This window comes from Methanotorris igneus Kol 5, from assembly GCF_000214415.1.
Lineage (GTDB): Archaea > AGJL01 > Methanococci > Methanococcales > Methanococcaceae > Methanotorris > Methanotorris igneus.
In genome coordinates this window covers 1-115,343 of record NC_015562.1, presented here as the reverse complement: position 1 = coordinate 115,343, position 115,343 = coordinate 1, and the positions used below count along the sequence as shown (strand labels likewise).

Here is a 115,343-nt window from a genome sequence, read left to right as displayed (position 1 = left end):
GGTGATGGCTATGAAAGAAATTATTAAGTGGGATAAATCTTTAGAAACAGGTATTAGGGCATTTGATGAAGAACATAAATTTTTAGTAAAAACATTAAATGAAATTTATAACCTATTGGAAAAAGGAAATAAAGATGAAGCAAAAAATATTCTAAAAAAGAGAGTTGTAGAATACGCTGCAAAACATTTCAAACACGAAGAGGAAATTATGGAAAAGTATGGATATCCAAATTTAGAAAGGCATAAAAAAACACATGAAATATTTGTTAAAACAGTTATAGAGAAATTACTTCCAGAGATTGAAAAAGGTTCAGAGGAGGATTTTAGAAGTGCCTTATCTTTCTTGGTGGGATGGTTAACTATGCACATTGGAAAGCCCGATAAGGATTATGGAGAGTGGTTTAAAGAGAAAGGTATTACTATTGATGAAGACCCTATCATCATAGATTAATTAACCAATATTATTCCAAATTTTGAATTATTTAGTATAATTTTTAATGAAATTCGAACCGTTAATAATATATATTCTAACCATAAATTAGTTAAAATGTAAACAATCAATAAAAAGATTTTAGGTGAGAATATGGAGTTGGAGTTAATAAATGAACACAAAATAGGAGTAACAAAAGGAACAGAGTTAGAAAAAGAAGTCCAAGCAAACTTTGAGGGGGAGTGTAAAGAAGTTGGGTTATACTTAGCAATGGCAAGACAGGCACAAAGAGAAGGATTGCCAGAGGTTGCTGAAGTTTTAATGAGAATTGCAATGGAAGAGGCTGAACACGCTGCACACTTTGCTGAGATGAATGGAATTATCTCAGAGAATTTAAAAGAGAACATTGAAATGATGTTAAAAGGAGAATGTATGGCAAACAAAGAGAAAAAAGCTGCTGCAACCAAAGCAAAAGAATTAGGTATTGATCCAGCTCATGACTTCTTTGATGAAAGTTCAAGAGATGAAGCAAGACATGCAAAAATGTTAAAAGGGATATTAGACAGATACTTCAAATAATTTCTCTTAAATAATTTTTTATTTCTAATTTATTTCTAAATTAATTTTTTATTAATTAATTTATTTTTATTTTAACTGCTCCAAAATAATCGCTGGACATACCTTTTTTATACCCTCTATCTTTCCAATCTTGTTAAATATTATATTTGTCAGCTCTTGCCCATCTTTTGCCCAAATCTCGGCCATTATCATGTGGTCTCCTGTTGAAGTATATACTTTCTTTACTTCCTCAAATTCGCACAATTTTTTTGCTACCATTAAAAAATTCTGGGGGTCAGTATCAAATCCGGTCAAAGCGACAACATTATATCCTATCTTTGATGGATCTATTACTGCAATGTAACCTTTTATTATTCCTTCTTTTTCCATTTTTCTTACCCTTTTTCTAATAGAACTTTCACTTGTATTCAACTCTTTCGCAATTTCTGTAAATGGCTTCCTTCCATCTTTCATAAGGATCTCTAATATCTTCATGTCCTTTGCATCCAACATGTCACCCCCAAATTCGCACAATTGTGTTTAAATTTAGTGCTATATTATCTGATATTCGCCCAGAAAGTAATATAAATCGTAATTTATTATATAGTTTTTTATTAAAATTTTTAAATAAAGCAATTAGAAAAAGTGATAACATGGCTGTTGAAATTATCGTAGATAGAGAAAAATGTATCGGATGTGGAAAATGCTATGATGTATGCCCAAAAGGCCCATTAATTTGGAAAAAAGATGAAGATGGGAAGTATTACGCTTATTCTGTTGAATATTGCCATAACTGTAAATTCTGTGCTGGAAGATGTCCTACAAATGCCATACAGGTTTTAGTAAAAAAGAATGAAAAATAACACAGCAGATCGTGTGGTTGGTGTCATTGATTTTAAATTATACTATTTGATAATGTCGAACCTTAACCAACTGTTTTGTAAGTCTCATATCAGTAAAAATAAAACGAAAATAGTAAATTTTATTTAAATCTCCTTCTTCCCCCAATATTTTCTATAATCTTTAAAAATTCTTTTTCTTTTTCCTCAACATTTTCAAACGCATAGATTCTGAAAGTTATGCTTTTAAACCCTTCTTCTATTTTTTCTCCCTCATAGACGTCTATAATTTCAATATCAAATTTGTTTTTTAGCAAATCTAAGATGATATTTTCATTAACCTCCTTCTTAAACAATATAGAAATATCCCTGTAGTATTTTGGCAGATTTTCATTTTTCCATTTTTTTAATTCCTCCTCTTCCATAACCATGACATTTGATGTGCTGAGCTTTATTTCTTTTCCATTTTTCTCAATTATTATGTAGTCTCCATCAACATCCTTTAAAATACCATAATGAACATTTCCTGAGTAAATATGCTTTAACCCTACTTCTTTTCCTTTCATTTTTGATAGTTTTTCCATTTCCTTTGTTAGTGCAAATACTGCCTTATCTGAATAACTTACCCCCCTTTTTGCCTCATTTCCAAAGTGCTTTGCCGCTTCTTTCATTAATTTTACAAATCCTTCTCTATCCTTCTTTTCTACAATACTTTTTATCAAATTACACTGACTTATGAATGTTTCATGAATATGCTTTATTTGTGGGTTATGCATTTGGATATCTGCATATAGGTATGGATTCTGCCCAATAATCCTCCCAATTATATATATCATCAATTCGTAAATTGGAGACGCGTATTTCCTTGATTCCTTTATATTAACCCCTAATTCCTTTAATGTTGCCCCCAATGAGATGTACGCAAAATGCGTTAATCCTTGCACAACTCCCATAATTCTATCATGTTCTTCTGGTTTTATTATAATTACCCTTGCTCCTTCCTTTTCAAGGAAATCTTTAACCTTTCTAAACCATTCACTTTTCATGTGTTTTTCAGAAGGAGTTAATATAACAACCTGCCTCATTAGGGATGGGGTGGAAGGACCAAACATTGGGTGTGTTGGAATAACAGTAACCCCTTCTTTTGCATACTCTTCCATTGTCTTTGAGGGGATTTCTTTTATTGATGTTATATCCATCAGCAAACAACCTTCTCTAACGTGCGGAGCAACTTCTTTTATAACTCTTTCAGTAACATTTATTGGAACCGCTATGATAACAATATCTCCTTCTTTTGCAGCCTCTATGTTATTGTTTGTAAATTTGACTCCTAACTCTTTCTCAACACTTTTTCCCTTTGCTATATCCCTCCCTGTAACGGTCACATCAAAGCCCTTATTTCTTAAATATTTGGCAAACCATTTTCCAAGACCATCAGTACCTCCAATTATTGAAATTTTGTAGTTTTTCATAATATGCCTCCAAACACTTTTTAATTAGCAAAGAAATATAAAAATATCAAATTTTGCCCAAATCCCAATAAAGTCCCCATAATAACTTGTAAGGGCGTGTGTTTCTCCAAATATATACGTGACCACATCGTAAATATGAGGAACCCAAGATAGATAAAAATTATTATATATGGCAAATCTCCACAAATTTGATTTGACTTGATTAGAGCTGTTATTATTGCTGAGAGTCCATAACAATGTATGCTTATCTTCCAGAATGAGGTTATTATTAATATAGATAAAATATTAGTTAAATAAAATTTTGATAGGAAACTTGGTTCAATAATAACTAATATAAGACCATATATTGCCATTATAATTAGTGGGATCATCCTTTCATTTCTATCTGGAATATCCCATTTTTGATTTCTAATTTTTGCCCACAAAATCCAAATTATAGCTGGAATCAATGCTAAAGTTACCAAATCCTTAATATCCGACATTATACACGGAAAGGCTGCTATGGCTAAAAAAGGAAATGCCTTTGAGACAATCTCTGCGAATTTAACGAATCTTGTATTTTTTTCCAAGGTCATCTACCCCTGCAAAATTAAATATTTAGTAAGGCCGTTCTGCAATTAAAAACAATAACCTACTTCAATTTAAACATAGAATTCGTTAAACAGGCCTTAAATTAAAATTTAAGATAATGATTTATGACGCCAACAACTATAGATTGCAGTATCCTATGAGAAAATCATTTTGGTTTTGCTAAACATTTTTTTAAGTTTCATTTAGAAAAGTCCAAATGCCCATAAGAACAGAGGGATTGCAACAATTGCCCAAACTAAAATATTCCAGTGTATAACCTTTGAACCATCAAATGGGGGAATAGGCAACATGTTAAATGCTGCAAGGAATAGATTGACATAATATCCTATATCAGAAATTATTGGGATGTTTAATATTAAAAATAAAAATGCTAACGCAATGTTTGTTAACGGCCCTGCTAATGCTATAATCCCATTTTCTTCGGTTGTGAGGTAATCTTTATATATATAAACTGCCCCAGGAGCAATAAACGTAAAACCAAGTATTATTTTTAATATAAGTCCTAATGCCAAACCTTCATACCATGCTCTAAATTCACTCCATGCCCCAAAATGCCTTGCAACTGTTCTATGTGCCAACTCGTGCAATATAAACCCAGTTCCAACAGTAAATAAATAAATAATAAGTAAGATAAAAAACCACAAATCAAATGAAAATCCTCTTGGCCATGCAAATATTATAGCAATTGCAAAAGTAGATACTACCAAATCAATTAATTCCTTTTTACTAAACCTGAATAAATTATCCATACTCATAAAACCCTCTCCTTAATTTAGTTTATAGTCATTTGTGGGATTTTTATCACTTGTTCAACCATAACAAAATTTTTGAAAGAATAATTAATCATGTAAAAAATTTCAAATAGGGTCGATTTGTGCTTTTAATTTTATGCCTTACAGCATATATATTTTTTCTATAAATCATTTGGGTGATAAGATGGAAGTTTTGTGCATAGATATTGGAAAAGGGACACAAGATATTCTATACATAGACACCAACAAAAATATTGAGAACTCCATAAAGCTAATTCTCCCATCTCCGACAGTAATTTTGGCAGAAAAGATAAAGAAAATGAATGAAGATTTAAAGATAGATGGAGTTATAATGGGAGGGGGCCCCGTAAATAAGGCAATAAGTGAGCATATAAAAAAAGGGTTTAAAGTTGAGATATCAGAAAATGCAGCAAGAACGATAAGGGATGATTTGGAAGAGGTAAAAAAGAAGGGAATAATAATTAAAGAAAGTATAGAGAACCCAAACGTCATTTTTAGAGATTTGGATTTTGACATGCTAAAAAATATATTCACATCAATAGGTAAGGAATTTAATCCTGACTTTGTGTGTGTGGCGTGCCAAGACCATGGTTTTGTTAAGGGGCAGAGTGACAGAATTACAAGGTTCAAATATTTTGAAAATAAGTTAAAAGAAACAAAAGACCCGTATAAATTTTACTTTGAAGAAAAAACAGATTATTTTTCAAGGTTTGATGCAATCTTAGAAACATTAAAAGAGAACAACTACAAAGGATTTGTAATGGATAGTAAGATCGCCTCTATATGTGGAATTTTAAACTATGCAAAGGAAAATGGCATTGATGAATTTATTGGTTTGGATATTGGTAATGGTCATACGTTAGGAGTTTCTATAAAAGATGGAAAAATTATGGGGTTATTTGAGCATCACACAAGACTTTTAACCCCTAAAAAATTAAAAAACATTGTCGATAAATTGGCAAATGGAACATTAACAAACGAAGAGATATTTAATGATAATGGCCATGGGGCCGTGGTTTTAGACAGCATAAATCCCGAAGAAATTTTAATTGCTGGACCAAATAGAGAGATGTTTAAAGATTATGGAAAATACGCCTATCCGGGTGGAGATGTGATGATTACTGGATGTGTTGGGTTATATGACGTGTTAAAATCTATAAAGGGGTTCTGAGCGAAACGAAGCATCCTAAAAGAAATCTAACATAGAAAAGAAATTGGTTTACTCGTGCCTTATTAAGAGGCACTGCCGAGTGAAGCGAGGCAGTGCATCCTTTTTGATGAAATCGAAGCGAAGCTTCGAGCTGCAAAACCGACAGGTTTTGCTTAACTTTTTTAAAGCTTCTTTTAAAGGTTTCATATAGAAGCTAAGAGGCATTGCTGAGCGAAGCGAAGCAATGCATCCCTTTGATGAAACTTTTTAAAAGTTTCGATGAGATGATTACTGGATGTGTTGGGTTATATGACGTGTTAAAATCTATAAAGGGGTTCTGAGCGAAATGAAGAATGTTTATCTTGACAATCTTTTACTCATAAATGTTCATAAATGTCCATGTATAATTAAACAGTTTCAAACAATAATACAGCATTATGACTTTATGAGGGATAATATGAGAATTGGTATCGTTGGTGGTGGTTTAGGCGGACTTTTAACTGCTGCCTTATTATCAAAGAACCACGATGTTGTTATTTTTGAGAAATTGCCCTTTGTTGGAGGTAGATTTACAAATATTGAATATAAAGGATTTCAACTAACTACTGGAGCTTTACACATGATTCCACATGGAAATGATGGATATTTGGCGAGATTGTTGAGAGAATGTGGATGTAATGTTAAAATAATAAATTCAAATCCAGATGGACTTTTTAGGGTGAATGGCAAAGATTATGCATACAAAGACCTTTTCAACCTTGTAGGTTTGAAAGATAAATTAAAAGCTCTAAAAATGGCAGCAAATTTAAAAATAGGTAATGTTGATAAAAGTATGTCTTTTGGAGAGTTTTTGGAAAGTGTAGATTTGGCGTTAAAGGTTGGAAATGCATTTACTGGATGGGCATTGAGTTTAACTGCCTACGAAACACCGATGGAAGAGATTATTGAGATAGCAAAAAACTACCATAAGTTTGGAGGACCTGGAATTCCAATTGGAGGTTGTAAGGGAGTTATTGATGAACTCGTTAGGGCTATAAAAAATAATAATGGTATTATAAAGGTTGAGTGTGAAGTGAAAAGCATTGAAATTGAAGATGATAAAGCCTACGTTATTGGAGAGGAACTCAACGAGGAGTTTGATGTTGTTGTTAGCAATCTATCTCCAAAACTAACAGAAAAAATCTCAAATGTAAAGATAATAAAAGGAAAAGAGCCAAGACCATCAAAAGGAATAAAGATATGCGTTGCTACAAAAGAGGGATTAATAAAGCATAATGGAGTTCTTTTCACTCCTGAGTGCGAGAGGATTAATGGCTTAAACCAAGTAACCAATGTGGATAAATCTCTCGCTCCTGAGGGTTACCATTTAGTTATGACACACCAAACACAACTAACAAACAACGTAAAAAAGGAGATTGATTTAGGCCTTGAGGATATTGAGAGGTTATTTAACGGCAAAGATTATGAGATATTGCATATCCAATCTTATAGGGATGAATGGCCAGTAAATCATGCATCAAATGGAACAGATTTGGATAATATTGTAAATGATAAGTTATATTTGGTAGGAGACGGAGCAAAAGGAAAAGGTGGAATTGAGGTTGAAGGCATTGCGATGGGTGTTATGAAGGTTGTTGAATACATTAATTCGTTGAACAAAACCAAAAAATAAGCAATCCAATAATATAAAATTAATTTTTAGATTTAATTAGTAATTAGTATTGAAAACATAATGTATAGTCAGTGACAAAACTTTCTAAATTGAATAAGGAATATTCGACTGCCTTCCTAATGGGCTGTTTCATAGATAGCAACAAGCGCAAAGTTTGTGTATTTTCGAGTAGCGTAATTTTTATATATCATGAAAAATATTAATTGTTTGTGGATATGCAGTCTCCGATATGTGGGGTCTTAAGCCCGAATGGAGACTGTTGAGAGCCTTGAAGATGTGGGGAGTTTCCGTTCCCCCCGAAAGCCACCCAATGAAGATGGGAGGGTGGAATGTTATCCGCTACGACAGTTTCGTATGTTTCAAAAGTAGCGGATAACCAGAACGGGCAGTTATTAACGTCTTCAATCCTTAAACGTATTTTTTCTTAAAACCTTTTACATTTGTCCAGAATCTATTCATAATCTGGTTTTTTATAATACTTCTTTAAATACCTCACCAATTCTCTCGTATAATACAATCCTTTTAAAACCACATAAACCAGCAACCTTAACTCCAAAACTAAATCATAATCCTTAAGTCCCCTACGTTTTGGTTGTTCGATTTTATCAGTAAGGTATTTATCTATCGAAGTTATAACTATCTTAACGGCGTCTATGGGTATTCACCATTCGATTTTTATCACTTTTTGTATTCTATTTTTGCCTCATTATATTTAAATTTTTTAATTGTGCACCACCCTCTAAACTTTAAATTTAAATTTAGCCATAAGCATTTTTCATAAAATTCTACTCTTAGAGTACTTTTAGAAAGAGATTTTCAAGTGAGATTATGGTAAACGTTGAAAGAATCAGCATATCATTTTCAAAATATCTTTTAAAAGAGATAGATAATGTTGTTAAAAAGAAAGGGTATTCAAGTAGAAGTGAATTAATAAGAGATGCAGTGAGAAAGCATGTTTTAGAAAGTAACTCATTAGATAAGGAAGGGAATATTAGTGGGATTATTATTGTTGTTTATACTCCAACAAAAGAGTCAATGGAAAAAATGAGTAGGCTATATTTTGAGTATAATGAGGTAGTTAAATCAATAAACCAATCATATATAACAACTTCATGTGGAAAAAATAAAAAGGTAGAAATTTTTGTTGTTGACGGTGATGCAAAGAAAATATCCGAATTTTATGATGAAATTTCAAAAATTGATGGGAAAATATACGATAAAGTTATTGTGTTTTAATTATAGTTAATTGCGAAATTTTCTACACCATGTTTATGAACTTTTTGGAAATTTTGAATAATTATTATCTATTAACTTTATAAATTTAAGATTATAAATTTTTAGAATTGAATGTTATTTTCCTAAGTAGAATATGCCTACTTTTATTTTTATGGAACAATTTTATTTAATTATTTAAATCTTCAAATTTTATTACTTTTTTTAATTATTTTTCATAATAGTTATATTAACTTTACTTAAGTAAAGAAATAATAATTATATATTTTTTTGAGTTAAAAAGGTCAAAAATCTTTTTATATTATTGAATACACTGTATAATTTGATGACTAAAAATAAAAAATAAAATACGGGGTGAAACGGTGACAAAAGTAGCAATTTTAAGATGTGACAGTGCAGCAAAGACATGTCCTGCAGTAGGTTGTGTTACAGCAGCATTAAACAAAAAAGACACATTTAAAGACTACGACAATGTTGAACTTGTAACCATAATAACATGCGGAGGATGCCCAGGAAGATTGGGATTAAACCAAATAAAACAATTAATAGAAAAACATGGGGTAGAAGTCGTTCATTTTGCAACATGTATGAGTGCACTTAAACCAAAATGTATATACGCTGAAGAATTGAAAGAAGAAGTTGAAAAGATGGGAGCAAAAGTTGTAATTGGTTCCCACTTCTAAATTGAGCTTTTAACTTTTAATAATTTTTTAATACTTAGATAAATTTGAATGTTTAAATGGTGATATTTATGAAAATAACAAGATATAGAGTCGAAGTTGACCAGGATAAATGTATTGGTTATGAAGAGTGTGGGCTATGTATTAAAGCATGTGAAGAAAATATTCTAATTCCAGACCCAAAAACTAAAAAGGTTAAGGTTAACAAAGAGAGAGAAATTTATTGCGATGGAATAGGCTCATGTTTGGACGTATGTCCAGTTGATGCAATAAAAATAATAAAAGAAGAAGTGGAAGTTGATGAGCATCATTCACATTCAGGACATAAATGCCCAGGTTCAATGGCAATGACGTTGAAAAGGGATAGGAAATCAGACGAAGACGATAATGTAGAGATGGGCTCAGAATTAACAAACTGGCCTATACAACTCCATTTATTAAATCCAATGGCTCCATATTTTAAAAATGCCGAACTCGTTATTTCAGCAGATTGTGTTCCATTTGCATATGCAAACTTCCATAAAAAATTCCTAAAAGGGAAAGTTCTTGCCATTGGATGTCCTAAGTTGGATGATACTTCCGAATATGCAGAGAAAATAAGGGCAATCGTCAAACTCAATAACATTAAAAAAGTTGATGTTGTTATAATGAGCGTTCCTTGCTGTCATGGATTGTATGCTTTGGTAAAAAAAGCACTTGATGGACTTGATTGTGAAATAAAAAGGCATATCATTTCAATCGATGGAAAAGCGTTATGATAATACTAAAACTAAAATTATTCATAACAATTATATCGAAGATATCTACTAATTTCAATACTAATTGCCCATATCACAAAATGTAAATGATCAAAAATCTTTTTATAATATGAAATAGAAAATAATTATTGTAAAGCACCAATCTAAGAAATCTTTTAGTAAAGATTGGGCGGTATACAAATAAAATATTTGTAGATTATAAAATATTGAGGTGAAAATATGGGTTACACACCAAGACCAACAAAAATGTTTTGTTTCCAATGCCAAGAGGCTGCAAGGAATGAAGGATGTACAATAGCGGGGGTTTGTGGGAAGAAGGATATTGTAGCAGACCTCCAAGATTTATTAGTTTATACTATAAAAGGTTTATGCTACGTATGTGAGAAAAGTAACTACTTAGATGATGAGGTTATGGAATACATACCAAAGGCATTATTCGTAACAATAACAAATGTCAATTTTGATGATAAAGATGTAATGGATTACATAAAGAAAGGAGTTGAATTGAGAGAAAAAATCATTGAAAAAACAAACTTAAACAAAGAAGAACTCCCTCACTGTGCTACCTGGAATTATGAAAATGATGATGACATCATAGAATTATCATTGGCAAAAGAAGTTAGTGTATTAGCAGAGGATAATGAGGATATAAGGTCTTTAAAAGAACTCATAACTTATGGAATTAAGGGAATTGGGGCATATTTAAGCCATGCAATGCATCTCGGCTATAACAATGAGGAAATCCACAAATTTATAGTTAAAGCAATGACAAAACTTGTTGATAGTAAAGATGCTGATGAGTTATTCAATTTAGCAATGGAAACAGGTAAGTATGCAGTAGATACATTGGCATTATTAGACAAAGCAAACACTGAAACCTACGGACACCCAGAAATAACAGAAGTTAACTTAGGAGTTAGAGACAGACCAGGAATATTAATTAGTGGTCACGACTTGAAAGACTTAGAGCAGTTATTAGAGCAAACTAAGGGAACTGGAGTAGATGTCTATACACACTGTGAGATGTTACCAGCACACTACTATCCATTCTTTAAGAAATACGATCACTTCGTAGGAAACTACGGAGGTTCATGGCCATTCCAAACAGAAGAATTCGAGAAGTTTAACGGCCCAATAATCATGACAACAAACTGTTTAGTTCCACCAAAAGACTCATACAAAGATAGAGTTTATGTCACTGGGGCTGTTGGATATCCAGGATTGAAGAGAATTCCTGTCAGAGAAGATGGAACAAAAGACTTCTCAGAAGTTATTGAACATGCTAAGAAATGTAAGCCACCAACACCACTCGAAAATGGTAAGATTGTTGGAGGATTTGCACACAACCAAGTTTTAGCATTGGCAGATAAGATAATTGAAGCAGTCAAGAGTGGAAAGATAAGAAAATTCGTTGTAATGGCTGGATGTGATGGAAGACACAAGACAAGAGAATACTACACCGAATTTGCTAAAAAATTACCAAAAGACACAGTTATATTAACATGTGGTTGTGCAAAATATAGATTCATTAAATTAGACTTAGGAGACATAGATGGAATCCCAAGAGTATTAGATGCTGGGCAGTGTAACGACAGCTATTCATTAGCAGTAGTTGCATTGAAGTTGAAAGAAGTTCTTGGGTTAGAGGACATAAATGAACTCCCAATTGCTTACAACATTGCATGGTATGAGCAAAAAGCAGTAGCTGTATTATTGGCATTGCTCTACTTAGGAGTTAAGAATATAGTATTAGGTCCTACGTTACCTGCTTTCTTATCACCAAATGTAGCAAAAGTATTAGTCGAGAAGTTTGGAATTTCAACAATCTCAACAGTTGATGAAGATATTAAGAGATTAGTTGGGTAAATCCCCAATATTTCCTTAAAAACTTTCTTTATACTTTATAACTAAATTTTCTAAAAATTTTAAGGGCGGTATATTATGATAGAAAAAGTTTATGAGTTTAAGAAGGATGCTACAACAAAGGTTGTTGAAAAAATTGTCAATACCGAGCATGTTCAAATCAACCATATCGTTCTTCCAAAGGGAGAGCAAATGCCTAAGCATTATTCAAACTCTTATGTGCATTTAATAATCGTTAAGGGGGAAATGACCCTAACTTTGGAAGACCAAGAACCACACAACTATAAAGAAGGGACTATTGTGTATGTTCCATTTAATGTAAAGATGCTCATCCAAAACTTAAACTCTGATGTGTTGGAGTTCTTTGTTATAAAAGCCCCTCACCCAAAGAAATTAAACGCTCCAGAGGAAGCAATAAAGTGTGAATAAACTTAAAAGAACGAAAATCGGACAAAAACATTAAATAACAAAAAAACAAAAATTAAAATGGGGTGATAGTGTGAAAGTAACAATAAACTACGACTTATGTAAGGGTCCAGAATGTGCAGAGTGTGTAAATGCTTGCCCAATGGAAGTTTTTGAGATTCAAGGAGATAAAGTTGTTGTTGCAAGAGAAGAGGACTGCTCCGGATGTGGAGTTTGTATGGATGTATGTCCAACAAATGCTGTTAAAGTTGAAGATTAAAGGTGGAAAAATGGAAACACTTGATGCAAGGGGACTGCAGTGTCCAATGCCAATTGTGGAGTTAGCTAAAAAAATGAAGGAATTAAAAGAGGGGGAGGTTTTAGAACTTATTGCTGATGATATGGGGGCAAAGGAAGACGTTCCTGCATGGTGTAAAAGGACTGGAAATGAATTAATTGAAATGTCCGAAGAGGGAGGGGTTTTGAGGTTTAAAATTAGGAAAAAATAACCTCTCCTTTTTTATTATATTTTCTATTCTATTTTTTTGGTGATATTATGACAGATAAAATGGCACTTGTTGTTTCGGAGGGGACATTTGATAAAGCAATGATGGCTTTTATCCTTGGAACTATTGGGGCCACAATGGGAATGGAAGTACATATCTTCTTTACATTTTTTGGATTGGAGATTTTGAAGAAGGATGCAAAGCCAAAACTTCCAGGGATTTATAGATTGTTTGGAAATTTTGGGGTAAAAATGATGGAGAAGAAAATGAAAAAAGTGAATATTGGAAGTTTTGAAGAGATGAGACAGCAAGCTATTGATTTAGGGGTTAATCTCTATGCATGTAGCACTTCCATGAGCGTTATGGGAATAAAAAAGGAAGATTTAATTGAGGGAGTTGAAGTTGTTGGTGCTACAAAATTTTTAGATATTGCAATGGATGCAAAGATTCAACTTTTTATAGGGTGATTAAATGGTTTTATTCATTCTTTTAAAATCTCCATTTGAATGTAACGCTATTGAACTTATGGAGAGATTGAGAGATGGGAATGATGGAGTTCTCCTTGCAGAGGATGCTATATATTATGCAACAGTATCAAAAGTTAGAGACGAATTATTGAAAAAAGGTTATAAAATATATGCAATGCAAGATGATGTTCTTGCGAGGGGATTTGATAGCATTGAGAATGTGGAATTAATTGATTACGAAACTGCTGTGGATTTAATTATGGAGAAGTATTCAAAAGTAATATCACTTTAAGGTGGAACCATGAAAACATTAACTATTATCCTAAAATCAGGTTCTATGATGAATATGGACCCTAACTTCGCTCTGAAATTGGCTGATGCTGCTTTAAAAAAAGGTTATAATGTAAATTTATTCTGCTATGGGGAGGGGGTTACGGTTATTAAAAAAGGCCAAAATCCAAAAAGATTCCCAAACATAGAAAAGATTTGCAGAAATCTTATGGAAAAAGGATTGAAAGTTGCTGCATGTAGCACTTGCGCAAATGCGAGGGGGATATATGAGGAAGATGCCATTGATGGGTGTAAAATAGGGAGTTTGACCAATGATTTGTCCCAATTTATAGTTGATAGTGATAAGGTTATTACATTAACAAGGTGAAAACAATGGTTAAATCACTAATTACTCTAATTTTAAAACCACCTTACGGGAGTGAAGACTCATTTGCAGGTTTGATGTTTGCACTCTCTCAAATCGCCAGTGGAATTATTGAGAAATCGGATGTTGTTTTAATGCACGATGGAGTTTATAACGCCAAATCCAACCAAAAACCAGAGACAATAGAAATGCCGTCAATTATTGACGTTATAAACAATTTGCAGACCTTTGTGTGCAAGATTTATTGCATTGAGGAAGATTTAAAAGAGAGGGAAATTGAAGATATCATAGATGGCGTTGAGATAATAAAATCTGACAAATTAAAAGACATATTAAATGAGTATGATGAAATAATCACATTTTAATATTTTTTCATATTAATTATATCATTATCACTTTTTTAAAGAAATACTTTTTATTCATTTTCCAAATCAAAAGATATCAAAAATCTTTTTATACAATCTTAAAGTAAAATATTGTTGGTTTAATTTTTTAGTTAAAGGTGGGAATATGGAACTAAAAGAACTAATGGAAAAAATAATCTCCAATAAAATAAAACTCTCTTTAATGTGTAGATTTAAATCAATAGAGCAATATAAAAATGAGTTATATAACGATATTGCAGTTAGCCAAATGGAGGATGTAGAGGCGCTTTATGAAAAATATCTTATGTATATTGGGGAGAAGCCAAACATAAAAGTTGAGTTGGAGGGGGACATAAAAGAGATTTTAAAAGAAACTATTGAATTAGAGAAAAAACTTATAAAAGAGAGTGGAATGACCTTTGGAATTAGACAGACAACAATACACTGCCTTACAAGTGATGAGAGATTCTACCATTACTTAAAACAATAAAGTCCAAAACTATTTTTTATTAATTTTTATTTAATTTTTTGTATTATTTTTGTATTTGGAGATTACTATAGGGAGGTGGAATTCTATGATGATAGATGCGCATACGCATTTGGATGTTAGGAGTTTTGAGGATTTGGAAAAAATGGCATTGAGTGGAATTGAAACAATCATAACTTGCTCTCATGATCCATACAAAATGAGTGTTCCAGAGGTTTATTTAGACCATTGGGATAGATTGATTAATTTAGAAGTAAAAAGAGGAAAAATGGCTGGAGTTGAAGTTAAGGTCGCATTGGGAGTTCATCCTATGGGATATCCAAAGAATTGGGAAATCTTAATAAAAAAACTTCCCGAATTTTTAGAGAATGAGAATGTCGTTGCTATTGGGGAGACAGGACTACATTATTTAACAGAGGATGAGAAAAACCTTTTAAGAGAGCAGTTGATTTTGGCTAAAGATTACAACATGCCGATAATAGTCCACACACCAGAGAAGAATAAGAAGGAGGCATTAATTGAAATCCTAAAAATTTTAGATGAAGTTAAAATAAAGGATGATTTGGTTATGATTGACCACATAAACAAAGAGACAGTAGATTTAATCGATAGGGATGTTTATGTTGGTTTAACTGTCCAACCATCAATGAAAATAAGCCATGAAGAAGCGGCAGAGATAATAAAGAACTATGACAAAAAATTCATTTTAAGCAGTGATTTGGGAAGTTTAAAGGCAGATATCTACGCATTACCAAGAACTAAGTTGTATATGAAAAAAATTGGTGTTGAGGAAGAAAAGATAATTAACTCAATCTACAAAAACGCAAAGGAATTTTACAGGTTATAAACAAAACTCTCATTCAATTCATAAATTTAAATTTTTTAAATATATTAGAATTATAGTTGTTTGCCAATTTTATACGGCAAAACTTTGTTTTGCCATTTATTTTTTAAAAGAACAATAAATCAACCATAAAATTCCAAATAAAGGTTAATTATCCCTTATAATTTAATGGAGATTTCGTTCATTAGTAAAGCAAACAGCTATAATTTCTTTGAACTTGCAGTTGCAGTTGAGATAACATTATCTGGGCTCAACAGTGGGCTGCACTTGCAACAGTTGTTGGAGTTCTTGTGAGGTTCCATTGATGTTGACACTTGTCTGGATTGCAAATAAGACAAAGTGGAATTAAAGGGGAAATATGAAGGTTTTGTTTGTTTGTGTACATAATAAAAGAAGAAGTATAATGGCAGAAGCATTTGGGAAGAAATATGGACTAAATGCATATAGTGCAGGATTGGAAAAAACCGATGGTGTTGATGAAAAGGTTGTTGAAGTTTTAAAAGAAAAAAATTTAAACGCAAAACAAAAACCTCAAACAATAGATGAGGTTGTTAGAGAGGTTGGAAATTTTGACGTTGTTGTTACAATGGGATGTTTGGATAAATGCCCATTTGTTCCAGCAAAAAAACATATAAGTTGGAATATTGAAGACCCTGCAGGGAAAGATATTGAAGTTTATAGAAAAATTAGGGATGAAATTGAAGAGAAGGTTAAAGAACTTACAAATTCCTTAAAAGACATTTAGTCCATTAAAATTTATTCAAATTTAAATTATTGCAGGTGATAGTATGAAAGCAGTATTTATCTATCATGAAGGAAATAATAGAATGGAAAAATTCTATAAAAATTTGTTAAACGAGCCAGATTTTTGTAAGATATGTGAGGATTGCTACAACTGCAGAGGAGATTGGAGTTTTAAGGATGATGTAAAAAATGTTGTTATAAAAGAGACTAAGGAGGAATTCATAGATGACCCTTACGAATACCTCCCAGAACTTCCAGAGGGAGATGTTTGCATTGCCCAACTACATGAGGATTTGTTGTATGAACTTCCATTGTTATTAAAAGAAAAAAATTATAAAGCTTTAATAGTTCCTTCTGAGACACCACATGATTTATCTCCCGCACTGAGGAGAGATTTAAAGAGAATGTGTAAGGATTATAATATAGAATTTGAAAATCCAAAACCATTCTGCTCATTGGAGAAAAAAGAGAGAAATGAAACCATAAACAAATTTATCGATTACTTCAGAATAGGAAAGCCGGAATTGGAGATAGAGGTTGAAAGACACACTATTAAAGATGTTAAGGTTAAAATCTCCGCTCCTTGTGGAGAGACCTACTATATCGCAAAGAGAATAAAAAACAAAGAAATTAAAGGTTTAAAAGAGGAGATTGCCAATGCTCACCACAACTACCCATGTTTAGGAAGTATGGAGTATGATAAGGAGTTGGGAGATACCATCCTACATGAGGCAGGATATATTGCAATTGAAAGCATAGAAAAGGCACTAAATAAATACAAATGTGAAAATAAATTCTGCTCTGGAAATTGTGGAAAGCTAATCTAACTCCAAATAAAAAATAAATTAAATAAAAATAAAATAAAAAAAGAAAAAGAATTAGAACTAAAGACAAAGTTAAAAATTATTCTTTTTTCAACTCTACAATTTTTAATGATTTTTTAAGAACTTCTACATTTATCTCTCCATAGGTGTAGACTTTTCCTGTTCTCATGTCGTTAATTGTTACTACAGCAGGAGCGAACATTCCCTTGTCTATTTTGTAGAAGTCGTAGTTTGCTGCCTTAAATACTTCCATGAATGGTTTTCCATAATCTGCTGATGTGCAGGATGGTAACGCTTTGCATAATGCCTCTATATCATCGTTTTCATCGCTCTCAATGTAGTAGAATGTTCTTCCTCCATATAAAACCATGTCGTTTGTTGCTCCCATCATTGCAAAGTCATCTCCAATGATTGGAGCAATTGGAGCAATTCCAGCAGCAAATTTAACTTTTTTAACATCGAAATCTAAAACCTCTAACATCTTGTAGGTTCCGTTTTCAACAACTCTACCGCTAATTTGTATTGAACCGACTAATGATGCTGTTGGAGCAACTAATAAATAGACATTTGATGGCTCCACATTACATTGATTTGCTACATATTCAGCAACTTCTTCATTTGGCAATGCACTTGCCTCTAAGCAAAGAACAGCAATATCTGCATCGTCTTCATATCCTATCTCTTCGTATGTTTCTTTTGGTTTTTTTGCCAAAGCTCTTGCAGGACCTGAACCCATTGCAAAGTATTTTCCAACTTTAATAGCCCATCCTGCTTTTTGAGCTCCTAATGTAGCAATTGCTGGGTGGGAGGTTTTTACTTTAACATGAGGTAAGTTTAAACCATTACATTCGCATGGGCTCAATGAGATACCTACGTGAGCCAATCCACCCAAACAAATTTTTGTAAATAACTTTCCTGCTTCCCAACTTCCAGGAACATTAACCCCGCAATCTAAAACAGTAGCTCCGTTTTCCAATTTCTTAACTGCAATATTTAATTCTTCTGCATTTTCCATCATCTTTTTGACAATTTCAAAAGCTTTTAAGTTTACACTTAACATTCTCCCACCTAAAAAATTTTTAATTCCCTTTTTGGATAACACTCTTTTATAGCATTTTTATAATTTTTATAATTTTTGATTTGAATTCGGGAATAACTATATATTAAATCATTAGGGCAATATAAAGAAACTTTTGAATGATTACGAATATGTCCAATAAATTTAGACATGTGAAAATATGGATGCGTTGGTGATGGCTGGAGGAAAAGGAAGTCGTATGGGATATGTGGAAAAGCCATTAATAGAGATAAATGGAAAATACATGATAGATTATGTTGTTGAGGCACTTCTACAGTCGAATGTTGAGAAGATATTTGTTGCAGTATCCAAAAACACACCAAAAACAGAACAATACATAAAAGAAAAATATGATGAAATTAAAGACATAATTTTAATAAAAACTTCTGGAAATGGGTATGTTGAGGATTTGAACCAGGCAATAAAATATTTTTCGTCACCTTTTTTAGTTATTTCATCCGATATTCCAACAATTAAACCGAAAACTATTAATAATATTATAAATTATTACCTACACATTAAAGGCATTAATAATAAAGTAGAGGCTTTATGTGTAATGGTAAAAAAAGACAACTATCCTGGGAATCCTACAATGGAGATAAAGGGGTATATTCCAGCGGGGATTAATATCATAAGTCCAAAATCTGGGGAGCAGATAGAAGAGGCTATGGTAGTTGATGAGGTATTAATAAACGTGAATACTTGGGAAGATAAAGTACTTGTTGAGAAGTTATTAAAAAAGTAGGTGGGAAATTATGAAGATGCCAATTAGGGCACTATTTGGAAGGTCCATCGTTGGAAATTTAGGAAGTATTATTGGAACTGTTGAAGATATAATTATAGATGAAGAAACTGGTAAGGTTATTTCATTGAGTGTTGAACCTTCACCGCAAAGTCCAATTCCTCCAAATGATGAGAACTACACATTAATCCCATTCAAAATTGTAAATGCCATAAAAGATGTTGTCGTAATAGATGAATCAAAGATAACCAAGAAAGTATAAAATTATTTTTGCATTTTTCGGTAATGTAAAGAAAGTTGTGAAAACCTTAAGTTTCACTTATAGTCGTGTGCGCTAAGAGTTTAGGCGAAAACTCCACAGGAGTTTTCGCTGCTCGAACCTTCGGTTCGATTAGGCGAAATCAAAGATTTAGTTGAATAACCTACGGTTATTCAACTTCCCTGCAACCATAGGTTGCAGTGGATGCTGCTCGAAGCTTCGCTTCGATGAACATAACTTCAATAAAATTTATGGGGTATTAAACACTTAATTTTAAAAATTTAAAAGGGAATAATGACCACTTAAAAATTAACGGCAAAACCAGAGGTTTTGCCGTATATATTTTTGTATTTTTTATGGTTAAATGTAAATTTAAATATTCAAATTAAACATTAAAGGTGAATAGCATGGAATTCACAAAAATGCATGCTTTGGGAAATGACTATATAGTTATAAATGAGTTTGATGGGGAAGTTGTAAAAGAGGAAGAAAAAAGCGAATTTTCTAAAAAAATTTGTAGAAGAGGATTTTCAGTTGGGGCTGATGGAGTCATCTTCATCCAAAAACCAACAAGTGATGAATTTGATGTAAGGTTTAGGATTTTCAACAGTGATGGTTCTGAGGCAGAGATGTGTGGGAATGGGATTAGGTGTTTTTCAAAATATGTATATGAGAGAATATTAAAAAAGAATCCTCTAAGGGTTGAGACTAAGGGTGGTTTAAGAATATCTGAGATGGAAATCGAAAATAATGAAGTTAAAAAAATAAAAGTCTATATGGGCGTTCCGAAATTCAAATTAAAAGATATCCCAATGAAAATTGAGGGTTATGATGAAAATGATGAATTTATAAATGGGGAGATTGAACTCAACAACCCATACCTAAAAAAGGTAAAATTGAGTGTTGTAAATGTTGGAAATCCACATGCGGTAATTTTTGTTGAAGATAATGGCATTGATTTAGATTTCGCAAGAAAGCATTTGGATGTTATTGGAAAAGAAATTGAATACCACAAAGTTTTCCCAGAGAGAATAAACGTGCATTTTGTTGAAGTTTTGAATGGTAATGAAATAAGGATATTAACATGGGAGAGAGGAGCGGGATATACAACAGCATGCGGAACTGGAACAACAGCATCAGTAATCATTGCCAATAAACTTGGAAAAACAAAAAACAAGGTTTTAGCTCACTTAGATGGTGGAGATTTAGAAATAGAGGTTAAAAACGATGGAGTCTATATGATTGGGGATGCAGTAATGGTTTATGATGGAAAGTTGTTGAATATTGGTTGGTGATTTTACAATCAAATAAGATAAAGTAAAAAAATAAAGAATAAAAGTATCTTGATTTATAGTCGTGTGCGAAATTAATATACGGTAAAACCCAAAGGGTTTTGCCAAAAGATATACGGCAAAATCCCTTGGATTTTGCCAAAAAACCTTTCTAACGCACACGACTATAATTTAGCGTTTCATCTTATATTTCAACCCAATATAACCACCAATGTCTAATAATACAATGTTTAATATTAATAATATAGATGTTGTATATATTAAATTCAAATCCATCGTAGCAAGTGCCATTCCCATCAATAATGCAGGAATTAATATTGAAACGTCAATTGTAACCCCTATTATCTCATACTCCTTTCCACTTGCAATACTCATTCCCCCAGAAATCCCTGCAATAATGGCAACTATTGAACTTAGCGCTATTGAAGTTTCTGAGAGATATTCCAAAACCAAATCCTTAGAAACAAAAAATAATCCCGTAACAAATGCACATACAGTAACAATTCCCGCACATAGAAGCTCCTTTTTCATCCCCTCAATAAAAAGTTCTCTATCGCCCAACACTGTTCCTATAGCACTACCCATAACTGTATCTACTAAAGGAGCAATAATCATTGCCCCAATTAATGTTGGGATGTTATGCTCAATAATTCCAATAGTTCCCATTATACTTGCTAAGACAACTTTAATTAAGACATTTTTTGTTATCTTTACCATAGATTTTGCTTTATAATACAGCTCCAATGCAGACAAACTTGTTGATGCTAAACCTTCCTCCCTACATGAAAAGGTAATGTTTGCTGGCATTATGGTAATGCTTCCATGCCCCTTTTCCCCCAAACCCAACTTCTTCAATTCTAAAACTATCTTCTCAGCATCTTTTGCTTCTGCATTGCATGTTATTATTATCCCATTTTCAATTGATGATTTCAAAGGTTCGATTATTGAAATTGAGTAAGCATTGTTCTTTTTTAGTATTTCTTCAACGATATTTAGGAATTTCTTAGGTATCATAATCTTCATATATCTCATGCGCCCACCATTCAAAAGAATATCTCCTATATTTGTATGAAATATATAAAAAAACTTATCCCAATTTATCCCAAATAAGAATTTGTGAGAAAATATCACATGCAAATATTATAAAATGCTCAATTAATATTACTAAATTGATATTCAAATATTCTAATCTAACTATATCCAATTATTTATATCTTCAATCTAACAAAGTTCATTCGGCGTTTTCATAACATTTATCTTTTTTAAATACTTTTTTAATTTCCACCTCAACGAGGTCATCGGTTTCAAGATTAAATTTTTTTCTGATAGAGGCTGGAATCGTTATTTTCCCTTTTTTATCTATTTTTTGCGTAAATGATACACTAATATTCATGATACCACCTAAATTTAAATTATACTTTTGTTTTAATAAAAAAATAATATTAATCATTAATTTTAATTTTGTTAAAAAAAAATTAAGTTTAAACAAAAGCAACCAAATTACAATGCGTTTTCTCCTCTTTCTCCTGTTCTTACTCTTACAACTTCTTCTACTGGAATAACGAATATCTTACCGTCCCCAAACTCCCCTGTTTTGGCGTTCTCACAAATTATGTCAATAATTTTTTCTACATTAGCATCATCAACAACAATCTCTATCTTTACCTTTGGCAATAAATCAACGACATATTCTCTTCCCCTGTATCTTTCAACAATCCCTCCTTGAACCCCTCTTCCTTTAACTTCACTAACCGTCAAACCTTTACATCCTGCCTTGAACAATGCACTTTTTACATCTTCTAATTTTGAAGGTCTTATTATTGCCTCTATTTTTTTCATTATTTCACCTGCCTAAAATTAATTTAGAGATTTAGGCTACTGATGTTTCTTCTTCTGGGTAAGCCGGCATTTTATGTTCTGCTAAGTCAAGACCTTTAAATTCTTCTTCTTCACTAACTCTTAATCCACCACATATAACTCCTGCTATTTTAGCAATGATGAAACCTAATGCAGTTCCATATATTATTGTTACAACTGATGCGATTATTTGCTCAACTAAGCTTACACCACCCGCTCCACCTAATGCTTCCATTCCCAATATTCCTGCTAATATTGCTCCAACAACTCCTGCTGTTCCGTGAACTGGAACAACACCACAAACATCATCCAGTCCAGCATTTTCAAGCAATCTGAATACTATTGGAACTTGAAGTCCAGCAATTAATCCAATTAACAAACCTCCTATTGGACTTACTACATCAGTTCCTGAACAAATTGCTACTAAACCAGCAACAATACCGTTTGCTGTGAAGAGGACATCTTTCTTAGATGCAATTAATGCCCCAATTCCTCCTCCAGCCATTGCTAAAGTTGTTGTTGCACAAACTAATCCACTAATGTCACCCAATGCTAATGAACTTCCTACGTTGAATCCATACCAACCAATTGCCAATGCTAATGCCCCAAAGACAGCCATTGGGATGTTGTGCCCTAAAATTGGAACTGGTTTTCCATCTTTGAATCTTCCAACTCTTGGACCTACTGCTGCAATAGCCCCTAATGCTAAGAATCCACCTAAACCGTGAACAATTAAACTTCCTGCATAGTCATGCCAATTTATAATTCCTGCTCCCCATGGACCTAAGTAAACGAAGAATGGATACAAGAACGCCGTAATGATTATTGAAATTAAAACGTAAGCACTGAATTTAATTCTCTCTGCAACCCCTCCAGAGACAATTGTTGCTGCTGTTGCACAGAAGACAAGACCAAAGAACCAGTTTGCTAAGTCAATACCATTGTTTGCCCAGTTTGTTCCAAATATTTGCTGCCACCAGCTTATGAAGTCAGCTGGATTTATTGAAGCACAAAGAACTCCTCCAATAAATAACCATGAAACACAACCAATGAACCAATCAACCATGTTTTTCATCATAACATTGTTAACATTTTTCTTCCTAACTTGCCCTCCTTCAAGCATTGCAAAGCCCCATTGCATCATGAAGACAAGGACTCCCATGACAACAAGGAAGAACACATCACTTGCATTAGCCATTGCTGTTAAAGCCTGCACAATTGAGTTTATATCTGCTGCATTTTGAAACAAGTCTGCAGTTGCCATAAACTACCACCCTTGTTGGTATTTTTCATACAAGGTATCCGGCTATCGGAAGATTGTTTCCGATTTCCTATAATTTGTTTTATTGTATATAAAGATTATGAATATGTGTAATTTAGTGCCATAATTATACACAATCATTAAAAAATTATAAAAAATTTTTAAGATTCAAAACATTTTGCCTTACTAATGAACGAAATCTCCATTAAATTATAAGGGATAATTAACCTTTATTTGGAATTTTGTGGTTGATTTGTTGTTCTTTTAAAAAATAAATGGCAAAACAAAGTTTTGCCGTATAAAATTGGCAAACAACTATAATTTCTATTTTTTATAAACCTCCACATCCATAACATATACAAGTCCGTTATCTCCAACAACATCAATAATTTTTGGTAGAACTTTTGATATATTCTCCTCCTTATCAACACATTCAATCACAACAGGCAAGTTCATAGATAGTCGCAAAATATCGACCCTTGAAATTCCCCTAACTCCATAACCACACATGCCTTTGAACACTGTTGCACCAGAGATGTTGTTTTCTTTTAAGATTCTGATGATGTATTTGTATAGAGGTTCATCTCCATGCCTATCATTTTCCCTCAAATAAATTCTCAACAATTTTGCTTTTATCATCTAATCACCCCTATGAGGCATTGCCGAACGAAGTAAAGCAATGCATCCCTTTGATGAACTTTTTAAAAGTTTCTTATAAAAAGCTAAGAGGCACTACCGAGCGTAGCGAGGTAGTGCATCCGATTTGGATGAAACCTTTTTTAAAGGTTTCAAGTCAGTGCATCCTGTTTTGATGAAACCAAACCGTAAGGTTTGGGCTATGAAAACTGAAAGGTTTTTCATTCAACTTTTTAAAAGTTTCAGATTAATCCTCAATAACTTTGCCTTTATCATCTAAATCACCCATTAAATACCATTAATGAGAATGTTCTTCCAACATACACCATAAATAAACATCCCAAAACATTTATTAGGATATTTGCTATTGCCTTGACTAATAACCCTTCCTCTATCAATGTAAATGTTTCATAGGAGAATGTTGAGAATGTTGTCAATGCCCCGCAAAACCCCGTAGCGATAAAGAACTTTGCATCGCTTGATATATAAAATAGGGACGAATACATAAAAAATCCAAGAATAAAACTTCCTATCAAATTTACAGTTAGTGTTCCCGTCGGTAATCCAAATTTAACTGGTACAATACCTCCTATAACATACCTCAATATTGCTCCAATAAACCCACCAATGCCAATTAGCAATAATTCCCTCATTCATCTCCCTCCAAAACACAAACACATAAATAGGAAAAATCCATTTTTAACAAATTTTTTAGAGAATCTCTAACTATTCTTTCATTCTCATAGGTTAAATTTTCACAAACAGTCATCTCTTTCTCTGGATTTACACCGTTATTTATTAGATATTCTATGTCTTCTTTTAAATTGTTTGGTAAAAAAATAACTTTTTGATTGTTTTTTATTAAATTTAGCAACTTCTTTCTATTCTCTTCTTTCCCGTGGAGTGTTATTATCTCATAATCCTCCCAAGATATTTTTAATTTTGCCGCTGCAATTTGGATGGATGAGATTCCAGATATTACTTCGATATCCTCCTTCCTAACTCCTAAACTCAATATCGTCTTTAACAACCCACTAAAACATGGGTCGCCAGTAGATAAAATGGCGATGTTGATGTTTTTGTTTTTTGTAGAGTTTATTATTTCCTTGAGTTCTTCCCTCAAATTTTTTGTTAGATAGCATTTTTTATCTTCTTCAATATCAAATAATTCCAAAGCCCTCTTACTTCCAACAACCATATCCGAATTTTTTACAATTTCAATAGCCATTAATGTTAAATACCTCTTATCTCCTGGGCCAATACCAACAATATATATCATAAAATCACCACTATTTTTATATTAATTAAAGTAAAAAAGGTTAGATAGATTTTTAAATTTATTTTTGAGTTTTTTAGATAAATAAACCTTTGGAGGATATTATGGATTTGGAAAAATACGATGTTGTTATTGTTGGAGGAGGCCCCATTGGATGCATAACAGGGGAAAGTATAAAAAACCACAACGTCCTTATCGTTGAGGAGCATCAGAGTATAGGGGTTCCTTTGCAGTGTGCGGGGTTGATAAGTAAAAAAGGGGTTGAGGAATTAGGAAATCCAAAAGGTTGTGTAAATAAAATTAGGGGGGCATATATACATGCAAAGAACACAACCGTAAATATTGGAAATGAAGAAATAAGAGCTTATGTTTTTGAAAGAAAAGTTATGGACAAAGATATTGCAATAAGGGCATCGAAACGTGTTGATTTTTTGTTAAAAACATATGGAAGAATAAAAATTGAGGAAAATAAGTATAAATTAATCCTAAACCATATGGGAGAAGAGTTTGAGATATCACCAAAAGTCATCATCGGAGCTGATGGGGCAAAATCCACCATAGGAAAATCAGTTGGGTTGGTTAATAATAAAAATAGGGAGATTTTATCAAGTTGTCAGTTTGAAATGGTTAATGTGAATGTTGATGATGATTTTGTCCATGTGTTTATTGACAAAGATTATAGTAAGGAGTTTTTTATTTGGATTATTCCAATGGGAAAAGATAGGGTTAGAGTGGGATTGTGTGATAAAGGCAATTGTTACAAAAAATTATTGGATTTCATAAATAACCATCCAACAGCAAAGGAAATACTCAAAAATGCAACTATTACAGAATTTTCAGTGGGTACTTTACCTATAGGTTATTCAAAGACAGTAAAAAATAATGTTCTTTTGGTTGGGGATGCCGCTGGGCAGGTTAAACCACTAACAGGGGGAGGCCTATATTACGGAGCAAAATGTGCAAAGATTTGTGGGAAGATTGTTGATGAGTATCTATCAAACGACTACGATTTAAATTATCTAAAAAATTATGAAAAACTTTGGAAAAAAGAAATTGGAAGAGAAATAGATAGAGGCTTAAAAATTAGGAAGATATTTTTAAAAATGAGCAACAACCAAATAGACAAACTCCTAAACTTTATAAAAAATAGTGGTTTGGTGGAGTATATTAACGAATATGGAGATATGGATAAGCCCTCTGATGTTGTAAGATATGTTTTTGAAAACTATTTCAAAGGTTTCTTAAAGTTCAGGTAATATACGACAAAACCCATTGGGTTTTGCCAAAAGACATACGGCAAAACTTTCAGTTTTGCCAAATATTTTTATTTTTTCATTCATTTTGTGTCAAGTTTTGTTCCTAAAAAGAAACATTTTCGATATATTTATATAATCCCACATTTTAGTTATTTAATATTTAGGGGGTGAGAGCATTAAAAAGATAGCATTTTTTGTAGTGGGGTTATTAGCAATAGCAACAATACTCTGCGGATGCGTAGACCAAAATAAAGAAGCAGGAGGAGCAGAGAAAGAAGTAAAAGTTGGTGTTATTTTAGACCAAACTGGAGATTTGGGACCAATTGGAGAAAAAATGTTAAAAGCTGCTGAACTTGCAAAAGATGAACTTGATGGAAAAGAAATTGATGGAAAAAAGATTAAGGTAATTTTAATAGAAAGAGATAGCCAAACCCAGCCAGATGCTGCTGTTAAGGCATTCAATGATTTGGTAAACCTTGAAGGAGTTAAAATTATTGTTGGTCCAATGACATCATCAGAAACATTGGCAATTGCAAACCTTGCAAACGCTAAGAAGGTTGTTGTAATCTCACCATCAGCAACTTTAGCAAAAATAAGCTCAAAAGAAGTAGATCCAAATAACTTCATATTTAGAACCGTTGGTAGCGATGCATTGCAGGGTAGAGCATTGGCAGATTTGGCAACCAATTTAGGATTCAAAAAGATTGTAATATTAGCAATTAACAACGACTATGGTTTAGGTATGGCAGAAGAAATAGAGAAAAACTTTAAAGGAGAAGCAAAAACAATACCATACAATCCTAATGCAGCAGATTACAAAGCAGAAATTCAACAAATAAAAGAATACAACCCAGATGCAGTAATCTTAGTAGGTTATGTTGAATCAGCAACAAAATTATTAAAAGATGCAAGAATTGCAGGAATAAAAGCACAGTGGTTATCATCAGAAGGTATTGCTGATAAGGCAATGTTTAAAGACCCAGAAGTTGCTGAATACATGGTTGGTATGATTGGAACAAGACCATACTCACCAAAAGACACAGAAACATACAAGAAATTCGCAGAGGCATACAAAGCTAAGTTTGGCTTTGAGCCAGGATTGTTCTGTGACACTACATACGATGCTACAAAATTGGCAATATTGGCTGTTGCGAAAGCAGAAAGTTATGATGGAGAGGCAATTAAAAAGGCATTGTATGAGGTAAGTAAAGACTACATTGGAGCAAGTGGTAAAAAGACATTTGATGAAAATGGAGATGTCCCACAAGATTATGAAATTTGGAAGGTTGTAAAAGTCGATGGAGAATATGATATTAAAGTTGTAGGTAAGTGGAGCGAAGGACAAATAACATGGAATGAATAATCTTTCTAATCTATTTTCTATTTTTTAATTTTTTTAAATTATATTTTTTGATAGTTAACTATTTTATGTATTAAACCATTAATTATTTATGTTAATTATGATTATGTTTATTTTAATTGATTTGATTTTTGTTTTATTTTTTGTAATTTTCATAACTCAATGTTTATGGTGATGACATGGCAGAGAACTTATTTGAAGAATTTAAAGAACATTCAGTAGCGGAATTTTTTAGGAAAAATAGGCACATGCTTGGATATAGTGGAAAATTAAGAAGTATGACCACAATTGTTCATGAATTGGTAACAAATAGCTTAGATGCATGTGAAGAGGCAGAAATTTTACCGGATGTTAAAGTAGAGATAGAGAAGTTAGGAACTGACCACTACAAAGTCATTGTTGAAGATAATGGACCTGGAATTCCACCCGAGTTTGTTCCAAAGGTCTTTGGTAAGATGCTTGCTGGTTCTAAGATGCATAGGCTTGTCCAATCAAGAGGGCAGCAAGGTATAGGGGCTGCAGGGGTTTTGTTGTTTGCTCAAATGACCACAGGAAAGCCATTAAAAATTACGACCTCAACTGGAGATGGAGTAATTCACGAAATGGAAATAAAGATGAGTGTTGAAAAAAATGAAGGGGAGGTTGTATCCCACAAAACAAGAAAAGGGAATTGGAGAGGAACAAGGGTTGAGGGTGAATTTAAGGAGGTTACTTACAATAGAGGAGAATATGGACCTTATGAATACTTGAGGAGAATTAGTTTAGCAACTCCGCATGCAAAGATAACTTTGAAGGACCCAGAGGATATTGTAGTATTTGATAGAGTATCCCATGAAATCCCAAAAAGACCAGAGGAGATGAAACCACACCCATATGGTTTAACACCTGATGAACTCCTCTACATATCAAGAAAGACATCATCAAAAAAAGTTTCAAGTATGCTTGTTCAAGAACTCTCAAGATTTTCATCTAAAAGGATTAAAGATTTGGAAAATTACATGTTAAGGGACAAATTATTGGAAAATTATAGAAATAGTGTATTTTGGAGCATTGTGGTAAATTGTTATTTAAATGTCAATATCGATGATTACATTAGCAAGTTCAAAGAATATATTGATGAAGAAGAGATAAAACAATTAAAAGATGTTATAAACTTCCTCCCAGAAAGTTTGGATGAACTTAAAAGGTTTATTTTAAAGTATATGATAATGGAATATTTATTTGACAAATTTGATGAAGAAAAGATAAAGGAGATAAAACACCACTTTAAGAAGAAACCAGAAAACTTCATAGATTATGCAGAGAAGAATTTCCTATCTGCATCCACTATGGAAGAATTTAGAAAGAGATTGAAGCACATAACAAAATCACCAGAAGAGTTCGTAAAGGCATTGAAAGAAAAAGGCATGGTCTCTGACGAAGAATTGGAGAGATTTAAAGGAGAAATTAAAAATATATTATCAAAGAATCCCAAGGAATTAACTTGGGAAGATGCAGAGATTATTGTAAGATGTCTCCAAGATATGGACTTTATAGCACCTTCAACAAGTGGTTTAAGACCTATAGGGGCAGAGAATATTGAAAAGTCTCTCAAATCTTTACTAAATCCTGACTTTGTTAAGGCAATAACAAGGAACCCAAAAACCTACAAGGGAGGAATTCCTTTCGCTGTTGAAGTAGCGATAGCGTATGGTGGGGATGCTGGAAGGCAATCTGATGAAGGTAAAAAAATGGAAATTATGAGATTTGCAAACCACGTTCCTCTATTATTTGATGCTGGTGGATGTGGATTAACTAAGGCAGTTAAAAGCATTAATTGGAAGAGGTATGGACTTAGAGGGGAAGATGTGCCAATAACAGTGTTTGTCAACTTAATCTCTACACACGTCCCATACACTTCTGCTGGAAAACAGGCAGTTGCCTGCAGTGAAAATGAAAATGAAGAGATATTCAACGAGATAAGGCAAGCATTGATGATTTGTGCGAGGGAACTTGAACACCACCTATCAAGAATAAGAAGAGAGCAAGAAGAAGAGAAAAAGAGAAAATATGTAATGAAATATGCAAAGATATTTGCAGAAGCATTAGCGAACATAGTAGGCAAACCAGTAGAGGACATAGAGGAAAAGGTCGTGCAGCTCTTGAAATAATAATTAACACACTTATTGCTAATTGCTAACTTACTTAACTTAATACTAAACTTATATTAAACTCATTTAACTTAATTTTATTTTGTTTTTTGTAGATTTTCAAAAATAAATAAAAAATGGGGGATTACTATAAAACCATCTAAGAAATTAGGACAGTGTTTTTTAATAGACAAGAATTTCGTTAAAAAGGCCGTGGATGCTGCAAATTTAACTAAAGATGATGTAGTTTTAGAAATTGGGTTGGGCAGAGGGATTTTAACAGAAGAACTTGCTAAAAATGCCAAAAAAGTATATGTTATTGAAATAGATGAAAAATTAAGACCATACGCGGAAAAAATAACGAGAGAGTATGACAATGTTGATGTCATTTGGGGAGATGCGTTAAAAGTTAATTTTGATGAATTAGGGTTTAATAAGGTTGTTGCTAATCTGCCTTACCAAATATCCTCTCCTATAACATTCAAATTATTAAAAACTGATTTTGATGTTGCTGTTTTGATGTATCAGTATGAGTTTGCTAAAAGAATGGTAGCAAAAGAAGGAACAAAGGATTACGGAAGATTAAGTGTTGCTGTTCAATACAAGGCAGATATTGAATTTATATGCAAAGTTCCACCTTCTGCTTTCTCTCCAAGGCCAAAGGTAAATTCTGCAATAGTGAAAATAGTTAAGAGAGAGCCATTATTTAAAGTTGAAGATGAGGAATTTTTTGAGAATGTTTTAAGGGCTTTGTTCCAGCATAAGAATAAAACAGTTAGGAGAGCGTTGATAAATTCATGCCATGAATTGGGCGTTGAGAGGGAAAAAATAAAAGAAATCTTAGAAAATATTGACTTTAATGTTGATGAAAGAGTTTTTAAATTGAGCCCAAAAGAGATTGGCAATCTAAGTAATCTATTGTACAATCATTTGCGTTATAAATGACCACAGTTCTCGATGAATTAAAATTTTTGGCAAAGTTTAAATTTAATTTTTAAATTAATTTTTAAATAAAAATTAACAAACAATAAAAAGTGGTGATATGATGAGGGTAGTTGAATATTTAAAAAAGCTTGCAGAGGAAAAAGGAATTTCTGGAAGAGAACATAGAGTCAGAGAGTTAATGAAAAAAGAGCTTGAGCCAATGGTTGATGAAATCTACGTGGACAAATTTGGGAATTTAATTGCGAGAAAGGGAGATAAAGGGCCAAAGATAATGCTTGCTGCACACATGGATGAGATTGGGTTAATGGTTAAATACATTGATGAAAAAGGATTCTTGAAGTTCACAAAAATTGGGGGCATAAATGACCAGATGATCCTAAACCAAAAGGTCATTGTTCATGGAAATAAGGGAGATATTATTGGGGTTTTAGGTTCAAAACCACCACACAAAATGAAAGAAAGCGAGAGAAACAAACTTATTAAATATGAGGATATGTTTATTGACATTGGGGCAGAGAGTAGGGAAGAGGCAATTGAAATGGGTGTTGAGATAGGAACATGGGTTACATTCAAGTCAGAATTCAATGAGTTAGGGAAAAACAGATTTACATGCAAAGCATTTGATGATAGGGTAGGATGTGCAGTTTTATTGGAAGTTATGAGGAGAATTAAAGATGAGGACTTGAACTGCCAAGTTTATGCAGTAGGAACAGTCCAGGAAGAAGTTGGTTTAAAAGGGGCAAGGACATCTGCCTTTGGAATAAATCCAGATGTTGCTTTGGCGTTGGATGTTACCATCTGTGGAGACCATCCGGGAATAAAGATGGAAGATGCACCAGTTGAATTAGGAAAAGGGCCTGTTGTGGGGATAGTTGATGCAGCAGGGAGAGGATTGATCACTCATCCAAAGGTATTGGACATGATAAGAGATATCTCCAAAAAATATGATATTCCAGTTCAATATGAAGTCGGTGAAGGTGGAACAACAGACGCTACAGCAATCCATTTAACAAGGGATGGTATCCCAACTGGAGTAATTTCTATCCCAGCAAGATACATCCACACACCAGTTGAAGTTATCGATAAGAGAGATGTGGAAAAAACTGTTGAATTAGTTGTTTCATGCATAAAAGATTTAGACAAATACTTCTAAATGGATTTTTATAGTTTTTATTAAGTTTTTAAAATTAAAGTTATAAGATTCTCATTGCCAAAATCATTAAAATAAAACTTAGTAAAAGTGTGTTAGTATTTGAAGTTTTTAATCCATTTATATTTTTCTTTTTGTATCTATTGATACAACTTGACTTTTAAAAAATTTTAATGATGCCTAATATTCCAAATATTTTTGTCCGAAACTATAATTTTTATATTTTTTAACCTTTCATTACACAATAAACCAAAATTGGGAATACAAGTGTGGCATCAGCCCAAATCTCCACGTAATCTGCCTTAGCTCCAATTTTTCCCCATGAAACTCCTTCTTCAGGTGGGGCCCCACTTAAAGAGCCATCCCATGGCACTGCTGTTGTTATGTATATGGCGTAATCTGTTCCCTCTCTAAATAAATTGGCATTTATAATGCTGTGTTTTGGTAAAGAACCGCCTAAAACAATGCATGCTGTTTCTTTTGCATTTATTGCAATGTCATTTAACTTAACAATATCATTTGCTACATCTATCTTTAATGTTTCATCCTTTTTGCTTTTTTTGTAGAAGTAGAGCATATCTCCTATTGAACCATCAGTTATTGCTGGGCAGAATATTGGGATGTTGTTTTTATATGCCCAATATAAGATGGATTTTTCTTTTTCTCTGCCTAATTTCTCATCCATAAACTTACCTAATTCATAACAAAATTCGCTTGCGGTTATAACTCTCTGCTCTTTCTTCTCCATTTCTAAAATTCTGTCGAAAAATTCTGTCATATATGTTTCAAATTCAATATATCTATCGTTTGGAACAAAAATATTTCCTATTCTATTAATTCCCTTCTCTCTCAAAAATTTACCATTCACATTCCAATCTCCTAATATAAATGGTTTTAAGCATTTTATAAAATCTTCCTCAATTCCTCCTGCTGTTGTAACAATCACATCTATCTTTTTATGCTTTGCTAAGTATGCAATAATCTCCCTAAGCCCTGATGAAACAATGTTTGATGTGTATCCAAAGAATACCGTTATGTCTCCGTTTTTTCTTTTTTCTTCAATTTTTTTCCAGATTTTAATGGCTTTTCCTAAGTGTGTTGCCTGGAATCCAATTTTTTCATAGTAATTTTTAACTGCATCCTCTAAACTTATCTCATCATCCAACCACGGCCCTTCAATAGGAATCTCTTTCAATCCTTCTGTATCACTCTTCTTTAATACAATATCCTTTGGATCCATAATAACACCTCAAAAATTTGTGAACATTTAAAAAATTTCAATGTTGTTGTAAATTGCTATAAGTTCTTAGAATATGGTGTGTAGAATTATTGTTAATTAAAAGTAAAATTTTATAATGCAATGTATTGGCATAAAAATTCTAAGCAGAGAAAAATTTAATCTTAAATTTAAAAGAATTTACTTGCCATTTTTAACACACAACTATAAATAACTTGCTGTTAATTCGAAAAAAATAGAATAAATTGACTAAACTTAAACCCCATTTTATAAAAAAGAAAGAAAAACAAAGAAAAATAAAAGAAGAGAAATTATTCATTTAACTCTTTCATTATCTCGTTGTAAATGCTGAAGTCAAACAAGATATTATCAATTTCACTCTTGTTACTTACACCTTTAAGTTTTCCATCCATTGCTCCTTGTTTGTTCATTACATCAACGAATAAGTATGTTCCTTCTTTCAATGGTTCTGGGTTTGTGTCAAATTTCATGTTTGGTATTGATTCTTCTTCAACTTTCTCATCAACTCCAAGCCATTCTGCACTATCTTTTATAACCAATTCTTTGTTTTCATTAATTTCTTTTGTTGCCAATACTATGAGTTTTAAGAACGCCTTTACAGCATCTCTCTTGTTATTTAAAGCATCTTCTGATGCAGCAATTACACAACATGGGTGGTCTTTCCACATTCCTTTTGGTGGTAAGTCTTTGCTATAAACTATAGGTTTTCCTATGCCTTCTGTTTTTAAAACTTCTGGCGTTGGTTCCCATGCAATTACCGCATCGAGTTCTTTTTGGGAAAGCATTTGTGGCATGGATTTTTGTCCTTTACAGTTTATTAATAAAACCATAGCTTCTTTGTTATTTGGATCTTCAGTGTATGTTATACCTTCTGCTTCAAGGGCTTTTTTTATCATAACGTACTGTATTGAAATAGGTAATGGGTAACCTATTTTAACTTGCTTTCCATTTGCGTGTTGTTCTTTTATCCAGTTTATGAACTCTTCCCAATTATTTGCTGGAATATCCTTCCTTATTACAACTGCTGAACCTTCTCCCTGCAAAGCACTAATAATCTTTGCCTTTGTTCCTTTATCTATTGCAAAAACCGCTGGTGGAACCCCATTTAATCCAATGTCAATTTGGTTTTGTGCCATTAAGGTCATTATCTTTGCTCCACCTTCAACAACTTGAACTAACTCAACATCAGCAACCTTTTTGCCATTTTCATATAGTTCATATTTTTTCTTTGGTTCGATTTCTTTCATGTATATACCATACTTATCCTTAAATAAATTTCCTTCCTTAGCAGCGACAAATAATGCTGCATGGTGGTCTGTTGGAAGGTAGGCAACTTTTAATGTTGGGGTTTCAGTTTTGGTCTCGTTTTGCATGCAACCACTAAATAAAACCCCTGCAATAAGGATAGAACTCAATAATATTACATATTTTTTAATAGTATCACCCCCTTTAACAACATGAGTTAAGTAAAAAACAACTATATAAAATTTTTGATTTTTTTGCATATTATTAGCATTTTAAGAAAAAAATATTGCTCAATATTTCTTATAAGAAATAAAGAAGTTGTATTAAAAGACACATAAGTTATTATGCATTAAACTTATGTTTATTTTTGGCAGTTATTTGATAAATTTAAAAATTATAAAACTAAAAATAAATAAGAATTACTACTTATACATTTTTTCAGCATATTCTTTTACCATTCTCTCCGCATCAAAATATTCAACAATATGGTTAACACAGTTTGCAACTTTTTCCCACCACGCGTCAGAATCATACATTTTAGCAGCTTTTTCCAATTCTTTATACATGCAATCAGCTTCATAAGCATCATCAGTATTTACTCCATCACCAATTGTAAAACTATCATCCGGATACATTTCAGCCCATTCTACATGCCAGCCATCTAATGTGCTCATGTGGATTGAACCATTCATCGATGCCGTCATTCCAGAAGTTCCTGAGGCCTCACAAGGTTTCCTTGGTGTATTCAACCAGATATCAGAACCCATTTTTAATAACTTGCTTAGCTTTAACTCATATCCAGTAAGTATGGCAGCATTTTTCATTTCTCTTGTTTTTGATACTATCCAGTTAAAGGTCATTTGCCCTTGTGAATCGTTTGGATGTGGTTTTCCAGCCCAAATTATCTGCATCTTGTTACTTTCTAATAGCTTCCTTAATCTTTTTTCATCATACAATGGCAAATATGGTCTCTTATACTCTACAAATCTCCTTGCCCACACAACAGTCATCACATTTGGATCAAAAATTTTTCCAGTTTGGTCTGCAACCTCCCCAAAAAGCATTTTTTTCAATTCCATTTTTCTCTCTCTCAATTTCTCATAGTCGTAATTTTCTGCAGCCTCTTTTATGATTTTATCTTGCCAATAATGCCTGTCTTGAGCGTTTGTTATACTGATTATTTCACATTTATCTTTTACCCAACTCCACATTTGGTCTGTAGTTTTTTTATGTTGTTTTGAAACTGCATTTGCTCTTTTGGACATTCTTAATGCTGCAACGGTTAAATTAAATGGATTTCCTCCCAATTTTTCTGCAGTTTTGATATCTACATTACTAAAGAATCCCATGTTTTTAAGTAAGTTTATATCTTGTGTTTCATTACCTTCGGGCATTGGTGTGTGAGTAGTAAAAACCAAATGTTCTCTAACATAATCCAAACCATAATCTTCAAGCATTTTAAATGCAAGTGGTAGACCATGTGGCTCATTTAGATGGAATAATTTGACATTTTCACATTCTTTGATAACCTTATATCCTCCAATTCCAAGGACTATTTCTTGGGCTATATGTGTTAAGTTATTGCTATCGTATAAGTGATAAGAAATTGTCCTTGAAAGGTAGTCATTTTCAGGTATGTCAGTTGTTAAAAAATATATTGGACAAGTGCCAAAAACGTCTTCTTCAAGTTTGTAGGCTTTAACCCAAACTGTAGCTCCATTTATGGTTACTGGAACTTTTAATTTAATATCTGTCAAGAAATCATAGTATTTTCTTACATATTCCACTTTCATTCTACCTTCTCTATCCCTAACTTGGTCATAATATCCATAACTCCAAAGTATGGAAACTCCAACTAAAGGTAAGCCTAATCTTTTAGCAGCCCTAAAATGAGAGCCTGCTAAAAATCCTAACCCCCCAGCGTATGTTTTTAATGGTTGATCGATGGCAAATTCCATACAAAAATAAGCCGTTGGTTTCATGCAATTCAACCCCTAAGCGATTTTCATTTTTAAGTTTTACTTTACTTTAGTTATTTTTGATAATTCATTAAATTATATTGTAATCATGCACTCTATTTATGGTCAATTATAACTTTATATACAAAAATATATATATTTGCTGTAATTAAAATATAACAATATATAAATTCCAAAAAATTGTAAATTCAAATAATTTAAATGTGGGGTAAATATGGGAAAAAACAGAATGGGCAAAAAAGATGTTATAGTGCCACTTGATGTTCCAGAATCTGCAAGAAAAAAATACATAGAAAATTATTTAGAGCTCACAAAAAATACTGGTAGAGTAATGTTGTTTGCTGGAGATCAAAAAATGGAACATTTAAATGATGACTTCTATGGGGAGGGGATAGCAAAAGATGATGCTGACCCAGAACACCTTTTTAGAATTGCCAGTAAGGCAAAAATTGGAGCATTTGCTACTCAGTTGGGATTAATAGCGAGATACGGTATGGATTATAGAAAGGTGCCATATATTGTTAAAATAAATTCAAAAACCCATTTGGTTAAAACATCCCAAAGAGATCCAATAAGTAGGGCTTTGATTGATGTAAAGGATGTCGTCGAGTTTCAAAACAATTCAGGGCTTAATATATTAGGAGTGGGTTATACAATCTATCCCGGTAGTGAATATGAGCACATCATGTTCGCTGAGGCTTCAAGAATCGTATATGAAGCTCACAAACACGGCTTAATAGCAATTATTTGGTCTTACCCAAGAGGCAAGGCAGTTAAAAATGAAAAAGATCCTCATTTAATAGCAGGGGCTGCAGGAGTTGCAGCATGTTTAGGAGCAGATTTTGTTAAAGTAAATTATCCAGAATGTAAAAATGCAGCAGAAGCGTTTAAAGAGGCGGTATTAGCAGCAGGAAGAACAAAAGTGCTATGTGCTGGAGGACCAAGTGTAGATGTTAAGGCATTTTTGCAGAGGTTATATGAGCAAATACACGTTAGTGGCGCTGCAGGAAATGCAACAGGAAGAAATATTCATCAAAAACCTCTTGATGAAGCAATAAGGATGTGCAATGCTATTTATGCAATTACCGTTGAAAATAAAACCGTTGAAGAGGCACTAAAAATTTACGAAGGATAAAAAATTAATGGCAAAACCCTTAGGTTTTGCCGTATTTTTTATTTGTTTTTCTTTCTTTTTTAGCCAGTTTTTAAATTTTAAATGACAGTAATAATCTAATAATCTAAAAATTAAGTGGTAAAAATTAGTTCTTTATTTTTCTATCACTCCTATGGATTTGAAAACTGGACAAATTATTTAAATTATTAGCATAACCATAAAAATCAAGTGTTGTTTGTTTATTTTCTTTTAATCTTTCTTTTTTAGGTGGTTTTAATTCCCTAAACTCAAGATTTTCTTCTTCCAAAAGTTTTTTAGCTCCAGACGTTAATGATGGAGCGACAAGGATTCCCCTAATATTGCCTTCACCATATTCATACTTCAAACACTCAACATACCTTTTTAATTGACTAACCGCCTGCAAATCAGCCCTCCTCCTCTTCAACTCAATAACAACCCATCTTCCACTCTTATCCTTACCCAAAATATCAATTATACCATGATTAATTTGTTTTTCTTTGAATAACGGCTTAAACCCATCTTCAATCAATGAAGGATTTTCAAAAATTAATTCAGCCATCTCCGCCTCACTTCCAGTTAATGAGAGCTCTTCGTAATCCTCACACTGGAAGCTACATGCATGATATACTTTGATGAGTTCAACTTGTAAAATTTCTCTTGGTTTTTTTCTAACACTCTTTAATACCAACTTACCATCATGCACTTCCCAACTAACCACACTCCCAGGAGGTTGCCAATTTACAGGTTCTCTCTTAGTATTTTTGTGAACCAAAAAAGAACCATCAGGTTTTATAATAATAATCCTATCTCCAGGTTCCAACTCACTCTTAGCTCTGCCATCATAACGAACTCTACAAAAAGCAAAAAATACAAGTATACTATCATTAACAATTCCAGAAGCAAGTAACTCGACGATATCTTCAGCTTTAGGATTAACTAAATAATTAACTTTCCCGATACTGCCTCCACAATCCATATCCAACACCACACACTTTCAATTACTCCCCTCTACAAGAAATACGCCCCAATTACACAAAATGAAAATGAAATATGATCAAATTTTAAAAATTTAATTAGTGAAAAAAAAGAATAAAATAAATTCTGTTGAGTAAGATCTTAATTATTCGTGAATACTTTCTAAAACAATATCTAAGAGTTCTTTGCTATTTACTGCAATTACATTTAATCTCTCTGTTGCACTCAAGCTAAATTTAAGCTCTTCCCCATTTTCATCCGTTATTATTGCCCCGGCCTCTTTTGCTATCACAACCCCAGCAACAATATCCGTTGGTCTTATATATCTCCTTATGTCAACGATTCCATCCAATGAACCTTTTGCCATATAGGCAAGTTCAATAGCAATAGCTCCCAAAATCCTAACTCTCTTAACATTTTTTATATGGTTTATTCTCTGATTTCCATAAAAGCTTAAAGATATTGATTCCAATTTGAGTGGTCTTACTTTTATTTTCTCTCCATTGAGATAAGCCCCTCTTTTTGGGATTCCCTCATAAACATTCTTGGTCACAAATTCATAAATCATTGTGTAGATTGGTTCATCTTTTTTAAACACTGCAAAACTAAACCCACAAATTGGAATGCCGTTGATAAAGTTGTAAGAACCATCAACTGGGTCAATAACAACCGTATATTCACTTTCCTTGTTGATATTCCCACTTTCTTCACTAACTATATTAACATCCAAAGGTAAAAGGTGTTTTAAAACAATATCTTCCGCCTTTTTATCAACGAGTTTTGTCTGATCCCCACTTGGACTAAAACCAATAAATTTTGATGCTTCTTCCTTTCCAAAAAGTGGCATTATTTCTTTTTCAATGTCTTTTGCAATTTTTAATGCAATTTCGTTCCACTTCATTTTAATCTCCCATAATAACTTTGATAAAAAATATAGTTGTTCGCGTTAATAATTGATCATTATGGTTAATAAAATTTAAAGTAGAGATAAATAAAGTTTTAGAAATTTAATTCTGATATATTGTTCTTTCAAAAAAATCCATTATGCCTAATAAATGCAAAAAAATTTGCGAACAACTATAGTTTAGGTATTGGTTGATAAAATATTTTTGCATTTAAAAGGAATCTAAAAAAATATGAGAAAATCAATTAAACTCCGTTATGATTTTGCTTAACCTTTTTTTGATGCACTTAGTTCTCTTCCATTTCATTTAATGAGTAAACTCCCAACAATCCATCTTTAACGGCCTCAATTGCCTTAATTGCTGCCCTTGCACCTTGGATGGTTGTTATGTATGGGATATTAAACTCTACTGCAGCCCTTCTTATATAGTAACCATCTGTTTTTGCAGCATCTCCAGAGGATGTGTTTATTATCAAATCAATCTTACCTTGCTGTATTAATGTTAAGATATTATCATTTGTGCTTTCGGAGATTTTCTTAACCTCTCTAACTGGAATGCCTTCTTTTCTTATAACCTCTGCAGTTCCCTTTGTTGCAAATATCTCAAATCCTAATTCATGGAATTTCTTTGCTATTTCCCCAATATGCCTTTTATCTCTATCCTTTACACTTATAAACACTGTTCCTGACATTGGCAACTCCATGTTTGCTGATAACTGGGATTTGTAGTATGCCCTACCGAAGTCAGCATCAATACCTATTGCCTCTCCAGTAGATTTCATCTCTGGCCCTAAAACTGGGTCAACTCCAGGCAATTTTTGGAATGGGAATACTGCCTCTTTAACTGAAACATATTTTGGTTTTGCTATTCCAACGTATCCTAAATCTTTAAGCTTTTGCCCCATAATTACCTTTGTAGCAATTTTTGCAAGTGGAATACCTATTGATTTACTTACATAAGGCACGGTTCTTGATGCTCTTGGATTTGCCTCTAAGATGTAAACCTTTCCATCTTTAACTGCATATTGGATATTTATTAAACCGACAATCTTCAAAGCCCTTGCCAATTTGGTTGTGTAATCGATTATTGTGTCGATTATCTCCTTAGGCAATGTCTGTGGCGGAATAACGCAAGCACTATCTCCACTGTGCACTCCTGCTTCCTCAATATGCTCCATTATTGCTCCAATAAATACATCTTCCCCATCACATACGGCATCAACATCAACCTCAATGGCATCTTCCAAAAACTTATCAATCAAAACTGGATGCTCTGGGGAAACTCTAACTGCCTCTCTCATGTAGTCCTTTAACTCCTCAGTGTTATAAACAATCTGCATTGCTCTTCCACCAAGGACATAGGAAGGCCTAACCAATACAGGATATCCAATCTTCTCTGCAATTTTTATTGCCTCCTCCTCTGTAAATGCAGTTCCTCCCTCTGCTTGTGGGATACCTAACTTTTTTAATAGTTTGGAGAACTGCTCCCTATCCTCTGCCAAATCTATGCTCTCAGGGGATGTTCCTAATATTTTGACCCCTGCTTTGTGAAGTTTCATTGCTAAATTTATAGCAGTTTGTCCACCAAATTGGACCATAACTCCCAATAATTCCCCGTTTTCCCTCTCTTTTTCAACAATATTCATTACATCTTCAAATGTTATTGGTTCAAAGTAAAGTTTATCTGATGTATCGTAGTCAGTTGAGACGGTTTCTGGGTTGTTGTTTATTATAATTGCCTCAATACCCATTTCTTTTAAGGCAAATATTGCGTGAACTGTTGAGTAATCAAACTCTACCCCCTGTCCTATTCTTATAGGCCCAGAACCAAGGATGATGACCTTTTTGTTTGGAGATGGATTACTTTCATCTTGCTCTTTGTAGGTTATTTTTTCATAGGCAGAGTAGTAGTATGGGGTTTTTGCCTCAAACTCAGCAGCACATGTATCTACCATTTTGTAAGTTGGAGTTATTCCATATTTTTTCCTCAACTCTCTAACCTCATTTTCGCTCATTCCTAACAAATTTGCCAATTGAACATCAGAGAATCCCATCATCTTTGCCTTTAACAATATTTTCTTTAATTTATCTTCCATATAATCACCATTTTAAGCGATTTCATTCTTCATAATTTTTAAAATTTTAATTTTTAATTTTCCTCTTTTGCCCTTTTTAATGTCAAAAGTCCATTAATCAGGACTACGATTCCTACCAAAGTAAGCAGTATCTTTCCTCTTAGCAAAGCCCACAAAGTCATTGCTACTATTAGAATGTTTATAAAAATTAATATTTTTATCTTCGTTTCTTTTTTCATAATCTCCCATTTAGGCATTTATAGTTGTGTGCGAATTTTTTTAAACTTATTATAAAAACTTATAAAATTTTAAGTGGTCATTTTTCCTCCTTTAAATTTTGAAATTGAGTATTTAATGCCTTATAAATTTTATTAAAGTTATGTTCAATTTCTAACGCACACAACTATAATCCCTTTAATTCCTTTCCAAGTTTTTCTAACTCCTTCTTCATATCAACAATGTTCTTGATTTTTCTAATGAAGAACTCGTCAATATTTGTTAACTCTGCTATTTTCTCAACACTCCAACCTCTATCCAATGCATAAGCAATAACAAATATTCTCTCATCTGTTGGGTTCTTCAATATGTCTTCAATCTCCTCATCGGTGTATTCCTTGTCTTTTCCATCCCCAATTAAACCAAACCTACCAATATCCAAGCTTCTAATTGCCTTTTGCAGTGCTTCCTCAAAACTTCTACCAATTGCCATGACTTCTCCAGTTGATTTCATACTTGTTCCTAATCTCTTATCTACTGTCCTGAACTTGTCAAATGGCCATCTTGGGATTTTTACAACAACATAATCTAATGTCGGCTCAAAGCTTGCGGGTGTTTCTTTTGTGACATCATTTCTAATCTCATCCAATGTCATACCTATTGCAATCTTTGCAGCGATTCTTGCTATTGGGTATCCAGTTGCTTTACTTGCTAATGCTGAGCTCCTTGAGACCCTTGGGTTTACCTCTATAACCCTATACTCAGTCATCTCCTTGTTTACTGCAAACTGAATGTTACATCCTCCCTCAATTCCCAAATGCCTAATGATTTTTAATGCAGCACTTCTCAATTTTTGGTGGAACTCATCACTCAATGTTTGTGCTGGAGCAACGACAATACTTTCTCCTGTGTGTATTCCCATTGGGTCAATGTTCTCCATGTTACAAACAATAATACATGTGTTTTTTCTGTCTCTCATGACCTCATACTCAAACTCTTTCCAACCCAAAACGCTTTCATCAATCAAAACTTGGTTGATTATGGAGTATTTTAAACCTTTTTTGACAATCTCTATGAGTTCCTCCTCATTGTGAGCAATTCCTCCACCAGTCCCTCCTAATGTAAACGCAGGCCTAACAATGACTGGATAACCAATTTCCTCAACGAACTCTAAGGCCTCTTCTACACTATTAACTGCCTTTGATTTTGTTGTTGGCTCACCAATTTCTTTCATTGCTTTATCAAACAACGCTCTGTCCTCACAAATTTCAATGACCCTTGCATTAGAACCTATCAACTCAACACCATATTTATCCAAAACTCCTCTTTTATACAACTCCATTGCAAGGTTAAGCCCTGTCTGACCTCCCATTGTTGGCAATATAGCGTCAGGCCTTTCCTTTTCAATAATCTTCTCAACAATCTTTGGGTGTAATGGTTCTAAATAAACCTTATCTGCAATATTTGTGTCTGTTTGGATTGTTGCAGGGTTGGAATTCACTAAAATAGTATATACTCCCTCTTCTCTTAACGCCTTACATGCCTGGGAACCAGAAAAATCGAACTCTGCTGCCTGTCCTATAACTATAGGCCCAGAACCTAAAATCATAACCTTGTTTATATCTTCCCTTTTCAAAATTCCACCTTTAGGGCATTTTTGATGAACTTATTCCAAAATTTTCATGAATAACCATAATAATTCTATTTTTTGTCCATACTCTAAGCTAAACACTTAATTGATGAAATTATCTGTAAAAAACGATAATTATAAATCATCCTTAAAACTGAAATCTTATCCCAAAATACGCAAATTTTATTTATATAATTTTGGGCAATATGACATCAACACATCTTCAACATAATATAGCACATATCATTTTTAAATTTAATGGATAGTTATAGGTTGAGAACATAGTCCTATAGTCGTGTGCGTTAGAAATTGGAAATATGCTATTGACAAATTCTTAAAGATTCATCCCTTATTTCAAATTTTAAGGAGGAATAAAAGTTATTTAAAAATTTATTAATACATAATTAATGGCAAAACCAAAGGTTTTGCCGTATAAATTCCGCACACGACTATAAATGAACCTTTAAAAGGTTTCATCAAATGGATGGGATGCCTTACTATCTGATGAGTATTCTCTACAATAAATTTAAAAATTTAAAATATTTAAATTAAGGATGGTGATAAGTTGAGAGACATAGTTTTAAAGTATGTACTTCAAAATGCAATAAAATACAATGGAAAAGCAAACCCAAAGGCAGTTTTAGGGAAGTTTTTGGCAGAGAATGCAGAGTATAGAAAAAATGCAAAAGAGGTATTGAGTATAATAGAAGAGGTAGCAAAAGAAGTTGAGAAGTTATCAGTCGAGGAGCAAATAGCAAAATTAAAAGAAATTGCACCAGAGATGCTCGAAGAAGATAAAGGCAGACAGAAAAAAGATAAAGATTTGGAGTTAAAAAACGTAAAAGGAAAAGTAATTATGAGATTTGCTCCAAACCCATCAGGACCTTTGCATCTTGGACATGCGAGGGCAGCAGTGTTAAATGATTACTTTGTTAAAAAATACGGAGGGAAGTTGATTTTAAGGCTGGAAGATACAGACCCAAAGAGGGTTTTGCCAGAGGCCTACGATATGATTAAAGAAGATTTGGAGTGGTTAGGGGTTAAGGTTGATGAGGTTGTTATCCAATCAGACAGAATGGATATTTACTATGAATATGGGAAAAAGTTAATTGAAATGGGTCATGCTTATGTTTGTGAATGCGACCCAGAAGAGTTTAGGGAGTTGAGGAATAAAGGAATCCCATGTAAGTGTAGGGAGAGAGATGTTGAGGAGAACCTTGAACTTTGGGAAAAGATGCTAAATGGAGAAGTTGAAAATGTTGCTGTTAGGTTAAAAACAGACATAAAACACAAAAATCCATCAATAAGGGATTTCCCAATATTTAGAATTGAAAAAACACCACACCCAAGAACAGGGGATAAATATTGCGTATACCCATTAATGAACTTCTCTGTTCCAATTGATGACCATCTACTTGGAATGACGCATGTTTTGAGAGGGAAAGACCACATTGTGAATACTGAAAAGCAGTCTTACATATACAACTACTTTGGATGGGAGATGCCAGAATACCTACATTATGGAATTTTAAAGATTGAGGGTACAGTTTTAAGCACTTCAAAGATGTATGAAGGGATTAAAGAGGGGATATATAAAGGATGGGATGATCCAAGATTGGGAACATTGAGGGCATTAAGAAGAAGGGGAATCCAGCCAGAGGCAATATATGAGATAATGAAAAAGATTGGCATAAAGCAGGCAGATGTTAGATTCTCATGGGAAAACTTATATGCAATAAACAAAGACCTTATTGACAAAAATGCAAGAAGGTTTTTCTTTGTTGAAAATCCAAAGAAGGTTATTGTTAAAGATGCGGAGAAAGAGGTTTTACATTTAAGAATGCATCCTGATAACAAGGAGTTAGGAACAAGGGAATTGATTTTTGATGGGGAAATATATGTTTCAGATGAATTGGAAGAAGGGAAGGTATATAGGTTGATGGAATTGTTCAATATCGTTATTGAGAAGGTTGAGGATAACATTATCTACGCAAAATACCATAGTAAGGACTTTAAAATTGCAAGGGAAAATAAGGCAAAAATCATCCATTGGGTTCCTGTAAAGGACTGTGTAAAAACCACCATAATAGACACTGATGCAAAAGAACATGTAGGAGTTGCTGAAAAGGACTTTAAAGTAGCCAATGTCGGTGAAATCGTGCAGTTTGAGAGAGTTGGGTTTGTTAGAGTCGATAATAAGAAAGATGATGAAGTTGTCTGTTATTTCGCACACAAATAAGGACTAAATTTATTAAATTCATTTTTCTTTTTAGAATTTTTCTTTTTTAAATTCCTATTTTTATGGGATAATTCCTCCTTATATAAAATTGAAGTTAATCAATTTACATTAACATAAAATTTAAATATAATTTAATCTAATTAACACTGTAGTGTGGAGGTGATATTTTGATTAAATCGAAATGGCTCTTGGTATTGCTAATTGGTGCAATAAGCGTTGCGTTATGTGGTTGTGTAAACACCAGCAAAGAACAACCTACACAATCAACCACACCACAAACAAGTCAGGCATCTAATGCTAAAGTAGAAGAGAAAGTTCTAAAAATATTCCATGCTGGAAGTTTATCCGTGCCATTTTCTGAATATGAGAAAATGTTTGAAAAGGAACATCCAAATATCGATGTACAGAGAGAACCAGCAGGAAGTGTAAAATGTGTTAGAAAAATTACGGATTTAGGTAAAAAGGCGGATATCTTAGCGTCAGCAGATTATTCACTAATTCCACAAATGATGATGCCAAAATATGCTGATTGGTATGTTATGTTTGCAAGAAATGAAATCGTCCTGGCATATACTGATAAAAGCAAATACAAAGATGAAATAAACTCAACAAATTGGTATGAAATATTGAATAAGCCTGATGTTAAATTTGGTTTTTCAAATCCTAATGATGACCCTTGCGGTTATAGAAGCCAGATGGTCATGCAGTTGGCAGAGATTTACTACAAAAACCCAAAAATTTACGATGATTTGGTTTTGAAGAACTCAAACATTAAGGTTGAGGAAGAAAACGGAACATACACAATATTAGTCCCACAAAATGTTGAAGTAAATACCAACAAAATAGTCCTCAGAAGCAAAGAAACAGATTTATTGGCACCTTTAGAAGCAGGCGCTTATGATTACCTCTTCATATACAAAAGTGTCGCAGAACAACATCACTTAAAATACATTGAACTTCCAAAAGAAATAAACCTTGGTTATTATGAATATGAAGATGCTTACAAAAAAGTTAAATTAAAACTACTTGGTAAAAATAAAACTCTCGTTGCAAAACCAATTGTGTATGGATTAACTATTCCAAAAAACGCCCCACATAAAAAAGAGGCAATTGAATTTGTTAAAATGGTTTTAGAGCATCCAGAAGTGTTTGAGAAAAATGGACAGCCAGCCATTAACCCAGCAGTTGGATTTGGAAACATTCCTGAAGAGATAAAGCCATTAGTAAAAGTAGAAGAGTAGAAAATTGGACTTAATTAAAATTACTTTTATTTTTATTATTTTTATTTTTTACATAGTTTTCAATTTTATCATGACTATAAACGATTTTTAAGGATTTGCTTTAAAATTTTGGAAGAAACAAAATAAAAATTTAAAAACTTATAAAACTTCACTTATTTTATCAATATCGACTAATTTTTGCTCTCCACTAATCATGTCTTTTAAAGTGACTTTTCCTTCACTCAACTCCCTACTACCAACAATTATAACCTTTTTGATACCTTTTGTGTTTGCGTAATCTAAGGCTTTATTTAACCTTCTCCCCATCAATTCAACTTCAACGATTTTGTTGTTTTTTCTTAATGTATCTGCTATATCCAAGCATGCCTTTATTAATTCCTTATCTTTTTTCACTGGGGTTATTAATATTGCCTCTTCTTCAACCTCAAAGTCATCAATGTTGAGCATAATTCTATCAAATCCATAGGCAAATCCTACCGCTGGTGTCGGCTCTCCTCCGAATGTTTCTATTAAGTTGTCGTACCTTCCTCCACCACAAACCTGCCTTGCCCCCTCTCTTTTTCCATAGATCTCAAATACCATTCCAGTGTAGTAATCGAGCCCTCTTGCAATTCCTAAATTTATAACATAATCATGCCTTACAAAATCCAATATCTCTTCAAGATTCTCTACAGCTTCAATTGCCTTTGGATAATCTTTTAAGTCCTCTTTAACTTTCTCCAATATTTCCCTTCCTCCCTTATATTCCAAAACTTTGAAAATAATATCCTTTTTCTCCTCGCCAATTTTTTCATTTAAAAACTTCTCAAGCCCTTCTATATCTTCCTTATCAATCAAATGCCTTATCTTATTTTGTGTTTCAACATCCAATCCCATTTCATCAAACACTCCTCTTAAAACTCCCAAATGCCCAATATGAACCTCAAAATCCATATTTATACTTTTTAAACCTTCAATTGCAAGATTTATAATCTCTGCATCTGCTAATGGACTTTTACTCCCAATTAACTCACATCCCATCTGCCAGAACTCTCTATATCTTCCTGCCTGGGGTCTCTCATACCTAAAACAGTTTGCGAAATAGTAGAGTTTTAATGGTTTTGGCAACATCTTTAACTCATTTATATAAAATCTCGCTACTGGGGAAGTGAGTTCTGGCCTTAACGCCATCTCTCTACCACCATGATCTTTAAATACAAAGAGTTGCTTCCTAATTTCTTCCCCTGTTTTCTTTGCAATTAAATCGAAATGCTCAAAAGTTGGGGTTAAGATTTCCTTGTAGTTGTAACTCTCTATAACTTTCCTCAATTTGTTCTCAATAATTCTTCTCTTCTTCATCTCCTCTGGAGTAAAGTCCCTTGTCCCTCTTGGCTTTTGAAACATTCTTCCACCTTAAAAAAGTTTTGTTTAAATTTATATAGTTGATACAGGGCATTAACAATAAAAATAAGCTAAGAGAGATTTCTAATTTTGTTTGTGTCTTACTTATTTGTTAAAAATTAACAAAAAATAATATTGAAGTAAAATTACTCTTTATTTAACATTTCATTTATTTCTTTTTCCATCATGTGGCCTTTTACTTCAACCTTTACACTTTTTACGCCTTCAATACCTTTAACTACTTCTTTTGCGTGCATTGCCATTCCTAAAACACTCATACATGCAGGGTTTGTAGGAGTTAATGTAAACTTAACGTTTCCTTCATCATCAACTTCAACATCACTTATTAACCCCATATCAACAATGCTAATTCCCATGTGTGGGTCAGTAACTTTTTTTAACGCATTCATTATATCTTCTTTTGAGACCATGTTTTCACCTTTTTTTATTTTTTGATGTGGTTTAATTAAAAACTTAAATGGATTTTAAAAAGAGTTTTATTTTATCTTTTCGTTATTTTATTTAAAAATTTTGTTATATAAGCCCGATAACATCAAAGTAATTCTTTTGCCTAACGAATATAATCGGAATGTTTAAATCAATAAGTTTGTTTTTTAGTTCTTTATCATTTGTGCACACAATCACGTTCTTATTTTCCTTTGCAAAGTTTATAATTATCTCATCTGTATATGTTCCTTTGTTGTAGTCAATTATCCCATATTTTTCAATCATCTTCAATGCCAAAGATACGGAGAGTTTTTCCTTACCTTTTAGTTCCCTTTGAAGTTTTTGCAACTCATCATAGATACACTTTAATATAACCACTCTATACTTTGCATTTAATGCCCTTTCCAATTCATAGTCAAAATTTATCTTATGCTTAAACGCATATATTAAAAAATTTGTGTCTGGAACCACTAAATACATAAATGACACCAGTTCTCATTGAATAAAATAACAAAAATTAATATTTTAATTTATTATGGGTGTTATAGTTCGATAAATTTGATAAAATTAATCCATATATTGTCCTCGTAAGAAAAATAAAAAAGGATTTACGGTTATTTTAAATTAGAGTTCAACACAGTTTTTGATTTAAGTAACATTTAAATACAACAAGGAACATTAACATCCACAAATATATTCTTTTTCAAAATCAAAGACAATTTCTTTTTCTTTTCCATCTGAAATAATTAATTTTCTGTCCTTTATGACTTCTCCACAAACCTCCGCAGTGATATTAGCATCTTCCAAGATTTCAACTATACTTTTAACATTTTCTTCCTTTGCGGTGAATACAAATGCAGTTCCTGGATAAACTTTAAGCCAGTGATTTAGTGGAATATCTTCTGGTTTAGGTATTTTTGTCACATCTACAACTCCACCTTTTTTAGAAACCTCCAAAAGCATTCCTAACGTTCCAATTGCTCCCGGATTGCTTATATCTTTGCAGGAGTTTGCGAGTTTTTCCTCTCCAATAATGGTTAATGCCCTTAACTGCTCTCTAACAATCTTTTTTGGTTTCATTGTTGTTGTATCCCAGTTGAGTTTAAATTTCTCATGCAATTTTCCATCCAAATCATAGGCAAAAATAATTTTATCTCCAACCTTTGCATTGTCACTCCTCAATATACAGTCCTTCTTAACGATACCCGTAATGGAGACATCTAAAACATTACACTGTGCATCAGGATGTGTATGTCCACCAACCATAGGAATGCCGAATTTTTTAACACCTTCTTTAACTCCACTCAACACTTCTCTTCCAATATCGCAATCCTTAATGCTTATGATGTTTGTCATTGCTACTGGTTTACCTCCCATAGCAGCGATGTCATTTGCATTAACCAATACCGAGCAATAGCCAGCCCACCAAGGGTCTGCCTCCAATAATTTACCCCAGATTCCATCTGCTGCTAATAAAATTGCATTTTCTCCATCAATTCCAACAACTGCCGCATCATCACCAAAATCAACAATGATATCAAAATCATACTCCTCCTCAAAAACAAAATTACTAACAACATTCTTAATTTCCTTTTTTCTTATAACACCTTCAAAATTTTTTATCTCTTCTGCCAATTTTTTCAAATTCATAAAATCCCCTTTTTCATTGATAATACAATTCTTATGATTTTTAATACTACCATTTTTAAAACTTTCGATTTTTTAAATTTGGATTTTTGCATTATAAATTTTATTGATTTATTGATATTGACATGATATTGAATAAATAATAGAGCAATAAGGTAGAAAGTTAAGAATTAAATTTGTCCTTTATACTTTTGGTAAGATTTCTCCAACATAGTAATAACAGGCAATTCTTCTCCTGCTAAGAACTCGAGGCACGCTCCTCCTCCAGTACTTATATGTCCTATTTTATCAGCAACACCAATTAACTCTGCAGCAGCAGATAAATGTCCTCCTCCAATAACGGAAAATGCGTTGGAGTTTGCGATGCTGTTTAATATTTCCGCTGTTCCTTTTAGGAAGTTTTTGTTTTCAAACACTCCTGCTGGCCCATTGGCAACTATTGTTTTTGCATCTTTAATAATCTCATTGTATAATTCAATCGTCTTTTCTCCAATATCGTGGATTGGATATTCTACTTCAATATCCATATCTAAATCAATTTCTTTCCTCTCTCCATCAATATTTAGAGCCGCATCTATTGGAGTTATAATTTTGTCCTCATACTTATCCAACAATTCCTTTGCAATACCTATTTGGTCTTTTAATCCCATATCCTCAATAATCTTCTCATTTACACCCAGTTTGTAGCCCTTTGCTATTAAGAAGATGTTTGCCACAATTCCTGTTGTTAATACCTTATCTGCTGATCCATTTTTTAAAACATTTTTCATTACTTTTATACTGTCATCTGCTTTGGCTCCACCCAAAACAAAGATACAAGGTCTTTCAGGATTTTTTAATACTTTTCCTAAAATACTCAATTCTTTTTCCATAATTCTTCCAGCAATCATTGGTAAATAATATGCAAATCCTACTAAAGATGGTTGTGCTCTATGTGCAGCTGCAAACGCATCGTTTACAAAATAATCACACAATGGATATAATTTCTTTACTAAATGTGTCTCTGCTTGCTTTTTTGGAGTTATGTCCTTCCATTTTTTCCAATCTTTCAAAACTTCCTCTGCAAGGAACCTTACATTCTCAAGTAGTATTATTTCCCCATCTTTCATATTCTTTATAGCGTTCCTTGCATAAGAACCAAATATGTCATCTATGTATCTAACTTCTCTATCCAAAACCTCAGAGAGTTTTTCTGCATGCATTTCTAAGGTTGTAAAGTCCTTTTTTCCTGGCCTACTTTGGTGAGCAAGAATAACTACCCTCGCATTTTTATTGCAGAGTTCTTCAATTGTTTCTTTACATGCCCTAATTCTTGTATCATCTAAAACAACGCCTGTGTTCAAATCTATTGGGCTGTTTATATCCACTCTCAACAAAACAGTTTTTCCATCAAGATCAAAATCGTCTAAAGTTAGGAACATCATTTCCCTCCTTGTTGTTATTTAGTCCATTACATAATTCTAATTGGCTGAAATATAATAATCGATAAAAATTAAATTGATAATTTATTATTGAAGTATTGTCATTATTTATTTTTTATTGTTATTTTTTCGACTAATGGGTGATAAAATGAAAGGTGAATTTTTTGCATTGTTAGCTGCGTTATGTTGGGGCCTATGTCCAATAATTGAGAAAAAAGCCTTAGAATTAACTGACTCATCAACAGCTATATTTATTAAATCATTAATGGACTTTATAATAATTTCTCTAATATTTGCTTCAACTGGAAAGATAATGACAATGAAGATTGACTATAGGGTTCTTATTTATTTAACTTTGGTATCGTTAATTGCTGGTATTACTGGACAGTATTTTTTCTATAAGGGTTTATCAATGTCCTCTCCATCAAAGGTTGTTGTTATATCAAGTATATACCCATTTGTGACAATAATGTTATCAACACTTATTTTGGGTAAGATGCCATCTGTTAAAGTTTGGATTGGGGCTATATTGATATTTATAGGCGTTTCCCTTGTAGTGGAATAACGGCACTACAGTCATTACGAATTTATACGGCAAAACTTTGTTTTGCCATTTATTTTTTAAAAGGATGATAAATCAATTATAAAATTCCAAATAAAGGTCAATCATACCTTATAATTTAATGAAGAAGTAAGGCAGACAACTATACATTTTATTGAAGTTTTTAGTCAGTTATAATGCAAGCTATTATGTTACTGCCCTTATGTTAAACTTTTCTATGATTTTTGTTCGCCTGATGATTTATTTAAACTTTTAACAATATCCAAAAGTTTAAAATAAGGGGATGGCAAAAGTTATTGTAAATGTTTATATTGTTAAGATGGTTACATGGGAGGGAAAATTATGCTTAGAAAAATAAAAAGAATATTTGTTGGAAATAAAGAACTCCCACAACAAATACCAATAAAAGAAGAAGAGTATGTAATTATTGGAGAAGACGCTCCTGCATATGAGATTGTCGGTTCAGAGCAGATACCTCTAACAGAAGAAAAAGAAAAAGAGGAAGATAGGGAAAAAATAGAAGAGAAAGTAATAGAAAAAGTAATAAAAATACCTCCAAAAATACTGACCATCAGAATTAAAACTCCTGAGGACTTTATAAATGTTAGAGAAATGATAGAGCATGATATTGTTATAGTTAACCTTGAAGAAATTCCAGTGGAAGGAGTTATTAAAGATTTCCTTGATTTTAAAAAGTATTTGGAGACATTGGGTTATAAGTTGGGTAGAGTAGGAGAGTATGTTATCCTTGCAGTTAAAGACAATGTTAATATTGATAGATACTCACCACAAACTATTGAAATAAATGAAAGAGATGAGGAATAAACAAATAGAAGGTGAGAAATATTAAAATTGCTATAACAGGGACCCCTGGAGTTGGAAAAACAACAATATCAAAAAAACTTGCGGAAAAATTGGGATTCAAGCATATTGACATAACCGAAGTTGTGAAAAAACATAAGCTATATTCTGAGAAGGATGAGGAAATGGATTCTTATGTAATTGACTTTGATAAACTTAGAGAGTTTCTCGATGGTTTAGATAATATAATACTTGATGGACATGTTAGTCATCTTTTAGATGCGGATTATATTGTAGTTTTGAGATGTAATCCGGAAACCGTTAAAAAGAGGTTGGAAGAGAGGGGATATAAGCAGAAGAAAGTTATGGAAAATGTTGAAGCAGAGATTTTGGATGTTTGTTTGGCTGAAAGTGAAGGAATGGTTTATGAAATAGATACGACTGGTAGAGACGTTGAAGATATTGTAGATGAAATTATTGATGCCATAAAAAATAAAAAGATAAGAAAAGGTATCGTAGATTGGACTGAAAAGTATTTTTATTTGTTGGAACAATTTAAATAGCATAATAACAAAACATAAATAACAACTATGAGGTTTTTAATAACATTTTGAAATTTTTAGTCTACTATAGTCGTTTGCGTTTATAAATAGTTATAAGAGTGTCATAAATCATTTATCTTAAATTTATTTGGGATTTGTTTAACATTAGTAACTTTAAATTTTAAGTAAGTTATAGTTGTTTGCCAATTTTATACGGCAAAACTTTGTTTTGCCATTTAATATTCCAAATAAAGGTTAATCATCCCCTATAATTTAATGGAGATTTCGTTCATTAGTAAGGCAAACAACTATAAATGACATTTATAGTCGTGTGCGTTAGAAGGGTTTTTTGGCAAAACTGAAAGTTTTGCCGTATGTCTTTTGGCAAAATCCAAGGGATTTTGCCGTATATTTGCAGAACGACTATGCTATAATCTGCGTAAATTTTTGAAGATGGCCTAAATTTGTTAGAATTAAAAATTTGTATAATTAAATCCATAAATTATATTTAAATAAAACTTTTTATAACCAAAACAAATAATCTCTAAAAAAACGTTAGTGGTAGTCATGGAAAAGATTATTGGGTATACAATAGGGGAGACAAGAACAGATGAACTAACATTTTTAGCGAAGCATCCACCAGAAGTCGGAGATTATGTAATGATTAGTTATGATGGAATAGATGTTTTAGGGATGGTAGAGAGCACAATCCAAGGAAATATGGTTTTAAGTGAAATTTTAAGCATAGAAGATTTAGAAAAGATTAGAGAATTTGATGATGAAAGCTCTTACTACATAATTGGGAAAATTAAGGTTTTGGGAGATATTAAAGAATTAAAAATACCAAAAATTCCACCAAAACCAGGAACACCAATATATAAAGCAGACAATGAAACACTAAAAAACATCTTCTCAAATAGCCATATAACCATTGGAAAATTAGCTACAAGAGATATTGAAGTTTCTTTAGATGTAAATAAACTCTGCTCAAGGCATTTGGCAATATTGGCAATGACTGGGATGGGGAAATCAAATACTGTTGCTGTTTTAATGGAGGAGTTAAATAAAATTGGAGCAACTATTTTGGTCTTTGACATGCATGGGGAGTATAGGAATATAGAATCATATAATTTCCCATTAAGAAAACATGTAATTGAGCCAAAAATTAACATCTTCCATATTTCTGATAGTGATTTGGCAGATTTGGCTGGTGTTGATGCACAGGCAACAAAGCAGAGGCCTTACATAAGAAAGGCAATAAAAAACATAAAAGAGCAATATCAAGAAAAGGATTTCAACTCTGCAGAGGACTACATAAATGCAATAATTGGAGAATTAGAAAAATTTATGGAAGATGATAACTATAAGAAAGACAAAGATAGCATCCAGACAGCAATTTTTAGATTGGAGGATTTGCTCCAATTTAAGAAAGATTTAATAAAAATCCACTACAATCCAATAAATGAAATAAAAGAGCATCACATAAACATCCTTCCACTTGAAAGTTTGGATGAGAACAGTGTTGATATTATTGTTTCCTACTTTACAAAAGAAATCCTAAACGACAGAAAAAGAGCCATCCTTGAAAATGGGAGGGATGGGGCAAAACCAATATTCTTAATTTTTGAAGAGGCCCACCTAATAGTCCCACAAAATAGAAAAACAAGGGCAAAGCATTATATATCAAGAATAGCAAGAGAAGGGAGAAAGTTTGGGGTAGGGCTTTGCTTAGTATCCCAAAGACCAAAGACATTGGATGCTGAAGCGTTATCTCAATGCAGTAACTTAATAATCTCAAAGTTAATTGAGCCAAATGACCAAAAGCATGTTCAACATGCCTCAGAAAATCTAAGTGAGGATTTAATTAAGCAACTAACAAGTTTGAACATTGGAGAGGCAATAATTATAGGCCCATGCATAAAAATACCTGCAATTGTGAAAATAAATAAGTTCAATGGACACTATGGAGGGGAGGATATCGACTTCATAAAATTCTGGAAAGAAAAGATGGAAAAAAGTATAAAAATAACCAAAGAAGAGAAAGAATTTTATTATGATACGTCTGGAGGTTTAGAATAACTCACCATTTGCATTATCTGAAGGAATTTCATTCACATAGACGATTCCATCATGCCCAGTTATGATATTCTTTCTTAGCAATTTTATCCTTCTCAAACTTCCCTTTGCTGCTCTATTGTCAACTCTAACTGCTGGAGGCATATTGCCTAAGATATTTCCTTTTAAAGGGACTGCATCTCCAGCAACAACATAGTCCTCATAAACCACAGATATGCTTCCCCATGTGTGGCCAGGGGTTTTTATTATAATTACTTCATCGTCATCAAATTTTTCAATCGGCTCAAAATCATGTACTTCATCAGTTGTTGAATATATTGCACATCCTCTACATTCTTTCACACATTCTTGTGGTGAAGCGTATATTACTGCGTTTTTGAATAAGTCGTTGTTTTCTATGTGGTCGTAGTGTCTGTGTGTATTTATAATAACATCAATGTCTTTAGGTTCCAAGTTTAGTTTTTTTAACTCTTCAATAATTAACTCCCTCTTATCCCTTGTTGATGTATCTACAATTATATTATGGTTTTTTGTTTGGATTAGTGTTACTGATGAAGATGCTTTCTTTATTACACCATTTTCCCTTACAAGCTCTCCTTCATACAAAAGTTTAATCATAACATCACCCCACACGGAAGCATATTACCTTATGCCGAAAGATTTATATATAATTTTCTATTTTATTAAATTTATTAAATTTAAGTTAACATAGTTTACAAAAAGTCGTAGAATCCATTGAGGTTCTATCGTAAATATAAATAGTAATATAAGAAAACTGCAACCTTTTGCCGAAATATTTATATAAAAAATTAATCATACAGAAACATAAAACATTAATTGGGGGTAATATGTACATCAGAGGAAAAGCACATGTTTTTGGGAATGATGTTGATACTGACGCAATCATTCCAGGACCATATCTAAAAACAATGGATGGTCATGAGTTAGCATCTCACTGTATGGCTGGGATTGATGAGGATTTTCCGAAGAAGGTTAAAGAGGGGGATGTTATTGTTGCTGGGGAGAATTTTGGTTGTGGTTCGAGTAGGGAGCAGGCGCCAATAGCAATAAAATATTGCGGAATAAAAGCAGTTATAGCAGAGAGTTTTGCAAGAATCTTTTACAGGAATGCAATAAACATTGGGTTAATTCCAATAGTTTGTAAGGGCATTACCAAACACGTTAAAGATGGGGACGTTATTGAAGTTGACTTGGAAAATGAGAAGATTATAATAAACGATAAAATCACCCTAAACTGCGAAACACCAAAAGGCATAGAAAGAGAAATCTTAGAAGCTGGGGGGCTAATTAACTACTACCACAGAAAGGTAAAGCAAAGATGTTATTTGGATGGCTAATTAATACATCAATTATAACTTTAATTATAACTTTAAATTTTGAGCATTATTGAAATACTTTGATTCTTAAATTAATATTAAATTCACATTATTACAACAATTTGGAATTATTGTTCGATTCCAAACACTGGATATGTTCCCAAATATTTCATATATGCCACATTTTTATTTAAACTTTTAAACAACCCCTCTTCATCCTCATAACTTTCAAAGTCAATATAAAAGACATACGTTCCTAACCTTTTTTTAGATGGTCTTGACTCTATTCGTGTTAAATTTATGTCTCTCTCTGCGAATTCCTTCAATATGTGATATAATGCCCCGGGTTTGTCTTCTTTCAACTCAATTATTATGGTTGTTTTGTATGCAATAGGTTCTGCATTAAAATTTGGCGTTTCTTTTCCTATTAAAATAAATCTCGTCTTATTGTTTTTATAGTCCTGAATGTCCTCATCTAAAATTTTTAGACCATATAATTTTGCCGCTTCCATTGAGGCAATAGCCCCCAACCTCTCATCTTTCTCTTTAGCAACAATTTCAGCAGCTTTTGCAGTACTTGAGACAGCTTTTGTTTTCCATCCATGCTCTTTTATGTATTTTCTGCATTGTGCCAACGCCTGTGGATGGGAAAGAATAATTTCAATCTTATCCTTATCATATCCAACCAAATTGTGGCTTATGTCGATATCAATTTCCCCAAATATCTTTACATCATATTCCAAAAGCAAGTCCTGTGTTAACGTTACAGAACCCTCTATGGAGTTTTCTGATGGAACTACACCGTAGGCGTTATTTTTATCCACATTCTCAAAGATCTCATAGATAGTGGAACATGGTTGTAAAGGTAAAGATATTAATTTCGAAAATATTTTCCCTGCTTTTTCTGTAAATGAACCTCTTGGCCCCAAATAATAAAGCATCATCTCACCTTCAAAACACAAATCAAAAATTGCCCCTTGTTTTTAAACATTTTTGTGTTTGCTAATTTGTTATCAACTTTTTTAAAAAATTTCAAAAACTTCCCCAATATCTTTGTAGGGAATATCTTAAAAATTGGATGTACAAAGTAGAAGGTTTTCCAGTATGCTATATAAAATCCCTCTATGCTTTCAAAGTCCTTAATATCTAAAGGTTGATGATATATCTTCCAATCTGTAAACAATTCCTCATTTATTATAGAATTTTTATTAACCACTACAATAATGCACGTTCCTTCCTTTTTTAAAACCCTCCTCATTTCACTTAAAGCCTTTTTATAATCAACATGCTCTAAAACATTTATGCACAAAATTAAGTCAAAGGAATTATCTTTAAAAGGCAGATTTAATATGTCTCCACAAATTTTATTGGTCTTTATGTTAAATTTTTTTAGTAGATTAAATGAGATGTCCAAATAAATTGTATTTAAATCCTTTGTTAAATTATAGAAAGAGCCAAATCCACAACCACAATCTAAAATTAGAGCCTCTTTTTTATTTTTTATTCTATTAAATTCATCTAAATTAGAGATTATATCAAAAATAAGTTCTTCTTCAAAATTCATGAGTAATTTGGCATATTTTGGGATACAGCCTATTTCCCAGTTTTCATAAAAATCCTTTACCTTCATAGTATCTCACAGTTTAATGTATAAATAATAGTATCCTCTGGAAATAGTTTTTTTATCTTTTCCTTTATTTTTTTAAGTTCATCTTCTGGAATCTCTTCTTCCAATTCTTTATCCAACATAAACCCACATCTATAATAGTATGTATCCCCAACAATTGCAGCAATCTCTGGAAACTCCAATGATAAAACTTTGACATCCTCACCTAAAATCTCAACAATCCCTTCCAAAATTTTTTTAAAATTTAATGGCTCTCTGCTATAAAAAACCCCATCTACACAAAGTTTCATGTATTTCACCTTAGATTATTACGGCACTATTTACAACTTCGAACCGAAGGTTCGAGCAGCGAAAATTCCGCAGGAGTTTTCGCCTAATAAAATTTCAATTTTAAGGTAGTTTATGGTTGTTTGCCTTACTTCTTCATTAAATTAACGGCAAAACCTTTAGGTTTTGCCGTATGTCTTCTGCACATGACTATAATTGTAGAGCGACTATAATTTTTATACAAGATAGCATGACTTTGCAATTATAGTCATTCTCCTAACGTTCCCGTTTGAAACTGTTTAGTTTTTTGTGAGTATTTGTGATGATATGTGTGTTTATGAGTTTTCGATATATTTATATAGGACTTTATAAAGATAAAAAGATAGATGGGTGGAGCTCGGGGTCATCTCGGAGCGAAGCGACGAGAACTTAAAAACCGTTAGGTTTTTATGTCCACGACAGGGGCAGAGACACCCTTGTGTGGCTGATGACGCCCAAGTCCAATATGGGTATTTACTCACCAATACCCATATTGGACAGACCCCAAAAATATCATTATGGCGAAACTTAAACTTGTGAAAAGGGTATTGGAATAGCACAGAAATTGGTAGAATAACTATTAATATATTTTTAACATTTACTTTTATTTTTACGATTTTTACAATATTTTGAATTTGTTTGGAGATGGCTCGTAAATTTCACCCTCATCAATTAATTCTTGAATGATTTCGTAAACCTCATCTTCGTCCATATTCAACATATCACAAATTTCATCAAGAGAGATGCCTTCATTTTCTCTAATTAATTCTAATATTTTATCTTTAATACCTTCATTTTTAATAACTTCTTCATTTTCAGTATCTCCATATATACTTTCTAAAATTTCCTCTTCAACATCTTTATCTTCAGAGGTTTCATCAACATTTTCAGTACCAAATAATTCATCTTCTAATTCATCTTCAATTTCCTCTTTTTCGTCTTTTTCTTTATATTTTAGATATTTTCTCGTTTTTTCTATCTCTAAATTCCTCAATTCTCTCCATTTTTCTTTATCATCATTCCTCTTTTTAACAATCTCCAACGCTATGTATTTTGTCCCCTCATGCTCCCTAACCCTACCAATCACATCTACGAGGTCTCCCTCTTTAATATCCAAATCTTTATCCCCAAAATATCTAACCAAAACCCCATCAACTTCAAAAGAGATGATTTTCATTATGTTTATGTTTTTTACTTCTCCCAAAATTCTAACTCTATGAATTTTGTGTCCCTCTAAAATTAGCGCATTATTTTTAATTTCATTTTTTAAAAATTCTTCTGGACGTATTTTGTAGGCAACGTATCTCATAATTTCACCATTAAAAATAAAAAATTAGTTGTTTGCCTCTTCTTTAGTTTCTTCTTCATTTTCTTCCATTTCTTCATCTTCATTTATTATAACTCCATTTTTAGTTCTTGGGGCAATATCTTTTATAATTTTCATTAAGTCCTCATTCTCCTCTGCTATTATCTTTACCTCAATTCCTCCATGGACATCCCTATCAAAATTCAAACTCCCCACATATGCCGCTTGCTTATTTATGAAAAATTTTGTATAATCCCCGACAATCCCCTTTTCCAATACCACCCTTGCAGCATCTAAAATTGCCTGACTTCTTAAGAGTTCTTTAAATCTATCAACATTCTTTGTTTCCCCTTCCCAATAATTATATTCCTCATTAAATTCTAATTCTGCCTTTGGGAATATTTTTAATATTGCCCTTTTTACCTTCCCTTTATCCTCTGTTGGTTTTACCTTTGCCTTTATTTTAACTATCATGTTATCCCTCGAAAACCTTTTCTATAATTTGTAATCCCCTCTCAATGCAACCTTTAAAAAGGTTGCATCCAAAAGGGATAGGATATGGTTGTGTGCGAATTTTTTAATGATATATTTAAACCAATAATTAATTTTAAATTAGTGTTTAACCATGAATTAAAATTTTATTATAATGTAATGACCGCTTTTAAACGCACACAACCATACTTCGCTTTGCTCAGCATCATCTCAGATTAGATTTATCCAAACACAGAATCCATAATTTGTAATGCCTTCTCTATATCCTCATATTTTGTTGCATAGGAAAACCTTACATAATTTTTCCCATTTTCTCCAAACGCTATTCCAGGAACGCATAAAATTCCATTTTCGATTAACTTCTTTGCTACTTCAACACCATCCCCATATTCTGAAACATCTGGAAATACATAAAATGCTCCTTCAGGTTTATAGACCTTAAAGAACTTCTTTAATCCATTAACTATTAAATCTCTCCTTCTTTTAAATTCCTTAACCATATCTTCAACACATTTCTGGTCTCCTTTCAATGCTGCCAATGCACCATATTGGGCAAAGGATGTAGCACAAGCAAAACCATATTGGTGAATTTTTATCATGTTCTCTATTAGATTGTATTTTTTATTTAAACTTTCACTAACAGCAAGATAGCCAATTCTCCAACCAGTCATAGCATAGGCCTTTGAGAACCCATTTATCAAAATGCAGTTATCGGTGAATTGCATAGGAGAATAATGCTTCTTATCATATATTATCTTTTCATATATTTCATCTGAAATGATTATAATGCCCTTATCTTCTGCTATTTCGCATATACCCTTAATAATGTCTTTATCTAAAACTTTTCCAGTTGGATTTGAAGGTGAGTTTAAAATTATACATTTTGTTTTGTTGCTGATTTTCTCATTTAATTCATCAACATCTATGTTAAAGTTTTCATCTAAATCTACTGATTTAATCTTCCCTTCACACAACTCAGTTAATGAAAAATAAGAGACAAATCCAGGATTTGGGATTAAGACCTCATCTCCCTTATTTACCAAAGCCATTATTGATAGCATTAATGCCTCAGAAGCCCCGCATGTTACAATAACATTGTTTGGATTAACATCTAAGTTATTATCTTTCTTTAGTTTTTCACATATCGCCTCTCTTAACTTGAGAATGCCGTTGTTTGGTGTGTAGTGAGTTCTTCCTTCATCAAGGGCTTTTTTTGCTGCCTCAACTATATGCTTTGGAGTATCAAAATCCGGCTCCCCAATCCCTAAATTTATGGAGGTTTCGTTTGCCATGTTAAAAATCTCTCTTATTGCCGAAGGTTTTATGTTTTTGCACCTATCAGATATCATGCCTATCACCTATAAATAATAAAATTACAAATAAACGATTATCTAACGATATTTAACGATTATTTATAGTATTCCTAAAAAGTATAGTCGTTTGCATTATATATTGTTAAAAACTTAAAACTTAATTAAAATTAAAGGAAAAATTGTGCTTATTTAAAAAATTTATCACAACCTAACTTCAAAATTTTATTATCGCTGAGTGAAGCAAGGTGAGTATAGTCGTTCTACAATTAAATGACAGTTAGCATAACTCTAATTTAAATTAAAATTTTGTTGAATTACCTAAAATTGAAATTTTGAGATTGGGCGATGCTGTATTTTGTAGAACGACTATAATGGAATCAAAATCAAAGGTTTTGAGCAATGAAAACCTACAGTTATATACAATCCAAATTTTTAATAAACAATATATTATACTTAATATTATAACTTAAAAATCATTAAAACTTTTTATGGAATTTCACAAAATTGGTTATCATTTTAATGCACAAAAACATATATATTTATTATAGTTGCCTTCAAACTTATAGTCGTGTGCGTTAGAGTTTGGGATATGCTGTCGATAAATTTTTAAGGATTATATAACCATCCTAAATTTTAATGAAGGATAATGATTATTTAAAATTCATTAATGCACAAATAAGTTAAAAAATTAATGGCAAAACCTAAAGGTTTTGCCGTAATATATTTCGCACACGACTATATTGTAGCGGAAGTTTGTTATACTGGTTAGCCAAATATTTAAATATAATAAATATAAGTAATAATAAGAATTATTAATAATTTATAATCAAAAAGTATTATGGTGGTTATATGGAAGAGAAAAAAGTAAGATTAACTGAGATGGTAAAACTTCATGGTTGAGCATGCAAACTTCCCAGCACCGATTTAGAAAACCTTGTAAAAGGAATAGTAAGCAATGAAGAGATAACAAAATCAAAAGATATCATTGTCGGCTTGGGTGATGACGCAGCAGTGGTTAAAAGGAACGGCTTAGTTATAGCAAAGACCGTTGATGTCTTTACACCAATCGTTGATGACCCCTATCTGCAGGGAAAAATAGCAGCGTGCAATTCAACAAGCGACATCTACGCAATGGGACTTTTAGATATTGTTGGTGTTTTGGTAATTTTAGGAATTCCAGAGAATTTACCAATAGATGCTGCAAAAGAAATGCTAAGAGGATTTCAGGACTTTTGCAGGGAAAATGACACTTCAATAATCGGTGGGCACACAATAATGAATCCATGGCCATTAATAGGAGGGGCAGTGACTGGTGTAGGGAGAGAAGAGGATGTTTTAACAAATGCAGGGGCAAAAGTGGGAGACACATTAATATTAACAAAACCATTAGGTACACAAACGGCAATGGCATTATCAAGGGTTCCAAAGGAATTCAAGGACATGCTCGGTGTAAGTGAGGAGGAAGAAGAATACATCATAAACAAGGCAATAGAACTAATGACAACATCAAACAGAACTGCTCTGGTATCTTTAAGAAATGCTGAGAAGAAGGTGGGGGAAAAGATTGCAAATGCTTTAACAGACATCACTGGCTTTGGTATTTTGGGGCATGCAAATGAAGTTGCAAGGAACAGCAGGGTTATAATTGAGATAAATAAACTTCCAACAATCAAAAAAACACCAGAGCTTAGCAGAATGTTTGGCCATCCATTATTGGAAGGTTGTGGAGCAGAAACGGCAGGAGGACTACTAATTTCAGTAAAAGAGGAATATAAGGAGGAACTCATTGATGAACTAACAAAAAATGGATGCTATGCGTTTGAGGTTGGTAAAGTTATAGCAAAGGACAGAGAAGGAAAAGCATGCTTAAAGAACCCCGAAATTGTTGAGATCTAAATCGGTGCTGGGAAGTTAAAGAATAAAAATAATTAAAGCAGAGAATGACACATGGGAGGATGCACCGAACCCATTTTGGGAGGTGCATCCATTTAAGGATAAAATAAACGATAAATTAATCACGAAAAATGTTAAATGAAGTGAAATATAGTCGTTCTACAATTAAATGACAGTTAACATAACTCTAATTTAAATTGGAGTTTTGTTAAACTTACTCAAAATTGAAATTTTATTAGGCGAAAACTCCTGCGGAGTTTTCGCTGCTCGAACCTTACGGTTCGATTAGGCGAAATCAAAGATTTAGTTGAATAACTACGTTATTCAACTTCCCTGCAACCATAGGTTGCAGTGGACACTGCTCGAACCTTCGGTTCGAAATTGTAAATAGTGCCGTATTTTGTAGAACGACTATATTCTACTCTGTTTGGATACAACTTTTTTAAAGGTTATGGATATCTAAAAATTGCCAATTAATGGTGAAAATATGCATCTTGTTGGTGTTTTGAGTATAGGGAAAGATATTATAAAAGCAAATAAAAAGTTGGCAGATAAGAATAGGAAAAAATTAAATGAACATGGTGTTGTAGCATTTGACTTTATGGGAGCAATTGGTAGTGGAAAAACAGCCCTTATAGAGTATTTAATTGATAAATTAAAAGATAAATACAAAATTGCTTGCATTGCTGGAGATGTTATAGCAAAATTTGATGCTGAAAGAATGGAGAGGCATGGAGTTAAAGTTATTCCTCTTAACACTGGAAAAGAATGCCACTTAGATGCTCATTTGGTAAGTCATGCCCTCCAAGATTTGAATTTGGATGAAATAGACGTTTTGTTTATTGAAAATGTTGGTAATTTAATCTGCCCAGCGGATTTTGATTTGGGAACACATAAGAGGATTATCGTTGTTAGTGTAACAGAGGGGGATGATACTGTCGAAAAACACCCACTTATTTTCAAAACCGCTGACTTAGCAATCATTAATAAGGTAGATTTGGCTGATGCTGTTGGGGCAGATGCAGAGAAAATGAAAGAAGACGCCAAAAAAATAAATGGGGACTTAGAGGTTATATTAACATCTTTAAAAACTGGAGAAGGTTTAGATAAGGTTGTTGATTTTATAGAAAGTGCAATAAAAGAGGTCAAAGAAAATAAATAACAAAAATAGACATAATGTTTATTATACTCGAGTGCGTTAGAATTTTAGGTGAAAACTCCTGCGGGGTTTTCACTGCTCGAAGCTTCGGTTCGATTAGGTGAGACCTTCGGTTTCACTGCTCGAAGCTTCGCTTCGATGGATATAACTACAATAAATTTTGTAAGATTATTAATTATTTCAAGTTTTAAGGAAGAATAACTATCATTCGAAATTTATTGATGTATAAACAAAATTTAAAAATCCACTGCAACCTTCGGTTGCAGGGAAGTTGAATAACCGTAGTTATTCAACTATTCCGTACACGATCATATGTCTTAGTATCTTTTTGCAGTGATATTGATGATGAATTTGGGTTTATCAAATCAGGAAGTAGAAAAAAGAATAGAGAAATATGGTTATAATGAACTTAAAGAAAAGAAAAAAGTTACATGGATTAAAATTTTATTAGGGCAATTTGCCAATATATTAGTTTGGATTCTCTTTGCGGCATCTGTTATATCCGCTTTTATTGGTGAGATGCTTAATTTTTGGGTTATTATTTTTATTCTATTTTTTATTATAATTTTAGGTTTTATTCAAGAGTATAAAGCAGAAAAAGCCATGGAATCATTGAAAAAAATCGTTCAGCCAACAGCCAAAGTTATAAGGGAAGGTAAGATAAGAAAAATACTTAGTAAGGAAATTGTCCCAGGAGATTTGCTAATTTTAGAAATAGGGGACAAAATCCCTGCAGACGCAAAAGTTATTGAGGCAATTAATTTAAAGGTTGATGAGGCGATTTTAACTGGTGAGAGTAAAGCCATAAAAAAGAAAAAGGGAGCTTTAATTTTTGCAGGAACACAAATTGTCCACGGGAAATGTAAAGCCCTTGTTGTAGCAACAGGTATGCAGACAAAATTAGGAAGAATTGCAGGAATGATTCAAGAAGTGGAAGAAAAAACTCCTTTACAAACAAAAATAACAAAGTTAGGGAAGATATTGGCATTAATTGCTTTAATTGCTTGCATAATTATATTTATTTTTGGGGTTTTTAAGGGAGTTCCAATAGCGGAGATATTGATGGTTGCCTTAGCATTGGCAGTTGCTGCCGTTCCTGAGGGATTGCCGTTGGCTTTAACTTTAACATTATCCCTTGGCATGCATCGCATGGCAAAACAAAACGCCATAATAAGAAAATTGCTTGCAGTTGAAACTCTTGGCTCAGTAACAGTAATCTGCGCGGACAAAACAGGAACAATAACAAAAAATGAGATGACAGTTGGGAGGATTTTTGTTGATGACAAAATTTTCGATGTAACTGGAGTAGGCTATGAGCCAAAGGGGAAGTTTTTTAATAATGGTAGGGAAATTGATGCACATAATGAAGAAAATTTAATTTTGTTATTAAAATCAATAGCTTTGTGCAACAATGCTATTCTTGAGGAAAAGGGGGGCGAATGGGACATTATTGGAGACCCGACAGAAGGGGCATTAATTGTTGTAGCAACAAAGGCAAATTTGTGGAAAGAGGATTTAGAGAAAGAATATCCAAGAGTGGGAGAGGTTATCTTTACATCTGAAAGAAAAATGATGACCACCATACATAAAAAAGGGGATGAGTTTTTAATTTTCTCAAAAGGGGCTCCAGAGGTTATTTTGAAAAAATGCAAATTCATAAAGAAAAAAGATAAGATAGAGGAACTTGATGGAGATGAAAAGGCAAGAATACTAAAAATAAATAAAGATTTTGCACGTTCTGCTTTTCGTGTCCTTGGTGTTGCATATAAAAAGGCATCTGAAATAACGCCCAAAAATATTGAAGAGGATTTGATTTTTTTAGGTTTAGTTGCTATGATAGACCCACCAAGGGAGGGAGTAAAGGAGGCAATAGAGGCATGTAAAAAAGGTGGGATAAAAGTTATTATGGTTACTGGGGATAATGAGGAGACAGCAAAGGCAATAGCAAAGAAAATTGGATTATTTGAGGAAAATAAAAAAATAAAAACGAAAATAAAGAATGAAAAACTTAAAAAATTTTTAGAGGATGGTGTTGTAACTGGAAGTGAATTAAACAAGTTGAATAACGATGAACTTGAGAGTATTGTTGAAGATATTATTGTGTATGCAAGAGTAGTTCCAGAGCAAAAGTTGAGGATTGTTAATGCATTAAAAAAGAAAGGGCATATAGTGGCAATGACTGGGGATGGGGTTAATGATGCCCCTGCATTAAAAAATGCGGATATTGGCATAGCGATGGGAGTTAAGGGGACTGATGTGGCGAGGGAAGCAAGTGATATGATTTTGCAGGATGATAACTTTACCACCATAGTTGAGGCAATTAAAAATGGTAGGGCAATATATGAAAATATAGAAAAATTCACCTGCTACTTAATCTCAAGGAACTTTACAGAGGTAATTCTCATAAGTTTGGGGATAATCTTGCTTGGATTTGAATTCTTGCCACTATTGCCATTGCAAATTTTGTTTATAAATACATTTGATGAGGAGATGCCTGCAATAGCATTAGGTTTGGACCCTGCAAGGAAAGAAATTATGAACAAACCTCCAAGAAAAGTAGGGCAGGGAATATTAACTAAAAGAAATTCTTTTTTAGTTCTTAGTTTGGCATTATTTATGGCAACAGTGGCTTTTTTGGTGTTTGTTATTTCAAACCCAACAATTAGCATAGAGAAAGCGAGGACTATGGTTTTTGCTACCATAGTGGGCATGGTAATATTTAATACATTCAACTTCAGATCGTTAGATGAATCAATATTCAAAATTGGTATTTTTGCAAATAAATTGCTAATATTGGCAGTGGTTGTTATTGCTCTAACAACTTTATGCGTTATATATTTCCCATTTTTGCAGAGGATTTTTGAATTTACACCTCTCAATTTAAAAGAATGGATTATTTGTTTGACAGGAGCGTTTTCAGCGTTTGTGTTTATGGAGGTAATAAAATTATTCATGAGAAATAAAAATTAATCCCTAAGTTCTTTAATAATCTCATCGCAACCTTTTAAAAAGGTTGCATCCAAACGAAATAGATACTCGATTCACTCGGTATCCTCTCAGAGAAATTATAGTCGTGTGCGGAATAGTTGAATAATCTACGATTATTCAACTTCCCTGCAACCGAAGGTTGCAGTGGATTTTTAAACTTATATATACATTAATGAATTTTCAAATGGTCTTTATTCTTTCTTAAAATTTGAAATAAGGCATAAATCTTTAAGAATTTATCAACAGCATATCCCAAACTCTAACGCACACGACTATAACCCCTCAATTCCTTAATAATCTCATCAACAACCTCGCTGGTCTTTAAGTTCCCTCCCAAATCAGGGGTTACTTTCCCTTTTTCTAAAACCCTCTTAACAGCGTTCCTTATTTTATTCCCTTTCTCTTTCATTCCAAAGTAATCAAGCATCATTGCAGCACTTAGGATAGTGGCGATTGGATTTGCTATTCCTTTCCCTGCAATATCTGGGGCAGAACCATGAACTGGCTCAAATAATCCATATTCATCCCCAATGTTTGCTGATGGAGCTAATCCTAAGCCTCCAATCAATGCAGATGCCTCATCAGATAAGATATCTCCAAACAAGTTGGTTGTCACAATAACGTCAAACATCTCTGGGCTCTTTACTAAATACATTGCAGTTGCATCAACTAAGTAATCATCGTAATCTATCTTATCTTTATATTTTTCTCCAATTTCATTAAAAATCCTTAAAAAAAGCCCATCAGTAATTCTTAAAACATTTGCCTTATGTATGCAGGAGACCTTTTTTCTATTGTTGTTTATTGCATATTCAAACGCAAATTTTATTATTCTCTCGCTTCCCTTTTTTGAAATAACCCTCTCTGCAATGGCAATTTCTTTCTCTTCATCATAATACTCTCTCCCAACATAAACATCCTCGGTATTTTCCCTTATAATAACCAAATCAATATTTTTAAAATCATTAATTGGCCTTACATTTGCGTATAGATTTAGCTCTTTTCTCAATGTTAATATTGGACTTCTATACTTTCCTTTATATTCGGTTGGTTTTGGTGAAGTTATGGCTCCAAACAATACTGCATCACATTCTTTCGCTTTTTCTATGGTTTCATCTGGAATGGCATCACCATATTTTTTTAAACACTCCAATCCTGCCTCAGCATAGATATATTCAAAATCTCCAACTTCATCCAAAACCTTAATCGCTGCTGGAACAACCTCTTTTCCTATTCCGTCTCCTTCTATTACACAAATCTTTTTCATGACCAACACCAAAAATTTTTATACTTCATCCCTGTTATTTAATAACACTCTCCACTATTTATATGTCGTTTACATTATAGATGACTACAACCATCAATGAAATTAAGATCTGAATTAGGCATTAGAAATTTTAACCATAACTTCGACATCTTTCAAAAAAATTCTATTTGTTGAAATACATGCAAAATTCCGCAAACAACTATTAATACCTAATTTACTAATTTAGAAAAATTGAATTATCCAAATCTTAAAATTAAATGAGGAGGATGGATATGAACCCATCAGAAGTTCCAGGTTATGTAAGAGATGTTTTAATGAAACACCACAACTGGATGAGGGAAAGCATAAAGTTGATTGCAAGTGAAAATATTGCAAGTAGGGCTGTTAGAGAGGCGTGTGCAAGTGACTTCGCTCATAGATATGCAGAAGGTTTGCCAGGAAAGAGGTTGTATCAAGGATGTAAATACATCGATATGGTTGAAGAATTGGCAATAGAGTTAGCAAAGGATGTGTTTAATGCTGAACACGCAAATGTCCAACCAACAAGTGGAGTTGTTGCAAACCTTGCTGTATTTTTCGCTGAGACAAAACCAGGAGATACATTAATGGCAATGGATGTTCCTAACGGTGGACATATAAGCCACTGGAAAGTTAGTGCTGCTGGTATTAGGGGATTAAAAATAGTTCCACATCCATTTGATGAGAAGGAGATGAACATTGATGTCGATAAGATGATAAAGGAAATTTATGAACATAAGCCAAGATTAATATTATTTGGAGGTAGTTTGTTCCTCTTCCCACATCCAGTTAAAGAGGCAGTTGATGCTGCAAAAGAGATTGGAGCTACTGTTGCTTATGATGGGGCTCACGTATTGGGATTGATTGCAGGGAAACAGTTCCAAGACCCATTAAGAGAAGGAGCAGATTACTTAATGGGAAGTACCCATAAGACATTCTTCGGTCCTCAAGGAGGAATTATATTAACTAAAAAAGAATATGCTGAAAAAATTGATGAGAAAGTATTTCCAGGAGTTGTTAGCAATCACCACCTCCACCACAAAGCAGGTTTAGCAATAGCATTGGCAGAGGCAAAAGAATTTGGAGAAGCATACGCAAAGCAGGTAATTAAAAACGCTAAGGCATTAGCACAGGCATTGTATGAGAGAGGATTTAATGTTTTGTGTGAGGATAAGGGATTCACTGAGAGCCACCAAGTTGTTTTAGATATAGCAGGTTCAAAGGATATTCCTTTCTCTGCAAGTGAATTGGCAAAAATGTATGAAGATGCAAACATCATATTGAACAAAAACCTCCTTCCATGGGATGATGTCAATAAATCAGATGATCCAAGTGGTATAAGGTTGGGAACACAAGAATGCACAAGATTGGGAATGAAAGAAAGTGAAATGGAAGAGATTGCTGAGTTCATGAAGAGAATTGCAATTGATAAAGAAAAACCTGAAAAAGTCAGAGAAGATGTTAAAGAATTTGCAAGAGAATACTCAACAGTTCATTATTCATTTGATGGCGGAGACGCATTTGAATACATAAAATTTTAGTGAATTTATTCAATTATTTTTAATTTTTATTTTATTTACTGTTCACTCGCTTTTTAAGTATTTTTATTTTTAATTTTAATTTATCATTATATTCCATTTTATTTTTGTAGGCGTGATACCATGGAAAATATCGAATTTGAGATAAAATATGCAATAGGACACATGATGGAAACCAACTATCCAAGAAGAGAATTTTGGAACATGGATGACAAAATCCCAAATTTAATAAGTGGAATTAGAGCGGGAGATGATGCCGTAGTTGTTGGAAAGAGCGTTATAAACATGGAGGGGCCCTATCCACTAAAATTGGGCTCTAAAACAGCTCTAATACACACTGCATGTGATGTTGTGGCAATGGGGGCAAAGCCAAAATTTGCATTAAACGCAATCCAAGCGGAGAATGAAGAAGAGATAAAAATAGCAGTTGATGGGCTAAAAAAGCAATCTATTGGGTTGGATATTCCAATAATTGGGGGGAACACTCAGACAGTTAAGGAGTTAAAATCATGCATCTGCGTTGCTGTTTTTGGGGAGTTGATAACTGATAAAGTTGTTAAGGATGGAAACGCAAAGGAAGATGATGTTTTAATAATGCTTGGACATCCTGTTGAAGGGGACATTGGAGAGAGGATTTATAAGGCGAAGAATAAATTTGATACGTATCTTGAGATTGTTAAAAATATTGATGTGCATGCGTGTAAAGATGCTTCAAGGGGAGGTTGGTTGTGTAATTTGTTGGAGATGCTCGTTAAAGCAAGAAAAGGGGTTGAAATTTTTTCCATTCCATACCCAAGAGCAACGAGATACTTGGGGACTTATATAATTTCTGTTAATAAAGAGGACGTTAAAGATGTCTTAGATATTGCACTACAAAATAGATGCCCTGCAGTGACATTTGGGAAAATAAAAAAAGAGCTGGGTTTAACAATTGGTAATAAAGAATATATTGATGAAGAAAAAATGAAAGAATTGATAAAAAACTTCCCATATAAATTTTAAATCATATTTGGATTAATTTTTTCTTGTTCCTTAGAAAATTCAGTGGATAACTGAATTAAAAGTTCACTTAAATCTTTGTTAAATTTTTCCTGCATTTCATTAAGATTTTCTAATGCTATTGATATTCCACTTAAACTTTTCGCTCATGTTCATTCAAGATTACCTATATAAATGCTGTTATCGTGGCTTTGCGGGCTGGTGCATATAAAAAATTATCAATGGTAAAACTTGTTTGCTATAAGTAATGATGTTTGAAGATGAGCGAAAATTTAAATATAAAAATCAAAATAGTAATTAAAAACAATTTGGTGAAATTATGAATGAGGAGGAAATAATAAACAAAATCTGTACATTTATAAAAGAGAAAGTTGAAGAGGCAAAAGTAAACGGCGTTGTTTTAGGTTTAAGTGGGGGTATCGACTCATCTTTGACTGCCTATTTGTGTGTTAGAGCATTAGGTAAAGATAAGGTTTTAGGTTTAATAATGCCAGAAAAAAACTCAAACCCAAAAGATAGGGAGCATGCTGAACTTGTAGCAAAAAAACTTGGCATAAAGTATATTATTTCAGATATAACCGATATATTGAAGGCATTTGGTGCTGGGGGTTATGTTCCTACGAGAGAATTTGATAAAAAAGCAGATGCAAACTTAAAAGCAAGAATAAGAATGTGTATCTTATATTACTTTGCGAATAAATACAACTTGCTTGTTGTTGGGACGGGAAATAAATCAGAGGCATATATGGGATATGCAACAAAGTATGGGGATTTGGGATGTGATATTTTACCAATAGGTAATTTATTCAAAACTGATGTGAGAAGATTGGCAAGATACTTGGGAATTCCAAAAGAAATCATTGAAAAGCCACCATCAGCGGGATTGTGGGAAGGACAGACAGATGAGGAAGAGCTTGGAATCACTTATGAGTTGTTGGATAAGATATTAATGGCATTGGAGGAAGGAAAAGATAAAGAAGAAATTTCAAAAGAGTTAAATGTCTCAATATCAAAAATTGAAGAAATTATGCATAGAATTGAAGCAAATAAACACAAACTTCTTCCTCCTCCAAAACCAGAAATCTAAATGAAACTTTTGAATTGAGATATATCTACAAAATGCATTTTTCAATTTTTTGTAAAGAATATCTAACTTTATTCTCATTCAAAATTCCTTCAACAATTTTCAAACATTCATTAAAAGTTATTCCTCTAATTTCTCTCTTCTCAAACTCCTTCATCAACAATTCACCAACATCATCATCCCTCATATTCTCAATTAAGAATATTGCCGAACCTTCTGCAATAACAGGACTTTTTAAAATCTCATCCCTATCTCCATCAGTAATTCCAATAATCCTAATCCCAAACCTCGCTAAAATATCCCCACAAATCATTGTAGTGTCATCCCCAATGGTTATAACAGCAGAGATTTCTTTATTTTTAATCTTTTCCAATACATCCTCTCCTGCATGATTTATAAAGACAACATCTCCCCTTTTATTCTCCAAAACTCTAACATTTGGATTTGTAGGATGTCTTCTCAACAACCCAGTTTTTATAATTGCTTTTTCCAAATCAACCCTACCTAATTTTTCAACACCATGCTCCTTCATCTCTCCATTTATAATATCGACAATCTTTCCATCCTCCGCTACAATAACAACTTCTTTACCTTTTGCTCTTCCAACAACAATCCCATTTACCATTATTGCCTCTCCCTTATCAACACCATGAACTTTCCTAAATAATCTCTTTCCCTCCTTCCAAACACTCAACCCGTCACTTATGCAATTCTCAACCTTTAAGTTTAATGTTTTTGATAAGAAATCAACTATTTTTTTTACTTCCTCGCTATTGTTATTATTCCAAACAATTATTGTCCCATCTTTCTCCCCTGGTCTCTCTATTTGGATTATTGGCTTGCTTATGTTTGCTCTTCCAACAACAATCCTTCCAAATGTATGCCCAGTTTCTTTTGACTTTCCATAATTCATCAAAACCAAAATATCATTATCTGCCAATTTTTTTAAGGATTGAGAAGGAACGAGTTTTTCTGAAATATCAATAATATCCTGCAAATTGTTATCTATAACTGCAACTCTTCCCATAGTTCCTCCAAGTTTTGCCTTGACATCTCCAAAATTTTTTAACAAATCAATGATTTTTTTTGCATATCCACTATCAACTATTTCTGGTCCATGAACAACAACGCCAATCCTCATAATATCCCTTTTTGTATATGGTTGTGTGCGAAATAGTTGAATAATATAGTTATTTATAGTCAGTGACAAAAGGTATTAAAATTAATAAGGTAAAAATGACTACCTTCCTAATGGAAGGTAGTCGAATATTCCTTATTTAATTCAGAAAGTTTTGTCACTGACTATAACTTCCCTGCAACCGAAGGTTGCAGCGTAATCCTTCTTTTTGTAATGTTTATAATTTTGAGTTATTTTGTGAGATTGGCTCATACTATATTTTTCCTTATATTCTTCATCTTTTTAAAAACATATTCATAAAATTAAATTTAAACAAAAACCTAAAAATTTATAAAATTCTATGCCTAAATAGATAGCACACAAAAAATGAACGGGTGATGTAATGAAAATATTGTTGATAGGAGGAGGAGCAAGAGAGAGCGCAATTGCACATGCTTTAAAAAAGAATGCGGATGTTAAGTTATACACATTAATGAACAACAAGAACCCAGGAATAGCAAGATTGTCTGAAAAGATATCATTAAACAAAGAAACTGATTTAGATGCTGTGAAGGCATTTGCAGAAGAAGTTAAGCCAGACATGGCAGTTATAGGGCCTGAAGCACCATTAGGTGCAGGAGTTGCTGACTTGTTGTGGGATATGGGCATTCCAACTGTAGGACCAAAAAAACTCCCTGCTCAAATTGAAACAAGCAAAGAATTCATGAGAAATTTATTCAAAAAATACAACATAAAAGGTTCATTGCAATACAAGGCATTTGAGGAGTATGGGGAAGAATTAGAAGCATTTATTGATGAGATGACAAACCAAGGCAAAGATGTTGTTGTTAAACCAGTTGGATTGACAGGAGGAAAAGGAGTTAAAGTTGTTGGAGAACAGTTGAAGGATAATGAAGAAGCAAAACAATACGCAAAAGAAGTATTCGAGAAGAATATTGGTGGAGGAAAAGTAATTATTGAGGAGAGATTGATTGGGGTTGAATTCACATTGCACGGGTTTGTTGATGGTGACACAATAAAATTCACACCAGCAGTCCAAGACCACCCACATGCCTATGAAAATGACGAAGGGCCAATAACTGGAGGAATGGGTTCATACTCATGTCCTGATTTGTCACTCCCGTTCTTAACAGAGAATGATTTAAAAGATGCAAAGGAAATTATGGAAGATACTGTAAAAGCCCTCAAAAAAGAGGTTGGAGATTATCAAGGATTCTTATACGGGCAGTTCATGCTCACAGCAGATGGGCCAAAGATTATTGAATACAACGCAAGATTTGGAGATCCTGAGGCAATGAACATATTAGCAATATTGAAGAATGATTTTGTTGAGGTTTGTGAGGCGATAGCAAATAAAAAATTGAAAGATATTGATGTTAAATTTGAAAATAAGGCAACTGTATGTAAGTATGTTGTTCCAAATGGTTATCCAACAAATCCAGTAAGAAATAAAGAGATATTTGTTGATGAAGAGAAGATTAAGGAGACAGGGGCAATATTGCACTACGCATCAGTAAATGAGGTTGATGGAAAATTGTATATGACAGGTTCAAGAAGCGTTGCAGTTGTTGGAGTTGCAGATACAATAGAAGAGGCAGAGAAAATTGCTGAAAGTGCTATCCAATACATAAAAGGAGACGTCTTCCACAGAAGTGACGTAGGTAAGTTAGATTTAATCAAAAAGAGAATTGAAAGAATGAAAGAATTAAGAGAAAATAAATAATCATTGGATAACAGATACCTTGATGCTTTCCAAATCTCCACCCATTTTGTAGGATAACTTAACCTTAACTTTTCCTTTTTTTATTGGTTTGTCTAAGGGGATTGCAAGCATTGGATTTAGCATTGGTGTGTTTCCGGCTATAAGTCCATCTGTTAGTTTTGTGTATGTCGCTAATCTTAAAGCAGGATTTTCACAATTTTCAAAAACTTCAAATTCTAATGTGTATGATACATCTTCTTTATTAATTTCATAGAAGTTTATTGTGCTGTATAAAATTTCATCTGAGATTGGTCTTGATTCCATTTCCTCATCATAATAGATATGCCCTAACCTGCTCTCAACAATCTGTGCGGTGTTATAAGCCTCTTCGGGAATAATTTTTCCATTTTCCTTTAGCAAACCTCTCTTTAATATGGAATTTATAACTTTAACTTGTGGCTCGGTTATTAAAGCAGTATCTAACATCTCAGCAACAACAACATCTGCCTTTTCTTTGAAGTTGTATTCTATTGCATCTGCCTCTATAACCTCAATGTTATCAAAATTATTATTCTTCACATTCTTTTTTGCATAGGTTGCTGTTATTGGGTCTAACTCAACTGCATAAACTTTTTTTGCCTTTCTTGCTGCAATCATTGCTAATATCCCACTACCCGTTCCCAAATCATAAACAACATCATCTTCTTTAACAATCCTCTCAATTGCCTCCTTAAAAATCCCTACTCTCTCGTCATCTAAAAGCATAGAATAGTGCCACTGCGGAACGAGAAGTTTAAGCTTCATAGCAATCCCTTTTAATCTTATTTGGCTAAAAATATAGTTGTTTGCCTTACTTCTTAACCTTTATTTGGAATTTTGTGGTTGATTTATTGTTCTTTTAAAAAATAAATGGCAAAACAAAGTTTTGCCGTATAAAATTGGCAAACAACTGTAATCAACAAATCAAGAAATAAAAACCAAAATAAAAAATAAAACCGTAAAAAAGAAGTTTTCACTCTTATTTTGTTATTTATTTTATTTGTTAAAACAATTTATTTAAATTAATACATATGCTCATGTTCATTCAAGATTACCTATATAAATAGTGTGCTGTTATCGTGGCTTTGTGGGCTGGTGCATATAAAAAATTGTCAATGGTAAAACTTGTTATCTATGGGTAATGATGTTTGAAGATGAGCGTTTATTATTTTTATCTCTTATTTTATTTTATTATATATTATTGAAGACATAAATACTATTGACAATATTATTGAAAATAATGGTATTGGAGCTTTTACAGAAGAATTCCCCTGCCCATTATCAACTACATACTCCATAGTGAGAGTTGATGTATTTATTTTTATCCAGTCACAATAAGGGGTAACAGTTACTCTCAATGATGATGGATGAGCATTTGAAATTTGTTGTAAGGTATTTGCATCAAGAGTTAGTGTTGTTGTTCCCCATTGATTAGTACCGGTTTTATTTAAATTACCTACAGTTATATCATTTATTGTTACAACATTTTTAAAATTCACATCATAAGCTTCTATTATAAGTGTTAAAGAAGTAATATTTGTGTAATTACTCGGTAACTCATGGGTCCATGATATTCGATCTGCTGTCCACCCCGAATTAACACTTACAGTATCTGAATAAGATTCCCCATATATACATACAATAGACCCAAAAAGGCAAAGGATCAAGAATATAGTTTTATTCATATCACCACCTATGACGACCTAAAATATATAATTCGCTCATGTTCATTCGGGATTGCCTATATAAATAGTGTGCTGTTATCGTGGCTTTGCGGGCTGGTGCATATAAAAATTATTAATGGTAAAACTTGTTTGCTATAAGTAATGATGTTTGAAGATGAGCGAATACATATAATCGCAAAAAATAAAAAAAGGTGAAGAATTTATTTTAAAGCTAATTTGATGTCTTCTACTTTTACTGTTTTTCTTTTTGCGTGCTTTGCTAATGCAACAGCCTCTTTAGCAATGTCCATTGCAATATCCTCTAAAGCCTCAGCAAGCTTAACTGCTGCAGCTCTACTAACCCTCTCAGCACCAGCCTTCTTCAAGATTCTTTCCATTGGTGCAACTGGAAGCTCTGCCATAGAATCACCTCACAACAAATTTTTACAATTTAAGATGGTATTCTTCCAATATTTAAACTTTTCGGTTTAATTCATGGTCTGTTTCAGAATATTGGTATAGGAATGGAAATATTAATTAAAATTAAGTTGTATCCTAATTTATTAATAAATTAGTATAAATTAGTATATTAAAAATAGGTTTATTATACGACAAAACCTTGTTTTGCCATTATATATTCTTAACTAATTCACAATATTCTTTTACAACCTTAACTGAATGTCTAAAGGCTTCCAATTCATCATTCTCCAATTTTATAGGAACTACTTCCTCTATTCCATTTCTTCCAACTTTAACTGGCACACCAATACAAACATCTCTAATGCCATCTATTTCCCCATCGAGATACGCAGATAGAGTTAATAGCCTCTTCTCATCATGAATTATACAATTTACAATGTTGATTACTGCAGAGGCGGGACCAAACTCAGAACCTCCATTCAACTTAATGATCTCACTACCTTTATTCTTCACATCATCAATAACTTCTTTGTATGGGAATTTCTCAAAGTTAGGCATCATTTGGATTGGAATTCCACCAATACCTGTTGCACTCAAGAGAGGAACCATTGTATCTCCATGCTCTCCAATAATCCTCGTTCTAACATCGTCAATATGCACTCCAAAGAACTTTGCAATAGCAACCTTAAATCTTAAAGAATCCAAGTGCGTTCCAAGCCCAAATACCATGTTTCTATCATAATTTGATTCAATAAATGCCTTATATGTCATAACATCAACTGGGTTTGTGATGATGAATAGTTTTGTATCACAAATCTTTGCAATCTCTCTTGCATATCTTCCAACAATTTCAGCATTGATTTTTGCTAAATCCAGTCTTGACATGTTTTCTTTTCTTGGGACACCTGCGGTTATGATAACAATGTCACTACCATCAACAACAGACAAATCTTTATCACTATGCACTTCAATATTTGCATCACTTCTTAACCCTGCCAATGCATCATATATATCCATTTGCAATCCTTTTAGTTTGTTTAGTGATTTTTCTCTTGAAATCATGATAAGGTCTTTGATATCAGGTTCTTTTGCAAGCAAAAAAGAAACGGATGAACCAATTCTTCCAGACGCCCCAATTACTGAAACTTTCATGTTATCCCCTCTCACCGTATTTCTAAAATAGTACAGTAAAAGTATGCAAAAATTGTTTAGTTGGGAATTGCTATGTTAACAATGATTCCAAAAAAGAGCAAATATACAGTTATTTGTTGAATTTATATCAGTTACTTAACCACCAACAATTTTTTTAAAGAGTAACAATTTAGCGTAAAATCTTAAAGTGATAATTCCAATCTCATTGAAGATTTTTAATTAACTACATATATGATGTTATTTCGTATTGTCCGTTTAATCCTTCATTTGTAGATTTGTATATGCAAGAAGTATCTACCTCTCATATTTTATTTTCAAAAATACTAAATATAATAGTCGTTAGTCCCTATATATTCTTTGCTATTTGTTTCTAAGGTTGCGTTTTATATTCAATTGAAAAATTCATTATAAAACACATCAAAATCTTGATTGTATTTTTTACCTATTTTTAGTGCAATTTCCGCCTTTGCTAATTCTCTCCCAAAATATGCAGCATGGTCTAACTTTTTTATTAAATTCAGCCTTATTGCAGTTTCATAAATCTCTTTTGGGGTCTTTCCTCTAATAATTAATTTAGGTTCTCTTTTTTTGAAGTAAATTGCAACAATTTCCTTTTTCTCCCTATCAAGTTCTATCTTAAAACTTCCCTCATCCAAAATTTGCTTTTCATCTTCCTTTGCATATATAACTGGAACATTTAAATCCTTAAAGGTTGTAGTTTCTTCGAACCTCTTGTCCTTATAATTTATTAAATTAAAACCTAAATCTTTTGGAAGAGAATTTCTTTTCTTAGCTAAAAACATCATTTTCGATGCAATTTTTAGTTCTTTTATTGAAAATTTGCACTTTGAACTTGCCTCGGGAGTGAAGAGAATATTTGCTCCTATCTCACTACCTATTGCTGCAAGTGTGGCATTAACTCCATGGCTATCTACATCAAACAACTCTGAAACATTTCCCACTCCAAAGAATAATGGGATTTTATGCTTTTTCTTAAATTCTCTACATGCAATAACGCTTTCTGTGAAGTTACAACCACTGTTATTTATTGGCTCCAAAATAGGGTCTGCAACAACTTTTATATCATGCTCCATAAGCTTCACAATATTTTTTTCTAAGGATTTAACTTTATCATCAATGGTTTCTGGAACGTAATTTATTCTGTAATTTGTTGGTAAAACCACTGCCGCTGTGTCACTATCTTTTAAATAAGGTAAGAGTTCATCAATATTTCCTCCATCAACACTTAAAACCATATCTACATCCAATTTTATTGCTTCAATTAATTCTTTTGTGTTTAATGTATCAACGCTTATTGGTTTGTCGGTTACATCCCTCGCTATTTTTACGATCCTCTTTAAATCATCTACATGATTCTCATTACTGATCATCCCTAAATCAATCATATCTGCTCCGCTTTCAACATAATAGATGATTTTTTTCTCTAATTCTTTATCACTCAACCATGGAGCGTGGACAATTTCCCCTAAAACTCGCATTGGGTAGTCATCACCAACCTTCAAATTACCAATTTTTATGTTTGGAGGTTTTAAAGGCATTTTTTCCACTTCTTCAATTTCCTTTTCAGCATTTTTCCTTATAAATTCCATTAATTGATTGTCAGCATATTCTATTGTTGATAATTTTATGTTATTTAAGTTTTCTATTAAAATTGGAATATCAGAGGCCTCTCTTGTAGATTTGAAACATTTTATTCCTGTTTCTTCCTCTACTTTTTTTAAATCATGTCTTATTAACCCAGTAACCAAAACAAAATCATACACGTCTTTTAATTTGATGTTTTTTTCCTTCTCTATCTTTTTTATTTCTTTTATAATTAAATTTGGTGTTAAAAATGCTGCAATTGAAATATCTGCTACATGGACATCTATGAAATCGTATTTTCTTACAAACTCCTTTACCTTTTTTTCCGCCATTTTTCCAGTTATTATTAAGATCTTCATAATTTCCCTATATATGGTTTTGAATAGTATCTAAATTTTAAGAGTGAGTATTATTTAAAAATTAATACACAATAACTTTAAAAATTACTTACTATCTATCTATAAATTTGTAGGATTGTTGTTTAAGTAGAAATTTTACGGCAAAATCCTTTGGATTTTGCCATTGTCCTATTATGCACACGACTATAATTGTTAATTTTTAGTTTGAATAAAGTATATATTTTTTAGGTGAAAAATATGAAAAATAATCATAATCCATTCGATAAATATGCAGAGGACTATGATAAATGGTATGATGAGAATGAAGAAATATATAAATTGGAACTTGAGGCCATTGAAAAATTTATTCCAAAACCTAAAGAAAAAAAGAAAGGTTTAGAAATTGGGGTGGGTACTGGAAGATTTGCAAAACCCTTGGGCATTAAGTATGGATTAGAACCATCAAAATCTATGGCTGAGATTGCAAAAAGAAGGGGAATTGAAGTATATGAAGGTATTGCTGAAAATATTCCTTTTGATGATGGATCCTTTGACTATGTATTAATGACTACAACATTATGCTTCTTAAATGATCCAATTAAGGGACTTAATGAGATAAAAAGAATTTTAAAACCTAATGGAGTAGTAATTATTGGAATGATTGATAAAAATAGCCCATTGGGGATATTTTACGAATCTAAAAAAGAAAAAAGTAAATTCTACAAAAATGCAAAATTCTATTCTTTAAATGAAGTTTTAAATTGGTTAAAAGAATTGGAATTTAAAAATATCATATACAATCCTGTAAAATTAGATAAAAATGATACTGGAAGTTTTGTTGTTATACGTGCTGAAAAATAAGAAATAAGTTTTAAAAATTGCATTACACCATAAAGTTTATAGTCGTGTGCGTTAGAAGGGTTTTTTGGCAAAACTGAAAGTTTTGCCGTATGTCTTTTGGCAAAATCCAAGGGATTTTGCCGTATATCTTTTGGCAAAACCTTTAGGTTTTGCCGTATAATTTGGAATATACTGTTGGTAAATTTCTTTCATTGATTAAAAATTAATGGCAAAACCCTGGTTTTGCCATACAACTATATTTTGATGTGAGACAATGGAGTGGGAAATAACCTTTGATGGTATAACATATGAATGTATAAATTGCGCTTACTGTTGCTCATGTAAAGATTGGAGGATATACTTGGATTATTTTGATGTTTTGAAGTTGAAGGATTATAATTACGCTATAGAAGATTGTGAGAGGGGGAAATTTAAGAAAAGGTTGAAGGTTGGGGGAGAAGGATGTGTTTTGTTGCACAACAATTTATGTAAGATTCATTTGGAGAAAGGTTACGAATATAAACCACTAATGTGCAAAATCTTTCCATTTAGTTTCATGGTAAAGTGGAATGGAGATTTGTTGCTAATAATAAAGCACTACTGCAAAGGAATAAAAAAAGGAAAATGTGATAAAAGAATGATAAAAAAGGCGATGGAGTATTGTGAAGAACTTTATTTGGATGAATTGGATGATATTATTTTTGAAGCAATGGAACATAGTTCAAAAACAAAGATTGATGATAATTGGAGGGTTAGTTGGGAAGAAAGGGAGGAATTCGGAAGAAATATATTCAAAAGCAAAAATTTGAATGAAGTTGCTGAAAAGTGTAAAGAACTCATAAATTATGATGTTTCAGAGAGAATAAATAAGATAAAAGATAATTTGAGTAAATTGGAAGAAGATATTAGAAAAGAAAATGAAGAAGAAATAATAAGATTTATGGGGGAGTTAAATAAGAGGGAACATTTTAGAAAGTTTCCATTTAAAAAGGAAATAGATAAACTTTTAGAAATTGGGGAAAGGATTAGTAGATACAAAAATGTATTTAAAGGAGAGGCTATTATTGATAAAGAATTGTTATTAAACCCAAATTCTCATTATACAATATAAAATGCCCAATTTATTTTTGAATTTTTTAAAATTTAATTTAATTTTTTTAATTTTCATTTATTTTCTTTTATTTTTGAAGGATGAACTAAGGTGAGTTTATGGATATTTATGAATTTAGGGAGTTTGTTAAGGAGAAATTTCCATATCCAAAAATAAGGCCACAACAAATAAGGATGATGGAGAAAATATTTGATTGTATAACAAAAAGAAAAAATTTGATTGTTGAAGCTCCAACAGGAGTGGGAAAGACACTATCCTATTTAATCCCTGCATTATATTTTGCAGAAAAGGGAAAAAGGGTTATGATTTTAACAGAGACCATTGACCAACAGGAGAGAATATTAGATGATTTAAATTCTTTAAAACACAATTTAAAAGTATCTTATATGATGGGAAAGGGGAATTTCTTTTGCAAATCAAAAAATGATAAAGCAAATAGGTTGTATTGTCAACTAAACAAAAGATGCAAATATAGACCAAACAAAAAGCCTATCTGTTATTGTGGAACAAAAAAGATTGCATTGGAGTTAGATGGAGTAAAATACTATTGTCCATTCTGCACTTGCGATTACCAAAGGGCAAAAATTGAGAGCATATTTGCGGATATAGTGGTTATGAATAATAGCATTTATTATTATGCAAAGGAAGATATTGACAAAAAGAGGGAAACAGACATCATAATTTGTGATGAAGCCCATAAATTGGAGGGAAGCATAAGAAACGCTGCCACTATAACCATAAATCCAGATGTGGCATTGAATCGGCTTAGGTTTATGGTTTATCACTATGCCCCCTATAGATTAATTAAGCATTTGGAGAGGGCAGATGATGAGAAGTTTTGGGAAATTGTTGAGGATTATGTTGAGAGGCATGCGGATATTAAAGAATGCAAAAATTCGCTCATATTTGATCACACATTGGGAAGAATTACATCGTGGAGATATAAAGAGGATGTTGCAATCTTAGGAACTTTGTTAGATGGTTATTATCAAATAAAAAACATAAAAGAGAAAATTGATACATTGGAAGAGAACGTCGAGTTGGATAAGAAGGATTTAAAGTTCAAAGTGGATAACAATGCATTAATTCCATTGGAATTGCAGTTTGTTAATGAAAAAAGAATAAGTGAGATGCATTTAATGGAATTTTTGGATAATTTGGAGAATTTAAAAAGTATAAACGAAAATTTTGTTGTTTACAAAAATAATGGATCTATTTTATGCGAGCCTATTGTTGTCTCATCCTATTTAAGGAGACTGTATGGAAATGCGGTGGTTATACACTGCTCTGCGACATTGGGAAATTTAAAGATTCATGCATTAAAAACAGGGGTTCGAGACGCTGAAACGCTAATATTAACTTCTCCATTCCCAAAAGATAGGAGGAAAATTATAGCCCTAAAAGATGGAGAAGATATGAAATGGGAGGAAAGTAGTAAAAAGAGAGAAAAGGCAAATGAAAATTTGCTAAAAATTATAGAAGCGTGCAACAGCAACACTCTCGTTTTATTTAAAAGCTTTGAAGATTTGAGTAGTGCTTATGAATATCTCCTAAACAATATAGACCAAATAAACATAAACAACAAAAACATCTACTGTTATGAGCCAAATATGGACGGAAAGGAGGCAAAGAAATTAAAAGAAAAGTTTGAGGAGAATGGGGGAATTCTGCTCGCAACTGGGAGGTTTGCTGAGGGTGTTGATATTCCAGGAGAAGCATTGACGAGTGTTATCATTGACTCTCTTCCATTTCCAGTACCAACTCCATTAATAAAAAAAGAGCAAAAAATGATAGAAGAGCAGTTTAGGAAAAGAGGGGTTAAAGATGCACGTTGGAAGGGTTTTTTAATGACTTCTTTCCACATAATGGCAAGAACAGTTATTCAAATGATAGGAAGGTTGATAAGGACAGAAACTGATTATGGCGTTGTTGTTATACAAGATAAGAGATTTGGGGATTGGGCTGGGAGAGTTATGAAAGAGAGGGGTTATTTAAAGGATAATTATGAATTAATGACTTTAAATGAGGCAGTTAAATTCATCCCAAAGTTTATGGAAAGATTTAGGAGTAATTAAAAACCGTTTCCCGTCAAACATATAAGCTATTATTATTCCAAAAGAAACTTTTAAAAGACCTTTAAAAAAGGTTTCATCCAAATGGGATGCACCGCCTCGCTGCGCTCAGCGGTACCTCTTAGTTTTTTAATATCATGTATTAGAAGGTGGTGCATAATTAAAAAATTTAAATATAATGAGGCAAAAATGGATATAAAAAGTGATAAAAATCGTATGGTGAATGCCCATAGATGTCGTTAAGATAGTTATAACTTTGATAGATAAATACCTCCATTTACAACCTAAAAACCTCTATGGTTACCCATTAATAAGGATTAAAGATGTTAGGACATAAATTTAGATGTATAAATTATACACCACACTCATTTTTATTATAATCAAATAGATTCATTTTTAAAATCTTAAATGTTAAATACCCAATTAAAATCCCGATGCCTGAAGAATGTAAGATAACCCTTAATATTTCAACATTACGGATTAAATGTATAAGGGTTAATATATCTATGCTAATTACAATACTGCATACTACTGTAGATAAAAGAAATGACAATTTTAACTCATTAATCTGGCTTTCTGTCAATTTTTCCATATTAATCCCCTAAAAATAATATATCAGAAAAAGTAATTTATACAATAACTGCTGCCGTTTGAAACTGTTATGTTTTATAAGGTGCATTTGTGATTACTGGTGACCAACTATGTGTTAGAAAATTATATATATTGACACTATAGCCATATAACTTAAATTTGAAATTTCTATAGGATGCCTTCCGAAACTGTTATATATTAGATGAAAATCAAAGGAAGATAATAGTAAAATCTTATTACATGTTTTTCCATCACTAAATATAATATTTACGTTTTGCCAACAATAATTTAATTTTAAATACCAACCCTAAAAAATTTCCAAATAAATACATTAACCCGTATCCACAACCAAGTACAATTATCTGAATTGTGTTAATTGAAAGGATAGATACATAGCTATGAAATACCCATAATGCCATAAATGAAATTATAATAGTTGGAACAATAGAAAAGATATAAAATTTTTGAAATTTACTAGTGTCTGACGGTATCGGCGAAGTTATATTTTCTTTTAGTATCTCCTTTTCTAAATTCATGATTTTTTCAGAATATGTATACCCAATAACTGTTCCTAATGCAAACATACTTAATAAGTATATACAAACCCTAAACAATAACTCAAAATCCCTGATTAAACCACATAATACCAAATAATACGACACTAAAAAAAATAATATTATAATTGCAGTTAAATTCATAGATATGTTCAATTCATGCAAATATACTTCACCATTTTTCTTACTGTCTGTCATAGTATGCCCCCAAAAAATAATTAAGGTTCGTCATGAATTTTTTAACTAATGGGTTTTTTAAATGATTTCTTCTTATGAGGATTTTCTGGTGTTGAAATATTAAATGTAGGTGGGAGAAGTTTTCAAAGCTAATTACCAGTCGGAATATATAGATGAGCTAAAATTATGTCAAAGTTTCAATAAACTATTAAGCTATTTTTGATTAATGGAACTTTGGCTGCATTGAGCATCTTATTGGCAACGGCAGTGGTCTGTATGGGAACCCTTCTGTTTCTTTTTTAATCCTCTCAATTAACTCATCAACAGTCATCTTCTCTTTTACAGGTTTCTTTAGTGAGGATTCTTCTCTAATTGTTACAGTTAACATATTGTTTTCAACTTCCTCATCCCCAACAACCACAACATAAGGAACCCAATCCTTTCCAGCATTCCTAATTTTTTTACCAACACTCTCCTCCCTATCGTCAAAGTCAGCCCTTATGTTATTTTCTCTCAACTTTTCAGCAACTTTTAATGCATATTCATTGTGCCTCTCTGCAACAGGGATTACTCTAACTTGGATTGGAGACAACCAAACAGGCAACATTGGTGGTTTCCCTTCTTCTGAGTTTAGATAGGCTCTCTCTAAAAGTCCGCATAAAACCCTCTCAATACTTCCAGTTGGAGAGCAGTGGAGGATTATTGGGTATTTCTCCTCATTACCATCATGGACAACTATACCAAACCTCTTTGCACTTTCAACATCAATTTGGACTGTTGGGTTTTCTATTGGTCTTCCTAAGCTATCTATGACAGCAATATCTACCTTTCCAACCCAATAGTGTTTTCTTCCTGGAAGGAGTTCTAATAAAACATCTTTGCCATATTTTTCCTTGTATTCTTTTGCAATCTTAAAGAACCAGTCTTTATTCTCCTCAAAGAAATCCTTTGTGAATCTGAATATTACTGAGTATGGTGTTTTTAAGTCATCTCCTGTTTTTAAGCACATCCAAAATTGTCTCTCAAACTCATCCATCGCCTGCTTCATATCTAAGCAAACAGTATGCATATCTGGCATTGTAAAGGCTCTCAACCTTTTTAAACCAACCAATTCTCCTCTTTGCTCATATCTGAAACTGTATGTTGAGAGTTCATACAATTTTATTGGCAAATGCCTTGGCAAAATATACATGTCCTTTTTCATCATAAATTGCCCAAAGCATGCCGCAAATCTCAACATTAACTCCTTATTTCCTTGTCTAAATCTGTATTGCCTCTCTCCAAATTTGTCAGCATGTTCCCTAATTGCTTTATTACCCAAATCATACATAACTGGTGTTTCTACTGGCATTGCCCCCATGTTTACAACTAAGTTATAAACATAATCTGCCAACAAATCTCTAATCAATTTTCCTTTTGGGTACCATCTGAAGTGTCCTGCATCTGAACTTGGCTCATAATCGCAGATTTCTTTTTCTCTTATGTATTTAACATGTGGTGGCTCATCTTTGTTCTTGTTCTCTTCTTTAATTCCCAATTCATGCTTTGCTAATGCTTTTAACTCCTCATCTTCAATAACATCAACATTTTCCTCACTTAACTCTATTATCTCATTTGTATCTGGTTTTAAGAGATAGAATTTTGAAGGTGTTTTTTCTTTTTCTTCTTTCTCCTCCTTAGCAACAATTTTCCTTGACAACTCACTTAATGGATGCCCTTTACAACTGACTTTAAATGCCTTATACCATCCAAATGGTGCTCTCAAAACATTATAATTTTTGTTTTTTAATTCCTCTTCTATGCTTTTTAACACTTCCTTAGCAACTTCTGGGGACGACAAGTCACTTGATAAATGGGCATAAGGATAAACAACAATATTATTAACTTTTAACTGCCCTGCAACTTTTTCGATTTCCTCAACCGCCCCTTTTACAACTCCTTCTGGATTCTCCTCATCATCTCTCTCAACTGCAATAAATGCGGTTAAACACTCCTCCATCTTACCTTTTAAAACATCTGTTTCTTCTGCAATTTTTGTTTTTTGTTTTGCCTCAAACTCTAAGTAATCAGAATGTATTAGGAGCATCCTCATCCTATCCCTCATTTAAATTTTCAAAACAACATGGATTATAGTTTTTTGTTATTATATTAATGTGTTATTTATAGTTGTCTGCAAAATTTTTATTATAATTTAAGATTGTTATTGAAGTATATTTGGTGGAAATATTAAAAATCGCATAATTATTTATAATGAAACTTTTAAAAAGTGTTTTATCCAAATGGTGTATGAGGGTTATATAGTCGTTCTGCAATTATAGTCGTGTGCGAAATTTCTTAAACGTATTTACGCATTAATGAATTTTTAAATAATCTTTATTCTTCCTTAAAATTTGAAACAAGGGACAAATCTTTAAGAATTTATTAATAGCATATTTCCAATTTCTAACGCACACGACTATAAATGACCTCTACAAATTTAAATTTAAAACATAAAAATTTTGTTAAACGAGTCTCAAATTAAAATTTGAATAATGATTTATGATACCCATTCGCAGAACGACTATAATTTTGTTCAACGTCCCGCTTTAATTATTTAGAATATTATTAATAAAAATTTTGATTGCATACTTTTAGTTATTATAATGAACATGGTGAAATAAATGGAAATCACATCAAGAATAATTTTAGTTATAGCACTGCTAATTTGGATTTTTCTTTATGCAATTAGAGATAGCATAAATTTAAAAACATATTTCGGAGTATTTGGCATATTAAGGACAAAAGTCGGTATGAGAACCATAGAAAAACTTGGAAATTATGAATTTTGGAAAAAATTAGCAATATTATCAATCCCGATTTGTGTGATTATTGGATTTTTTACATTTTCCTCTCTGATAGACTCGACCATAAAACTGCTGAGTGGAGAATTGCCAAAAGAGGCCTCAAAACCCATAATATTTTTATTTGGTAGTGTAATCCCATGGATACCTGGAATTGTGGGATTGATTGTTGGGGTAACTGTGCATGAATTGGCGCATGGAATTGTTGCATACGCATTTAGGCAGCAAATAAAAAGTACTGGGTTATTGTTGCTCCTTGGAATTCCTCTTGGAGCGTTTGTAGAACTTGGAGAAGAATTTAAAAATGCAGATAAAAAAATAAGAGGGGCTATTGCCTCAGCAGGACCAATGGCAAATATTATTGTATTTTTGGCTGTGGTTTTAATAACACCCCAACTCTATGCCATTCCTACGGAACTAACCATAACAAAAACCTATGCCTCACCAGCAATGGGTGTTTTAAAGGAAGGAGATGTACTCTATTCAATAAATGGAGAAAAAATAAACTCATTAAAAGATTTTTACAACATGGCTAAAAACTTAAAGCCAAATGAAGAAATAACTATAACCGTATTAAGAGGAAATGAACTAAAAACATTCAATCTAATAACTTCCAATGAAGGAAAAATAGGCATTGTTGTTGAACCTTCAAAGAACCTGGCATTTGTATTAAATTGCTGTTATTGGACATATTGGATGAATCTATTGCTTGGGTTTTTCAACTTACTCCCAGCACTACCATTGGATGGTTATTACGTATGGGCGGCATTCCCGAGAGTTATTAGGGATTTGAAGTTGAAAATTAAGTCATTAGAGACATTGGTAGAGCATATATCAAATGTATTGGAGATGATATTAAATGAGAAAAATTTAAACACCATAAGCATATTAATTTGGTGGATAATATTTGGATCTATGATTTATTCATTCATATAAAAGCAACTTTAAAAAAGGTTCGGATGAAAACCTGTGGCTTTAGTTGAATAATCTATGGTTATTCAACTTCCTTGCAACCATAATATGACAAAACCTTAAGTTTTGCCGTTAATTTTTGCCGTGGACATTACTCTTCGCTTCGCTCCGATGCATCCAAAACGGGATGCATTATAGTTATTGTGCGAATTTTTTAATAATCATTTAAATAAAATTTAATTTTTAAGATATTTGATAAATATCCATAATCCTAATTGGAAACCACTCAAACTTAATTTATTGAAGATATAGTCATTTTAACGCACCAGCTATACTTCACTAACGCTTGGTAATGTCTAATTAATTATTAAGTTAATTGTGATAATTATGGTGAAGATAACCATAATTAGTGCAGAGGGCGGTTCAACAATTAGAGCATTGAAAAATGCCATAGAAAAACTCGGGGAAAAATGTGAAGTATTTCTCCTATCTGATGATAATTTTTTGTTGGATAGTGGATTTAATTTGGAGAGTGATTTAATACATACGAGGTGTGGAATTGGGGATTATTTGGATAAACTAACCCTGTACTCTTGGCAATTTTTAAATGCATTGGAAGCAGAGGGACATCTTTTTATAAATCCTCTAAAAACTGTTTATGCCTCTTCAGATAAATTTAAAACTATAAAAATCTTGGAAAAGAACAAAATTCCAATCCCAAAGACAGCACTTATAAGGGATTATGACGATGCCGTGAAGTTTATGGAAAAAAATAACATCGATTTCCCAGTAGTTTTAAAAAATTCCTTTTCTAAATGTGGGTTAAAAACATATTTGGCAAAAAACCATGAAGAATTAAAAAAACTTACAAAAAATGCTATATGGGAAAGCAAGCTTATTCAAGAGTTCATCGATTTTAAGGAAAGTGGGGTTTATAAGGATATTAGGGTTTTGGTTGTTGATGGTGAAGTTGTTGGGGGGTATAGGAGAGTTAGCAAAGATTTTAGGACAAATCTTCATTTAAGTCAAGGATGTGTTGAGAAACTGCAATTAAATGAAGAGATTGAAGAGATTGCCTTAAAATGTGCTGAAGTTATGAATGGTTATATAATGGGGGTAGATATTCTACCAAAAAATGGGGAGTACTATGTTATTGAAGTTAATTCCGCACCAGGAACAAAAGGATTTAGGCAGATTGGAATAAATGCAGATGAAAAAATAGCAAAATGCTTAATAAAATACGCAAGGAGATAACTTTGAGGTGGGGTCTTCCCGATGTGAGTGTTAGTAATTATGCATATATAGTTTTCTAATACATGGTTGGTCACCAGTAATCACAAATGCACCCTATAAAAAACGGCATGAACGATACCTTTGAGGTGGCATGAATGATATCTTTTCTATCAACTATAGTCCCTGCTTTTATATTTGTAATTATGTCCATTATTATTGCATATAAAGAAGAACTTGGACTGGAAAAGAAAATTTTAATTGTTTGCATATCTGCGTTAATACAACTTTTGATTTTAGGTTTTATTATTAATATTATTTTTAATCTTGGGTTATTTTTCACGTTTTTAATGATTTTTGTGATGATATTAATAGCGTCATATATGATTAAAAATGAAATTAATATAAATGAAAGAAGTATTATTTTTTTATCCTCATGTTTTTCACTACTTTTTACATCAACAATATCACTTCTAATTTTGATTTATTCTGGGATTGTTGAGTTGAAACCACAATACATAATCCCTCTTGTTGGTATGGTTATAGGCAATTCAATGAATTCAATCACTTTATGTTTAGAGAGGCTTTTAAATGACTTAAAGTCAAATAAAGATATTTTATGGGGTTATTTGGCATTGGGAGCAAATGATTATCAGGCGATGAAACCATTTATAAGAAATGCTATAAAAGCTGCGTTAATCCCTCAAATGAATAGAACTAAAACAGTGGGTCTTATTTTTATTCCGGGAGCAATGGTAGGGATGCTTTTGAGTGGAGCAGATCCGATACGTGCTGCAGAGATTCAGATTGTTATTATGTGGATGATTTTATCAGGGACATTATTGTCCACATTAATTACATGCTATTTAATATACAAAAAATTCATGAAATATGTATAGGTGGAAGTCATGCTTAGGGGAAAGGATGCTACATTGGCAGCAATATTGAAGGTTATTATGGAGGATAAACCAGAAACACAAGACGAGATAGCAAATATCTTAGGTGTTAGTAGGAGATATGTGGCAAAGCTTCTAAAACCCCTAATTGATGAGGGTGTTGTAAGACATCCCTATGTAGTGGATTTAGAAAAGCTATCTAAGTTGAATATAAAATTTGACACTGACATAATCTTAAAGGAAATTTTGAATACCTTCGAAAGAATGGGAAACAACGTCCTTTTAAATTTGGATAAAGCATTCATGGCATTAAAAAATAACGACATAGAGACAGCAAAGAACATTATAATTCAGGATTACACATTGAACAGAATGGAGGAAGAAGTAAATATAATGATAAAAATGGATGCGTTGAGGTATCTTCCAACAACTTACGCAATGAACCTATCTTCAATTGCGTCAAATATTGAGAGGTGTGGTGACTATATATCAAACATCTCTGAGGAAGTCGTTAACGGGTTAAAAATTAAAAATAAAGAACTTCAAAGGGAGATTGATGAAATATACTTAATAATAAGAGAAATGTTCGTGGAGGCAATGGATATTTTAAAAACAAAGAAAAGAGATTCAAAGATTTTTGAATTAGAGGACAAATTACACGAAAAACTCGAAAAAATTATGGAAAAGGTTTCAAAAGAAAAAGGGGAAAATATTAACTACTACATACAATTTGGAATGTTTCTTAAAGATGTGGAGAGGTTCGGGGATAGATGCGTAAATATTGTTGAAATTGCAAGGGAGCTTTACCATGGAATTCCAAGAAGTGTGTTACCAGAAGGATTAAAAAAGAACCTTTAAAAATAGGAATGGTAAATCATATAGTTGTTTGTGTATAGTGTGATAGACACTTAAAGTTTAGTTAAAATTTCCCGATCATTGAAATTTAGAAAAAATCCCCATATTATTATAAAATTTGTTAGGAACACTTAATTATAAAAAATTCGCAGACAACTATAACTATATCAATATTTGAGGGAGAGCATGAAAGTGAACTATGAGAGATGTGGTTATTGTGGAGCATGTGTTGGAGTTTGTGACAAAATGGCAATAGAGTTGGTTGAGAACTTAATAATCATAAATAATGAAAAATGCACAAATTGCAAGTTATGCATGATTGTATGTCCGTTAAATGCATTAGTAGATGGATAATATAGTTGTGTGCGGAATATATACGGCAAAACCTTCGGTTTTGCCATTAATTTTTTAAGTAGTTATTATTCCCTTTTAAATTTTAAAATTAAGTGTTTAATACCCCATAAATTTTATTGAAGTTATGTTCATCGAAGCGAAGCTTCGAGCAGCGAAAACTCCGCAGGAGTTTTCACCTAAACTCTTAGCGCACACAACTATAATCTATACCTCTAAACTAAAGTGAGGAAAGAAACAAATATCTAAATAGTTTTTGATTATTAATTTGAAATTTAATCTCTTAAAATTCTAAAAATGAACTATTCATCATTTTGGAGGTATACTCATGAGGGAATTAATGGATAGTTATGATGTTGTGGTTGTGGGAGCAGGGCCTGGAGGGAGTATGAGTGCTTATGCTTCAGCAAAGAATGGGGCAAAAACACTTTTAATTGAAAAGTCCCAAGAAATCGGGGAGCCAGTTAGATGTGCTGAGGCAATTCCAAGTTTAGATGATTTTGGAATAAAGCCAAGTCCCGAATTTGTTAGGAATGAGATAAAAGGTGGGTTTCTATTTGCACCAAATGGAAAGAGAGTAACTGTAACACAGGGAAAAGCAACAGGTTATGTTGTTGAAAGAAAGATATTTGATAAGTTTTTGGCAATTAGAGCAGCAAAAAAGGGTGCAAAAATAGCCATAAAAAGCAGAGTTGTTGGTTTAGAAGAAGAAGGAGATGGATGGAACGTTATTGTTAAACATTTAGATGAAGAATATGCGGTTAAAACTAAAATTGTTATTGCTGCGGATGGAGTAGAGAGCAATGTGGCAGAATATGCTGGTTTAAAAGCAAAGAAAAATCCATTGGATATATGTTCATGTGCTGAATATGAGATGACCAATGTTGAATTATTAGACAAGAACATGATGGAATTCTATTTTGGAAATGACATAGCCCCAGGAGGGTATCTTTGGATTTTTCCAAAAGGGGATACTGCTAATGTAGGTTTAGGAGTTAGAGGGTCAAAAAAGAAAGCAATTGATTATTTAAATGAATTTTTAGAGAATGGTTTAGCAAAAGATAGGTTAAAAAATGCAACTCCAGTAGAGTTTAAAGTTGGGGGAGCTCCTGTTGGGGGTCCAATTGAAAAAACTTACGATGATGGAATTTTGGTTGTTGGTGACGCTGCTGGGCAGATAAGCCCTTTAACTGGTGGGGGCATTTATTTAGCAATGGACTGCGGTTTAATTGCTGGAGAAGTTGCAGGAAAGGCAATTAAAAATAACGATTGGAGTGAAAAAGTTCTTTCCGAATATGAGAGAAGATGGAAAGAGAAACATTATGAATGCTTAATGAGTCACTTAAAATATAGGAAGATTTTGGAAAAAATGAGCGACGATGAGTTAAATGCACTTGCAGAGGCGTTAGGTGATAATTTGGATGACATTGATTTGAAGAAATTTGTTAAGAGGATTTTAACAAAAAAACCCTCCCTTATAAAATACTTCAAGGATTTGATTTAAAACAAAATAAATAAAAAATATTTTATTTTTATCTATTTCAATAAATCTTTACCTTTCACCTTTTTATCAACAAGCAACTTAAAAAGTTGTATCCAAATAGGATAAAATGCCTTGCTTAGCTTGGCATACTCTCTATTTTCTCAAATCTCATTCCTTTTCTATCGATAATAATGTTTCCTTTCCATTCTTCTTTTGTTTCTGGATAATCTATCCTATAATGTGCCCCCCTACTTTCTTTTCTCATTAATGCACATTTCGCCACAATTTCTCCAACAGTTAGCATGTTTTTGAGTTCAAAATATTTCTGAACTTCAATATCCCCATTTATGGCAACATTTTGGTTTTTTAATTCACCTATTTTTTTGATGGCAGTTTTTAATCCTTCTTCATCCCTTATAATTGAAACATAGTCCCACATGATGTTTCTTAAGTTGTCAATAAGTTCGTAAACATTTTCACCGGCTCTATTTTCTCTTTGTATCTCAGAGCATAGTTTTTCAATATCTTCTTTAACTTTATCTTTAACCTCTGCAAAACTACAAGGTTTCTCAGCAAATTCTCTCGCTGATTTTCCAGCAATTGCTCCAAAAACCTGTGTATCTGCTAAGGCATTACCTCCTAACCTATTTGCCCCATGAACCCCTCCAGTAACTTCCCCACATGCAAACAAACCAGCTATATTGCATTCGCATTTTTCATTTATTCTAACCCCTCCCATAAAATGATGGGCAGTTGGAGCAACTATCATTGGCTCTTTTCTAATATCAATACCAACATCCAAAAATTGCCTTAACATTGTTTCCAATCTCTCCTCAATAATCTCATCATCTAAATGAGAGACGTCCAAGTAAACTCCACCGTTTACCCCTCTCCCTTCTTGTATCTCAGTATATATTGCCCTTGCAACAACATCCCTTGTAGAGAGCTCCATCCTTTCCTTATCATATCTTGCCATGAATCTTTCTCCAAATTTATTGTATAGTATCCCTCCTTCTCCCCTAACTGCTTCAGTAACTAAAATTCCACTCCCTACCATTCCAGTTGGATGGAATTGGACCATTTCCATATCAACTAACTCAACTCCTTCATTATATGCTATTGCAAAACCATCTCCTGTCTTTTGGATTGGGTTGGAAGTTATTGGGTATAACTGCCCTGCCCCTCCTGTTGCTAATATAGTGGCTTTTGCATAGATTGGGAAAATTTCTCCACTCTTCAAATCCAAAAATATCGCTCCATAGCATCTATTATCCTTTACTATTAATTTTATTGCCATAACCTCTTCTAAAATCTTGACTTTTTCCAATTTGCAAATATGCTCCATAAGCCCGCTCATTATTTCATGTCCAGTTCTATCTCCGCTATAGCATGTTCTATTAAAACTCTGCCCACCAAATGGTCTTTGGGCAATAGTTCCATCTTCATTTCTATCAAAAATACATCCAAACCTCTCTAAATTTTTAAGTTCTTTTGGAGCATTTTTTACAAGGATTTCCACGAGTTTTGGGTTATTTATAAATCCTCCGCCCTTCATAGTGTCATAAAAATGCTTCTCAAAACTATCATTTGGGTTGAAAACAGCATTATAACCTCCTTCAGCCATAACTGTGCATCCACTTTTCCCAAAGAGACCTTTAACTGCTATTATGACGTTTTTATTTCTACATTCAATCGCAGCTCTTGCTGCTGCACCTCCACCACCGATGATTAAAATATCAGTCTGCATTTTATCACCAATTCTTTAATTGTTTATTTAAATATTTTAATATTCTTTCAATATTTACTATTCAATTTTAGACAATTTATAGTCAAGAACAAACTTTTTAAAATTGAATAAGGAAATGGTCTCAGACAAAAAATATTTAGAGTATAACATTATTAAATTTTCTAATGGCAAAATCCATAGGATTTTGCCATTATTTATCCTTGCTGAAAATTTTTATTTTTTAATTTAAATAGTTTTTTATCTTTATTTTTAATTTTAAGAATAAATAACCAGTCGCAAATCTCCTATGTTTTAGAGTTATTTAATAAATTTAGATTTATAATCCTAATTGGGATTTTAGCCATTATTTTTTATTTTATTTGAATTTGGTTTTTTTATTTTGGAAAATAATAGTAATTATCAAGTTGCACATCTTTATAAATAAAATAAACTGCCATTTATGTTAAAATCAGACCATAGTGGGATTTATTTTTAAATTTTTAATTAAACTAAAAATCAAAACATTCAAATACAACAATATTAACTAAAATCAAAAAATAAAAATTTTCTTTCTTTTATTTTATTCTATATAGCTTATTTGATGTACTCTTTCGTTATTATCAGCCTATCTGTGCATGTAAAGCAGGGGTCACAACTTGCAATGATTAACTCTGCATCAGTCACATGATAATCCTTCAAAATTTCCTCCATCGCTGCCAAATTTGTTGCTGTTGGAGTTCTAACCTTTGCATGCCTTACTCTCCCTTCACTATCCAAACCATAAGAGTAATATTGCTGTCCTCTTTGTGCTTCAGTATAACAATCTATTGGTTTAAATTCATACAACTCATAATCTCCATTGTAAATTTTCTCTGGTAGTTGGGGGAGAGCTTTTAATGCCTGTTTTAATATCTTAATACTTTCAAAGCATTCATAAAATCTCACAGCAATTCTTGACAAAACATCCCCATCATCAAATAAAATCTCTTCAAACTCAAATGGCTCATACTCTGGCACATATCCCATTTTTCTCATATCACTTTTTATCCCACTTCCTCTTGCTGTGGGCCCAACTGCATGATATTTTGCTGCTGTTTTTCTATCCAAAACACCAATATCCTTCATCCTCGAAACGAGCATTGGGTCATTTAATGTTCTTTCCATTAACTTTTTTAATTTTTCTTCAAACTTTTCTAATCTCTCCAAAATCGTTGGGATTTGGCTATCTTTTATATTGCATCTCGGCCTTATCCCTCCAATAATTGGGCATGAATAATGCACTCTACTACCACTTATATCAAAGAACGTCTGCATTATCGGCTCTCTAAGCATGAAAGCCCTCATTGCCATTGTTTCATGTCCAAGAATTTCAAAAGCGTGCCCAAATAACAATGTATGGGAATGTAATCTCTCTAACTCCTCGACAATAACCCTGATATAATTTGCCCTCTCTGGAACCTCTATGTTGCATCCTCTCTCAACAACTCTCACCGCACTCCATAAATGTATGTGTGAACAAATCCCGCAGATTTTCTCACATAAAATACATGCTTTTTCAACTGGAAGGCCTTCCATTAATCTCTCTACACCTCTATGGTTAACTCCTATTGTTAGTTCAGCATCCTTCACAACCTCATCCTCAATAAAAAGCCTTAATCTATGTGGTTCAAGCATTGTTGAATGAACTGGCCCTATTGCTATTTCTCCTTCATACATACTATCCCAGCCAAATTTTTAATGATTAATAATGATATTTTAGGATTTAATATATATGTTTTTGCATTGTAGATTATTTTTCATTTTATAGTTTATTTTTAGGGTTTAATAAAAGCGTTCTCATCCTTTTTATTATTTCAGAAGAGTTTAAATCCATTTTTTGGATTTTTAAAAATTCTTCGTCAATATTTCCCTTTTTAATTTTTTTAGTTGAGTAATACTTTCCAAGATCCATCAACTTTCTTTTAAATTTTTCCCTCTCAATCTCCCTATTCTTTATAATCTCTTCTTTTGTGGCATTTAAATGCTCATCCCTATATGGAACACCTACCGTTGATAATGCTATAACCCTCTCATCTACTTCAGGAATCCTGCTAACGTCAAAAGATGGGTTTTTGTATGCAATTGTTGCCCCTCTTTTCCTCCCAACACTTGGCCCCTCTGAAATAACAAACCCTGCCTCAACTAATCCACTTCTAAATGGTATTGAGGAAGAATAAGATATCAAGACCCCATTATCGTTCATTTTTTTGTAAATTTCCTTTAAAAAATCAACAGTGTATAAAATTGGGTCTCTTTGAGGAGAAAATGCATCATGAAAAACAATATCATACTTTTTATCCAATCTTTTTATGGCTTTTCTCGCATCTTCATTAAATATTCTAATTTTTGAGTTTTCGGCATCTTTCCCTTTAAAAAAGTTTTTTATTGCCTCTTTAATAATTTCATGCTCTTTAAATGGAATATTTAGGCAGAGTGATAAAAATAAAACCTCTCTACACAATTCAACCATATCTATCTCTGCATCTTTGTTGAAATGTAGTGCGGCAACTGCATTGTATCCAAACCCACTGCACAAATCTAAAATCTTTGGATTTCTTCTACCTTTTATGTCGGATGGGATGGCAAATTTTTCAACTGCCTCCTTTAATGCCCCTATTTTTGAATGCATTAGTTCATTTTCATCCTCTGCTTTTAAAGTGTATGTTCCATCCTCTGTCTTAACCAATAAATTTTTGTCTATTAATTCCTTTACTAATTTTCTTCCAAATTCATCGAAATCATCTCTTTCAAAGACATTGTTGTCTATTGCTAAACCCATATACTTTCTTATAATTTCTATAGCTTTTTTATTTGGTAACATAGGATCATCTCCTCTATCTTTAATCAAGATAAAAACAAGATAAAAATATATAGTCGTGTGCGCTAAAAATATATCTGGCAAAATCCTTTGGATGCCGTTTGAAACCTAATGGAAGATAGTTAAATATCCCTTATTTAATTCAGAAAGTTTTGTCACTGACTATAGTCAAAACCATACGTAAAATCCAAAAAAAGGTTTTACCGTATGTATGTTGATGCGATTTATTTGATAAAATGCCATAATTTCTTTCATAATTAATCTAAATTTAAATATATTTGTGAAACCCCTATTTTGATGGGATTTTTAGTATTACGGCAAAACCTTCGGTTTTGCCAATTTTTTTTCAAATCAAATAGAGCAACTATAACTGTTTATTTGTTTGATTAATAAATTTATTATTTACCATAAACGAAACTCAATGAATTAGGCAATTTAGCAATAAAGATATTATGGTAAATTTAGATGTATCAATTATGCACCATACTCAAATAATAGAATAAATAAAATTAGAGTTAGAGAATAAAGAAAAGAATAAAAAATAAATTCAATTAGTTCTTAATTGCTAAAATACTTTATAATATCTTTTTCAGTTATAATACCAACTAATTCCCCATCTTCAACAACTGGTAACGCCCCAATATTTTTGCTTGTCATTATTTCAGCAACATCCTTTAAGCTATGTTCTTCTCTCGCTGTAATAACATCCTTAATCATAATATCTTGCATTCTAACGTTTGTTATCTCCCTAACATTTCCCGTTTGCATGTGGTTAAATGCCCAATCACTACCAAGTAATTTTATGAAATCTGTTGACGTTATAATACCGACTAATTTACCCTCACTAACTACTGGCAATCTCCTAAAACCATTTCTCAACATTGTTCTCGCAACATCCTTTAATCTCTCTCCTGCAGTAGCCGCAATAACTTTTTTTGTCATATAATCCATAACTTTTTCTTCCTCGCTAATTTTATCCTTCAATACTCTAATTACATCTCTCTCGGTAATAAGTGAGATGAGTTGGTTGTTATTATTTACTATTGGTGTTCCACCAACATTTTTTTCTAAAAATGTCTTTATAATATCATCAATCTCAGCATTTTCTTTAATTGTTATGACATCTTCCTCCATAATTTCTCTCACTGGTTCGTTAATGGCAGCTATAAAGTTTCTGTTATGTTTTTCTCTTATTAAGTTGTATTTGCTACCTCCCCCCATGAAATCCACAATATCCATACTAGTAACAATTCCTTCAACTCTATTTGTTCCAGCATCGACAACTGGTATTCTTCTAAAACCTTCCTCATTCATAGTTACTAAGGTTTTTCTTATTGTTGTTGTTGGGTATACGGTTACAATTTCTTTTCCATTGATTATTTTATTTATTTTCAAAATATCCCTCCCAATTGCAAAATATAGTTATTTGCGAAATTTATTGGATATTATATATCACAAATTTTTAAACGGTTGTTATTATTACATTTAAGTTTTAAAATAAATCAAATAACCCCCTAAATTTATTGAGGATAATGTCCAATGTCTAACGCAAACAACTATTATGGCACAACCTTTACACAAATAATCTATGGCATTTTGATAAATTTATAATTTTCCATTTGAAATGGAATGCCAACATTAAATTTTTTCACTCTCATGGAATGTGGTAGTGTTTTTATAGTCGTATTGCATGTTGTTGCCACTTCACAATTAAATATCAACAATTCCTTAAAATCTAAAATAGAAAAAAAGTAAAATATTTCGCGGCAAAACTTTGTTTTGCCGTTAAAATTTTCCATGAAGTAAGTATCCACTTATTAATGTCCGAGACTATACTTATAAGTTCCATTTAAAAAAGTTTAGTGTATTTGTATCAAAACTTTAAACAAAAACTTTAAAAATGAGCGAATATTTTAAATATAACCTCCACCATTTATACTGGTATCTTACAAATTTTAACATAAATGAGGCATTACTTTAAAATTTAATAGATAAACCATAATTTTAAGTGTCTTGATCCAATTTAATAAATAGCATTACAGTCAGTGACAAAACTTTCGGCATTTACAAATATCCAAAAATTATAAAAAGCATAACACATAATGATTACAAAACAAAATAAACACGGTGAGAGAAATGTCCAAAGGTACCCCTTCACAGGGTAGGAAAAACAAAGGTTCCTATCATATAAGATGCAGAAGATGCGGAAGAAGAGCATACCACATAAGGAAGAAAGTATGTGCAGCATGTGGATTTGGAAGAAGTAAGAGAATAAGAAGATACTCATGGCAATGGAAAAAAGTAAACGGGCAAAGATTAAAATAAACCTTTAAATCTATTTTTTCTCTTTTGAACAAAATTTTTAATTTAAATAAAGTTTTTTATTTTTACTAAATTTATTTATATCTATTGATTTATACTTTAATGTAATGTAAAGAAAAATTTATTGTGATATCATGTGCGGGATATTTGGTGTTTATTCTAACGAAAGGATAAATGTTGCAAAAAAGATATACTACGGATTATTCGCTTTACAACATAGAGGGCAGGAAGGAGCAGGTATTGCTACAAGTGACGGGAGAGGGTTCCACCACCACAAAGGTATAGGCCTTGTGTCAGAGGTCTTTACAAACAACGAACTCCAATCATTATATGGGTATATAGGTATTGGTCATGTTAGATATTCAACAACAGGGGATAGCACAATTGAAAACTGTCAGCCATTTGTTGTTAAAAGTTCATTTGGTCCAATAGCAATAGCACATAATGGAGATATTGTAAACTCAACTATTTTAAAGAGAGAATTGGAAAGAATGGGACATATATTCATTTCATCAACAGATTCAGAGGTTATTGCGCAACTCCTTGTTAGAGAATTGTTAAAAACTGAAGATATTATTGAGGCAATAAAGAACACAGCAAAGAGGTTGATTGGAGCTTATTCTTTGTTGATAATGTTCAACGATAAACTCATAGCAGTTAGGGACCCAAATGGCTTTAAACCACTATGTATAGGAAGGGATGAAAATTGCATATACTTTGCATCAGAGAATTGTGCATTAGATACTGTTAATGCTGAATTCGTTAGAGATATTAAGCCTGGAGAAATTGTTATGGTTGATGATGGGGAAATTAAGTGTTATGAAATTGAAAAACCTTGTGAGGAGGTAAATACAGAATTAAATCTTCCAGTAAACGATTGTATTTATAATAATTGTGTTTCCACATGCATGTTTGAATACGTCTATTTTGCAAGACCTGATTCAATAATTGATGGAATAAGTGTCTATGAAGTGAGGAGAAAAATTGGAAGAATATTGGCAAAAGAACACCCATGTGATGCTGATATTGTTTCCCCAGTTCCAGATTCAGGTATTACATTTGCACTTGGGTATTCTGAGGAGTTAGGCATTCCTTATTATGAAGGATTGATAAAAAATAGGTATGTTGGAAGGACTTTTATTCTCCCAACACAAGAAGAGAGGGACTTAGCGGTTAGATTAAAATTAAACCCTGTAAAGAGCATATTAAAAGATAAAAAGGTAGTTTTGGTTGACGATAGTATTGTTAGGGGAACAACATCAAGAAGAATAGTGAATATGTTAAAAAAGGCAGGAGCAAAAGAAGTGCATTTAAGAATTGGTTCTCCAAGGATAATATCCCCATGCTTCTATGGTATAGATATGGCTACAAAAGAAGAATTAATTGCATCATCCAAAACAGATGAAGAAATCTGCAAATATGTAAACGCTGATTCACTTGGTTATTTAAGTATTGAGGGACTAGTAAAAGCAATTGGAAGAAAGGATTTATGTTTAGCATGTGTAAGTGGATGTTATCCAACTGATGTCTCTTGTAAGTTCAAATAAAATCAATGTCCACCTTAAAGTTCATCTATAATTATTATGCTTTTTTGTTGTTATGTGGTTTTTCTATTATGATTTTTACATTATTATTTTATTTTTGCATAATTTCTTCATATTTCGTTTATCCTCCAGAAACTGGTGGATAGATAACGATTTCATCGGATGCCTTAATAACAACATCATCAGAATTCACAACATCACAATTTACAGAGATTATTGCTTTTCCCTGGTAAAAATCATCCTTAATGTTTATAGAATTTTCATTCAATATATTAAGTAATTCTTTTAGTGTTAGCTCATTTTTATCAATAGTTATTTTAATTTTCTCCCCATAAAGTTCCCTATATTTTGCAAATAATCTTATAACCAACTCCATAGAATCACCTAATTTATCATTGTTAAGTTTTTAAACTCAACTGATATTAATTTATTATGGTTGTTTATGTTATAAGTTTGGGTATCAACTCCCAAAATGAATATTATTTCAAATTATGGGGTAGATGGCGATTATTTAAAATTCTATTGGGTTTGTTATGTTTAGTTTTTATATGTTTAAGTGTAAAATTTTCGCAAACAATTAATTTTATGATTAAAAAGGGGGATAAGGATGAGGACGATATTGGGGAAAATGCACTTAAAATGGTGTCATTACTGCAACTTACCAGTTTTAGATAAGATTTGCAATATCTGTGGAAATGAACCCGTTGAGGTTAAATTAACCCCTCCAGGGGGTGCGAGACCGGCATTCGAAAAAGAGATTGAGTTTATTGAGAATTTAATTAAAGAGCAGTTTGGAACTAAAGAAGATATTTTAAAGGGTAGGATTGTTTTGATGAATAAACTTCCAGGAAATGAAGACATGCAAGAAATCATTATTGATGGGCAAGTTATTGCTGTCCTAAAATACGATAATGGATGGAAGATAATGCCAAGACTTGAAGGGGCAAGAAGGATAGTAAATGCAGGGGGTTATAAGAAAATTGTTGTTATAAAAGAGGATGTTATCCCCTACCTTTTGGGTAGAAGTTCCTCTGTTTTAAGGCCAGGAGTAACTTATGTCTCTGAGGGCATTAAAAAAGAGGATGAAGTTATTATCCTTAAGAAAATGAATGGTAAGGATGAAGATGTTGTAGCAGTTGGTAGGGCAAAGATGGATTATGAGGAAATCCTAAATGCAGAGAAAGGTGTTGTTGTAAAGGTTAGACATGCAGAAGAGCCAAGAAAAGCAAATGAATTAAAAACTTCTGAAAAGAATTTAAGAGAGTTGTTTAAGGATATGGTTAAGGCAAATGAGGATGTTATAAGAAGATTTGAGGAGAACTCAGTTGGATTCATGAGAAATACTGCAAAGAGGATAAACTTGCCTATAACTGTTGCATATTCTGGTGGAAAAGATAGCTTGACCGTCTTGTTGTTGGCATTGAAGGCGTTTGATAAAGAGGAATTTGATGTCTTATTTACAGATACTGGGTTGGAGTTCCCAGAAACCATAAAAAATGTTGATATTGTGCAAAAAACTTATGGTATAAAGTTAATAAAAGAGGAATCCAACGAGTTTTGGGAAAAATTGGAGGAGTATGGGCCTCCTGGGAGAGATTATAGGTGGTGCAGTGAGATTTGTAAACTAAAGCCTTTAAAGAGATTGATTGATAAACACTATCCAAATGGAACGTTAACTTTTGTTGGATTGAGGAAGTATGAGTCATTTAGCAGAGCAAAAAAACCAAGAGTTCAAAAAAACCCTCATATTCCAAAACAAATAAATGCAATGCCAATTCACAACTGGAGCGCTATGCACGTTTGGCTCTACATACTTAAAAACAACGCTCCATACAACAAGATGTATGAGAAAGGATTTGATAGGGTTGGATGCTATGTATGTCCCGCTATGGAATTGGGAGAAATCGACAAGGTTAAAAGAGAATACCCAGAATTGTGGGAGAAATGGGAGAAATTTTTGAGGAAGTGGGCTGAAAAGCATGGATATGGTGAAAAGTGGATAAAAGAGTTGTGGAGATGGAAAAATCCAAATAAACGCAAAAATAAATAACTTTAACTTTAAAAAAGTTCCATCAGAAACCTCTAAAAGAAACCTTTAAAAGAAACTTTTAAAAAGTTTCATCAAAAGGGATGCACTGACCTGAAACTTTTAAAAAGTTTCATCAAAGGGATGCATTGCTTCGCTTCGCTCAGCAATGCCTCTTAGGGAGTTTAATATCATGTATTAAATTTCTTAATTAACTTTTCTTGCTTTTATAAAGGGGGTTGTGGATTTTGGTATTAGAAAATTGGAAAAAAGTATTACTGATTTTTTCAAATTAAAATTGAGGTTTTTTAATTATTTTAGTTTTTTGGTTTTATTTTGTATGTTTTAAGTTTGGATTGGTTTTAAATTGTGTAATATCTCTGCTAATTATTGAGATTTATTGGCGTGGTTGTGCATTGGATTTATAAATAATTTGCACAATCTTTCTTACTTTTATAAAGGGTTTGATAATCATACAGTAAGAAAATTCGGGTTGAAAAAGAAAGATTTATATAGGAGTTTAGGTATAAAATAAGGATGAAGTTATAGGGTTTGAATACCTCATCCATTAAAACAAGGATGGAAACAATCTAAATAATCCATAACTTTCTTCAACTTTGTTTGTTTGAATACCTCATCCATTAAAACAAGGATGGAAACTTGCATAGAATGGATTTAATTTTTCCTCTAACCACGTTTGAATACCTCATCCATTAAAACAAGGATGGAAACCCTAAATAAAGCGGCTCTGATGAAAATATCCCATCGTGTTTGAATACCTCATCCATTAAAACAAGGATGGAAACGCAATTGTAGTATTTGTTGTCATTTCAACAAGTTTAGTTTGAATACCTCATCCATTAAAACAAGGATGGAAACTAACTTCTAATAACAGTCTTTGTTTTAGTAGTTCTTGTTTGAATTGCTCATCCATTAAAACAAGGATGGAAACAATTTTCTATCATTATATACCTTGAAGATATTCTAATAGTTTGAATTACTCATCCATTAAAACAAGGATGGAAACCTGAAATCTTCCCATCTTGTTCCTTTGAATATCTCTTGTTTGAATTACTCATCCATTAAAACAAGGATGGAAACAGGTTAAAGACCATGAACATAAGTATAAAACAATAGATGTTTGAATTACTCATCCATTAAAACAAGGATGGAAACACTGTCCTTAAAATTACTCTTTTTGCACTGTCTCCGTGTTTGAATTACTCATCCATTAAAACAAGGATATAAACTGAGGAATTGCAAAGGAAAGGAATAATTTTTTCTTTATTTAAGTAAATTTGATTTTTAAACTGTCTTTTCTTGACCTATTATGTACGATAAATACCCTTCTTCCAGTAGCTCAATTTTTAAACCTAATTTTGCTGGTATTACGTTGGTTTCAGTATTCTCGGCAATATAATTTGCCTCCTTTATGGGGTTAGTCATCTTAACTCCCATGTGGTTCATAATTATTAACTCTGGCTTTTTGTTCATTGAATTTACTAAATCAATGACATCATTTGAGCATAGATGCCCCCTTATTCGTTCATTTTTTTTCCTAACAACATTTGCAATAAAAACTCTAACACCATCGAAGTCCTCAACTAATGAATCTATATATTCCGTATCTCCAGTATAGCCGATATCTCCTTTCTTAGTTTTTATTCTTGCTCCAATACCATAAGGATCTCCGTGTTTTGTTTTTGTTGCAATCAATTCTATATCATAAACTTTTGCAGAATCCTTTGGATATAGGATATATCTTTTCAAGACCTTTGATTGGTGGTATTTTGATATTGCGTTTTCAAAATCACCAAAACCCTCTAATACTGTAAAGTTGCTAATTATTACACCATTTTTTTGTGTCATTCCTCTTGTCATTGCCTCTATAATCACTTCTCCATCGGTGTAATGGTCAGGGTGGCAATGGGAGATAAATAATGCATTTGTCCCCCATGGGGTTATTTTTAATTCTCTCATCCTAACTAATGCCCCAGGACCAGGATCTACGTGAAGTTTTGTTTTTTCAGTGTGAATCCGAAACCCTCCAGTAGCTTTTGTTTGTGTGATAGTTGCCCATCTTCCACCACCCGAACCTAAAAAAATTATCTCAACCCTCAACTTACCACATCCATTATTTTTTAAATTTGATTTTAATATTACAAAAAATGTTATAAATACATATTCCTTACAAATTACACAAATTTGTTCAAAATCCACAATTAATTGCTAAAATAAAAAATAAAAAAAGAAATTTAAAAAAGAGGATTTATTCATCTTTCCCAATTAATTCAAAAACAACATTATCGTAAGTTCCATTAACTTCCACGATTTCATAAGGAGAGGTAATTACCATCGCATGCACACCTTCTCTATAACTTTCATTCACATAGACGATAAGTTTATCATTATGTTTGATAATTTTTGTTATGCTTATACTATAACCCGTGTTGGGTTTTTCTCCCAAATAAACTTCAATTACTGTTTTGTTGTTTTTTATGTAGTGAATAAATCTTCTACTTTTTTCTTTTCCAAACATTCCCATTTCAATAATTTCAAAAGGGATTGTTATGTTTTCCTGTAAATTTTTGGTTTCATTTAGATTAATTTTATTGGTATTATTTATCATATCACTTAAATTGGAATTTGAATCTTGGTCTATAGTTTCGTTTTCTATGCATCCACATAGCAGTATTGTTAAAATTGAAATAATAGCTAAAACTAAAGCAAACAACCTTTTCATAATCATCCCTATCTACCAAATCTCCTTTCTCTTCTTTGATAATCCCTTATAGCCCTTAAAAAATCAATCTTTCTAAACAACGGCCAATATGTTTCACAAAAATACAGTTCTGAGTAAGAAGATTGCCATGTTAAAAAATTGCTAATTCTCTCTTCCCCAGAAGTTCTAATAATTAAATCTGGATTTGGATAGGGAAGATTAGCAGTATATAAGTGTTTTGAAATAGTTTCTTCTGTTATATCCTCAATATCCAGTTCATTGTTTTTAATCTTTTTTGCTATTTTCTTTACCGCATCAACAATCTCTTGCTGCCCACCATAGGCAATCGCAATATTGAGAAAATAATTTGAATAATTTTTTGTTTTTTCTTCTGCATATTTTATTGCATCTTGAACATCTTTTGGTAACTTATTAATTCTTCCAATAGCCCTAACTCTAACTTTATATTTGTGTATATCTTCATCCTTAGCAACTTCAATAAACTTCTTTTTAAATAATTCCATTAGTGCTTTCACTTCCTCTTTAGGTCTTCTAAAATTTTCCATAGAAAATGCATATACAGTAACAATCTTAATATCTAAATCAATGCACCATTTTAAAACTTCTCTAACTTTTTCCGCCCCCAAATAATGCCCATAAGTTACAGGTTTTTTTAATTCCTTTGCTGTCCTTCTATTTCCATCCATTATAATTCCCACGTGTTTTGGAACTCTGCTCCTATCTATCTCTTTTTCAAGGATTTTTTCATAAATTTTTAAAATGCCCATTTTACTTAAAAGATTGTACAACTTTATCAACAAAAACATCACCATTATTGTAGTTAAAAAGAAAGAACAGAAAAGACAATATATAAGGTATCATTTAATCTTTATTAATTTTTCCATAAATTTTATAGCATTGTAGTATCTTTTCCATGTTGCATTTCTACTTGTGTCAAAGAAATTTATTTCCTCCTTACTTAACAAAATAGCACCATACCCTTCCAAATTACAAACCAATCCTAAACACCTAAACATCAAATTCCCACTAATTCCATCTGGAGCAATTATTATGTTGCAACCCTTTTTTAAAACTTCCTCTATCAATATTCCATTATGTCTTATATCAAGTTTTTCATCTGTTTTTTTAAAGTGTCTTAAAATTTCTTCACATTCTTCAATGGTTTTATCAACTTCTCTGCTCCTTCCATAATCAGATAACCTTCCTCCAGATAATAGAGCAATTTTTGGCTCAATATTGTTCCTCTTTAAAAAATTAACTGCATAGTTTATCAATTCAATTTTGTCCTTAACTCTTCCTTCCTTATCTTCCCTTATATCATCGATTCCTACAGGAGAGAGCAAAAAAATTTCTCCATTAAATGGGTTCTTCAAGATTGATGCCCTATAAAATTTACCAACTTTTTCCCTTAGGTAAGGAATAACCTTTGATGATGAAAGAGATCCCCTAACTGCTCCATCTATTTCCCTATTTAACAATTTATCGACCAAAGTTTTTGGATTATTGATTAACTCAACTTCGATACCCTCTTCTCTTAGTTTGTTGTATGCTTTTAAAACTTCATCCTTCTTTTCACCAATTCCAATGGCATACATGCTATCACTACACATAAAAATTTTGAAGTATTTATTTAAAAACATTCTTACTTAGTATTTAAGTTGCTGTATTGATAAAACTTTGGAAAAATGTTCCAATATAAATACAACTATCAATAATTTATTCAAACAAAAAAATTTAATTAAATATTTAGAAAAAAGTATAAAGACCAAACATTTAGTTGAAGGTGAAATTTTGGAGAAGATTATTTTAAGGAGTGAGATATGTGATAAATTGGAAGAGATTGTAAAAAATTTAAAGGTTGTTAAACACTGCATAGGTTGTGAAGGGTTAGATTTGAATAACAAAGACCCTCACCATCACCCTACAATTGAGATTACACAAAAATGCAACCACAACTGCGTTTTTTGCTATTCCAAATTAACAAATATAAAGCCAGGAATTTATGGGAACTTAGACAACTGCATAGCCGTAACTATAAGCCAATACGGAGAGCCACTTTTATACCCCGAAAAAGTAAAGAAAGGTATTGAATATGTTAAATCTTTGGGATTGAGGTGTGATTTGCAGACCAATGGTGTTTTTTTAAATGGGAATCTGATAAAAGAATTTAAGGATTTAGGTTTAGATTTGGTAATGATTAGTTTAAATGCATCAAAACCAGAAACTCATAAAAAATTAACAAACGTAGATACATTTGAAAGAGTCCTCAAAAATATTGAACTGTCGGCAAAACATTTGCACACAATCGTTAGAGCCATTTATATCCCAAATTTCAATGACCAGGAATTGGTTGAGTTAGCAAAGAAGCTCAACGATATTGGTGTTGATGAGATAATGGTTCATCAACTTATTGTCCACGAGCAAAATAAGAGAGAACTTGAAAAAATATCCAGCTTGGAAAATGTTGGGAGAATAAAGGACTTATTGCTGTTAGTTGATAAGATGAAAGAAAACGCTCCAGATGTAAATGTTACAATAAAGGGCTGCCTTTTAGTTCAATTAAAGAAAATGGATGGATTTATTTTGAATGGAATAACATCTGACTGCTTCTCAGAAATTCCAATTATTAAAAGAGAATATCATCCACTTCCATGGTGATAAAATGCATGCGGAGATTTTAGATGTTGGATTTATGAATGTTGTATTCCCAAAAGGGAGAATAAAATACACTGGGAAAGAGATAGAACCATTGTGGGCATTTAATATGTTTGATGTCCAAAAAGATAGTATTGTGGCATTTAGGGGAGGAATGGAGGTCAAAATAGAAAATATGAAAGATTTGAAAGATGTTAAAGAAGAGGGAGAGTTTAAAATCCCAATTAAGGGAGATGACTGCATACACTTCATAGTTGAGCATTTTGACAATCCAGATTTGAAAATGATTTATTTGCGGCAGAGGATTTTAATTTGCATTGCTAAAGATACCATTGAGAGTTTTGGGGTTAAGTTAGATAGGGAAGGGGATGATTTATACTGCAACGGTAAAAAATTATCTGTTTGCATAGCAACAAGAGGGGTAAGTTCTGCAAAGATTCATTTGGGGATTAATGTTAATTCAAAAGGCATTCCAGAGCATGTTGAAGGCATTGGATTGGAGGATATTGGCATTTTTGATATTGAAGAGGTTATGAGGAAGATTGCCATTAGCTATGCAAAAGAAATGGAAAAAATTGAAAAAGACATTAGAAAAACAGCTCCATTATACTAACACCACTATTTTTAACTTATTTTAAATCATGTATATTCAAAAATTTAAATATTTTGATTTCCAATTTAATTAAGAATTTTATATTCCAAACGTAAATCCCACCATGGTCTGATTTTAACAGTTCAAAATTTTCTTATTTTACATGAAATATCTATTCTACGTTCTCCTATATAAAACTTTCATCTCGAATCTATGATATGGCAGTTTATTTATAAAGATGTGCGACTCACTAATTGCCCTTATTTTCAAAAATAAAAAATAAAAATCAAATAAAATCAAAAAATAGAAAAAATTTTGAGAAAAAATTAATAAAAAAGAATTTTAATACCTTAAATAATCAAAATCTCAACAAATTTATAAATCTAAATGTATAAAATAATTTCAAAATACATGAGATTTGCGACAGCCTATTTACTCTCAAAATCAAAAAATAACTCAAAAAAACTCTTACAAATTAAAAAATAAAAATTTTTATCAAGGATAAGTATTATGAAGTTTAAGAAATTAGAACCATCTTATCAGTAAATTATAGCCGTGCGTAAATTTGAAATATGCACATTAATCATTTAATTTCATTTTCAGTTTCTGACTCATGTTCAATTTCTACTTCATTGCTGCCTATATCATTGTGAGTATCCACTTCATTACTTTCTTCTAATTCATGATCATCTATCTCTAATGTAGTATCGATTGTTGCGGATTCATTTACTAATGTGTTGTTGATTGATGTTTCAACTTCATGTTCTTCTTCACTTTCATATTTGTTTTCTTCATATTCATATTTATGCTCATACTTGTATTTGGTTCCATTTCCATATTCGTATTCATATTTGTATTCATATTTGCTTCCATTTTCGTATTCATGTTCTACTTCGGTCTCATTCTCTATTTCTTCTTCATCTTCTTTACCCTTCTTCTTATGTTTTACCTCTAATTCCAATTTTAATTTTTCATTGCCCTTCCCATGAACATGTAATTTAAGTTTTATTTTTACCATTTCCTTGTTTTTAATCTCTAACATCAACTTATACGCGTCATCATAATTTTTCTCTTTAAGCATTTCCTCAAGATCTTTCAATTCATCTTCTAAATCCTCAGTGTCTACACCTTGCTTTTTCAAAACTTTAATTTTTGTTTTTAATTCTTTTATTCTGTTCTCCAAGACTTTTTCCAATGCATGCTCAGGAACAACATTAATTTTCACTTTGAGTCCATGGTTTTCCAATTTCTTTGCAATGCCTGTTAAATTTGCTACTGGATCTTCAACAACTTCAACCTCTTTAGGCTCCAATTCATCTACATCAACTGTTAAGTTCACCCCATTTGTCAATATAACAATTGTGTCTTTACTAATATTTACTAAAAACCCAACATCTCCATGAACAACAACTACTTTCTTTTCTTTTAATTTTTCTTTGAATTTCTCTATAACTTCTTTGTTTGTTTCGTATCTGTCTTTACCTGCAATTCTCTCGACTTTAATGCCAAGATTTTCTAATTTTTCAACATATTCATCAGGAACAGCTACTGGCCCCCCAATGATTATAACTTGCTCTGGATTTAATTTTAATATCTCATTAACTACACTCTCGTTGTAAATCCCCCATGGTGCTACAACAACTTCTGTATCGTTAAATAATGAAGCGATGTTCGTTGCAGTTAAGTAATCTGCTTGGTTGTCACTGACCAATATAACATTTGTCGCAGATACTGTAGGAACTAATAAAGCAAGCAATAATAAAAGTAGTCTTTTTACCATGTCACTCACCGCGTTTATGCTATTTTTACATACACAAGCATATACATAATTGTTATAATTATTTTCAAATATAAATAAATTTATGACTAAATATAAACTCAAAAATCAGAGAATGAATTTATAAAAATAAAAGACAAAAAAACAGAAAAATAAAAAATAATTTTAAAATCTTTTTAAAATTTTATAATATTGAATGAAAAATATTTAAAAAATGTAAAATCCATTTTACTTAACACATTTATTATAAATTAATCATGGATTCCTTTCTCAGTTATTCTAAACATTGCCTCTGCATCAGGTAAGTGTGGGGAATCGTAAAGTTTTGCCACTCTTTTATCTCCTTTTGCCTTCCTTAAGAATATCCTGAAAGTTGCTGCGTGTCCAACAATGTGTCCACCAATTGCTTGCTCTGATGATCCAAAGAACGCATCAGGTCTTGCTGCTACTTGGTTTGTTACAATAACAACGCAGTTATATAAATCAGCCAATTTATTGAGTGTTGCCATGTGTCTACCAAGTTTTTGCTGTCTCTCAGCCAATTTTCCTCTTCCAGTGTATTCATTTCTAAAGGTACTTGTCAATGAATCTACAACAACTAACTTTATGTTGTGCCCTTCTTTTATTAAATCCTCTATTTTTTCTGCAAAGAGCATTTGCATATCTGAGTTGTATGCCCTTGCAACAAATGTATTATCTAAAACATCTTTCCCATCTATACCCAATGCTTCAGCCATTTGCATAATTCTTTCTGGCCTAAATGTCCCCTCAGTATCAATATAAACTGCCTTTAAAGGTTTTTCTAAGATTTCATCTTTTATGCTATCGTCAGCAATTATTCTATCTTCACATTGCAAGTTTACGCATGCTTGATGCATTATTTGAGTTTTTCCAGAACCGAACATTCCAGCAAATTCTGTGACTGACTGACTTTCCAATCCCCCATCAAGTATGTTATCCAATTCTTTACTTCCAGTTGAAAGTTTCCAAACAGTTTTCCTCTGATTTAACAAATCTGCTCCTGATTTAAATCCAATGTTGCAGTATTCTCTCGCCGCTGCGATTATCTTTGCTGCTGCCTTCTCGCTAATACCATCAATTTCAGAAAGTTCCCCAATTGTTGCAGTTGCAATTTTCATGTAATCAATATATCCTGCTTCTATTAATTTCTCTGCGATTGATTGTCCAACACCGGGTAATTTGGTTAAGTCATCAGCCATAAGATTTCACCCGTGTAATTTTTGTGATTATGACAAAAAAGATTAAATAATGGTAATTATAAAGTTTTATAATTTTTTAAATTATGGGTGTAAATCTTGCAATAATAATAGTTGTAACAATGGTTATTTATAACTTTGGATTTATGGAACATTTAAATATTTTAATAAACAATATTTTAACTCTAAATAAAAATAATAAACCCTAATTTCCATTACGTATTTAAATATTTATGAATGTTAATTAATTTTTTTCA

General features: G+C 32.4%; 112 protein-coding genes and 1 CRISPR repeat array. Of the genes, 59 read left to right on the top strand and 53 right to left on the bottom strand.

Features of this window, described 5'->3' with window-relative positions:
* Positions 1–10: 10 nt before the first annotated feature.
* Both METIG_RS00555 and METIG_RS00550 read left to right on the top strand, forming a co-directional pair.
* On the top strand, positions 11–451 hold the full coding sequence (locus tag METIG_RS00555) for a bacteriohemerythrin (protein ID WP_013798281.1): 441 nt from the start codon (positions 11–13) through the stop codon (positions 449–451).
* 132 nt (positions 452–583) lie between these two features.
* Positions 584–1,009, top strand: a complete 426-nt coding sequence (locus METIG_RS00550; RefSeq protein ID WP_013798280.1) for a ferritin-like domain-containing protein — start codon at positions 584–586, stop codon at positions 1,007–1,009.
* A gap of 66 nt (positions 1,010–1,075) precedes the next feature.
* On the opposite strand, the gene METIG_RS00545 is transcribed toward METIG_RS00550, so the two are convergent.
* Positions 1,076–1,498: an AsnC family transcriptional regulator gene (locus tag METIG_RS00545; RefSeq protein ID WP_048055622.1), complete on the bottom strand. Its 423-nt coding sequence runs from the start codon at positions 1,496–1,498 to the stop codon at positions 1,076–1,078.
* A 143-nt stretch (positions 1,499–1,641) separates the two neighbouring features.
* Between METIG_RS00545 and METIG_RS00540 the strand changes: the two genes are divergently transcribed.
* On the top strand, positions 1,642–1,851 hold the full coding sequence (locus METIG_RS00540) for an ATP-binding protein (RefSeq protein ID WP_013798278.1): 210 nt from the start codon (positions 1,642–1,644) through the stop codon (positions 1,849–1,851).
* Positions 1,852–1,970: 119 nt separating this feature from the next.
* Here METIG_RS00540 and METIG_RS00535 read toward each other — a convergent pair whose 3' ends face one another.
* The 3 genes from METIG_RS00535 to METIG_RS00525 all read right to left on the bottom strand — a co-directional run bounded on the left by METIG_RS00535 (position 1,971) and on the right by METIG_RS00525 (position 4,645).
* Positions 1,971–3,299, bottom strand: coding sequence for a prephenate dehydrogenase (locus tag METIG_RS00535; RefSeq protein WP_013798277.1), 1,329 nt, complete (start codon positions 3,297–3,299; stop codon positions 1,971–1,973).
* Positions 3,300–3,319: 20 nt separating this feature from the next.
* Positions 3,320–3,874: a phosphatase PAP2 family protein gene (locus METIG_RS00530; protein WP_013798276.1), complete on the bottom strand. Its 555-nt coding sequence runs from the start codon at positions 3,872–3,874 to the stop codon at positions 3,320–3,322.
* A gap of 198 nt (positions 3,875–4,072) precedes the next feature.
* Positions 4,073–4,645, bottom strand: coding sequence for a zinc protease (locus tag METIG_RS00525; protein WP_013798275.1), 573 nt, complete (start codon positions 4,643–4,645; stop codon positions 4,073–4,075).
* A 181-nt stretch (positions 4,646–4,826) separates the two neighbouring features.
* On the opposite strand from METIG_RS00525, the gene METIG_RS00520 reads away from it, so the two are divergent.
* The 18 genes from METIG_RS00520 (at position 4,827) to METIG_RS00440 (ending at position 17,319) form a co-directional block, all read left to right on the top strand.
* Positions 4,827–5,834, top strand: coding sequence for a DUF1786 domain-containing protein (locus METIG_RS00520; protein ID WP_048055462.1), 1,008 nt, complete (start codon positions 4,827–4,829; stop codon positions 5,832–5,834).
* A 436-nt stretch (positions 5,835–6,270) separates the two neighbouring features.
* Positions 6,271–7,485, top strand: coding sequence for an NAD(P)-binding protein (locus METIG_RS00515; protein WP_048055461.1), 1,215 nt, complete (start codon positions 6,271–6,273; stop codon positions 7,483–7,485).
* Between the two features lie 828 nt (positions 7,486–8,313).
* Positions 8,314–8,721, top strand: a complete 408-nt coding sequence (locus METIG_RS00510) for a CopG family ribbon-helix-helix protein (RefSeq protein ID WP_013798272.1) — start codon at positions 8,314–8,316, stop codon at positions 8,719–8,721.
* A gap of 359 nt (positions 8,722–9,080) precedes the next feature.
* On the top strand, positions 9,081–9,401 hold the full coding sequence (locus tag METIG_RS00505) for a CGGC domain-containing protein (protein WP_013798271.1): 321 nt from the start codon (positions 9,081–9,083) through the stop codon (positions 9,399–9,401).
* Between the two features lie 68 nt (positions 9,402–9,469).
* Positions 9,470–10,156, top strand: coding sequence for a 4Fe-4S dicluster domain-containing protein (locus METIG_RS00500; protein WP_083809471.1), 687 nt, complete (start codon positions 9,470–9,472; stop codon positions 10,154–10,156).
* A gap of 219 nt (positions 10,157–10,375) precedes the next feature.
* On the top strand, positions 10,376–12,022 hold the full coding sequence (gene hcp, locus METIG_RS00495) for a hydroxylamine reductase (RefSeq protein ID WP_013798269.1): 1,647 nt from the start codon (positions 10,376–10,378) through the stop codon (positions 12,020–12,022).
* 75 nt (positions 12,023–12,097) lie between these two features.
* Entirely contained in the window at positions 12,098–12,448 is a 351-nt protein-coding gene (locus METIG_RS00490) for a cupin domain-containing protein (protein WP_013798268.1), read from the top strand.
* Positions 12,449–12,518: 70 nt separating this feature from the next.
* A complete protein-coding gene (locus tag METIG_RS00485; RefSeq protein ID WP_013798267.1) occupies positions 12,519–12,704 on the top strand; it encodes a 4Fe-4S dicluster domain-containing protein in 186 nt (61 codons plus the stop codon).
* A gap of 10 nt (positions 12,705–12,714) precedes the next feature.
* Complete coding sequence (locus METIG_RS00480; RefSeq protein WP_013798266.1) at positions 12,715–12,933, top strand: sulfurtransferase TusA family protein; 219 nt, start codon at positions 12,715–12,717, stop codon at positions 12,931–12,933.
* 47 nt (positions 12,934–12,980) lie between these two features.
* Complete coding sequence (locus METIG_RS00475) at positions 12,981–13,397, top strand: DsrE/DsrF/DrsH-like family protein (RefSeq protein WP_013798265.1); 417 nt, start codon at positions 12,981–12,983, stop codon at positions 13,395–13,397.
* Positions 13,398–13,401: 4 nt separating this feature from the next.
* Positions 13,402–13,689, top strand: a complete 288-nt coding sequence (tusB, locus tag METIG_RS00470) for a sulfurtransferase complex subunit TusB (protein WP_013798264.1) — start codon at positions 13,402–13,404, stop codon at positions 13,687–13,689.
* Positions 13,690–13,698: 9 nt separating this feature from the next.
* Positions 13,699–14,055, top strand: a complete 357-nt coding sequence (locus METIG_RS00465; RefSeq protein WP_013798263.1) for a DsrE/DsrF/TusD sulfur relay family protein — start codon at positions 13,699–13,701, stop codon at positions 14,053–14,055.
* 5 nt (positions 14,056–14,060) lie between these two features.
* Entirely contained in the window at positions 14,061–14,417 is a 357-nt protein-coding gene (locus METIG_RS00460) for a DsrE family protein (RefSeq protein WP_013798262.1), read from the top strand.
* 145 nt (positions 14,418–14,562) lie between these two features.
* Entirely contained in the window at positions 14,563–14,907 is a 345-nt protein-coding gene (locus METIG_RS00455; protein ID WP_013798261.1) for a hypothetical protein, read from the top strand.
* Between the two features lie 88 nt (positions 14,908–14,995).
* Positions 14,996–15,751 carry a TatD family hydrolase gene (locus METIG_RS00450; protein ID WP_048055620.1) on the top strand — a complete coding sequence of 252 codons (756 nt, stop codon included), beginning with the start codon at positions 14,996–14,998 and terminating at the stop codon, positions 15,749–15,751.
* Positions 15,752–15,916: 165 nt separating this feature from the next.
* Complete coding sequence (locus METIG_RS09665) at positions 15,917–16,042, top strand: hypothetical protein (RefSeq protein WP_281033945.1); 126 nt, start codon at positions 15,917–15,919, stop codon at positions 16,040–16,042.
* Between the two features lie 64 nt (positions 16,043–16,106).
* Positions 16,107–16,493, top strand: coding sequence for an arsenate reductase ArsC (locus METIG_RS00445; RefSeq protein WP_013798259.1), 387 nt, complete (start codon positions 16,107–16,109; stop codon positions 16,491–16,493).
* A 43-nt stretch (positions 16,494–16,536) separates the two neighbouring features.
* Entirely contained in the window at positions 16,537–17,319 is a 783-nt protein-coding gene (locus tag METIG_RS00440; RefSeq protein ID WP_013798258.1) for a DUF166 domain-containing protein, read from the top strand.
* 76 nt (positions 17,320–17,395) lie between these two features.
* On the opposite strand, the gene mch is transcribed toward METIG_RS00440, so the two are convergent.
* On the bottom strand, positions 17,396–18,376 hold the full coding sequence (gene mch, locus METIG_RS00435) for a methenyltetrahydromethanopterin cyclohydrolase (RefSeq protein ID WP_013798257.1): 981 nt from the start codon (positions 18,374–18,376) through the stop codon (positions 17,396–17,398).
* 178 nt (positions 18,377–18,554) lie between these two features.
* Here mch and cobY point away from each other — a divergent pair, with 178 nt between their 5' ends.
* The 3 genes from cobY to dapF all read left to right on the top strand — a co-directional run bounded on the left by cobY (position 18,555) and on the right by dapF (position 20,690).
* Positions 18,555–19,139 (top strand): adenosylcobinamide-phosphate guanylyltransferase, encoded by a 585-nt coding sequence (cobY, locus tag METIG_RS00430; protein ID WP_048055460.1) that lies wholly within the window; start codon positions 18,555–18,557, stop codon positions 19,137–19,139.
* Between the two features lie 10 nt (positions 19,140–19,149).
* The gene (locus METIG_RS00425) at positions 19,150–19,398 is read left to right on the top strand and encodes a PRC-barrel domain-containing protein (RefSeq protein WP_013798255.1); all 249 of its coding nucleotides are present in this window, start codon (positions 19,150–19,152) and stop codon (positions 19,396–19,398) included.
* Positions 19,399–19,802: 404 nt separating this feature from the next.
* The gene (gene dapF, locus METIG_RS00420; protein WP_013798254.1) at positions 19,803–20,690 is read left to right on the top strand and encodes a diaminopimelate epimerase; all 888 of its coding nucleotides are present in this window, start codon (positions 19,803–19,805) and stop codon (positions 20,688–20,690) included.
* 168 nt (positions 20,691–20,858) lie between these two features.
* Here the strand turns inward: dapF and METIG_RS00415 are convergent, their stop codons facing one another.
* The 7 genes from METIG_RS00415 to METIG_RS00385 form a co-directional block, all read right to left on the bottom strand.
* Complete coding sequence (locus METIG_RS00415; RefSeq protein ID WP_013798253.1) at positions 20,859–21,719, bottom strand: TIGR00341 family protein; 861 nt, start codon at positions 21,717–21,719, stop codon at positions 20,859–20,861.
* Between the two features lie 199 nt (positions 21,720–21,918).
* Entirely contained in the window at positions 21,919–22,080 is a 162-nt protein-coding gene (locus tag METIG_RS00410; RefSeq protein ID WP_013798252.1) for an AbrB/MazE/SpoVT family DNA-binding domain-containing protein, read from the bottom strand.
* A gap of 107 nt (positions 22,081–22,187) precedes the next feature.
* Positions 22,188–22,526: a P-II family nitrogen regulator gene (locus METIG_RS00405; protein ID WP_013798251.1), complete on the bottom strand. Its 339-nt coding sequence runs from the start codon at positions 22,524–22,526 to the stop codon at positions 22,188–22,190.
* 31 nt (positions 22,527–22,557) lie between these two features.
* A complete protein-coding gene (locus METIG_RS00400; RefSeq protein WP_013798250.1) occupies positions 22,558–23,808 on the bottom strand; it encodes an ammonium transporter in 1,251 nt (416 codons plus the stop codon).
* 321 nt (positions 23,809–24,129) lie between these two features.
* Positions 24,130–24,444 (bottom strand): DUF190 domain-containing protein, encoded by a 315-nt coding sequence (locus METIG_RS00395; RefSeq protein ID WP_013798249.1) that lies wholly within the window; start codon positions 24,442–24,444, stop codon positions 24,130–24,132.
* 278 nt (positions 24,445–24,722) lie between these two features.
* Entirely contained in the window at positions 24,723–25,094 is a 372-nt protein-coding gene (crcB, locus tag METIG_RS00390) for a fluoride efflux transporter CrcB (RefSeq protein WP_013798248.1), read from the bottom strand.
* A complete protein-coding gene (locus METIG_RS00385) occupies positions 25,091–25,720 on the bottom strand; it encodes a cobalt-precorrin-7 (C(5))-methyltransferase (RefSeq protein ID WP_013798247.1) in 630 nt (209 codons plus the stop codon). Before METIG_RS00385 ends, crcB begins: the two co-directional genes overlap by 4 nt.
* 101 nt (positions 25,721–25,821) lie before the next feature.
* On the opposite strand from METIG_RS00385, the gene METIG_RS00380 reads away from it, so the two are divergent.
* From METIG_RS00380 to METIG_RS00360, 5 genes are all read left to right on the top strand, one after another.
* On the top strand, positions 25,822–26,973 hold the full coding sequence (locus METIG_RS00380) for a geranylgeranyl reductase family protein (RefSeq protein ID WP_013798246.1): 1,152 nt from the start codon (positions 25,822–25,824) through the stop codon (positions 26,971–26,973).
* Positions 26,974–27,172: 199 nt separating this feature from the next.
* Positions 27,173–28,336: an ABC transporter substrate-binding protein gene (locus METIG_RS00375; RefSeq protein ID WP_013798245.1), complete on the top strand. Its 1,164-nt coding sequence runs from the start codon at positions 27,173–27,175 to the stop codon at positions 28,334–28,336.
* Positions 28,337–28,512: 176 nt separating this feature from the next.
* Positions 28,513–30,483: a DNA topoisomerase VI subunit B gene (locus METIG_RS00370; RefSeq protein ID WP_013798244.1), complete on the top strand. Its 1,971-nt coding sequence runs from the start codon at positions 28,513–28,515 to the stop codon at positions 30,481–30,483.
* 129 nt (positions 30,484–30,612) lie between these two features.
* Positions 30,613–31,407: a 16S rRNA (adenine(1518)-N(6)/adenine(1519)-N(6))-dimethyltransferase RsmA gene (gene rsmA, locus METIG_RS00365; protein WP_048055459.1), complete on the top strand. Its 795-nt coding sequence runs from the start codon at positions 30,613–30,615 to the stop codon at positions 31,405–31,407.
* A 100-nt stretch (positions 31,408–31,507) separates the two neighbouring features.
* Entirely contained in the window at positions 31,508–32,560 is a 1,053-nt protein-coding gene (locus METIG_RS00360) for a M42 family metallopeptidase (RefSeq protein ID WP_013798242.1), read from the top strand.
* Positions 32,561–32,783: 223 nt separating this feature from the next.
* Here the strand turns inward: METIG_RS00360 and METIG_RS00355 are convergent, their stop codons facing one another.
* From METIG_RS00355 to glgP, 3 genes are all read right to left on the bottom strand, one after another.
* Positions 32,784–33,797 (bottom strand): deoxyhypusine synthase, encoded by a 1,014-nt coding sequence (locus tag METIG_RS00355; RefSeq protein ID WP_013798241.1) that lies wholly within the window; start codon positions 33,795–33,797, stop codon positions 32,784–32,786.
* Between the two features lie 308 nt (positions 33,798–34,105).
* On the bottom strand, positions 34,106–35,320 hold the full coding sequence (locus tag METIG_RS00350) for an ABC transporter substrate-binding protein (protein WP_013798240.1): 1,215 nt from the start codon (positions 35,318–35,320) through the stop codon (positions 34,106–34,108).
* 162 nt (positions 35,321–35,482) lie between these two features.
* The gene (glgP, locus tag METIG_RS00345) at positions 35,483–37,042 is read right to left on the bottom strand and encodes an alpha-glucan family phosphorylase (protein ID WP_013798239.1); all 1,560 of its coding nucleotides are present in this window, start codon (positions 37,040–37,042) and stop codon (positions 35,483–35,485) included.
* A gap of 211 nt (positions 37,043–37,253) precedes the next feature.
* Between glgP and METIG_RS00340 the strand changes: the two genes are divergently transcribed.
* Entirely contained in the window at positions 37,254–38,174 is a 921-nt protein-coding gene (locus METIG_RS00340; RefSeq protein ID WP_048055458.1) for an aldolase, read from the top strand.
* Positions 38,175–38,298: 124 nt separating this feature from the next.
* Here the strand turns inward: METIG_RS00340 and nucS are convergent, their stop codons facing one another.
* The 5 genes from nucS to carB (METIG_RS00315) all read right to left on the bottom strand — a co-directional run bounded on the left by nucS (position 38,299) and on the right by carB (METIG_RS00315) (position 43,980).
* Complete coding sequence (gene nucS, locus METIG_RS00335; RefSeq protein WP_013798237.1) at positions 38,299–39,150, bottom strand: endonuclease NucS; 852 nt, start codon at positions 39,148–39,150, stop codon at positions 38,299–38,301.
* A gap of 144 nt (positions 39,151–39,294) precedes the next feature.
* The gene (locus tag METIG_RS00330) at positions 39,295–40,050 is read right to left on the bottom strand and encodes a bifunctional fructose-bisphosphatase/inositol-phosphate phosphatase (protein WP_013798236.1); all 756 of its coding nucleotides are present in this window, start codon (positions 40,048–40,050) and stop codon (positions 39,295–39,297) included.
* Positions 40,051–40,340: 290 nt separating this feature from the next.
* Positions 40,341–42,149 (bottom strand): carbamoyl-phosphate synthase large subunit, encoded by a 1,809-nt coding sequence (gene carB, locus METIG_RS00325; RefSeq protein ID WP_013798235.1) that lies wholly within the window; start codon positions 42,147–42,149, stop codon positions 40,341–40,343.
* A gap of 53 nt (positions 42,150–42,202) precedes the next feature.
* On the bottom strand, positions 42,203–42,367 hold the full coding sequence (locus tag METIG_RS00320) for a hypothetical protein (RefSeq protein WP_013798234.1): 165 nt from the start codon (positions 42,365–42,367) through the stop codon (positions 42,203–42,205).
* 164 nt (positions 42,368–42,531) lie between these two features.
* The gene (gene carB, locus METIG_RS00315) at positions 42,532–43,980 is read right to left on the bottom strand and encodes a carbamoyl-phosphate synthase large subunit (RefSeq protein WP_013798233.1); all 1,449 of its coding nucleotides are present in this window, start codon (positions 43,978–43,980) and stop codon (positions 42,532–42,534) included.
* 559 nt (positions 43,981–44,539) lie between these two features.
* Between carB (METIG_RS00315) and METIG_RS00310 the strand changes: the two genes are divergently transcribed.
* Positions 44,540–46,213: a glutamate--tRNA ligase gene (locus tag METIG_RS00310; RefSeq protein WP_013798232.1), complete on the top strand. Its 1,674-nt coding sequence runs from the start codon at positions 44,540–44,542 to the stop codon at positions 46,211–46,213.
* A 167-nt stretch (positions 46,214–46,380) separates the two neighbouring features.
* Positions 46,381–47,454, top strand: coding sequence for a tungstate ABC transporter substrate-binding protein WtpA (gene wtpA, locus METIG_RS00305; protein WP_013798231.1), 1,074 nt, complete (start codon positions 46,381–46,383; stop codon positions 47,452–47,454).
* A gap of 138 nt (positions 47,455–47,592) precedes the next feature.
* Here the strand turns inward: wtpA and hisS are convergent, their stop codons facing one another.
* The 5 genes from hisS to METIG_RS00280 all read right to left on the bottom strand — a co-directional run bounded on the left by hisS (position 47,593) and on the right by METIG_RS00280 (position 52,349).
* Complete coding sequence (hisS, locus tag METIG_RS00300) at positions 47,593–48,837, bottom strand: histidine--tRNA ligase (RefSeq protein WP_013798230.1); 1,245 nt, start codon at positions 48,835–48,837, stop codon at positions 47,593–47,595.
* Positions 48,838–48,980: 143 nt separating this feature from the next.
* Entirely contained in the window at positions 48,981–49,265 is a 285-nt protein-coding gene (locus tag METIG_RS00295) for a metal-sulfur cluster assembly factor (protein WP_013798229.1), read from the bottom strand.
* 103 nt (positions 49,266–49,368) lie between these two features.
* Positions 49,369–49,761 carry a PIN domain-containing protein gene (locus tag METIG_RS00290; protein ID WP_013798228.1) on the bottom strand — a complete coding sequence of 131 codons (393 nt, stop codon included), beginning with the start codon at positions 49,759–49,761 and terminating at the stop codon, positions 49,369–49,371.
* 198 nt (positions 49,762–49,959) lie between these two features.
* Entirely contained in the window at positions 49,960–50,931 is a 972-nt protein-coding gene (locus METIG_RS00285; RefSeq protein WP_013798227.1) for a methanogenesis marker 2 protein, read from the bottom strand.
* Positions 50,932–51,098: 167 nt separating this feature from the next.
* Entirely contained in the window at positions 51,099–52,349 is a 1,251-nt protein-coding gene (locus tag METIG_RS00280) for a phosphoglycerate kinase (protein WP_013798226.1), read from the bottom strand.
* Between the two features lie 148 nt (positions 52,350–52,497).
* Here METIG_RS00280 and METIG_RS00275 point away from each other — a divergent pair, with 148 nt between their 5' ends.
* From METIG_RS00275 to METIG_RS00260, 4 genes are all read left to right on the top strand, one after another.
* Complete coding sequence (locus tag METIG_RS00275; RefSeq protein WP_157209525.1) at positions 52,498–52,914, top strand: EamA family transporter; 417 nt, start codon at positions 52,498–52,500, stop codon at positions 52,912–52,914.
* Positions 52,915–53,253: 339 nt separating this feature from the next.
* A complete protein-coding gene (locus METIG_RS00270) occupies positions 53,254–53,736 on the top strand; it encodes a hypothetical protein (RefSeq protein WP_013798224.1) in 483 nt (160 codons plus the stop codon).
* Between the two features lie 20 nt (positions 53,737–53,756).
* The gene (locus METIG_RS00265; protein WP_048055616.1) at positions 53,757–54,275 is read left to right on the top strand and encodes an adenylate kinase family protein; all 519 of its coding nucleotides are present in this window, start codon (positions 53,757–53,759) and stop codon (positions 54,273–54,275) included.
* Between the two features lie 546 nt (positions 54,276–54,821).
* Positions 54,822–56,333 carry a helicase HerA-like domain-containing protein gene (locus tag METIG_RS00260; protein ID WP_013798222.1) on the top strand — a complete coding sequence of 504 codons (1,512 nt, stop codon included), beginning with the start codon at positions 54,822–54,824 and terminating at the stop codon, positions 56,331–56,333.
* On the opposite strand, the gene METIG_RS00255 is transcribed toward METIG_RS00260, so the two are convergent.
* Positions 56,325–56,948 carry an MBL fold metallo-hydrolase gene (locus METIG_RS00255; protein WP_013798221.1) on the bottom strand — a complete coding sequence of 208 codons (624 nt, stop codon included), beginning with the start codon at positions 56,946–56,948 and terminating at the stop codon, positions 56,325–56,327. The two genes, METIG_RS00260 and METIG_RS00255, sit on opposite strands and share 9 nt — an antisense overlap.
* Positions 56,949–57,178: 230 nt before the next feature.
* Between METIG_RS00255 and hacB the strand changes: the two genes are divergently transcribed.
* Complete coding sequence (gene hacB, locus METIG_RS00250; RefSeq protein ID WP_013798220.1) at positions 57,179–57,688, top strand: homoaconitase small subunit; 510 nt, start codon at positions 57,179–57,181, stop codon at positions 57,686–57,688.
* Positions 57,689–57,795: 107 nt separating this feature from the next.
* Here the strand turns inward: hacB and pheA are convergent, their stop codons facing one another.
* Genes pheA through METIG_RS00235 form a run of 3 tightly spaced genes read right to left on the bottom strand, consistent with a single transcriptional unit; the run spans position 57,796 to position 59,584 of the window.
* Positions 57,796–58,608, bottom strand: a complete 813-nt coding sequence (pheA, locus tag METIG_RS00245) for a prephenate dehydratase (protein WP_013798219.1) — start codon at positions 58,606–58,608, stop codon at positions 57,796–57,798.
* A complete protein-coding gene (locus tag METIG_RS00240; RefSeq protein WP_013798218.1) occupies positions 58,608–59,297 on the bottom strand; it encodes a class I SAM-dependent methyltransferase in 690 nt (229 codons plus the stop codon). Before METIG_RS00240 ends, pheA begins: the two co-directional genes overlap by 1 nt.
* Positions 59,294–59,584, bottom strand: coding sequence for a hypothetical protein (locus tag METIG_RS00235; protein ID WP_013798217.1), 291 nt, complete (start codon positions 59,582–59,584; stop codon positions 59,294–59,296). Before METIG_RS00235 ends, METIG_RS00240 begins: the two co-directional genes overlap by 4 nt.
* 367 nt (positions 59,585–59,951) lie before the next feature.
* Here METIG_RS00235 and METIG_RS09135 point away from each other — a divergent pair, with 367 nt between their 5' ends.
* A complete protein-coding gene (locus METIG_RS09135) occupies positions 59,952–60,140 on the top strand; it encodes a hypothetical protein (protein ID WP_245527611.1) in 189 nt (62 codons plus the stop codon).
* Between the two features lie 79 nt (positions 60,141–60,219).
* Here METIG_RS09135 and METIG_RS00230 read toward each other — a convergent pair whose 3' ends face one another.
* From METIG_RS00230 to METIG_RS00220, 3 genes are all read right to left on the bottom strand, one after another.
* On the bottom strand, positions 60,220–60,909 hold the full coding sequence (locus METIG_RS00230; RefSeq protein WP_013798216.1) for a winged helix-turn-helix transcriptional regulator: 690 nt from the start codon (positions 60,907–60,909) through the stop codon (positions 60,220–60,222).
* A gap of 24 nt (positions 60,910–60,933) precedes the next feature.
* Entirely contained in the window at positions 60,934–61,380 is a 447-nt protein-coding gene (locus tag METIG_RS00225) for an RNA-binding domain-containing protein (protein WP_013798215.1), read from the bottom strand.
* Between the two features lie 239 nt (positions 61,381–61,619).
* Positions 61,620–62,747, bottom strand: a complete 1,128-nt coding sequence (locus METIG_RS00220; protein ID WP_013798214.1) for a pyridoxal phosphate-dependent aminotransferase — start codon at positions 62,745–62,747, stop codon at positions 61,620–61,622.
* Between the two features lie 813 nt (positions 62,748–63,560).
* On the opposite strand from METIG_RS00220, the gene selD reads away from it, so the two are divergent.
* From selD to METIG_RS00205, 3 genes are all read left to right on the top strand, one after another.
* Positions 63,561–64,607, top strand: a complete 1,047-nt coding sequence (gene selD / locus METIG_RS00215) for a selenide, water dikinase SelD (RefSeq protein ID WP_013798213.1) — start codon at positions 63,561–63,563, stop codon at positions 64,605–64,607.
* Positions 64,608–65,091: 484 nt separating this feature from the next.
* Positions 65,092–65,766, top strand: coding sequence for a hydrogenase nickel incorporation protein HypB (gene hypB, locus METIG_RS00210; protein WP_013798212.1), 675 nt, complete (start codon positions 65,092–65,094; stop codon positions 65,764–65,766).
* Positions 65,767–66,108: 342 nt separating this feature from the next.
* On the top strand, positions 66,109–68,733 hold the full coding sequence (locus tag METIG_RS00205) for a cation-translocating P-type ATPase (protein WP_083809503.1): 2,625 nt from the start codon (positions 66,109–66,111) through the stop codon (positions 68,731–68,733).
* A gap of 277 nt (positions 68,734–69,010) precedes the next feature.
* On the opposite strand, the gene aksF is transcribed toward METIG_RS00205, so the two are convergent.
* The gene (gene aksF / locus METIG_RS00200) at positions 69,011–70,018 is read right to left on the bottom strand and encodes a homoisocitrate dehydrogenase (protein ID WP_013798210.1); all 1,008 of its coding nucleotides are present in this window, start codon (positions 70,016–70,018) and stop codon (positions 69,011–69,013) included.
* A gap of 272 nt (positions 70,019–70,290) precedes the next feature.
* On the opposite strand from aksF, the gene glyA reads away from it, so the two are divergent.
* From glyA to METIG_RS00185, 3 genes are all read left to right on the top strand, one after another.
* Complete coding sequence (gene glyA, locus METIG_RS00195; protein ID WP_013798209.1) at positions 70,291–71,577, top strand: bifunctional serine hydroxymethyltransferase/L-allo-threonine aldolase; 1,287 nt, start codon at positions 70,291–70,293, stop codon at positions 71,575–71,577.
* A gap of 120 nt (positions 71,578–71,697) precedes the next feature.
* Complete coding sequence (locus METIG_RS00190; RefSeq protein WP_013798208.1) at positions 71,698–72,576, top strand: AIR synthase related protein; 879 nt, start codon at positions 71,698–71,700, stop codon at positions 72,574–72,576.
* A 316-nt stretch (positions 72,577–72,892) separates the two neighbouring features.
* On the top strand, positions 72,893–73,660 hold the full coding sequence (locus METIG_RS00185; RefSeq protein WP_013798207.1) for an NAD+ synthase: 768 nt from the start codon (positions 72,893–72,895) through the stop codon (positions 73,658–73,660).
* A gap of 25 nt (positions 73,661–73,685) precedes the next feature.
* On the opposite strand, the gene METIG_RS00180 is transcribed toward METIG_RS00185, so the two are convergent.
* Positions 73,686–74,798: a DUF2117 family protein gene (locus tag METIG_RS00180; protein WP_013798206.1), complete on the bottom strand. Its 1,113-nt coding sequence runs from the start codon at positions 74,796–74,798 to the stop codon at positions 73,686–73,688.
* 379 nt (positions 74,799–75,177) lie between these two features.
* On the opposite strand from METIG_RS00180, the gene purD reads away from it, so the two are divergent.
* Entirely contained in the window at positions 75,178–76,518 is a 1,341-nt protein-coding gene (gene purD / locus METIG_RS00175; protein WP_013798205.1) for a phosphoribosylamine--glycine ligase, read from the top strand.
* Here purD and METIG_RS00170 read toward each other — a convergent pair whose 3' ends face one another.
* From METIG_RS00170 to METIG_RS00150, 5 genes are all read right to left on the bottom strand, one after another.
* Entirely contained in the window at positions 76,519–77,301 is a 783-nt protein-coding gene (locus tag METIG_RS00170; protein ID WP_013798204.1) for a 50S ribosomal protein L11 methyltransferase, read from the bottom strand.
* Between the two features lie 413 nt (positions 77,302–77,714).
* Positions 77,715–78,221, bottom strand: coding sequence for a hypothetical protein (locus METIG_RS00165; RefSeq protein WP_013798203.1), 507 nt, complete (start codon positions 78,219–78,221; stop codon positions 77,715–77,717).
* A gap of 200 nt (positions 78,222–78,421) precedes the next feature.
* Entirely contained in the window at positions 78,422–78,622 is a 201-nt protein-coding gene (locus METIG_RS00160) for a histone family protein (protein ID WP_007044378.1), read from the bottom strand.
* A gap of 208 nt (positions 78,623–78,830) precedes the next feature.
* On the bottom strand, positions 78,831–79,772 hold the full coding sequence (locus tag METIG_RS00155; RefSeq protein WP_013798202.1) for a malate dehydrogenase: 942 nt from the start codon (positions 79,770–79,772) through the stop codon (positions 78,831–78,833).
* 389 nt (positions 79,773–80,161) lie between these two features.
* Positions 80,162–81,736, bottom strand: a complete 1,575-nt coding sequence (locus tag METIG_RS00150) for a dihydropteroate synthase-like protein (RefSeq protein ID WP_013798201.1) — start codon at positions 81,734–81,736, stop codon at positions 80,162–80,164.
* Positions 81,737–81,973: 237 nt separating this feature from the next.
* On the opposite strand from METIG_RS00150, the gene METIG_RS00145 reads away from it, so the two are divergent.
* The 3 genes from METIG_RS00145 (at position 81,974) to METIG_RS00135 (ending at position 85,741) form a co-directional block, all read left to right on the top strand.
* Entirely contained in the window at positions 81,974–82,576 is a 603-nt protein-coding gene (locus METIG_RS00145; protein WP_013798200.1) for a class I SAM-dependent methyltransferase, read from the top strand.
* Positions 82,577–82,829: 253 nt separating this feature from the next.
* Positions 82,830–83,666 (top strand): YkgJ family cysteine cluster protein, encoded by an 837-nt coding sequence (locus METIG_RS00140; RefSeq protein WP_013798199.1) that lies wholly within the window; start codon positions 82,830–82,832, stop codon positions 83,664–83,666.
* A 98-nt stretch (positions 83,667–83,764) separates the two neighbouring features.
* Positions 83,765–85,741 carry an ATP-dependent DNA helicase gene (locus tag METIG_RS00135; RefSeq protein ID WP_013798198.1) on the top strand — a complete coding sequence of 659 codons (1,977 nt, stop codon included), beginning with the start codon at positions 83,765–83,767 and terminating at the stop codon, positions 85,739–85,741.
* 349 nt (positions 85,742–86,090) lie between these two features.
* On the opposite strand, the gene METIG_RS00130 is transcribed toward METIG_RS00135, so the two are convergent.
* From METIG_RS00130 to METIG_RS00120, 3 genes are all read right to left on the bottom strand, one after another.
* Complete coding sequence (locus METIG_RS00130) at positions 86,091–86,330, bottom strand: hypothetical protein (protein ID WP_013798197.1); 240 nt, start codon at positions 86,328–86,330, stop codon at positions 86,091–86,093.
* Positions 86,331–86,583: 253 nt separating this feature from the next.
* Positions 86,584–87,081, bottom strand: coding sequence for a hypothetical protein (locus METIG_RS00125; protein WP_048055455.1), 498 nt, complete (start codon positions 87,079–87,081; stop codon positions 86,584–86,586).
* A 202-nt stretch (positions 87,082–87,283) separates the two neighbouring features.
* Positions 87,284–89,152, bottom strand: coding sequence for a threonine--tRNA ligase (locus METIG_RS00120; protein WP_013798196.1), 1,869 nt, complete (start codon positions 89,150–89,152; stop codon positions 87,284–87,286).
* Between the two features lie 568 nt (positions 89,153–89,720).
* Here METIG_RS00120 and METIG_RS00115 point away from each other — a divergent pair.
* From METIG_RS00115 to METIG_RS00090, 6 genes are all read left to right on the top strand, one after another.
* A complete protein-coding gene (locus METIG_RS00115; RefSeq protein ID WP_013798195.1) occupies positions 89,721–90,836 on the top strand; it encodes a site-2 protease family protein in 1,116 nt (371 codons plus the stop codon).
* A 363-nt stretch (positions 90,837–91,199) separates the two neighbouring features.
* Positions 91,200–92,066: a coenzyme gamma-F420-2:alpha-L-glutamate ligase gene (gene cofF, locus METIG_RS00110; RefSeq protein WP_013798194.1), complete on the top strand. Its 867-nt coding sequence runs from the start codon at positions 91,200–91,202 to the stop codon at positions 92,064–92,066.
* A 134-nt stretch (positions 92,067–92,200) separates the two neighbouring features.
* Positions 92,201–92,941 (top strand): ABC transporter permease, encoded by a 741-nt coding sequence (locus METIG_RS00105; RefSeq protein WP_013798193.1) that lies wholly within the window; start codon positions 92,201–92,203, stop codon positions 92,939–92,941.
* A gap of 9 nt (positions 92,942–92,950) precedes the next feature.
* Positions 92,951–93,796, top strand: a complete 846-nt coding sequence (locus METIG_RS00100; protein WP_013798192.1) for a phosphate signaling complex PhoU family protein — start codon at positions 92,951–92,953, stop codon at positions 93,794–93,796.
* Positions 93,797–93,979: 183 nt separating this feature from the next.
* Positions 93,980–94,147, top strand: a complete 168-nt coding sequence (locus tag METIG_RS00095; RefSeq protein WP_013798191.1) for a 4Fe-4S binding protein — start codon at positions 93,980–93,982, stop codon at positions 94,145–94,147.
* A gap of 325 nt (positions 94,148–94,472) precedes the next feature.
* Positions 94,473–95,648: an NAD(P)/FAD-dependent oxidoreductase gene (locus tag METIG_RS00090; protein WP_013798190.1), complete on the top strand. Its 1,176-nt coding sequence runs from the start codon at positions 94,473–94,475 to the stop codon at positions 95,646–95,648.
* Between the two features lie 115 nt (positions 95,649–95,763).
* On the opposite strand, the gene tfrA is transcribed toward METIG_RS00090, so the two are convergent.
* The 4 genes from tfrA to METIG_RS00070 form a co-directional block, all read right to left on the bottom strand.
* A complete protein-coding gene (gene tfrA / locus METIG_RS00085) occupies positions 95,764–97,374 on the bottom strand; it encodes a fumarate reductase (CoM/CoB) subunit TfrA (RefSeq protein ID WP_013798189.1) in 1,611 nt (536 codons plus the stop codon).
* 573 nt (positions 97,375–97,947) lie between these two features.
* Positions 97,948–99,069: a hydrogenase large subunit gene (locus METIG_RS00080; protein ID WP_013798188.1), complete on the bottom strand. Its 1,122-nt coding sequence runs from the start codon at positions 99,067–99,069 to the stop codon at positions 97,948–97,950.
* Between the two features lie 85 nt (positions 99,070–99,154).
* Positions 99,155–100,213, bottom strand: coding sequence for an MnmC family methyltransferase (locus tag METIG_RS00075; RefSeq protein ID WP_013798187.1), 1,059 nt, complete (start codon positions 100,211–100,213; stop codon positions 99,155–99,157).
* Positions 100,214–100,768: 555 nt separating this feature from the next.
* A complete protein-coding gene (locus tag METIG_RS00070; RefSeq protein ID WP_013798186.1) occupies positions 100,769–101,605 on the bottom strand; it encodes a CBS domain-containing protein in 837 nt (278 codons plus the stop codon).
* 741 nt (positions 101,606–102,346) lie between these two features.
* On the opposite strand from METIG_RS00070, the gene METIG_RS00060 reads away from it, so the two are divergent.
* Both METIG_RS00060 and purF read left to right on the top strand, forming a co-directional pair.
* A complete protein-coding gene (locus METIG_RS00060; RefSeq protein WP_013798185.1) occupies positions 102,347–102,535 on the top strand; it encodes a 50S ribosomal protein L37e in 189 nt (62 codons plus the stop codon).
* Positions 102,536–102,666: 131 nt separating this feature from the next.
* Positions 102,667–104,079 carry an amidophosphoribosyltransferase gene (gene purF, locus METIG_RS00055; protein WP_013798184.1) on the top strand — a complete coding sequence of 471 codons (1,413 nt, stop codon included), beginning with the start codon at positions 102,667–102,669 and terminating at the stop codon, positions 104,077–104,079.
* Between the two features lie 118 nt (positions 104,080–104,197).
* Here purF and METIG_RS00050 read toward each other — a convergent pair whose 3' ends face one another.
* Positions 104,198–104,452, bottom strand: a complete 255-nt coding sequence (locus tag METIG_RS00050) for a MoaD/ThiS family protein (protein ID WP_013798183.1) — start codon at positions 104,450–104,452, stop codon at positions 104,198–104,200.
* A 231-nt stretch (positions 104,453–104,683) separates the two neighbouring features.
* Between METIG_RS00050 and METIG_RS00045 the strand changes: the two genes are divergently transcribed.
* The gene (locus tag METIG_RS00045) at positions 104,684–106,126 is read left to right on the top strand and encodes a phosphoadenosine phosphosulfate reductase domain-containing protein (RefSeq protein WP_013798182.1); all 1,443 of its coding nucleotides are present in this window, start codon (positions 104,684–104,686) and stop codon (positions 106,124–106,126) included.
* A 526-nt stretch (positions 106,127–106,652) separates the two neighbouring features.
* Positions 106,653–107,352: a CRISPR direct-repeat array (repeat unit 37 nt; unit sequence GTTTGAATACCTCATCCATTAAAACAAGGATGGAAAC).
* A 55-nt stretch (positions 107,353–107,407) separates the two neighbouring features.
* On the opposite strand, the gene METIG_RS00040 is transcribed toward METIG_RS00045, so the two are convergent.
* The 4 genes from METIG_RS00040 to mtxX form a co-directional block, all read right to left on the bottom strand.
* Entirely contained in the window at positions 107,408–108,223 is an 816-nt protein-coding gene (locus tag METIG_RS00040) for an MBL fold metallo-hydrolase (RefSeq protein ID WP_048055453.1), read from the bottom strand.
* A 148-nt stretch (positions 108,224–108,371) separates the two neighbouring features.
* Complete coding sequence (locus METIG_RS00035) at positions 108,372–108,845, bottom strand: protease complex subunit PrcB family protein (protein WP_013798180.1); 474 nt, start codon at positions 108,843–108,845, stop codon at positions 108,372–108,374.
* 8 nt (positions 108,846–108,853) lie between these two features.
* Positions 108,854–109,651 carry a polyprenyl diphosphate synthase gene (gene uppS / locus METIG_RS00030; RefSeq protein WP_013798179.1) on the bottom strand — a complete coding sequence of 266 codons (798 nt, stop codon included), beginning with the start codon at positions 109,649–109,651 and terminating at the stop codon, positions 108,854–108,856.
* 51 nt (positions 109,652–109,702) lie between these two features.
* Positions 109,703–110,440, bottom strand: a complete 738-nt coding sequence (gene mtxX, locus METIG_RS00025) for a methanogenesis marker protein Mmp4/MtxX (RefSeq protein ID WP_048055451.1) — start codon at positions 110,438–110,440, stop codon at positions 109,703–109,705.
* Between the two features lie 196 nt (positions 110,441–110,636).
* Between mtxX and METIG_RS00020 the strand changes: the two genes are divergently transcribed.
* Both METIG_RS00020 and METIG_RS00015 read left to right on the top strand, forming a co-directional pair.
* Positions 110,637–111,503 (top strand): radical SAM protein, encoded by an 867-nt coding sequence (locus tag METIG_RS00020; protein WP_048055450.1) that lies wholly within the window; start codon positions 110,637–110,639, stop codon positions 111,501–111,503.
* A 4-nt stretch (positions 111,504–111,507) separates the two neighbouring features.
* Positions 111,508–112,113: a DUF366 family protein gene (locus METIG_RS00015; RefSeq protein WP_013798176.1), complete on the top strand. Its 606-nt coding sequence runs from the start codon at positions 111,508–111,510 to the stop codon at positions 112,111–112,113.
* A gap of 562 nt (positions 112,114–112,675) precedes the next feature.
* Here the strand turns inward: METIG_RS00015 and METIG_RS00010 are convergent.
* Both METIG_RS00010 and radA read right to left on the bottom strand, forming a co-directional pair.
* The gene (locus METIG_RS00010) at positions 112,676–113,872 is read right to left on the bottom strand and encodes a cell wall-binding repeat-containing protein (protein WP_013798175.1); all 1,197 of its coding nucleotides are present in this window, start codon (positions 113,870–113,872) and stop codon (positions 112,676–112,678) included.
* A gap of 248 nt (positions 113,873–114,120) precedes the next feature.
* Positions 114,121–115,089, bottom strand: a complete 969-nt coding sequence (gene radA, locus METIG_RS00005) for a DNA repair and recombination protein RadA (RefSeq protein WP_013798174.1) — start codon at positions 115,087–115,089, stop codon at positions 114,121–114,123.
* Positions 115,090–115,343: the final 254 nt, after the last annotated feature.

What these genes read in the sequence shown, in the direction of transcription:
- METIG_RS00555 (WP_013798281.1), top strand. Translation starts at nt 11, where the DNA reads ATGAAAGAAATTATTAAGTGGGATAAATCTTTAGAAACAGGTATTAGG.
- METIG_RS00550 (WP_013798280.1), top strand. Translation starts at nt 584, where the DNA reads ATGGAGTTGGAGTTAATAAATGAACACAAAATAGGAGTAACAAAAGGA.
- METIG_RS00540 (WP_013798278.1), top strand. Translation starts at nt 1,642, where the DNA reads ATGGCTGTTGAAATTATCGTAGATAGAGAAAAATGTATCGGATGTGGA.
- METIG_RS00535 (WP_013798277.1), bottom strand. Translation starts at nt 3,299, where the DNA reads ATGAAAAACTACAAAATTTCAATAATTGGAGGTACTGATGGTCTTGGA.
- METIG_RS00530 (WP_013798276.1), bottom strand. Translation starts at nt 3,874, where the DNA reads ATGACCTTGGAAAAAAATACAAGATTCGTTAAATTCGCAGAGATTGTC.
- METIG_RS00525 (WP_013798275.1), bottom strand. Translation starts at nt 4,645, where the DNA reads ATGAGTATGGATAATTTATTCAGGTTTAGTAAAAAGGAATTAATTGAT.
- METIG_RS00520 (WP_048055462.1), top strand. Translation starts at nt 4,827, where the DNA reads ATGGAAGTTTTGTGCATAGATATTGGAAAAGGGACACAAGATATTCTA.
- METIG_RS00515 (WP_048055461.1), top strand. Translation starts at nt 6,271, where the DNA reads ATGAGAATTGGTATCGTTGGTGGTGGTTTAGGCGGACTTTTAACTGCT.
- METIG_RS00510 (WP_013798272.1), top strand. Translation starts at nt 8,314, where the DNA reads ATGGTAAACGTTGAAAGAATCAGCATATCATTTTCAAAATATCTTTTA.
- METIG_RS00500 (WP_083809471.1), top strand. Translation starts at nt 9,470, where the DNA reads ATGAAAATAACAAGATATAGAGTCGAAGTTGACCAGGATAAATGTATT.
- hcp (WP_013798269.1), top strand. Translation starts at nt 10,376, where the DNA reads ATGGGTTACACACCAAGACCAACAAAAATGTTTTGTTTCCAATGCCAA.
- METIG_RS00490 (WP_013798268.1), top strand. Translation starts at nt 12,098, where the DNA reads ATGATAGAAAAAGTTTATGAGTTTAAGAAGGATGCTACAACAAAGGTT.
- METIG_RS00480 (WP_013798266.1), top strand. Translation starts at nt 12,715, where the DNA reads ATGGAAACACTTGATGCAAGGGGACTGCAGTGTCCAATGCCAATTGTG.
- METIG_RS00475 (WP_013798265.1), top strand. Translation starts at nt 12,981, where the DNA reads ATGACAGATAAAATGGCACTTGTTGTTTCGGAGGGGACATTTGATAAA.
- tusB (WP_013798264.1), top strand. Translation starts at nt 13,402, where the DNA reads ATGGTTTTATTCATTCTTTTAAAATCTCCATTTGAATGTAACGCTATT.
- METIG_RS00465 (WP_013798263.1), top strand. Translation starts at nt 13,699, where the DNA reads ATGAAAACATTAACTATTATCCTAAAATCAGGTTCTATGATGAATATG.
- METIG_RS00460 (WP_013798262.1), top strand. Translation starts at nt 14,061, where the DNA reads ATGGTTAAATCACTAATTACTCTAATTTTAAAACCACCTTACGGGAGT.
- METIG_RS00455 (WP_013798261.1), top strand. Translation starts at nt 14,563, where the DNA reads ATGGAACTAAAAGAACTAATGGAAAAAATAATCTCCAATAAAATAAAA.
- METIG_RS00450 (WP_048055620.1), top strand. Translation starts at nt 14,996, where the DNA reads ATGATAGATGCGCATACGCATTTGGATGTTAGGAGTTTTGAGGATTTG.
- METIG_RS09665 (WP_281033945.1), top strand. Translation starts at nt 15,917, where the DNA reads ATGGAGATTTCGTTCATTAGTAAAGCAAACAGCTATAATTTCTTTGAA.
- METIG_RS00445 (WP_013798259.1), top strand. Translation starts at nt 16,107, where the DNA reads ATGAAGGTTTTGTTTGTTTGTGTACATAATAAAAGAAGAAGTATAATG.
- METIG_RS00440 (WP_013798258.1), top strand. Translation starts at nt 16,537, where the DNA reads ATGAAAGCAGTATTTATCTATCATGAAGGAAATAATAGAATGGAAAAA.
- mch (WP_013798257.1), bottom strand. Translation starts at nt 18,376, where the DNA reads ATGTTAAGTGTAAACTTAAAAGCTTTTGAAATTGTCAAAAAGATGATG.
- cobY (WP_048055460.1), top strand. Translation starts at nt 18,555, where the DNA reads ATGGATGCGTTGGTGATGGCTGGAGGAAAAGGAAGTCGTATGGGATAT.
- METIG_RS00425 (WP_013798255.1), top strand. Translation starts at nt 19,150, where the DNA reads ATGAAGATGCCAATTAGGGCACTATTTGGAAGGTCCATCGTTGGAAAT.
- dapF (WP_013798254.1), top strand. Translation starts at nt 19,803, where the DNA reads ATGGAATTCACAAAAATGCATGCTTTGGGAAATGACTATATAGTTATA.
- METIG_RS00415 (WP_013798253.1), bottom strand. Translation starts at nt 21,719, where the DNA reads ATGAGATATATGAAGATTATGATACCTAAGAAATTCCTAAATATCGTT.
- METIG_RS00410 (WP_013798252.1), bottom strand. Translation starts at nt 22,080, where the DNA reads ATGAATATTAGTGTATCATTTACGCAAAAAATAGATAAAAAAGGGAAA.
- METIG_RS00405 (WP_013798251.1), bottom strand. Translation starts at nt 22,526, where the DNA reads ATGAAAAAAATAGAGGCAATAATAAGACCTTCAAAATTAGAAGATGTA.
- METIG_RS00400 (WP_013798250.1), bottom strand. Translation starts at nt 23,808, where the DNA reads ATGGCAACTGCAGACTTGTTTCAAAATGCAGCAGATATAAACTCAATT.
- METIG_RS00395 (WP_013798249.1), bottom strand. Translation starts at nt 24,444, where the DNA reads ATGATAAAAGCAAAATTGTTGAGAATTTATTTGAGGGAAAATGATAGG.
- crcB (WP_013798248.1), bottom strand. Translation starts at nt 25,094, where the DNA reads ATGAGGGAATTATTGCTAATTGGCATTGGTGGGTTTATTGGAGCAATA.
- METIG_RS00385 (WP_013798247.1), bottom strand. Translation starts at nt 25,720, where the DNA reads ATGATATATATTGTTGGTATTGGCCCAGGAGATAAGAGGTATTTAACA.
- METIG_RS00380 (WP_013798246.1), top strand. Translation starts at nt 25,822, where the DNA reads ATGGATTTGGAAAAATACGATGTTGTTATTGTTGGAGGAGGCCCCATT.
- METIG_RS00370 (WP_013798244.1), top strand. Translation starts at nt 28,513, where the DNA reads ATGGCAGAGAACTTATTTGAAGAATTTAAAGAACATTCAGTAGCGGAA.
- METIG_RS00360 (WP_013798242.1), top strand. Translation starts at nt 31,508, where the DNA reads ATGAGGGTAGTTGAATATTTAAAAAAGCTTGCAGAGGAAAAAGGAATT.
- METIG_RS00355 (WP_013798241.1), bottom strand. Translation starts at nt 33,797, where the DNA reads ATGGATCCAAAGGATATTGTATTAAAGAAGAGTGATACAGAAGGATTG.
- METIG_RS00350 (WP_013798240.1), bottom strand. Translation starts at nt 35,320, where the DNA reads ATGCAAAAAAATCAAAAATTTTATATAGTTGTTTTTTACTTAACTCAT.
- glgP (WP_013798239.1), bottom strand. Translation starts at nt 37,042, where the DNA reads ATGAAACCAACGGCTTATTTTTGTATGGAATTTGCCATCGATCAACCA.
- METIG_RS00340 (WP_048055458.1), top strand. Translation starts at nt 37,254, where the DNA reads ATGGGAAAAAACAGAATGGGCAAAAAAGATGTTATAGTGCCACTTGAT.
- nucS (WP_013798237.1), bottom strand. Translation starts at nt 39,150, where the DNA reads ATGGATTGTGGAGGCAGTATCGGGAAAGTTAATTATTTAGTTAATCCT.
- METIG_RS00330 (WP_013798236.1), bottom strand. Translation starts at nt 40,050, where the DNA reads ATGAAGTGGAACGAAATTGCATTAAAAATTGCAAAAGACATTGAAAAA.
- carB (WP_013798235.1), bottom strand. Translation starts at nt 42,149, where the DNA reads ATGGAAGATAAATTAAAGAAAATATTGTTAAAGGCAAAGATGATGGGA.
- METIG_RS00320 (WP_013798234.1), bottom strand. Translation starts at nt 42,367, where the DNA reads ATGAAAAAAGAAACGAAGATAAAAATATTAATTTTTATAAACATTCTA.
- hisS (WP_013798230.1), bottom strand. Translation starts at nt 48,837, where the DNA reads ATGTTTCAAAAGCCAAGAGGGACAAGGGACTTTACTCCAGAGGAGATG.
- METIG_RS00295 (WP_013798229.1), bottom strand. Translation starts at nt 49,265, where the DNA reads ATGGTCTCAAAAGAAGATATAATGAATGCGTTAAAAAAAGTTACTGAC.
- METIG_RS00290 (WP_013798228.1), bottom strand. Translation starts at nt 49,761, where the DNA reads ATGTATTTAGTGGTTCCAGACACAAATTTTTTAATATATGCGTTTAAG.
- METIG_RS00285 (WP_013798227.1), bottom strand. Translation starts at nt 50,931, where the DNA reads ATGAATTTGAAAAAATTGGCAGAAGAGATAAAAAATTTTGAAGGTGTT.
- METIG_RS00280 (WP_013798226.1), bottom strand. Translation starts at nt 52,349, where the DNA reads ATGTTCCTAACTTTAGACGATTTTGATCTTGATGGAAAAACTGTTTTG.
- METIG_RS00275 (WP_157209525.1), top strand. Translation starts at nt 52,498, where the DNA reads ATGAAAGGTGAATTTTTTGCATTGTTAGCTGCGTTATGTTGGGGCCTA.
- METIG_RS00270 (WP_013798224.1), top strand. Translation starts at nt 53,254, where the DNA reads ATGCTTAGAAAAATAAAAAGAATATTTGTTGGAAATAAAGAACTCCCA.
- METIG_RS00260 (WP_013798222.1), top strand. Translation starts at nt 54,822, where the DNA reads ATGGAAAAGATTATTGGGTATACAATAGGGGAGACAAGAACAGATGAA.
- METIG_RS00255 (WP_013798221.1), bottom strand. Translation starts at nt 56,948, where the DNA reads ATGATTAAACTTTTGTATGAAGGAGAGCTTGTAAGGGAAAATGGTGTA.
- hacB (WP_013798220.1), top strand. Translation starts at nt 57,179, where the DNA reads ATGTACATCAGAGGAAAAGCACATGTTTTTGGGAATGATGTTGATACT.
- pheA (WP_013798219.1), bottom strand. Translation starts at nt 58,608, where the DNA reads ATGCTTTATTATTTGGGGCCAAGAGGTTCATTTACAGAAAAAGCAGGG.
- METIG_RS00240 (WP_013798218.1), bottom strand. Translation starts at nt 59,297, where the DNA reads ATGAAGGTAAAGGATTTTTATGAAAACTGGGAAATAGGCTGTATCCCA.
- METIG_RS00235 (WP_013798217.1), bottom strand. Translation starts at nt 59,584, where the DNA reads ATGAAACTTTGTGTAGATGGGGTTTTTTATAGCAGAGAGCCATTAAAT.
- METIG_RS00230 (WP_013798216.1), bottom strand. Translation starts at nt 60,909, where the DNA reads ATGAGATACGTTGCCTACAAAATACGTCCAGAAGAATTTTTAAAAAAT.
- METIG_RS00225 (WP_013798215.1), bottom strand. Translation starts at nt 61,380, where the DNA reads ATGATAGTTAAAATAAAGGCAAAGGTAAAACCAACAGAGGATAAAGGG.
- METIG_RS00220 (WP_013798214.1), bottom strand. Translation starts at nt 62,747, where the DNA reads ATGATATCTGATAGGTGCAAAAACATAAAACCTTCGGCAATAAGAGAG.
- hypB (WP_013798212.1), top strand. Translation starts at nt 65,092, where the DNA reads ATGCATCTTGTTGGTGTTTTGAGTATAGGGAAAGATATTATAAAAGCA.
- METIG_RS00205 (WP_083809503.1), top strand. Translation starts at nt 66,109, where the DNA reads ATGAATTTGGGTTTATCAAATCAGGAAGTAGAAAAAAGAATAGAGAAA.
- aksF (WP_013798210.1), bottom strand. Translation starts at nt 70,018, where the DNA reads ATGAAAAAGATTTGTGTAATAGAAGGAGACGGAATAGGAAAAGAGGTT.
- glyA (WP_013798209.1), top strand. Translation starts at nt 70,291, where the DNA reads ATGAACCCATCAGAAGTTCCAGGTTATGTAAGAGATGTTTTAATGAAA.
- METIG_RS00190 (WP_013798208.1), top strand. Translation starts at nt 71,698, where the DNA reads ATGGAAAATATCGAATTTGAGATAAAATATGCAATAGGACACATGATG.
- METIG_RS00185 (WP_013798207.1), top strand. Translation starts at nt 72,893, where the DNA reads ATGAATGAGGAGGAAATAATAAACAAAATCTGTACATTTATAAAAGAG.
- METIG_RS00180 (WP_013798206.1), bottom strand. Translation starts at nt 74,798, where the DNA reads ATGAGGATTGGCGTTGTTGTTCATGGACCAGAAATAGTTGATAGTGGA.
- purD (WP_013798205.1), top strand. Translation starts at nt 75,178, where the DNA reads ATGAAAATATTGTTGATAGGAGGAGGAGCAAGAGAGAGCGCAATTGCA.
- METIG_RS00170 (WP_013798204.1), bottom strand. Translation starts at nt 77,301, where the DNA reads ATGAAGCTTAAACTTCTCGTTCCGCAGTGGCACTATTCTATGCTTTTA.
- METIG_RS00165 (WP_013798203.1), bottom strand. Translation starts at nt 78,221, where the DNA reads ATGAATAAAACTATATTCTTGATCCTTTGCCTTTTTGGGTCTATTGTA.
- METIG_RS00160 (WP_007044378.1), bottom strand. Translation starts at nt 78,622, where the DNA reads ATGGCAGAGCTTCCAGTTGCACCAATGGAAAGAATCTTGAAGAAGGCT.
- METIG_RS00155 (WP_013798202.1), bottom strand. Translation starts at nt 79,772, where the DNA reads ATGAAAGTTTCAGTAATTGGGGCGTCTGGAAGAATTGGTTCATCCGTT.
- METIG_RS00150 (WP_013798201.1), bottom strand. Translation starts at nt 81,736, where the DNA reads ATGAAGATCTTAATAATAACTGGAAAAATGGCGGAAAAAAAGGTAAAG.
- METIG_RS00145 (WP_013798200.1), top strand. Translation starts at nt 81,974, where the DNA reads ATGAAAAATAATCATAATCCATTCGATAAATATGCAGAGGACTATGAT.
- METIG_RS00140 (WP_013798199.1), top strand. Translation starts at nt 82,830, where the DNA reads ATGGAGTGGGAAATAACCTTTGATGGTATAACATATGAATGTATAAAT.
- METIG_RS00135 (WP_013798198.1), top strand. Translation starts at nt 83,765, where the DNA reads ATGGATATTTATGAATTTAGGGAGTTTGTTAAGGAGAAATTTCCATAT.
- METIG_RS00130 (WP_013798197.1), bottom strand. Translation starts at nt 86,330, where the DNA reads ATGGAAAAATTGACAGAAAGCCAGATTAATGAGTTAAAATTGTCATTT.
- METIG_RS00125 (WP_048055455.1), bottom strand. Translation starts at nt 87,081, where the DNA reads ATGACAGACAGTAAGAAAAATGGTGAAGTATATTTGCATGAATTGAAC.
- METIG_RS00120 (WP_013798196.1), bottom strand. Translation starts at nt 89,152, where the DNA reads ATGAGGATGCTCCTAATACATTCTGATTACTTAGAGTTTGAGGCAAAA.
- METIG_RS00115 (WP_013798195.1), top strand. Translation starts at nt 89,721, where the DNA reads ATGGAAATCACATCAAGAATAATTTTAGTTATAGCACTGCTAATTTGG.
- cofF (WP_013798194.1), top strand. Translation starts at nt 91,200, where the DNA reads ATGGTGAAGATAACCATAATTAGTGCAGAGGGCGGTTCAACAATTAGA.
- METIG_RS00105 (WP_013798193.1), top strand. Translation starts at nt 92,201, where the DNA reads ATGATATCTTTTCTATCAACTATAGTCCCTGCTTTTATATTTGTAATT.
- METIG_RS00100 (WP_013798192.1), top strand. Translation starts at nt 92,951, where the DNA reads ATGCTTAGGGGAAAGGATGCTACATTGGCAGCAATATTGAAGGTTATT.
- METIG_RS00095 (WP_013798191.1), top strand. Translation starts at nt 93,980, where the DNA reads ATGAAAGTGAACTATGAGAGATGTGGTTATTGTGGAGCATGTGTTGGA.
- METIG_RS00090 (WP_013798190.1), top strand. Translation starts at nt 94,473, where the DNA reads ATGAGGGAATTAATGGATAGTTATGATGTTGTGGTTGTGGGAGCAGGG.
- tfrA (WP_013798189.1), bottom strand. Translation starts at nt 97,374, where the DNA reads ATGCAGACTGATATTTTAATCATCGGTGGTGGAGGTGCAGCAGCAAGA.
- METIG_RS00080 (WP_013798188.1), bottom strand. Translation starts at nt 99,069, where the DNA reads ATGTATGAAGGAGAAATAGCAATAGGGCCAGTTCATTCAACAATGCTT.
- METIG_RS00075 (WP_013798187.1), bottom strand. Translation starts at nt 100,213, where the DNA reads ATGTTACCAAATAAAAAAGCTATAGAAATTATAAGAAAGTATATGGGT.
- METIG_RS00060 (WP_013798185.1), top strand. Translation starts at nt 102,347, where the DNA reads ATGTCCAAAGGTACCCCTTCACAGGGTAGGAAAAACAAAGGTTCCTAT.
- purF (WP_013798184.1), top strand. Translation starts at nt 102,667, where the DNA reads ATGTGCGGGATATTTGGTGTTTATTCTAACGAAAGGATAAATGTTGCA.
- METIG_RS00050 (WP_013798183.1), bottom strand. Translation starts at nt 104,452, where the DNA reads ATGGAGTTGGTTATAAGATTATTTGCAAAATATAGGGAACTTTATGGG.
- METIG_RS00045 (WP_013798182.1), top strand. Translation starts at nt 104,684, where the DNA reads ATGAGGACGATATTGGGGAAAATGCACTTAAAATGGTGTCATTACTGC.
- METIG_RS00035 (WP_013798180.1), bottom strand. Translation starts at nt 108,845, where the DNA reads ATGAAAAGGTTGTTTGCTTTAGTTTTAGCTATTATTTCAATTTTAACA.
- uppS (WP_013798179.1), bottom strand. Translation starts at nt 109,651, where the DNA reads ATGTTTTTGTTGATAAAGTTGTACAATCTTTTAAGTAAAATGGGCATT.
- mtxX (WP_048055451.1), bottom strand. Translation starts at nt 110,440, where the DNA reads ATGTATGCCATTGGAATTGGTGAAAAGAAGGATGAAGTTTTAAAAGCA.
- METIG_RS00015 (WP_013798176.1), top strand. Translation starts at nt 111,508, where the DNA reads ATGCATGCGGAGATTTTAGATGTTGGATTTATGAATGTTGTATTCCCA.
- METIG_RS00010 (WP_013798175.1), bottom strand. Translation starts at nt 113,872, where the DNA reads ATGGTAAAAAGACTACTTTTATTATTGCTTGCTTTATTAGTTCCTACA.
- radA (WP_013798174.1), bottom strand. Translation starts at nt 115,089, where the DNA reads ATGGCTGATGACTTAACCAAATTACCCGGTGTTGGACAATCAATCGCA.